97 protein-coding genes, 6 tRNA genes, 1 other RNA gene and 5 pseudogenes (2 of these 109 cut by a window edge) are annotated in these 115343 nt (G+C 40.6%); 52 read left to right on the top strand and 57 right to left on the bottom strand.

Annotated elements, in window-relative coordinates; genetic code table 11:
- Positions 1-239 carry the end of a M28 family peptidase gene (locus tag L6C30_RS03500; RefSeq protein WP_374706583.1) on the top strand. Its footprint begins 727 nt before the window's first position, so the window shows 239 of its 966 coding nt (coding positions 728-966); its start codon lies beyond the left edge, outside the window; the stop codon is at positions 237-239.
- A gap of 358 nt (positions 240-597) precedes the next feature.
- Here L6C30_RS03500 and lon read toward each other — a convergent pair whose 3' ends face one another.
- The gene (lon, locus tag L6C30_RS03495; RefSeq protein WP_236162320.1) at positions 598-3024 is read right to left on the bottom strand and encodes an endopeptidase La; all 2427 of its coding nucleotides are present in this window, start codon (positions 3022-3024) and stop codon (positions 598-600) included.
- Between the two features lie 148 nt (positions 3025-3172).
- Positions 3173-3769 (bottom strand): 5-formyltetrahydrofolate cyclo-ligase, encoded by a 597-nt coding sequence (locus L6C30_RS03490; protein ID WP_236162399.1) that lies wholly within the window; start codon positions 3767-3769, stop codon positions 3173-3175.
- 754 nt (positions 3770-4523) lie between these two features.
- On the opposite strand from L6C30_RS03490, the gene lldP reads away from it, so the two are divergent.
- The 10 genes from lldP to L6C30_RS03445 all read left to right on the top strand — a co-directional run bounded on the left by lldP (position 4524) and on the right by L6C30_RS03445 (position 15983).
- Positions 4524-6194: an L-lactate permease gene (lldP, locus tag L6C30_RS03485; protein ID WP_236162321.1), complete on the top strand. Its 1671-nt coding sequence runs from the start codon at positions 4524-4526 to the stop codon at positions 6192-6194.
- 24 nt (positions 6195-6218) lie between these two features.
- Positions 6219-6968, top strand: coding sequence for a transcriptional regulator LldR (lldR, locus tag L6C30_RS03480; RefSeq protein WP_236162322.1), 750 nt, complete (start codon positions 6219-6221; stop codon positions 6966-6968).
- Positions 6965-8119, top strand: a complete 1155-nt coding sequence (gene lldD / locus L6C30_RS03475; protein WP_236162323.1) for an FMN-dependent L-lactate dehydrogenase LldD — start codon at positions 6965-6967, stop codon at positions 8117-8119. Before lldR ends, lldD begins: the two co-directional genes overlap by 4 nt.
- Before the next feature lie 90 nt (positions 8120-8209).
- Positions 8210-9925, top strand: a complete 1716-nt coding sequence (gene dld, locus L6C30_RS03470; RefSeq protein ID WP_236162324.1) for a D-lactate dehydrogenase — start codon at positions 8210-8212, stop codon at positions 9923-9925.
- Positions 9926-9973: 48 nt separating this feature from the next.
- The gene (locus tag L6C30_RS03465; protein WP_019837852.1) at positions 9974-10873 is read left to right on the top strand and encodes a LysR family transcriptional regulator; all 900 of its coding nucleotides are present in this window, start codon (positions 9974-9976) and stop codon (positions 10871-10873) included.
- A gap of 402 nt (positions 10874-11275) precedes the next feature.
- On the top strand, positions 11276-11398 hold the full coding sequence (locus L6C30_RS14905; RefSeq protein ID WP_268920004.1) for a hypothetical protein: 123 nt from the start codon (positions 11276-11278) through the stop codon (positions 11396-11398).
- 507 nt (positions 11399-11905) lie between these two features.
- Positions 11906-13480 carry a sensor domain-containing diguanylate cyclase gene (locus L6C30_RS03460; RefSeq protein ID WP_236162325.1) on the top strand — a complete coding sequence of 525 codons (1575 nt, stop codon included), beginning with the start codon at positions 11906-11908 and terminating at the stop codon, positions 13478-13480.
- A gap of 42 nt (positions 13481-13522) precedes the next feature.
- The gene (locus L6C30_RS03455; protein ID WP_236162326.1) at positions 13523-14653 is read left to right on the top strand and encodes a TIGR00341 family protein; all 1131 of its coding nucleotides are present in this window, start codon (positions 13523-13525) and stop codon (positions 14651-14653) included.
- 180 nt (positions 14654-14833) lie between these two features.
- Positions 14834-15211, top strand: coding sequence for a diacylglycerol kinase (locus L6C30_RS03450; RefSeq protein ID WP_236162327.1), 378 nt, complete (start codon positions 14834-14836; stop codon positions 15209-15211).
- 58 nt (positions 15212-15269) lie between these two features.
- Positions 15270-15983: a phosphatase PAP2 family protein gene (locus tag L6C30_RS03445; RefSeq protein ID WP_236162328.1), complete on the top strand. Its 714-nt coding sequence runs from the start codon at positions 15270-15272 to the stop codon at positions 15981-15983.
- Here L6C30_RS03445 and L6C30_RS03440 read toward each other — a convergent pair.
- From L6C30_RS03440 to L6C30_RS03410, 7 genes and pseudogenes are all read right to left on the bottom strand, one after another.
- Positions 15964-17277: an ATP-binding protein gene (locus L6C30_RS03440; protein ID WP_236162329.1), complete on the bottom strand. Its 1314-nt coding sequence runs from the start codon at positions 17275-17277 to the stop codon at positions 15964-15966. The genes L6C30_RS03445 and L6C30_RS03440 overlap by 20 nt on opposite strands.
- The gene (locus L6C30_RS03435; RefSeq protein WP_070152486.1) at positions 17277-17954 is read right to left on the bottom strand and encodes a response regulator transcription factor; all 678 of its coding nucleotides are present in this window, start codon (positions 17952-17954) and stop codon (positions 17277-17279) included. Before L6C30_RS03435 ends, L6C30_RS03440 begins: the two co-directional genes overlap by 1 nt.
- On the bottom strand, positions 17947-19668 hold the full coding sequence (locus L6C30_RS03430; RefSeq protein ID WP_070152483.1) for a phosphoethanolamine transferase: 1722 nt from the start codon (positions 19666-19668) through the stop codon (positions 17947-17949). Before L6C30_RS03430 ends, L6C30_RS03435 begins: the two co-directional genes overlap by 8 nt.
- A 241-nt stretch (positions 19669-19909) precedes the next feature.
- Positions 19910-20611 (bottom strand): VIT family protein, encoded by a 702-nt coding sequence (locus L6C30_RS03425; protein WP_236162330.1) that lies wholly within the window; start codon positions 20609-20611, stop codon positions 19910-19912.
- Positions 20612-20715: 104 nt separating this feature from the next.
- Positions 20716-20921 (bottom strand): annotated as a pseudogene (locus L6C30_RS03420) (IS5/IS1182 family transposase); the annotation flags it as partial.
- Positions 20922-21022: 101 nt separating this feature from the next.
- The gene (cueR, locus tag L6C30_RS03415) at positions 21023-21415 is read right to left on the bottom strand and encodes a Cu(I)-responsive transcriptional regulator (RefSeq protein WP_019836378.1); all 393 of its coding nucleotides are present in this window, start codon (positions 21413-21415) and stop codon (positions 21023-21025) included.
- Positions 21416-21473: 58 nt separating this feature from the next.
- A complete protein-coding gene (locus L6C30_RS03410) occupies positions 21474-23945 on the bottom strand; it encodes a heavy metal translocating P-type ATPase (protein ID WP_236162331.1) in 2472 nt (823 codons plus the stop codon).
- A 158-nt stretch (positions 23946-24103) separates the two neighbouring features.
- Between L6C30_RS03410 and L6C30_RS03405 the strand changes: the two genes are divergently transcribed.
- The 6 genes from L6C30_RS03405 (at position 24104) to L6C30_RS03380 (ending at position 28241) form a co-directional block, all read left to right on the top strand.
- Positions 24104-24298, top strand: a complete 195-nt coding sequence (locus tag L6C30_RS03405; RefSeq protein ID WP_019836376.1) for a heavy-metal-associated domain-containing protein — start codon at positions 24104-24106, stop codon at positions 24296-24298.
- 504 nt (positions 24299-24802) lie between these two features.
- Complete coding sequence (locus L6C30_RS03400) at positions 24803-25804, top strand: putative oxygenase MesX (RefSeq protein WP_236162332.1); 1002 nt, start codon at positions 24803-24805, stop codon at positions 25802-25804.
- A 26-nt stretch (positions 25805-25830) separates the two neighbouring features.
- Positions 25831-26859, top strand: coding sequence for a methionine synthase (locus tag L6C30_RS03395; RefSeq protein WP_070152464.1), 1029 nt, complete (start codon positions 25831-25833; stop codon positions 26857-26859).
- 122 nt (positions 26860-26981) lie between these two features.
- Positions 26982-27476, top strand: coding sequence for a flavin reductase (locus L6C30_RS03390; protein WP_236162333.1), 495 nt, complete (start codon positions 26982-26984; stop codon positions 27474-27476).
- Between the two features lie 71 nt (positions 27477-27547).
- Positions 27548-27838 (top strand): type II toxin-antitoxin system HigB family toxin, encoded by a 291-nt coding sequence (locus L6C30_RS03385; RefSeq protein ID WP_019836372.1) that lies wholly within the window; start codon positions 27548-27550, stop codon positions 27836-27838.
- A gap of 1 nt (position 27839) precedes the next feature.
- Positions 27840-28241, top strand: a complete 402-nt coding sequence (locus L6C30_RS03380; RefSeq protein ID WP_004970519.1) for a type II toxin-antitoxin system HigA family antitoxin — start codon at positions 27840-27842, stop codon at positions 28239-28241.
- A gap of 46 nt (positions 28242-28287) precedes the next feature.
- Here L6C30_RS03380 and ssrS read toward each other — a convergent pair.
- The 3 genes from ssrS to L6C30_RS03365 all read right to left on the bottom strand — a co-directional run bounded on the left by ssrS (position 28288) and on the right by L6C30_RS03365 (position 29416).
- Positions 28288-28470, bottom strand: a non-coding RNA gene (ssrS, locus tag L6C30_RS03375) — 6S RNA.
- 108 nt (positions 28471-28578) lie between these two features.
- Positions 28579-28863, bottom strand: coding sequence for a cell division protein ZapA (locus tag L6C30_RS03370; RefSeq protein ID WP_004970518.1), 285 nt, complete (start codon positions 28861-28863; stop codon positions 28579-28581).
- A 1-nt stretch (position 28864) separates the two neighbouring features.
- Complete coding sequence (locus tag L6C30_RS03365; protein ID WP_154320487.1) at positions 28865-29416, bottom strand: hypothetical protein; 552 nt, start codon at positions 29414-29416, stop codon at positions 28865-28867.
- A 64-nt stretch (positions 29417-29480) separates the two neighbouring features.
- Between L6C30_RS03365 and L6C30_RS03360 the strand changes: the two genes are divergently transcribed.
- The gene (locus L6C30_RS03360) at positions 29481-30119 is read left to right on the top strand and encodes a UPF0149 family protein (RefSeq protein ID WP_178319215.1); all 639 of its coding nucleotides are present in this window, start codon (positions 29481-29483) and stop codon (positions 30117-30119) included.
- Between the two features lie 94 nt (positions 30120-30213).
- Positions 30214-31548: a Xaa-Pro aminopeptidase gene (gene pepP / locus L6C30_RS03355; RefSeq protein WP_236162334.1), complete on the top strand. Its 1335-nt coding sequence runs from the start codon at positions 30214-30216 to the stop codon at positions 31546-31548.
- 79 nt (positions 31549-31627) lie between these two features.
- Here pepP and L6C30_RS03350 read toward each other — a convergent pair whose 3' ends face one another.
- Both L6C30_RS03350 and L6C30_RS03345 read right to left on the bottom strand, forming a co-directional pair.
- Positions 31628-31921: a type II toxin-antitoxin system RelE/ParE family toxin gene (locus L6C30_RS03350; RefSeq protein WP_004970510.1), complete on the bottom strand. Its 294-nt coding sequence runs from the start codon at positions 31919-31921 to the stop codon at positions 31628-31630.
- The gene (locus L6C30_RS03345; RefSeq protein WP_004970507.1) at positions 31911-32156 is read right to left on the bottom strand and encodes a type II toxin-antitoxin system RelB/DinJ family antitoxin; all 246 of its coding nucleotides are present in this window, start codon (positions 32154-32156) and stop codon (positions 31911-31913) included. Before L6C30_RS03345 ends, L6C30_RS03350 begins: the two co-directional genes overlap by 11 nt.
- A 372-nt stretch (positions 32157-32528) precedes the next feature.
- Between L6C30_RS03345 and ubiH the strand changes: the two genes are divergently transcribed.
- From ubiH to L6C30_RS03330, 3 genes are all read left to right on the top strand, one after another.
- Entirely contained in the window at positions 32529-33737 is a 1209-nt protein-coding gene (ubiH, locus tag L6C30_RS03340) for a 2-octaprenyl-6-methoxyphenyl hydroxylase (RefSeq protein ID WP_236162335.1), read from the top strand.
- Positions 33734-34984 carry an FAD-dependent monooxygenase gene (locus L6C30_RS03335; protein WP_070152452.1) on the top strand — a complete coding sequence of 417 codons (1251 nt, stop codon included), beginning with the start codon at positions 33734-33736 and terminating at the stop codon, positions 34982-34984. Before ubiH ends, L6C30_RS03335 begins: the two co-directional genes overlap by 4 nt.
- Positions 34985-35159: 175 nt before the next feature.
- The gene (locus tag L6C30_RS03330; RefSeq protein WP_019836366.1) at positions 35160-35408 is read left to right on the top strand and encodes a hypothetical protein; all 249 of its coding nucleotides are present in this window, start codon (positions 35160-35162) and stop codon (positions 35406-35408) included.
- Between the two features lie 190 nt (positions 35409-35598).
- On the opposite strand, the gene rsmI is transcribed toward L6C30_RS03330, so the two are convergent.
- A complete protein-coding gene (gene rsmI / locus L6C30_RS03325) occupies positions 35599-36441 on the bottom strand; it encodes a 16S rRNA (cytidine(1402)-2'-O)-methyltransferase (protein ID WP_236162336.1) in 843 nt (280 codons plus the stop codon).
- A gap of 203 nt (positions 36442-36644) precedes the next feature.
- Here rsmI and L6C30_RS03320 point away from each other — a divergent pair, with 203 nt between their 5' ends.
- The 3 genes from L6C30_RS03320 to L6C30_RS03310 all read left to right on the top strand — a co-directional run bounded on the left by L6C30_RS03320 (position 36645) and on the right by L6C30_RS03310 (position 38738).
- Positions 36645-37073 (top strand): YraN family protein, encoded by a 429-nt coding sequence (locus tag L6C30_RS03320; protein ID WP_236162337.1) that lies wholly within the window; start codon positions 36645-36647, stop codon positions 37071-37073.
- A 110-nt stretch (positions 37074-37183) separates the two neighbouring features.
- On the top strand, positions 37184-37861 hold the full coding sequence (locus L6C30_RS03315) for a BON domain-containing protein (protein WP_019836362.1): 678 nt from the start codon (positions 37184-37186) through the stop codon (positions 37859-37861).
- Positions 37851-38738, top strand: a complete 888-nt coding sequence (locus L6C30_RS03310; protein WP_236162338.1) for an alpha/beta hydrolase — start codon at positions 37851-37853, stop codon at positions 38736-38738. The genes L6C30_RS03315 and L6C30_RS03310 overlap by 11 nt, the downstream gene beginning before the upstream one ends.
- A gap of 94 nt (positions 38739-38832) precedes the next feature.
- Here the strand turns inward: L6C30_RS03310 and nudC are convergent, their stop codons facing one another.
- From nudC to dnaQ, 3 genes are all read right to left on the bottom strand, one after another.
- Positions 38833-39606 (bottom strand): NAD(+) diphosphatase, encoded by a 774-nt coding sequence (gene nudC / locus L6C30_RS03305; RefSeq protein WP_236162339.1) that lies wholly within the window; start codon positions 39604-39606, stop codon positions 38833-38835.
- Complete coding sequence (locus L6C30_RS03300) at positions 39603-41249, bottom strand: chemotaxis protein (RefSeq protein WP_236162340.1); 1647 nt, start codon at positions 41247-41249, stop codon at positions 39603-39605. Before L6C30_RS03300 ends, nudC begins: the two co-directional genes overlap by 4 nt.
- A gap of 128 nt (positions 41250-41377) precedes the next feature.
- A complete protein-coding gene (gene dnaQ / locus L6C30_RS03295) occupies positions 41378-42856 on the bottom strand; it encodes a DNA polymerase III subunit epsilon (protein WP_236162341.1) in 1479 nt (492 codons plus the stop codon).
- Between the two features lie 212 nt (positions 42857-43068).
- On the opposite strand from dnaQ, the gene L6C30_RS03290 reads away from it, so the two are divergent.
- The 6 genes from L6C30_RS03290 (at position 43069) to L6C30_RS03265 (ending at position 53361) form a co-directional block, all read left to right on the top strand.
- The gene (locus L6C30_RS03290) at positions 43069-46338 is read left to right on the top strand and encodes a LysM peptidoglycan-binding domain-containing protein (RefSeq protein WP_236162342.1); all 3270 of its coding nucleotides are present in this window, start codon (positions 43069-43071) and stop codon (positions 46336-46338) included.
- Between the two features lie 65 nt (positions 46339-46403).
- Positions 46404-48251, top strand: coding sequence for an extracellular solute-binding protein (locus L6C30_RS03285; protein WP_236162343.1), 1848 nt, complete (start codon positions 46404-46406; stop codon positions 48249-48251).
- 64 nt (positions 48252-48315) lie between these two features.
- Positions 48316-49386 carry a microcin C ABC transporter permease YejB gene (locus tag L6C30_RS03280; RefSeq protein WP_019836357.1) on the top strand — a complete coding sequence of 357 codons (1071 nt, stop codon included), beginning with the start codon at positions 48316-48318 and terminating at the stop codon, positions 49384-49386.
- Entirely contained in the window at positions 49386-50396 is a 1011-nt protein-coding gene (locus L6C30_RS03275) for an ABC transporter permease (protein WP_019836356.1), read from the top strand. Before L6C30_RS03280 ends, L6C30_RS03275 begins: the two co-directional genes overlap by 1 nt.
- Positions 50374-51975, top strand: a complete 1602-nt coding sequence (locus L6C30_RS03270) for an ABC transporter ATP-binding protein (RefSeq protein ID WP_236162400.1) — start codon at positions 50374-50376, stop codon at positions 51973-51975. Before L6C30_RS03275 ends, L6C30_RS03270 begins: the two co-directional genes overlap by 23 nt.
- A 141-nt stretch (positions 51976-52116) precedes the next feature.
- The gene (locus L6C30_RS03265; protein ID WP_236162344.1) at positions 52117-53361 is read left to right on the top strand and encodes an NADH:flavin oxidoreductase/NADH oxidase family protein; all 1245 of its coding nucleotides are present in this window, start codon (positions 52117-52119) and stop codon (positions 53359-53361) included.
- A gap of 64 nt (positions 53362-53425) precedes the next feature.
- Here the strand turns inward: L6C30_RS03265 and L6C30_RS03260 are convergent, their stop codons facing one another.
- From L6C30_RS03260 to pyrC, 9 genes are all read right to left on the bottom strand, one after another.
- On the bottom strand, positions 53426-54847 hold the full coding sequence (locus tag L6C30_RS03260; RefSeq protein WP_236162345.1) for an iron-containing redox enzyme family protein: 1422 nt from the start codon (positions 54845-54847) through the stop codon (positions 53426-53428).
- 313 nt (positions 54848-55160) lie between these two features.
- Positions 55161-55236: transfer RNA gene (locus tag L6C30_RS03255), tRNA-Glu, on the bottom strand.
- Between the two features lie 45 nt (positions 55237-55281).
- Positions 55282-55357, bottom strand: a tRNA-Glu gene (locus tag L6C30_RS03250).
- A 24-nt stretch (positions 55358-55381) separates the two neighbouring features.
- Positions 55382-55457 (bottom strand) — tRNA-Glu (locus L6C30_RS03245).
- A gap of 291 nt (positions 55458-55748) precedes the next feature.
- Positions 55749-57164: an amino acid permease gene (locus tag L6C30_RS03240; protein ID WP_070152415.1), complete on the bottom strand. Its 1416-nt coding sequence runs from the start codon at positions 57162-57164 to the stop codon at positions 55749-55751.
- 110 nt (positions 57165-57274) lie between these two features.
- Positions 57275-57350 (bottom strand) — tRNA-Glu (locus L6C30_RS03235).
- Positions 57351-57499: 149 nt separating this feature from the next.
- Positions 57500-57658, bottom strand: a complete 159-nt coding sequence (locus L6C30_RS03230) for a hypothetical protein (protein ID WP_019836351.1) — start codon at positions 57656-57658, stop codon at positions 57500-57502.
- A 215-nt stretch (positions 57659-57873) separates the two neighbouring features.
- Positions 57874-58536 carry a ribonuclease T gene (rnt, locus tag L6C30_RS03225; RefSeq protein ID WP_074964433.1) on the bottom strand — a complete coding sequence of 221 codons (663 nt, stop codon included), beginning with the start codon at positions 58534-58536 and terminating at the stop codon, positions 57874-57876.
- Positions 58521-59555 carry a dihydroorotase gene (gene pyrC / locus L6C30_RS03220; RefSeq protein ID WP_236093755.1) on the bottom strand — a complete coding sequence of 345 codons (1035 nt, stop codon included), beginning with the start codon at positions 59553-59555 and terminating at the stop codon, positions 58521-58523. Before pyrC ends, rnt begins: the two co-directional genes overlap by 16 nt.
- Positions 59556-59749: 194 nt before the next feature.
- Here pyrC and L6C30_RS03215 point away from each other — a divergent pair, with 194 nt between their 5' ends.
- The gene (locus L6C30_RS03215; protein ID WP_236162346.1) at positions 59750-61009 is read left to right on the top strand and encodes a GGDEF domain-containing protein; all 1260 of its coding nucleotides are present in this window, start codon (positions 59750-59752) and stop codon (positions 61007-61009) included.
- A 112-nt stretch (positions 61010-61121) separates the two neighbouring features.
- Here L6C30_RS03215 and argG read toward each other — a convergent pair whose 3' ends face one another.
- Complete coding sequence (gene argG, locus L6C30_RS03210; protein WP_236162347.1) at positions 61122-62465, bottom strand: argininosuccinate synthase; 1344 nt, start codon at positions 62463-62465, stop codon at positions 61122-61124.
- A 648-nt stretch (positions 62466-63113) separates the two neighbouring features.
- Here argG and L6C30_RS03205 point away from each other — a divergent pair.
- The 7 genes from L6C30_RS03205 (at position 63114) to purL (ending at position 75409) form a co-directional block, all read left to right on the top strand.
- The gene (locus tag L6C30_RS03205) at positions 63114-65147 is read left to right on the top strand and encodes an NADPH-dependent 2,4-dienoyl-CoA reductase (protein ID WP_236162348.1); all 2034 of its coding nucleotides are present in this window, start codon (positions 63114-63116) and stop codon (positions 65145-65147) included.
- A 129-nt stretch (positions 65148-65276) separates the two neighbouring features.
- Positions 65277-65366, top strand: a tRNA-Ser gene (locus L6C30_RS03200).
- A gap of 774 nt (positions 65367-66140) precedes the next feature.
- Positions 66141-67598 (top strand): TolC family protein, encoded by a 1458-nt coding sequence (locus L6C30_RS03195; protein ID WP_236162349.1) that lies wholly within the window; start codon positions 66141-66143, stop codon positions 67596-67598.
- 55 nt (positions 67599-67653) lie between these two features.
- Complete coding sequence (locus tag L6C30_RS03190) at positions 67654-68808, top strand: HlyD family secretion protein (protein ID WP_236162350.1); 1155 nt, start codon at positions 67654-67656, stop codon at positions 68806-68808.
- Positions 68808-69938 carry an ABC transporter permease gene (locus L6C30_RS03185; protein ID WP_236162351.1) on the top strand — a complete coding sequence of 377 codons (1131 nt, stop codon included), beginning with the start codon at positions 68808-68810 and terminating at the stop codon, positions 69936-69938. Before L6C30_RS03190 ends, L6C30_RS03185 begins: the two co-directional genes overlap by 1 nt.
- Positions 69935-71053 carry an ABC transporter permease gene (locus tag L6C30_RS03180; protein ID WP_236162352.1) on the top strand — a complete coding sequence of 373 codons (1119 nt, stop codon included), beginning with the start codon at positions 69935-69937 and terminating at the stop codon, positions 71051-71053. Before L6C30_RS03185 ends, L6C30_RS03180 begins: the two co-directional genes overlap by 4 nt.
- A 519-nt stretch (positions 71054-71572) precedes the next feature.
- The gene (purL, locus tag L6C30_RS03175; protein ID WP_236162353.1) at positions 71573-75409 is read left to right on the top strand and encodes a phosphoribosylformylglycinamidine synthase; all 3837 of its coding nucleotides are present in this window, start codon (positions 71573-71575) and stop codon (positions 75407-75409) included.
- A 26-nt stretch (positions 75410-75435) separates the two neighbouring features.
- Here purL and L6C30_RS14900 read toward each other — a convergent pair whose 3' ends face one another.
- Positions 75436-75567 carry a hypothetical protein gene (locus tag L6C30_RS14900; protein WP_256732322.1) on the bottom strand — a complete coding sequence of 44 codons (132 nt, stop codon included), beginning with the start codon at positions 75565-75567 and terminating at the stop codon, positions 75436-75438.
- 51 nt (positions 75568-75618) lie between these two features.
- Between L6C30_RS14900 and L6C30_RS03170 the strand changes: the two genes are divergently transcribed.
- Complete coding sequence (locus tag L6C30_RS03170; protein ID WP_236162354.1) at positions 75619-76686, top strand: 4-phosphoerythronate dehydrogenase; 1068 nt, start codon at positions 75619-75621, stop codon at positions 76684-76686.
- Positions 76683-77663, top strand: a complete 981-nt coding sequence (gene epmA / locus L6C30_RS03165) for an EF-P lysine aminoacylase EpmA (protein ID WP_096902381.1) — start codon at positions 76683-76685, stop codon at positions 77661-77663. Before L6C30_RS03170 ends, epmA begins: the two co-directional genes overlap by 4 nt.
- A 170-nt stretch (positions 77664-77833) precedes the next feature.
- Here epmA and L6C30_RS03160 read toward each other — a convergent pair whose 3' ends face one another.
- From L6C30_RS03160 to ahcY, 6 genes are all read right to left on the bottom strand, one after another.
- Complete coding sequence (locus tag L6C30_RS03160) at positions 77834-79069, bottom strand: multifunctional CCA addition/repair protein (protein WP_236162355.1); 1236 nt, start codon at positions 79067-79069, stop codon at positions 77834-77836.
- Between the two features lie 90 nt (positions 79070-79159).
- A complete protein-coding gene (locus L6C30_RS03155; RefSeq protein ID WP_236162356.1) occupies positions 79160-81439 on the bottom strand; it encodes an NADP-dependent malic enzyme in 2280 nt (759 codons plus the stop codon).
- A gap of 144 nt (positions 81440-81583) precedes the next feature.
- Positions 81584-84454 carry an EAL domain-containing protein gene (locus L6C30_RS03150; protein WP_236162357.1) on the bottom strand — a complete coding sequence of 957 codons (2871 nt, stop codon included), beginning with the start codon at positions 84452-84454 and terminating at the stop codon, positions 81584-81586.
- A 185-nt stretch (positions 84455-84639) separates the two neighbouring features.
- Entirely contained in the window at positions 84640-85356 is a 717-nt protein-coding gene (locus tag L6C30_RS03145; protein WP_236162358.1) for a 16S rRNA (uracil(1498)-N(3))-methyltransferase, read from the bottom strand.
- A 42-nt stretch (positions 85357-85398) separates the two neighbouring features.
- Positions 85399-86235 carry a methylenetetrahydrofolate reductase [NAD(P)H] gene (gene metF, locus L6C30_RS03140; protein WP_236162359.1) on the bottom strand — a complete coding sequence of 279 codons (837 nt, stop codon included), beginning with the start codon at positions 86233-86235 and terminating at the stop codon, positions 85399-85401.
- A 215-nt stretch (positions 86236-86450) separates the two neighbouring features.
- Complete coding sequence (gene ahcY, locus L6C30_RS03135) at positions 86451-87833, bottom strand: adenosylhomocysteinase (RefSeq protein ID WP_178319508.1); 1383 nt, start codon at positions 87831-87833, stop codon at positions 86451-86453.
- Between the two features lie 220 nt (positions 87834-88053).
- Between ahcY and L6C30_RS03130 the strand changes: the two genes are divergently transcribed.
- Complete coding sequence (locus tag L6C30_RS03130) at positions 88054-88560, top strand: cysteine peptidase family C39 domain-containing protein (protein ID WP_236162401.1); 507 nt, start codon at positions 88054-88056, stop codon at positions 88558-88560.
- An 88-nt stretch (positions 88561-88648) separates the two neighbouring features.
- Here the strand turns inward: L6C30_RS03130 and L6C30_RS03125 are convergent, their stop codons facing one another.
- Positions 88649-89161, bottom strand: a complete 513-nt coding sequence (locus L6C30_RS03125) for a tetratricopeptide repeat protein (protein WP_236162360.1) — start codon at positions 89159-89161, stop codon at positions 88649-88651.
- A gap of 207 nt (positions 89162-89368) precedes the next feature.
- Between L6C30_RS03125 and L6C30_RS03120 the strand changes: the two genes are divergently transcribed.
- Positions 89369-89629 carry a hypothetical protein gene (locus tag L6C30_RS03120; RefSeq protein WP_236162361.1) on the top strand — a complete coding sequence of 87 codons (261 nt, stop codon included), beginning with the start codon at positions 89369-89371 and terminating at the stop codon, positions 89627-89629.
- Between the two features lie 76 nt (positions 89630-89705).
- Here the strand turns inward: L6C30_RS03120 and L6C30_RS03115 are convergent.
- Positions 89706-89841: pseudogene (locus L6C30_RS03115) on the bottom strand (4-carboxymuconolactone decarboxylase); the annotation flags it as partial.
- Between the two features lie 140 nt (positions 89842-89981).
- Positions 89982-90995: a lipoyl synthase gene (lipA, locus tag L6C30_RS03110; RefSeq protein WP_236162362.1), complete on the bottom strand. Its 1014-nt coding sequence runs from the start codon at positions 90993-90995 to the stop codon at positions 89982-89984.
- A gap of 287 nt (positions 90996-91282) precedes the next feature.
- Between lipA and sthA the strand changes: the two genes are divergently transcribed.
- Entirely contained in the window at positions 91283-92698 is a 1416-nt protein-coding gene (sthA, locus tag L6C30_RS03105) for a Si-specific NAD(P)(+) transhydrogenase (RefSeq protein WP_236162363.1), read from the top strand.
- A gap of 129 nt (positions 92699-92827) precedes the next feature.
- Here the strand turns inward: sthA and L6C30_RS03100 are convergent, their stop codons facing one another.
- From L6C30_RS03100 to map, 5 genes are all read right to left on the bottom strand, one after another.
- Positions 92828-93253, bottom strand: coding sequence for a VOC family protein (locus L6C30_RS03100; RefSeq protein ID WP_019836562.1), 426 nt, complete (start codon positions 93251-93253; stop codon positions 92828-92830).
- A gap of 67 nt (positions 93254-93320) precedes the next feature.
- Positions 93321-93455 carry a hypothetical protein gene (locus tag L6C30_RS14895; protein ID WP_019836563.1) on the bottom strand — a complete coding sequence of 45 codons (135 nt, stop codon included), beginning with the start codon at positions 93453-93455 and terminating at the stop codon, positions 93321-93323.
- Positions 93448-94659 carry an MFS transporter gene (locus L6C30_RS03095; RefSeq protein WP_180062128.1) on the bottom strand — a complete coding sequence of 404 codons (1212 nt, stop codon included), beginning with the start codon at positions 94657-94659 and terminating at the stop codon, positions 93448-93450. The genes L6C30_RS14895 and L6C30_RS03095 overlap by 8 nt, the downstream gene beginning before the upstream one ends.
- Positions 94660-94900: 241 nt before the next feature.
- The gene (locus L6C30_RS03090) at positions 94901-95965 is read right to left on the bottom strand and encodes an OmpW family protein (protein ID WP_236162364.1); all 1065 of its coding nucleotides are present in this window, start codon (positions 95963-95965) and stop codon (positions 94901-94903) included.
- Positions 95966-96293: 328 nt separating this feature from the next.
- The gene (map, locus tag L6C30_RS03085) at positions 96294-97121 is read right to left on the bottom strand and encodes a type I methionyl aminopeptidase (protein WP_236162365.1); all 828 of its coding nucleotides are present in this window, start codon (positions 97119-97121) and stop codon (positions 96294-96296) included.
- A 207-nt stretch (positions 97122-97328) separates the two neighbouring features.
- Here map and rpsB point away from each other — a divergent pair, with 207 nt between their 5' ends.
- The 3 genes from rpsB (at position 97329) to L6C30_RS03070 (ending at position 99808) form a co-directional block, all read left to right on the top strand.
- A complete protein-coding gene (gene rpsB / locus L6C30_RS03080; RefSeq protein WP_019836567.1) occupies positions 97329-98075 on the top strand; it encodes a 30S ribosomal protein S2 in 747 nt (248 codons plus the stop codon).
- Positions 98076-98218: 143 nt separating this feature from the next.
- Entirely contained in the window at positions 98219-99094 is an 876-nt protein-coding gene (gene tsf / locus L6C30_RS03075) for a translation elongation factor Ts (protein ID WP_019836568.1), read from the top strand.
- A 189-nt stretch (positions 99095-99283) separates the two neighbouring features.
- A complete protein-coding gene (locus L6C30_RS03070) occupies positions 99284-99808 on the top strand; it encodes a DUF3465 domain-containing protein (protein ID WP_070152688.1) in 525 nt (174 codons plus the stop codon).
- A gap of 34 nt (positions 99809-99842) precedes the next feature.
- Here the strand turns inward: L6C30_RS03070 and L6C30_RS03065 are convergent, their stop codons facing one another.
- From L6C30_RS03065 to L6C30_RS03035, 7 genes are all read right to left on the bottom strand, one after another.
- The gene (locus L6C30_RS03065; RefSeq protein WP_236162366.1) at positions 99843-100298 is read right to left on the bottom strand and encodes a DUF962 domain-containing protein; all 456 of its coding nucleotides are present in this window, start codon (positions 100296-100298) and stop codon (positions 99843-99845) included.
- A gap of 231 nt (positions 100299-100529) precedes the next feature.
- A complete protein-coding gene (locus L6C30_RS03060) occupies positions 100530-101138 on the bottom strand; it encodes a septal ring lytic transglycosylase RlpA family protein (protein ID WP_019836571.1) in 609 nt (202 codons plus the stop codon).
- A gap of 295 nt (positions 101139-101433) precedes the next feature.
- Positions 101434-102435, bottom strand: coding sequence for a lytic murein transglycosylase B (gene mltB, locus L6C30_RS03055; RefSeq protein ID WP_096902392.1), 1002 nt, complete (start codon positions 102433-102435; stop codon positions 101434-101436).
- Between the two features lie 369 nt (positions 102436-102804).
- Complete coding sequence (locus L6C30_RS03050) at positions 102805-103455, bottom strand: hypothetical protein (protein ID WP_236162367.1); 651 nt, start codon at positions 103453-103455, stop codon at positions 102805-102807.
- A gap of 18 nt (positions 103456-103473) precedes the next feature.
- Entirely contained in the window at positions 103474-104289 is an 816-nt protein-coding gene (gene queF, locus L6C30_RS03045) for an NADPH-dependent 7-cyano-7-deazaguanine reductase QueF (RefSeq protein WP_236162368.1), read from the bottom strand.
- Positions 104289-105062, bottom strand: coding sequence for an ABC transporter permease (locus L6C30_RS03040; protein WP_004972812.1), 774 nt, complete (start codon positions 105060-105062; stop codon positions 104289-104291). Before L6C30_RS03040 ends, queF begins: the two co-directional genes overlap by 1 nt.
- Positions 105059-105994, bottom strand: coding sequence for an ABC transporter ATP-binding protein (locus L6C30_RS03035; RefSeq protein WP_230245139.1), 936 nt, complete (start codon positions 105992-105994; stop codon positions 105059-105061). Before L6C30_RS03035 ends, L6C30_RS03040 begins: the two co-directional genes overlap by 4 nt.
- A gap of 179 nt (positions 105995-106173) precedes the next feature.
- On the opposite strand from L6C30_RS03035, the gene L6C30_RS03030 reads away from it, so the two are divergent.
- A tRNA-Arg gene (locus tag L6C30_RS03030) sits at positions 106174-106249 on the top strand.
- A gap of 214 nt (positions 106250-106463) precedes the next feature.
- Positions 106464-106625, top strand: a complete 162-nt coding sequence (locus tag L6C30_RS03025; RefSeq protein WP_158006182.1) for a hypothetical protein — start codon at positions 106464-106466, stop codon at positions 106623-106625.
- Between the two features lie 356 nt (positions 106626-106981).
- Here L6C30_RS03025 and L6C30_RS03020 read toward each other — a convergent pair whose 3' ends face one another.
- The 4 genes and pseudogenes from L6C30_RS03020 to L6C30_RS03005 all read right to left on the bottom strand — a co-directional run.
- Positions 106982-107335 carry a hypothetical protein gene (locus L6C30_RS03020; protein WP_070152361.1) on the bottom strand — a complete coding sequence of 118 codons (354 nt, stop codon included), beginning with the start codon at positions 107333-107335 and terminating at the stop codon, positions 106982-106984.
- Between the two features lie 208 nt (positions 107336-107543).
- On the bottom strand, positions 107544-107738 hold the full coding sequence (locus tag L6C30_RS03015) for a hypothetical protein (protein ID WP_019836642.1): 195 nt from the start codon (positions 107736-107738) through the stop codon (positions 107544-107546).
- Between the two features lie 42 nt (positions 107739-107780).
- Positions 107781-108881 (bottom strand): annotated as a pseudogene (locus L6C30_RS03010) (IS3 family transposase).
- Between the two features lie 92 nt (positions 108882-108973).
- Positions 108974-109272: pseudogene (locus L6C30_RS03005) on the bottom strand (helix-turn-helix domain-containing protein); the annotation flags it as partial.
- 1066 nt (positions 109273-110338) lie between these two features.
- Between L6C30_RS03005 and L6C30_RS03000 the strand changes: the two are divergent.
- Positions 110339-110557: a hypothetical protein gene (locus tag L6C30_RS03000; RefSeq protein ID WP_004972907.1), complete on the top strand. Its 219-nt coding sequence runs from the start codon at positions 110339-110341 to the stop codon at positions 110555-110557.
- 97 nt (positions 110558-110654) lie between these two features.
- Here the strand turns inward: L6C30_RS03000 and L6C30_RS02995 are convergent.
- From L6C30_RS02995 to L6C30_RS02985, 3 genes and pseudogenes are all read right to left on the bottom strand, one after another.
- Positions 110655-111023, bottom strand: a pseudogene (locus tag L6C30_RS02995) (hypothetical protein).
- 225 nt (positions 111024-111248) lie between these two features.
- Complete coding sequence (locus L6C30_RS02990; protein ID WP_236162369.1) at positions 111249-111938, bottom strand: hypothetical protein; 690 nt, start codon at positions 111936-111938, stop codon at positions 111249-111251.
- A 109-nt stretch (positions 111939-112047) separates the two neighbouring features.
- Positions 112048-112746: an exonuclease domain-containing protein gene (locus tag L6C30_RS02985; RefSeq protein WP_070152358.1), complete on the bottom strand. Its 699-nt coding sequence runs from the start codon at positions 112744-112746 to the stop codon at positions 112048-112050.
- A gap of 252 nt (positions 112747-112998) precedes the next feature.
- Between L6C30_RS02985 and L6C30_RS02980 the strand changes: the two genes are divergently transcribed.
- Complete coding sequence (locus L6C30_RS02980) at positions 112999-114231, top strand: alpha/beta fold hydrolase (protein WP_236162370.1); 1233 nt, start codon at positions 112999-113001, stop codon at positions 114229-114231.
- Positions 114232-114408: 177 nt separating this feature from the next.
- Positions 114409-115343: the 5' portion of a serine hydroxymethyltransferase gene (glyA, locus tag L6C30_RS02975; protein WP_236162371.1), read on the top strand. Its footprint extends 319 nt past the window's final position; the window shows 935 of its 1254 coding nt (coding positions 1-935); its start codon is at positions 114409-114411; its stop codon lies beyond the right edge, outside the window.

Raw genomic sequence — 115343 nt, 5'->3', positions numbered from 1 at the left:
TGCAACGTTTGAACCAGTTGCAATGTGAGCGTGTGGTGGCTCCCAGCTTTGTAAAAGGCATGGATTTTTCAGATCATTTAAATTATTGGAAATATGATGTTCCAGCTATTTTAATTACCGATACGGGTAGTTATCGCAGCACACTTCGCCATACCACAGGCGATACTTTAAAAACGGTAAATTTTGAAAAAATGGCGCACGTTGTGAATGGCTTGGTTGCACAGGTTTTATCACCTTAATGAATGATCGCTGTGCATAAAAAACGCAGCCCTGAATTGAAATAGGACTGCGGTTAAAAGGTCATCCACCTGGAGATATGGATGACCAGAACATGAAGCACACTTCAATCAAAAGCGTCTGATCAATTTATCGGTCTAAATAGACCAAACAAGAAACATACAGCGCGATGTATCTTAAATTTATATATGTGGATGGTTTACCTATTTTTCAAGGAAATTGAATTAAAAATAGGCTATCCAATTGAAAAATGAATTAAAAAATATTCAACTACGTTTCAAAATCTAGAGTCTAAATACAACAAAAGAGCACCGAAGTGCTCTTTTGAGAAGTTCTATGCTTAAAAGCAGAGTAACTGGCTTAGTGACGTGCGGCTTTGCCTGCTGCCACCGGCTTCACAATGGGTGCCTTGGTTAAAGGCTTAGGCATACTGGTCAGTGCCAAAGGCAAGATCTCATCAATGCTTTTTACAGCCTTGATTTCCAAACCTTCTTTGACATTGTCTGGAATTTCAGACAAGTCACGCACATTTTCCTCTGGAATAAATACCAGTTTGATACCACCACGATGTGCCGCAAGAAGTTTCTCTTTCAAGCCACCAATGCGCATTGCACGACCACGTAAACTGGTTTCACCAGTCATGGCAATATCAGGACGAATTGGAATACCTGTAAACGCAGACACCAATGCTGTGGTCAATGCCAAACCTGCAGATGGACCATCTTTAGGTGTTGCACCTTCTGGCAAGTGTACGTGCACATCGGTTTCGGCAAATACACTCGCCTCAATGCCTAAGCTGTCAGCACGGGTACGCACAACGGTCATCGCAGCTTTGATCGACTCTTGCATCACATCCCCCAATGAACCTGTGGTGATGAAATTGCCTTTGCCTTTCATAGTTGCTACTTCAATGGTAAGTAATTCACCACCCACTGAAGTCCAAGCCAAGCCATTTACGCGACCCACTTCGGCTTCTTCTTCTGCCATACCATAGTCAAATTTGTGTGGACCAAGGTAATCTGGCAAGTTTTGTGAAGTCACATCTACCTGTAGGTTTTTGGCTTTTTTGCTGACTGCTTCTTTCACCACTTTACGGGCAATTTTTGACACTTCACGTTCAAGACTACGCACACCTGCTTCACGCGTATAGCGCTGTACAATGTCACGAATCGCTTCCTCATGAACCGTCAATTCTTTAGCACGCAAACCATTATTTTTGATGGCTTTAGGTACAAGATAGCGTTCAGCAATATTCACTTTTTCATCTTCGGTATAACCCAGTAGACGAATCACTTCCATACGATCTAGCAGAGCTTCTGGAATATTCATGCTGTTGGCAGTACAAATGAACATCACTTCAGACAAGTCTAAGTCTAGATCTAAATAGTGATCGTTAAACTTGTTGTTTTGTGATGGATCAAGCACTTCTAACAAAGCAGATGCAGGGTCGCCACGGTAATCCTGCGCCATTTTGTCAATTTCATCGAGCAAGAATAGTGGGTTTTTCACACCAACTTTGGTCAATGATTGCACAATTTTACCTGGCATCGCACCAATATAGGTACGACGGTGACCGCGAATTTCTGCTTCATCACGTACGCCGCCGAGCGCCATACGCACAAACTCACGTCCAGTGGCTTTTGCAACAGACTCACCTAGTGAGGTTTTACCTACACCCGGAGGACCAACCAAGCATAGAATTGGGCCTTTGAGTTTTTTCACGCGCGACTGTACAGCAAGGTATTCCACAATACGGTCTTTAACTTCGTCTAAACCGTAATGGTCGGCATCTAAAATTTCTTGTGCTTTCGCCAAGTTGATGCTGACTTTGCTGGCTTTGTTCCATGGCGTATCTAAAATGACTTCTAGATAGTTGCGTACCACAGCTGCTTCGCTAGATGCAGGTTGCATCGCTTTAAGTTTACGGAACTCAGCTTCTGCTTTTTTACGTACATGCTCAGGCAAGTCTGCTTCGGCCAGACGTTTTTCAATTTCAGCGACATCATCTTCCGCACCGCCGTTCATATCGGACAGCTCGCGTTGAATGACTTTCATCTTCTCATTTAAGAAGTATTCACGCTGATTTTTTTCCATCTGACGTTTAACTGAGTCATGCAAAGTTTGCTCAATCTGCTGTTCTTCAGACTGTTGCAATAAATAAGTCATTAACTCCATTAAGTGAGCTTCAAACTCGTCGTGCTCAAGGAATTTTTGTTTAATATCAATGTTCAACGGCACGCGAGTTGCAACAAAGAACAACAATTGCAATAAATCTTCAATTTTATTGGCAGCAGCAATCAGTTCACGTGCATTGCGTAATTTTGCTTCAGCATATTGCGCAAATAAGGCACGTAATTCTTGCAAGCGTGATGCTTGGGTATTCTCATCCATCGCAACTGTCATTGGGCTTAAGCTGTGCTCTGCAGTTAAATACGCGTCTTCATCAATAATTTTTTCGAGTTTGGCGCGGTATAAGCCTTCAATCAGCACTTTAATACAGTTTTCATCATTTTCGTGATTTACAACTTGCACAATTTTCGCGACAGTACCGTATTGATACAAATTGTCGTGATCAATTTCTTCTGTAAGCGAATCTTTTTGCGCAACTACAAATACTAGATTGTCACTGTTACGAGCCACATCAACTGCATTGATCGATTTTTCACGACCTACAAATAGCGCGATTTGCATGTGCGGATAAACCACCACATCACGTAGCGCTAAAAGCGGTAATACACTTGGAACCTGAGGCTCTAAGGTTTCTTGATTCATAATAATTTCAGACATGGGCACTCCTAATGAGTGACAACGGTGTTGCCATGTTTTTTATAGTGATGGGTATTTTAAAAAATACAAGGGCAGGTCAACATAAATTGTTTAAAAAAGTAGCTAAGTATTTGATTTTAAATTGACCTATCCAGTCAAAATGATCAATTTAGCGTTTCAAGTTGCGTTTAAACTGTAAAAAACACTCTGGTGTCAGTAACGCATCTAGAGGTTGATCCCAGTTTTTACGTGGCAAGTTTGCATGAATCAGCTGAAAATCATGTGCGATACCTAAGCGATAAGGGCGCTGTGGAGCAGATGCCAGCGTGCGGTCATAATAACCACCACCCATTCCAATTCGAGTGCCGTACTTGTCGCAAGCCAGCAAGGGCATGATTAAAAGGTCAAGATGAAAAACATGCTTCCCACGACTTGCCATCGGCTCTTTCATGCCCAGTGGGTGATGAGAAAAACGTTTATTGATGTATTGATGACGTGAGATTTCAACCCAAACCAGTTGCTGATTCATGTTGCAAATCATGGGTAAATACACTTGTTTGCCTTGCACGAAGCAGTATTCAATGATGCGCTGTGTATGAATTTCACCAAATGCATCTAAATACACCCCCACTTTTTTTGCGTACTGAAATTTTGGCAACCGTATTAGGCGCTGCAAAACAGCTTGCTGCGCTTGCTGCTGTTGATTAGGCGTGACTGCTCTGCGCTGTTGTCGAAGCTGTTTACGCAAGGTGTTAAGTCTCAACAACTGCATCTGGGCACATCCTTATATACCTGAGTTTAAATGTCTGAATGGGTATGGAATTACTATCATTGCATCGACAAAAAACAAGCTTTTATCATGCTTGGCATTTTAACAGGATGTAATGTTATATTTCTGATTATCTGAACCTGACCTACTATGGGATAGTTTGGCTTGAATCTAGATGTAAAATTAAAAACACACTGATGCTATAGCGCAATCAATGCCGCACTAAAAATCTTCACGGTCGCTACGAGATAAATTGGGCCGAGTTCAGTTAAAACAACAATTATGTAAAACACGTGCCAAAACAAAAACAATACTTTCATTTTGCAGTTATAAAAACTGAAAAAAATGTTTCCGACCCGCGTTAGATGAATTTGGACCTAAAGACTTATCAAGCGTTCAATTCATCTTGCTAGAAATCACACTGATTCCATTGTATTGGACTAAAGTTGTATAAAGCTGTACGAAATAAATTTGGTTTTTCCTTCCTTTTAAAAACTCGAGAAAAAACAAAGTTTAAATATTTCTTTGGCGTATTTTTTTATGCTGTATATAAAGAAAACCTTTATCGAAATTGGTATGACCATTTAAAATAAACAATCAGGCCAATCTTGACTTTTTTTTGTCTAAAACTATCATTTGTTGCATATGTTGAGGGAATTTTGTTTTTAACCTCAATATTGGTCAGACCAAAATTAGAATTTTACCTCTATGCTTAGACCTATGTTTACGTTTGAGTGAGCATTTCAAGGAGATGACAATGCTTCAACATTGGCAACAGATCTATGATCCAATGGCAAATATTTGGATTTCGAGTCTTATTGCATCAATCCCGATTATTTTTTTCTTTTTAGCACTGGCTGTATTTCGCTTAAAGGGAAGTGTTGCGGGAACAATTACGGTGATTTTGGCATTATTAGTGTCTTTATTTGCCTATGGCATGCCTGCACCAATGGCTTTTGCTTCATTGATCTATGGATTTTTCTACGGTTTGTGGCCAATCGCATGGATTATTATTGGCGCATTATTCTTATATAAAATCTCTGTAAAAACAGGGCAATTTAACATTATTCGCTCATCTATTCTTTCGATTACAGAAGATCAGCGTCTCCAGATGCTATTAGTCGGCTTCGCGTTTGGGACATTTTTAGAAGGTGCAGCGGGCTTTGGGGCGCCAGTGGCAATTACTGCAGCTTTGCTGGTAGGTTTGGGTTTTAAACCTTTATACGCTGCGGGTTTATGTCTGATTGTGAACACCGCACCAGTTGCGTTTGGCGCAATGGGGATTCCAATTATTGTGGCGGGTCAGGTTTCGGGTGTAGAAACCATGGAAATTAGCCAGATGGTGGGGCGTCAGTTGCCATTTATGGTGCCAATTGTGCTGTTCTGGATTATGGCAATTATGGATGGCTGGCGCGGTGTGAAAGAAACTTGGCCTGCAGTGTTGGTGGGTGGTGGTGCTTTTGCGATTGCACAATACTTGACCTCTAACTTTGTTGGACCTGAGTTACCCGACATTACAGCTGCAATTGCATCTTTGGTCAGTTTAACGGTGTTGTTTAAATTCTGGCAGCCAAAACACATTTTCCGTTTTAGTGATGCAGACACAAAAGTAGATGCCAACTTGGTTGCAGAACAACAGCAAAAATACAGCATCGGGCAGATTGTTAAAGCATGGTCACCTTTTGCAGTGTTAACGGTGATGGTCACCATTTGGAGTATTAAACCGTTTAAAGATTTATTTGCCAAAGATGGGGCAATGCATGACTGGGTAATTTCCATCAAAGTGCCATTTTTACATCAATTGGTGCAAAAAATGCCGCCTGTGGTTGCTGACGTTAAAGACTACGATGCAATCTTTAAGTTCGATTGGCTGAGTGCAACAGGGACTGCAATTATGATTGCGGCTGTCATCACCATCATTTACTTGAAAATGAAACCGCGTGAAGCTGTTAAAACTTTTGCAGAAACCATCAACGAGCTTAAAACACCGATTTATTCGATTGGGATGGTGTTGGCTTTTGCTTTTATTGCCAATTATTCAGGCATGTCTGCGACTTTGGCACTGGCTTTGTCACACACAGGCAATGCTTTTACATTCTTCTCGCCATTTTTAGGTTGGATTGGAGTGTTCTTGACAGGTTCAGATACATCAGCCAATGCCTTATTTGCTGCCTTGCAAGCCACAACTGCACAGCAAATTGGTGTACCAGAAGTCTTGTTGGTTGCTGCAAATACCAGTGGTGGAGTAACAGGCAAAATGATTTCACCACAATCGATTGCAATTGCCTGTGCGGCAGTGGGTTTAGTCGGAAAAGAATCGGATTTATTCCGCTTTACCGTAAAACACAGTATCACGTTCACCGTAATGATCGGTATTATTATCACTCTACAAGCTTATGTGTTCCCATGGATGATTCCATAACCACATGCACAAGAGGATAGCCGCATGAAAGTCTCCAACAAAGTTGTGCAAGACCTGCGCACACTGGTTGAAAAAAATCAGATGCAAGTCGGAGACCGATTGCCTGCCGAAAGAAAGTTATGTGAACAACTCGGGGTTTCCCGTTCCTCTTTGCGTGAGGCTATTCAGCAATTGACCAGTCAGGGCATGCTGGTCAGCAAAGTTGGAGCGGGTACTTTTTTGCAACAGCTACCCACCAATTGGTCGCAATATCAAATTGTGCAGCCTTTAAGTAACCTGATTGATGAAGACCCTGCTTATCGTTTTGATGTGCAAGAAGCTCGAATGGTGCTTGAAGGTGGTACGGCATGGTATGCCGCACAGCGGGCAACTGCTGAGGATTTGAAAAACATCCGTGCCTGTTATGAGCAAATCGCCCATTTCCAAATTTTAGGTGATGACGATCAGGCTGCAATTGCCGATGCCAAGTTTCATTTGGCAATTGCCGAAGCATCGCACAATTTGGTGCTCATTCAAATGATGCGTGGCTTATTTGATTTGTTGCAATACAACGTAGTTTTGGGCAGACGCAAAGTCTATACCGAAGCCCACCGTTTCGATCAGTTGCATGATCAACACTTTCAAGTGATGGATGCAATTGAACGCCAGGATCCAGAAGCTGCCCGTTCGGCAGTGTGTGGACATATTGAATTTGTAGTTCAACAAGTACGTATGATAGACGAGGAAGATGCGCGTCGTCAGCGTGCGAGTCGATTAAACAGGATAGCGCCATGATTATTTCTTCTGCGAATGATTACCGCGAAGCAGCTAAACGCCGTTTACCGTCATTTTTATTTCACTATATTGATGGAGGTGCGTACGCGGAACAAACGCTAAAAAGAAATGTGGAAGACCTTTCACAGATCGCCTTGCGCCAACGTGTTTTGAATGACATGTCGGCTTTAAGTTTAGAAACCACTTTATTTAATGAAACCTTGTCAATGCCTGTGGCGTTGGCACCTGTGGGTTTAACGGGCATGTATGCGCGCCGTGGTGAAGTACAGGCTGCAGTTGCAGCTGACAAAAAAGGCATTCCATTTACTTTGTCTACCGTGTCGGTGTGTCCAATTGAAGAAGTGGTGCCTGCCATTTCACGCCCAATGTGGTTTCAATTATATGTATTGCGTGACCGCGGTTTTATGCGCAATGCTTTGGAACGTGCTAAAGCCGCAGGCTGTTCAACCTTGGTCTTTACAGTAGATATGCCTGTGCCTGGTGCACGTTATCGGGATGCACATTCGGGCATGAGTGGTCCAAATGCTGCTATGCGACGCTATATGCAGGCAGTGATGCATCCAAACTGGGCATGGGATGTGGGTTTACTGGGTCGTCCGCATGACTTGGGCAATATCTCTAAATACTTAGGCAAACCAACAGGACTTGAAGATTATATTGGCTGGTTAGGCAATAACTTTGACCCATCTATTTCATGGAAAGACTTGGAGTGGATTCGTGAATTCTGGGATGGCCCAATGGTCATTAAAGGCATTTTAGACCCAGAAGATGCTAAGGATGCTGTTCGTTTTGGGGCTGATGGAATTGTGGTGTCTAATCACGGAGGTCGTCAGTTAGATGGTGTGCTCTCGACTGCACGTGCTTTACCGCCAATTGCTGATGCGGTGAAAGGAGATCTTAAAATTCTAGTGGATTCAGGTATTCGTAATGGCCTAGATGTGGTGCGCATGTTGGCGATGGGTGCGGATACTTGTATGCTCGGACGTGCCTTTATTTATGCACTAGGTGCAGCAGGCGGGGCGGGTGTGAGTAATTTACTCGAATTGATTGATAAGGAAATGCGCGTCGCAATGACTTTAACGGGTGCTAAAAACATTCAAGCGATTAACTCAGATTGCTTGGTACAACTTGAGCGTGAACTGAAAGGCTAAATTGCCAACAGGAGCGATCAATCCATCAACCGATGCATTTGGCTGAATCGCTTAATTGTATTTTTCACCTTGTTTCAGGACTTGTACACTATGCCACAGACAATTTCTTCTGCAACACAATTTGATGCTGCAGCAACCCTCAAAAACTTGGTCGATATTGTGGGAAAAGCGCATGTATTGACCCATGAATCAGATACTCGTTTATATCGTCAAGGGCGACGTTTTGGCGAGGGACACGTTTTTGCGGTGGTCACGCCAGGTTCTTTATTGCAGCAGTGGCAAGTGTTACAAGTGGCTGTGGCAGCAGATTGCATTATTATTATGCAAGCCGCCAATACTGGACTCACGGGTGGTTCTACCCCTTTTGGTGATGACTATGATCGTCCTGTAATTTTGATCAACACCCAACGTTTAAAAGGTATTCAGCTCATCAACGATGCCAAGCAAGTGATTTGCTTGCCTGGTGCAACGCTAGATGCTTTGGAACAACAATTGGCGCCACATCAGCGTGAGCCACACTCAGTCATTGGTTCATCTTGTATTGGAGCTTCGGTGTTGGGCGGGGTATGTAATAATTCAGGTGGGGCATTGGTCAGACGTGGTCCTGCCTATACTGAGTTGGCCTTATATGCACAAGTCGATGCACTGGGCGAGTTGCAACTCATCAATCATTTGGGGGTGAATTTAGGGAACTCGCCAGAAGAAATTTTAACCAAACTTGAGCAACAACAATATCGCCCTGAAGATATTGAATATTCGGATCATTGCTGTGCTTCAGATCAGCGTTACGTGCATGATGTTGCCCAAGTCGATGCCGATACGCCTGCACGGTTTAATGCCGACCCGAGCCGTTTGTTTGAAGCTTCGGGTTCGGCAGGTAAAGTCTGTGTGTTTGCAGTGCGTTTGGATACGTTTGAGAAAATTCCGAGTCAGGTGTTTTATATCGGCAGCAATCAGCAGGATGATTTAACCGCGATTCGCCGTTTTTTATTACGTGATTTGCCGCGTGTACCGATTGCAGGCGAGTATATTCATCGAGATGCCTATGACATTGGTGCAGAATATGGCAAAGACAGCTTCTTGTTTATCGAGAAGTTTGGCACCAGTAAAGTACCTGCAGCTTTTGCCATGAAAGACAAAGTTGATGGTTTTCTAACCCGTTGGGGCATGCGTGGATTGTCGGATAATGTTTTGCAAATGTTCACGAAACTACTGCCAAATCATTTACCAGAACGCATGAACCAATTTCGTGATTTGTATGAACATCATTTAATTTTGCGCATTGAACAGCAAGATGTTGCGGCAGTTCAGCATTTTTTACTGGATTATTTTATCACGCGCAATTCCGGCAGTTTTTTTCTATGTAATGAAGATGAAGGCAGAAAGGCTTTTCTGCATCGCTTTGCAGTAGCAGGTGCTGCAATCCGTTATCGTGATACACACCGAAATGAAGTGGAAGACATTGTTGCTTTAGATATTGCGTTAAGACGTAATGATCAGCAATGGGTTGAAACCTTGCCCGAAGAGTTGGAGCAGGCGATTATTCATAAGTTGTATTATGGTCATTTTTTATGTCATGTCTTTCATCAGGACTATATTATTAAAAAAGGTCTAGACCCATTGGCAATGGAACATCAAATGTGGTCATTGCTAGATGCACGTGGGGCAGAGTATCCTGCAGAACATAATGTTGGGCATTTATATGTGGCGAAGCCTGCCCTCAAGCAACATTATCAAAAATTGGACCCGACCAATTGTTTTAATGTGGGCATTGGACATAGCTCAAAATTAAAAGCTTGGCGTTAAATAGGGATGAAAACTGAGCAGTGAAACTGATTCTAAGGATAGATGGATATGTTTAAGTTAGATAGCAGACTGCTACAGATTTTTTATTATGTGTACAAATTAAAAAATGTGTCTGCTGCCGCAGATGCGTTGGGCATGAGTCAGCCTGCGGTTAGTAACTGTTTAAATAAGATTCGTCAGCATTTTAATGACCCATTATTTTTAAGGGTGGGCAATGAAATGTTGCCAACAGAGTTGGCGAAACAGATTTTTTCACCGATTAGTGAAATTCTTAATAAAATTGAAACGGTTAATAACTTTAAAGTCGATTTTGATCCGACCCATTCCGATCAATTATTTACCTTGGCAATGACCGATGTTTCGCATTTGGTTCTATTGCCAAAACTGACAAAGTTTTTAAAAAAACATGCGCCTTCGGTACGGATTAAAATTCGTCCTATTACCCGTGAAACCAGTTATCAAATGGCAAATGGTGAAATTGATTTTGCGATTGGATTTTTACCTGAATTAGAACAGGGTTTTTATCAGCAGCAATTATTTTTACAATATTATGTGGTGATTAGTCGTAAAGATCATCCACGTATTTGTGAAAAAAGTTTAGATGTTGAAGCTTATATTCGTGAATCGCATGTCGATGTGGATACCAGTATAGGTCACTACCATATTGAAAATGAATTAAGCAATCGCGGTTTAAGACGTAATATTTTAATGAGTATTCCAAGTTATTTGGGCGTTGGGTTAATTGTGCAAGAAACCGATATGATTGCGACAGTACCTTATTATTTAAGTGAGGTATTGTTGGCACGTGGGAATTTACAAGTAGTAAGTGCGCCGTTGAATTTTCCAACTTATCCTGTACGACAGTATTGGCATACGTCTTGTCATCACCAAACCTGTCATCAGTGGTTAAGAAAAGTAATTTTTGATTTGTTTAGCCAGCATCCTTAATTAATGGTGTTTAAATTTTTTTAAATTGTTTTTAAATCATCATTCGCTAATTCCCTCATCTTTAAATAAAAGACTAAGTTAATCGGTTGAGTGATTTTTATTTGTAATGCAATAAAATTGAATTTCTGACCAAGATTTAGATTACAGCTATACATTTTATTTTCCATATAAATGTCTAAACATTCGCTTGTATCAGCACTACGAATACACTGACCATCGAGATACCATTTTGGTTACTTTGTCCATTAAAGTTATAAGCAATAACTTCAGCATCACCATGTTTCTGTTTTCATGCCATATTTAGGCATTTGCCTTGCACGCTAATGTTTTGATCAGGATGGAAAATAAAATGTGGATGAGTAGCATCATGACATTGCGAATTCTGAAAGCTAAGTTGATTTTATGACTAAAATCGACGCAGCGACCATTTTAGGTTTTAATATTGAAATTTTTGTTACTATGCTTGTGCAGGATAAGACCAAGGTATTGGCACATAAAGGGTTTGTTGAGCAGCGCATTCTATAGGTGTACTGAGTAGAGTTTGAGGTTGAGTTATGATCATGGGAATTTGCCCTGATGCTAATGCGTCCACAACAAAGACTGTTAAAAATGAGCAACCGCTTAAATTAAAATATTGCTTAAATATAAGAAAAAACCTATTTATTAAGTGGTTATGTAAATTTAAAGCAAAAAAAGATAATAGTTTTTTGTAATTTTATGAGTCATTGACCCAAAAAATTTATCGAATAGACAAGGTTTTCAGCAAAAAATAAGAACGAAAAATTCAAGTTGTCATTATTTGTTATTAGTCGGTGCATTCTTAGGAAGTGTGTGGTAGAAATTGTATTTAGAGGATATATTTCTGATTTAGTTGGTGGTCAGCAACAAACGAACTATCTAATTTGTGCAATTGAACATCAAAAATTCACAACTAAAATTCAACTGTATTGCTTTCAAATATGTGATTGAGTTGTAAAATTATGTGTTAAAATAGATACTTGTCACAGTTTTTGAATTTTGGGGTAGGAACTGTTGAAACATTTTTTACTACGACTCGGATTGGATCTGCGTAAACTTATTTTAATTTCCACAATTTTAAGTGTATCAGGCTTATTTGTCGTAAGTATTTTTATTTTAAATTATGTAATTAAACAACAATTAATTCAAAATTCACTTTCGATCAATGAAAAATATGCAGAAAAAATTGCCACCAGTGCCAATCAACATTTTTCAGATATGATTCAAGAGTTGGATTATAGTGCACGCTTATTAGAAAAAAATTTTTATAATACACAAGTTAGAAAAGAAGAAGTACAACGCTTAAAAAATCAATCCAATAATTTTAATAGTGTTTTATTGCTAAGGCAGAATAAACATATTTTAGCTTATGCACCTAACACATTAAAACTTAATTTTAATCATGCTTATAGTTCTGTTGGTATTAGTGAATCTATTGAGAAAAAGAAAACTTATATTTCATCTCCCTATTGGTCAGTAACTAATAATTTAGTTGTCATGATGTCACAACCTATTCATGATGCAAAACATCAATATTTAGGCATGATCAGTGGTACGATTTATTTACAGAAGAAGAACTTGATCAATACCATGCTCAATACACAGTATGATTATAAAAAAAGTTATATGTATGTGATTGATCAAAATAATCGTATTATTTTTCATCCAGATAAAAAGCGGATTGGTGAAAAAATTATCAACAATACGGGTTTAGACTATATTAATCAGCATAAAAATGGCTCAATCCGTTTAAAAAATAGTTTAGGTATAGATAATTTAGCAGGTTTTGCACATATTCCAAGTGTAAATTGGATTGTAGTTTCTCAGCAGCCCACAGAGGATTTACTTGCACAAGCGTATACGCTGATTTCAAAAGTATCGATTGGAATCTTCATTTTCAACTTTTTTATTTTTTTATTGATTTGGTATATCTCAAGCTTTATTTCTTCTCCTTTGAACCGCCTGGCACGTATGGCAAGTATGCTTAATCATGCGGACATTGAAAATAAAATTAAAGAAATTGATCCATGGTATTTCGAGGTTTTAAAGTTTAGAACCTCATTATTAATGAGTTCGGAAACCTTTAGTCATCGGATTGCGGAGTTAAAGCATCACGTCAATACTGATCCATTGACAGGTTTATATAACCGTCGTGGGATGCAATTATTTTTAAATGAGTTGGTCAAAACCCGAACTGAGTTTGCAGCATTGTCTATTGATATTGATTTCTTTAAGAAAGTTAATGATCACTATGGGCATGATCAAGGTGATATGGTACTGCAAACGCTCGCCCAAATAATGCAAACTAATTTTAGGGATCATGATATTTGTTGCCGTTCTGGGGGCGAAGAGTTTTTAGTGCTGATGACGACTGCCGACCCAAGTGTGGCATATAAAGCTGCGGAGCGTTTAAGAACGACCATGCAACAAACCAATATTAATGGTATGGGTGAAATTACCATCTCAATTGGTATCGCATTTTGGTTTAAAGATGCAGAGGATATTTCTGAAGTGCTTAAACTTGCAGATAATAAATTGTATGAAGCCAAACATGCTGGGCGGAATTGCACAAAGTCTACGGCTACATGAGAATTTGGATAGATTCCTATTCAGCTAACACAGAGGCATGCGATGGAAAAAGATCAAGATCCAACGATTGTGGTTGAAGACAGTCCTGAACAAGAAAAATATGAACTTCTGAAAGAAAAGCTGAAATACAAACAAGCGGAGCGCGAAAACTCTAAAAAGATTGATCATAAACAAGTACGGCTGAATATTCAGGCCGATGCCTTGCCAAGCAAAACCTTTTTTATAATGAATGCTTTGGCAGCTATTATTGCAGGCTATGGTTTATTGTCTAATTCAGCTGCAGTGGTGATTGGTGCAATGCTGGTTGCGATGATGCTTGGTCCTATTTCAGGTATGGCTTTAGCATTTATTGATAATCGATGGTTGTTTTTTAAAACAGCATTTAAAACCTTAGTTTTAGGTGTGTCGATGATTGTCAGTATTGGCATCATTTTAGGTCTTATCAATATTAACTTACCTATCACCCATGAAATTCTGTCTAGAACTCAGCCTACCATTATGGATTTAATGATTGCACTTGCGGGTGGTGCAGCAGGGGCATTTGCAGCCGTTTCACCACGTCTGTCTGTGGCTGTTGTTGGCGTTGCAGTTGCGACTGCTTTGGTACCGCCGCTGGTTGCAAGTGGCATATTAATTACGCATCTGGAATGGAAACATGCAGCAAATGCTCTGCTGTTGGCACTGACCAATATTGTTGCTATTCAAATTAGTTCTTCACTGGTGTTATGGGCAGCTGGTTTTAGACGCGGTTCAGATGAAGAAGTAAATAGCACAGTAATTGAATTTATTAAAAGAAATATCGTGAGTCTTTTAGTACTTTTTGCGCTGGGTATCTATTTAAGCTTTAACTTTATGATGATGTTAAATAAACAGATGTATGAACATCAGGTAGAAAGCTTGATTGAAAGTCAATTTAATCAACATAATAATTTGATTGATACGGTGCAGTTTGATCGGCGTAAAGAGATGACTTTAATTCGCGTAGTCTTGCGTGGAGATATAGCGCCAAAACCTCAACAGATTTCTGCATTGAATCAAAAATTAGCACAAGACCCACGTGGAAAACCAAGTGTGGTTCAAGTGCGCTTTATTCCTGTGCAAATTATTCAAGCCAAAGAAAGTCCTGATTTTGATATTAAGCAAGTTGAAGCCGAGCAATTGATACAACCTTAGATTCAACAATAAGAAATTGATGGTATTTACAGCTTACTTTAGATGGAGTCTTATTATTCAATAGGGCACTCATAATGTTACATATTACACCGATTTAATTTAATAGTCTCAAAAGGTTATAGTTAAGCCAATTTTAAGCTAAACCACTTAACATCCGATTTATTTCAAATCAGATTCACTATGCTTCCACGCTCTCCTTACAAAGGCACTTCTGGTTTACAACGGATTTTGAATGCCACAGGCTATTCTTTGGCAGGCTTTAAAGCCGCCTTTCAAAATGAAGCGGCATTTCGGCAAATCATTCTGATTAATTTACTGCTGATCCCGCTCAGTTTTTTCATGCCTGTCAGTCGTGTTGAACAAGTGCTCATGATTGTGGTGTGTTTACTTGCCATCATTGTCGAACTGATTAACTCTGCTATTGAAGCCGTGGTCGATCGTGTTTCAATGGAGCAACATCCCTTGTCTAAAAATGCAAAAGATATGGGGAGTGCAGCGCAATTTGTTGCTTTGGCAATTATCGCATTGACCTGGGGCGCATGCCTGATTCCTGCTTAATCCCTTAAAAACAAGCATAAAACAGACTTTAAAATAGATAGTGAGTTGAGTATTCCTCATGCGGCATCAGCATTCAAAATTTTTACTTCTTCAAGCAATTTTACTCCTTCTGAGTTTGCTGATATTGCTTAATTTATTTAGCGTTGCAGGCAGGCTAGATTTACACCTCATTCAACCCTTCGTGGATGCTCATGCAGAATTTCCACTTCGACAAGACTGGGCATTGGCTGAATTAAATCATCGGTATGTCAAATATATCCTGATTGCGGTATATCTGAGTTATTTACTGACTTGGTTGCTGTCTTTCAGATTTCAAAAATTACGTGCTTGTCGTTGGGAGTTTGGCTATTTCTTTTGGATGGTGGTGATTTCGACCAGTGTGATTGCAATACTTAAATCACAGTCGGCACATGCTTGCCCGTGGGATATGAGTATGGCTAGAGCGGACGGCGTTTGGTGGGATTTAAGTGCAACGGCAGGGCATTGTTTTCCTGGTGGGCATGCCTCAAGTGGTTTTGCTTTATTGGTAGGATATTTTGTTTATCGAGTTGCTCAACCTAAACGTGCTTATTTTTTCTTGATTGCGGCTTGCATTTTAGGCATGGGGATGGGCTGGGCGCAAATGATGCGCGGGGCACATTTTTTCAGTCATAATCTTTGGACAGGCTGGATTACTTGGTGTTTGAATGTAGTCGCTTATGCGTTCTTGGCGCATAAATTGCCACAATCAAAATCTAACTTAAAACCCGATCTTAACGCATCGGAAATTTAACCTGCACACATAAACCACCTAAACTGGCACTTTTAGAAAACTCTAAACTTGCACCTAAGCGTTGGGTGGCTTTATCTACAATAGATAAACCTAAACCGCTGCCAATTTCTGCATGGTTGTGAATACGGTAAAAACGCTGTCGAATTTGATTGAACAGTGCCGGGTCAATGCCTGCACCACTGTCTTCAATTTGCAAAATTGCATGTTGTTCTTGCTGAAAAATAGTCACATTAATCACGCCTTGTTTGGGCGTATATTTAATCGCATTATCAATTAAATTATAAATAATGGAATGCAAAGCAGAACTTTGCCCATGAATATTCAACTCTTGGCGTTGTTCGACACCTAAATCAATATCTTTTTGCAATGCCAATTGAATGAGCTGTTCCACACAGACAATGGTCATTTGATTTAAAGAGAGGGTTTGATCGCTTTCAATGAGACTATCTAAGGCATCTTGCTTGGCTAAGCTTAATAACTGATTGACCAAATGCTGTAAACGCAAAACCCCTTGGCTTAAATTATTGAGGGCATCACTATGTGGAAATTGCTGCAATAGAATTTGTACTTGTAAATTGAGTGCAGTGAGCGGGGTACGTAATTCATGTGCAGCATCGGCAACGAACTGGCGCTGTTCCTGCTGTGCGACAGAAATTCGCGTAAATAATTGATTCATTTCTTGAATAGTGGGTGTAAGCTCAACTGGATAATCCAGCATTCTAATTGGATTGAGATCCTGCGCTTTACGACGTGCCAATTCACTTTTAAAGTCATTTAGAGGTCGAAAATTATGGCGAATTAGCCAACTTAAAGCCAATAATGCAAAGGGTAAAAATAGTGCATAGGGAATAAACATATTTGCTGCTAACTCTAAAGCTAAATATTGGCGCACAGAGTTTTGCTGGCTAATTTGAATTTGCAGATTTTCCTGCGGCAAAATATAAGTACGCCACAATTCAGATTGAGTTTGATGACTATAAAAACCCGGTTTTTCTACAGGCTGTAGTAGTAATACATCTTGAGGGTGTAATTGTGGTGTTGCATCAGCATATGCCCAAATATCGACAAATAAGTCTTCTTCACTATATTTTTGATCTAAATTGATTTGGCTTCGCGTAGGTTCTGGGTGATTCGCTGCAATGCGTTCTGCCAAACTTTGCATTTGAGCATCTAAAATTTCATTGATCTCTTCTAGGGCAATTCGATAGGCTGCAAATACCAAAACGCAGCCCAACATGACACTTAAGATAGAAACATAAACAATCAGACGTTTTTGCAAAGAATAGGATTGCATTAAATTTGCCCTAAACGGTAACCTAAACCACGAATGGTACGAATAAAGTCCTTACCGAGTTTGGCGCGTAAATGGTGAATATAGACTTCAATAGTGTTGCTACTGACTTCACTGTCAAAATCATATAATTTATCTTCTAAATTATTTTTAGAGAAAATTTTATTTGGGTGGCTGAGCAAAGCCATTAAAATTGCCCATTCACGATTCGACAGTTCAATATATTCACCTTTGAATTTTGCCAAATGTTGTTCGGTATCTAAGACTAAATCGCCATAACTTAAAATATGCGCAGTATTATTCACTGGATTTTGTGTACCGCTGCGTCTGAGTAGGGCATAAATTCGCGCCAGTAATTCATCAAACTCATAGGGCTTAATTAGATAATCATCTGCGCCCTGATTCAAACCATCAACCCGTTGTTGCAATTGATCACGCGCTGAAATAATCAGCACGGGCAATTGTGGATGTAACTGGCGAATATTTTTTAATACCTGCATGCCGTCCATCATGGGTAAGCCTAAGTCCAGCAACACCAGCTGGATATCATGTTGCTGTAATTGCTTTAAGCCATCCATCCCGTTATTCACCCAAGTAACATCAAATTGTTGTAGCTTGAGCAAGGTCTGGGTCGATTCGGCAATCATAAAATCATCTTCGATGATTAAAATTTTAGGCATGTGATGACTCGTGCTGCGGTTGGGCGATATATGGAGTATGACATTGATTCAGCATATCATTTTTCGGGTCAATTACTTTGCTGTTTACATCCAGCAAGCCCAATAAACTTGGGAAAAGATTATCCTGACTCAATGTTGCTTGACGTTGTGCTTTTAAGCAATTCACTTGCGCAGAATTTTGTTGTTGCCAGGTTTCTGAAAACCACATCAGCATAGGTACATGGGTCTGTTGAGTAGGCGCCATAGAATATGGCGCACCGTGCAAATATAAACCATGTTCACCTGTCGATTCACCATGGTCAGACAAATACCAAAATCCGGTTTGATAGTGCTTTTGTTGCGCTAAAGTTTGAATCAACTGACTTAAAACATGGTCGGTATAGACAATCGAATTGTCATAGCTATTGCGTAAGGCATCGGCAGTGCAACCCTGAATCGCATTGCTGTTACACGTGGGTTGGAAAGGTTGATAAGCTGCGGTTGAGCGTTTGAAATAAGCAGGTCCATGACTGCCCATTTGGTGCAATACAATTAAATGTGAGCGCGTGTCTTTAGGGTCAAGTTGAGCAAGATAAGCCTGTAAACTATCCACTAAAATTTCATCTAAACATTCACCGCTGGCATCACACCATTTTTGTTTTAGCGCTGCAGGAATTTGATATTGCTGCACCCGATCACAAGCACCTTTACAGCCTGAATTGTTATCAATCCAAGTGACTTGATAACCTGCACGCTGGGCAATATCCAGTAAACCTTCACGGTGACTTGCAAGTTGTTCATCATAATTTTGGCGTGGCATCCCCGAGAACATGCACGGCACAGAAACAGCCGTGGCAGTACCACAAGAGTTGACTTGAGTGAAATTAATCACAGGCAGTTTAGACAGTTCTGGATTGGTATTTTTTGCGTAGCCATTCAGCGAGAAGCTTTCAGCACGTGCAGTTTCACCGACCACCAACAGCATAATTTTGGGTGCTGTGCCTGTTTGCGCACGTTGAATTAAATGCGCATCTTCACCATAGCGCAGCAGCGGCAAATTCTGTTTAGGAGCTTTCTTTTTATAATAGGACAGACCAGATGCAATCGCATTTTGTGGCGAAAGCATGCCTTTTAAATCACGATGTTCACGGAAGATTGCAGCATAATCGACATAAAAACAGAACAATAAACCCGAAATCAGCACAATAGAAACTACACTACCCAAGGTCTTTTGCAGTAATTGTCGAGCAAAATGAGTCGGCTGAATTTTAACAGACCACACTAAAACCAATGGCAGTAGCACAAACAGCACACTCCAAACCACCAAACGTACAGACCAGAGATCACGTACTTCACGCACATCGGTTTGCAGCATATTCTGAATTTGGTCTGCGGTAATCACTACACCTAAACTATTGACAAAATAAGCGCTGAATCCACCAACTACAATCAAAATGCTTGCTAATATTTTGGCATTCCAACGCCAGTTCAGCCATTGCAGCAACAGATGATATGCTGACACAATCACGATCACAGTTGCGATCACTAGGTTAGTGGCTTTAATTCCTTGATAAGGTGTGAATTGTTTAATTTTCTCATAAAATCCATAGTTCAATACCAAGCCTAACCATAGGGCAAGCATTAGATTGAAATAGAATAAAGAAATCGGTTTTTGCCAAACGCGCAGTCGGGCCAAGAAAGACGGAGCAAGTGGTGATTGGGTCTGCTTAGACATCGTCAATGATTCAAAAGACTTTAAGATGCTTTAGCCTAAAATTTGAAACTTAAAACTGACTTAAAATTGCGGGCTGAATCTGTCGTAGTTTTATTTGAATAACTTTGAAGATAGAAATTTTAGAGAAGTGAACTTTGCATAAGTAACCTGTTTATTCACTTTATTTCTGAAGTTTCCCCCTATCTCTGAATATATTTTTATTCAAAGACAGGGCAGAGATTTATACTGAATTTCCTAGGTTTTAAGCCACTGCAACATGGAACATTGAACCAATCCACGCACTAAATACCATGGCGACAATACCCCAAATCATGACTCTCAATGCGCCTTTCCACATACTTGCACCACCGACATAGCTGGCAAGCGCCCCCATAATACCTAGGCTGATTACACCGACCAACATCACACCTTTATCTAACAGATGCTCAGGTAAGAGTAAAATAGACACCAATGGGAATAATGAACCTATGGTAAATGCCAATGCCGAAGAAAATGCTGCGGTAAAGGGTCGCGCTGCGGTGTGTTCTAAAATACCAATTTCATCACGGGCATGGGCATCTAAAGCATTGTGAGCAGTCAATTGTATGGCCACTTGTTCTGCCAATTTGGCATCTAAACCGCGAATCATATAAATATTGGTGAGCTCTTTTAGCTCATGCTCTGGGTTGAGTTTTAATTCACGTGCTTCCATCGCAAGGTCATTTTTTTCAATGTCTTGTTGAGATTTCACCGAAATATATTCGCCCGCTGCCATAGAAGCAGCGCCCGAAATTAAACCCGCAATACAGGTAATCAACAATGTTTGAGAAGATGCACCACTAGCTGCCATCCCAACGACCAAACTCGTCACAGAAATGATTCCATCGTTCGCCCCTAAAACTGCAGCACGTAACCATCCAGATCGTGAAATATAATGTTTTTCGAGGTGGTAAGAATGAGGCATAGATCAAATTCTCTTGTTATTCAATTTTCATTGATTGATGTGTGATATAGCATAAATCATTCTAAAAAAATTATCGGCTAAATAGGTGCTTTATTTCAGAAAAAGATGTTTTGTACAAAGCCAATGACCATAGGTAAAGAAAGACGGAATAATGATTTCATCATTAAGCAGCTTTGGAGTAGGTTTGGTTTATCCCTTGTTTCCCTTTTGATGGAGCATAGCATTACGCAGCAGGCTCAAACCAAATGGCAATATTTTCGCAATGAATGAGTGCTCGGTAATAGGAAGACCAATGGGTTGTCGGATAAATTTAAGGTTTAGGCTTATTCGTTTGGAAATTATATTGTGGAATAAGCCTTAGAGATAGTTTGTGCACCAAAGCCATTTAAAATTAAATGTTGGGTTGAATTCTCACTTGCCCAATTCAATATTCTTCAAAATCACACAATCTGCCTGTTCATCGCCAGAGCAATGGTCTGCAGAACTTTGTAGCCAATTCGCCATTTCCTGTAATTGCGCAATCTTCTGTTTTAAGGTTTCAATATGTTTAAGCGTGAGCTGCTTCACCTCTGCACTTTGTCGGTCAGCATTTTTCCATAAACCTAGCAATTCTTTCATTTGCTCAGAAGAAAAACCCAAATCCCGCGCATGTTTAATAAAAGACAAAGTTTTTAAATCTTGCTCAGAATAAATCCGATAACCCGAAGCAGAGCGTTTGGCGCTATCCAACAAACCAATTTGCTCATAATAACGAATCATTTTGCTGGAAATACCCGATAGCTTAGAGGCTTGACCAATATTCATGTGACTTCTTCTCATAAAAGGGCATAGAACAATCTTCTAAACCCTTTGTAGGTTGCATTTAAACCTGTGTTGCTTGGAAATATTTTAAGCGGAGCGCATTCCCCAATACAAATACTGAAGATAATGCCATCGCACCCGCAGCAAAAATAGGCGAGAGCAAAATACCTGCAAAGGGATACAGTACGCCTGCAGCAATTGGAATCAAGGCAATATTATAAATAAATGCCCAAAATAGATTTTGACGAATATTGCGGATGGTGGCTTTACTCAATGCAATTGCATTGGGTACACCTTGTAAATTGCCCGACATCAACACCACTTCGGCCGCTTCAATCGCAACATCTGTGCCTGTACCAATCGCAATCCCAACATCGGCTTGTGCCAAAGCAGGGGCATCATTAATACCATCGCCCACAAAAGTCACACGTCCAAATTGCTGTTGTAATTCACGTACAACATCAACCTTGCCTTCGGGTAAAACCTCAGCCACCACATGATCAATCTGTAAACGTTCAGCAATCGCCTGAGCCGTATGTCGGTTATCACCCGTAATCATCGCCACTTTTAAACCCAGTTGATGCAAGGCTGCGATTGCAGCAAAAGTCGTATCTTTAATCGGGTCTGCAACGGCTACAATGGCTGCCAGTTGTTGATCAATCGCCATATAAATTGGCGTTTTACCTTCTTGTCCTAAACGCGCAGCTTCTGCATCAAAAGCGCTAACATCTAGCCCAATTTGCTGCATATAACGATCTGCACCAATCTGAATATGCTGACCAGCTACTTGTGCTTCAATGCCTGAACCTGTGATGCTGTCAAACTCGGTCACAGGCAGTAAACTAAATTGCTTTTCTGTTGCAGCTTGCACAATCGCCAATGCAATAGGATGCTCAGACTTTGCTTCTACTGATGCTAAAAGTGCAAAGACTTGATCTGCATCAAAACCCGATTGCACATGAAAATCGGTTAATGTTGGTTTGCCTTCGGTGAGTGTTCCTGTTTTATCCACCGCGACCACTTTGACGTCTTGCAAAAGCTGCAAAGCCTCGCCTTTACGAAATAGCACCCCCATTTCTGCGCCACGACCTGTTCCCACCATAATCGAAGTGGGTGTGGCTAAACCCATTGCACATGGGCAGGCAATAATCAGCACAGCGACTGCATTGACCAAACCAAAGGTTAGGGCAGGTTCTGGGCCAAAAATAAACCAGACCATAAAAGTCAGGGCAGCCAATAACATCACGGCAGGTACAAACCACATGGTTACTTGATCCACCAAGGCTTGGATGGGCAATTTAGAACCTTGCGCCTGCTCGACCATGCGAATAATTTGCGCCAACACCGAGGCTTCACCAATGGCAGTAGCGCGAATATTCAGTGTGCCATTTTGGTTGATGGTGCCGCCCACAACTTGATTGCCGACCTGTTTGGCTACAGGAGCAGGTTCACCCGTAATCATCGACTCATCTATATAACTATGACCTTCGACCACTTCACCATCTACAGGAATGCGCTCACCCGGGCGGATTTCAACAATGGTATTGGAGCTCACTTCTGCCACAGGTACTTCCATAATTTGACCATCCCGATGAATCCGGGCAGTTTTGGCTTGCATGCCAATTAAATGCTGAATGGCCTGAGAGGTGCGCCCTTTAGCTTTGGCTTCAAAATAACGACCCAGCAAAATCAAACTGACAATCACTGCTGCAGCTTCATAATAAACATGAACTGTGCCTTCGGGTAAAAGCTGTGGCATAAATGTTGCCACCAATGAAAAACTGTATGCAGCCAAAGTTCCCACAGCCACCAAAGAGTTCATATCAGGCGCAAAACGTAACAGCGCAGGAATCCCTTTTTGATAAAAACGACGTCCAGGTAAAAGCAGTACCAATGTTGTTAAAGCAAATTGAATCCACCAGCTTTGTTGTTGTCCAATATTGTGCATTACCCACATGTGAAAGGCGGGAATCATGTGTGATCCCATTTCTAGAATAAATACAGGCAAGGCTAAAATGAGTGAAATCACTAAATCACGTTTCAGTTGTTGCTGTTCTAGATTCTTTTTATCGTTTTGTTCATTAGCGTCGTGTTGCAGCAGTTTGGCGTCGTAACCTGCTTTTTTAATCGCTTGAATTAGGTCTTGGCTAGAAACAGCGGCATTCGGCTGAATCCATGCGCGTTCAGTCGCCAAATTGACATTGGCTTGTTCTACACCAGGCACTTTCTTTAAGGCTTTTTCGACACGCGCCACACACGAAGCACAGGTCATGCCATCAATAGACAGTTCTATTGGTTGAATGGCTGGCACATCAAAACCTGCACGTTGCACCGCCTTAATGAGCAGCGCACGGTCTAAAGGTTGCGATGCGTGAATCAGTGCTTTTTCAGTTGCAAGATTCACTTCAGCTTTTTCTACACCATCAATTTTTTTTAAGGCTTTTTCGACCCGCCCGACACATGAGGCACAGGTCATACCTTCTATAGACAAGGTTTCCTGATAGAGAGAGGCATTTTGGTGTTTTGCGTCCATGGTCATCTCAATCATCTCGATCATTTTGGGGATGTGCTTAGCATATAGATTGACATGATGGTAAGGTCAAGTAAATTCTTGCTCAGAATAAGCTTGACCTTGCTAGCATGGTAAGCTTTAAACTACAGTTCAACAAATGCAGAAGTGTGGAGTTCGCAATGAAACTATTGATTGAAAATATGACTTGTGGCGGTTGTGCACGTGGCGTCACTGCAACGGTTCAAGATGTTGATCCTGCTGCAAAAGTTGAAGTCGATTTAGCAACTAAAATTGTGACTGTAGAAAGCACTGCAACCGTAGATCAAATTACGGCTGCATTGGCTGAAGATGGTTTTCCTGCACAAGTTCAATAAAAATTGCACCATCTATGATGCCCTAAGGTGTGCGCTTATAGTTAAGGTCAATTGGTCAACTGACGAATTGACCTATTTTTTTGCCTGCTAATTTTTGCTTGTTGTTTTTTAATATGATCCAATGCATACATTTTGATCACGAAGATGCTCAACCATACCAATCAAAAGCTGAGATTTTTTAACTTCAAGCTGAGTTTCATTCATTCAGGGCTGAAACTTGCTGAATGGGAGATATACTGTCATCTAAAATCTATTATTCAATTCTTATCATTATAAAAATATTTTTTGGCTTTAACTTATTGTTATTAATGTATTTGTCTTATTTTTTAAATTTTATTTATAGTAAAAAATCATTATTTTTAGATGTTTTGCAGCATGATCTAAACTAAGGTGAATAAAATTCACTTTGGACTGAGGTTAAATCATTTTTATTCACTTTGTCATTGCAGTATAAATACCCTCATTCAGAAATTTTAAATTTTTAAATTTGGGTAGTAGATCATCATGACAAAGCCATTCACCTGTTCAATTAAACGCATTCGTTTTGACGAAAACTATGAACCTGCTAACAGCACGCGTTTAACCACTAACTTTGCAAATTTAGCGCGTGGTGAAAGCCGTCAGGAAAATTTACGCAGAACCTTAGCGATGATCAATAATCGTTTTAACTCGCTCGCATCTTGCGATAACCCGAAAGGTGATCGTTATTCGCTTGAAATTGACATCATTTCTGCAGAAATTGATATTGAAGGAAACGGCAAAACTTTCCCATTCATTGAAATGCTAAAAAGTACGATCACAGATCATCAAACAAATGAACGCATTGAAGGCATGATTGGTAACAGTTTTTCTTCTTATGTCCGCGATTATGACTTTAGTGTGGTATTGCCTGCATTCGGCTGCAAAGTGAATGAAAAGCCTGAAAGTTTTGGCGATTTGCACGGTAAGCTTTATCAGCATTTGGTCAGTTCAGCAGTGTTTCAAGCCGAATTTCAAAAACAACCAGTGATTTGCCTGAGCGTATCCACCACGAAAACCTATTACCGCACAACCAATGTACATCCTGTTTTAGGTACAGAATATAAAAATGATGAATATTCACGTACCGATGACTATTTTGAAAAAATGGGTTTAACCGTGCGTTACTTCAAACCTGAAAATAGCAATGCACCGCTTGCGTTCTATTTCTCTGGTGATTTACTGCGCGATTACACAGATTTTGAGCTGATCAGTGCCATCAGCACCATGGAAAGCTTCCAGAAAATTTACCGTCCTGAAATTTATAACACCAACTCACCTGCAGGCGAGGTCTATCAGCCAAGTTTGAATTATCAGGATTATTCATTGACCCAAGTTGTGTATGACCGAGTTGAGCGTGCTCAGTTGGCAGTGAAGCAGGGTAAATGGACTGAAGAAAACTTTATCAAGCCTTATCAAGACATTCTTGAACAATGGGCTGCTAATTTCGTACCGCCGCATGCTGCTAATCAAGAACGTGTTGCTTAACTTAAAATACAGATAGAAGATTCAAAATGACTATTTTATTACCGACATCAACGGCTGGCAGTTTACCTAAACCTTCGTGGCTGGCAGAACCTGAAAAGCTTTGGTCGGCTTGGAAATTAACAGGGCAAGAATTACTGGACGCAAAACAAGATGCGCTACGTCTATCACTGCATGAACAACAGCAAGCAGGGATTGATATTGTGAGTGATGGGGAACAAACCCGCCAGCATTTTGTTACCACTTTTATTGAACACCTTGAAGGTGTCGATTTTGAGAAACGTGAAACAGTCAAAATTCGTGATCGTTATGATGCCAGTGTCCCTTCTGTGGTGGGTGCAGTTTCTCGGCAAAAACCAGTATTTGTCGAAGATGCCAAATTCTTGCGTTCACTGACAGATCAACCTATTAAATGGGCGCTGCCTGGCCCTATGACCATGATTGATACTTTATACGATGCACACTACAAGAGCCGTGAAAAGTTGGCATGGGAATTTGCCAAAATCCTGAATCAGGAAGCACGTGAACTTGAAGCTGCAGGAGTAGATATCATTCAGTTTGATGAACCTGCGTTTAACGTGTTTTTTGATGAAGTGAATGACTGGGGCGTGGCAACATTAGAGCGTGCTTTAGAAGGTTTGAAATGTGAAACGGCCGTGCATATTTGCTATGGTTATGGCATTAAAGCCAATACTGATTGGAAAAAAACACTCGGCTCAGAATGGCGTCAATACGAAGCAGTTTTCCCAAAATTACAGCAATCAAATTTGGATATTATCTCACTCGAATGTCACAACTCACGTGTTCCGATGGATTTGCTTGAACTTATCCGTGGTAAAAAGGTGATGGTGGGTGCGATTGATGTCGCAACGAATACGATTGAAACAGCCGATGAAGTTGCAGATACATTGCGCAAAGCATTGCAATTTGTCGATGCTGACAAGTTGTACCCATCGACTAACTGTGGAATGGCACCATTGAGTCGTCAGGTTGCACGAGGCAAGTTACAGGCTTTGGCTGCTGGTACGAAGATTATTCGCCAAGAATTATCTAGTTAAGCGTTCGATCAGGCGAAGTGAATTCAAGCCAAGTGAATTTAAGTTAAGTGAATCAGGGATGCTTTTTCAGGCAAAAAGCATCCTTTGAACTTTCTAAAAAAGTTGAGTGTTGGAATACGGTGATGGTTAAAGCAACAGACTTCAAAAATGCAATGTCTTTCTTATCAAGTGCAGTCAATGTAGTGACGACAATGGGAGATGCAGGACGTCATGGTTTTACTGCATCTGCGGTATGTAGCGTGACAGATACACCGCCAACATTATTGGTGTGTATGAATAAATCATCGCGTTCACATCTCAGTTTTTTAGAGAATAAAGTGCTGTGTGTGAATGTGCTGAATGCAGAACAAGAACACCTTGCCAATTCGTTTGCCTCATCAAAATTAAGCTCAGATGAGCGTTTTAAGCTGGCGGAATGGGGTGCTTTAGAAACGGGTGCTCCTATATTAAAAAATGCATTAGTGAGCTTTGATTGTGAAATTTCGCAAATTCAAGAAGTCGGAACGCATACTATTTTTATTTGCCCAATTGTTGCCATTCAAAAAAATCAACAAGATCAGGCGTTGGTTTATTTTAATCGTCACTATCATCAAGTTGGTGAAACTGTGTTTGTTTAATTCGCTATAAAATATTGCAATATGCGATAATCAGTTTATACTTGATTTATAGCAAAATGCGATAAAATATTATGCATGTGATCACCCACGCTAGAATTATAGAGGCAATGCACAAGTGGCCACAGGCTGAAACAGCACTCGATGGTTGGTATCGAATTATTAAGGCAAATGATCCGAAAGACTTTGCCGAAATGAAGCAGTTATTTCCAGCAGTTGATAAAGTTGGAAAGTTTCATGTATTCGATATTGGTGGGAATAAGATTCGACTTATTGCTGTTGTGATGTATCAGGCAAAGCGTGTGTATATTCGTCATGTGTTATCCCATAAAGAATATGACAAAGGTCATTGGAAGGAGGATTAGTATGAACGCAATGATTAAACAGGCTGTAGATCACTGGCACTACGTTGCTCCTTTGCTGAGTAAACCAGAAAATGAAAAAGATTTTCATGCACTTGTCGAGGCTTTAGATGAGCTTTTAGATATTGTTGGTGATGATGAAACGCATCCTTTAATGGGGCTGATTCATCAACTCGGTGACTTGGTTTCTGTTTATGAAAATGAACACCTGCCTATTCCTCATGGAGATGGTCGTGCTGCTTTAGCTTTTTTGATGGCGCAACATGGATTAGGTCAATCTGACTTGGCAGAGGTTGCAACTCAATCTGTGATTTCGGAGATTTTAAGCGGCAAACGCCAGTTGAATATTCGTCATATTAAAGCGCTGTCTGAGCGGTTTAAGGTTTCTGCTGATACATTTTTCTAAACGTTTTATATTTTTTAGACATTTTATTTTTAGATATTTAAAAATAAATAGCTCCGAAGATGCCGCTGCATGTCGTTACCCTGAACCCGAAAAAGTTCAAGGCGGACGCGACGCATACTTGCTGGGTTTCCCATACGAGATGGGCATACGCTCTAAATATGCAGAACACAATCCTAAGATTTAAGTATCGGCAGGGATATAGACTCGCTGGCGAACACCTCAGAGTTAGAATTAGTATAACCCATCACAGTGGCTTGGCAACTCATGTTCACGAATTAACTGTAAAGATAGAGCTTGTTTGCATAGTCTTTATGCAAACTTAAGTTAAAAAAACCACTTAAGTAAGGGCTTCAACTTCTTGCAAAATAGTGCTGAGTAAACGCTCACAATGCTCATAATGCTGCAAAGATTTATTCATAGAAAGAACCTCTTGCATCAACTCTAAAGCCACCACGATGATCAGTTTGCTCGGTTCCATATTGGGCGCTTTACGACGAAACTCATCATAGCGCTCATTCAATAGTTGTGCCGCACGCTCTAAATCTTCTCTTTTTTCTTCAGTTGTGGCTAAACGGAAACTATGCCCTAAAACACGTAAATCAATTGGAATTTGAACTGACATATTAACCTTCCTCGCTCACTTCAGCAGGGTGGGCAAGTTGTTGAATTTCTTGCGCATGATGATCTTGAGCTGTACCTAAAATTGCAAGACGCTGAATAATGGCTTCCACTTTGGCTTTTGCATGCTCATTTTTTTGTAACAATCTTTCACGTTCTTGTTTGAGTGTCTGAATTTCGTGCTGATTTAAACGCTGATCATTCAGCATTTTTTCTTTTAAAATGCGTAATTCATTGCGTTCAGCTAAAATTTCCTGAAAGCGGTTTTTCAAATCGGTACAGCTTTTTTCCAAACGACTGTAACGATCTGCCAATGCTGTCGCATCTTGGTTTAACTGCTGTAGTTGCGCTTGCGTGCTGCTTAATTGCTCAGTCAGATTCTCAATTTCATCTTGCTTGGCAGTAATAATGCCGTTTCTTTGCACAATTTGAGCATGATGCTGTTCCTCAGCGGTTTGCTTGGCTGTGCTGAGGGCGGCATTTTCACTTTCATAATGATTAATTCGTGTTTTTAAAACACCAATATAAGCTTGTAGACGCTGTAATTCTTCTAACATATCGTGGTCGCACAGTATTGCAAACAAAGGTAATATATACGAAGTATAGAGATTGGATAAACGAATGCAAGACGATATTTCAGGTTGGTCGGAATGGTTCCGTAATTTTTCTAACATTGAAGAAATTTCAAGCCCAAGTGAGTTACATGGCTTGCTGACAGGTATAGTTTGTGTGACAAATGCACCAACCGAAACCGAATGGCAGCAGATTTTAGAAACTTTAAATGTGCCAGAATTAGAGCCAGCCGCACTCTCACTTTTAACCGATGAATCAGAAGATGTCGCACATGCCTTGTCTGAAGATGAGTTGGATTATTTGCCGTTGTTGCCAGATGATGAACATCTTTTACAAGAACGTGTGCAAGCTTTGGCGGATTGGTGTGCAGGCGTCGTGCTTGGGTTTGGTTTAGCTTCTGGGCATATTCGTTCAGATGAAATCGAACTGATTGAGCATTTACAAGATGTCGCTGCGGTTGAATTTGAAGATTCAGACAATGACGAAGAAGGCGAAGAAAGCTATCAGGAATTGTATGAATTTGTACGTTTGATTCCTGTGAGTTTATCTGTAGGACGTAAAAAAGTGCCTGTAGAAGAAAGCTCTTTATTGCAAAACTTACATGCTAAGTCGCGTCAACAAACCGTACAAACAACACAAAACGCAAGTACTGTTGTTGAAATGTTTACGCCACACCGTCCGAGTTAATCGGGCGTTGTGTGCCTAAGTTAAGTCGGTGTAAGGTGCTTTAAGTCATTACAACAATCATATTTTCATCATTTTATATGTGTAGACCGTATTTATGAAAAAACTGACTCAAGTCGAATTTAAAGAACGTCGTGATCAACTTGCAGAACTGATGGGACCCAATAGTGTCGCAATTATTGCAACCAGTCCTGTGGCAATGCGGAATCGTGATGCAGATTATAAATATCGTGCCGACAGCAGTTTTTTCTATTTAACAGGTTTTGCCGAACCTGAAGCAGTTGCGGTGATTGAAACCTATGAATCAATTGATGAAGGTTATACCTACACGTTGTTCTGCCGTGAACGTAACCGTGAAATGGAAATCTGGAATGGTTATCGCGCAGGGCTAGAAGGCGCAATTGAGCTATTTGAGGCAGATGAGGCTTTTGCAATTGCGCAATTAGATGCAAAAATCATTGCCAAAATTGTCAATAAAGACACGTTGTATTATCGCTTGGGACATCAGACTGAATTTGATCTACGTGTTGCAGCATGGAACCAACAAGCCGATGAACAACATCGTCAAGGCAATACTGCACCTGCCAAAATTGTTCAGTTAGATCGTTTGTTAGATGAAATGCGTTTGCATAAAACTGAGTCTGAATTAGAGTTGATGCAAATTGCTTCAAATATCAGTGCTGAAGCGCATACTCGTGCCATGCAAACAGTAAAAGCAGGCATGATGGAATATGAGCTAGAAGCTGAACTGAATTACATTTTTGGTAAAAATGGCTGCGTACCTGCCTATAACAGTATTGTCGGTGGTGGTGAAAATGCCTGCATTTTGCATTATGTCGAAAATGACAAAGTGCTTAAAGATGGCGATTTAGTCCTGATAGATGCTGCCTGTGAATATCAGTGCTATGCCTCTGATATTACCCGTACTTTTCCCGTGAATGGTCAATTCAGCCCAGAACAAAAAGCACTGTATAACATTGTATTGGATGCGCAAATTGCAGCAATTGAAGCCGTGCAAATTGGTAACTCCTACAAAGAGCCGCATCATGTTGCGGTGCGTATTTTGGTGCAAGGTTTGCTTGATCTAGGCATTATGCAGGGCGATTTAGAAGAAATTATTGCTTCGGAAAGTTATCGCCAGTTTTATATGCACGGTACAGGGCATTGGTTGGGCATGGATGTGCATGATGTCGGCAGCTATAAACACGGTGAAGACTGGCGTGTTTATGAAGAAGGTATGGTGGTGACCGTTGAACCGGGTCTATACATTGCACCCGATGATGAAACGGTAGATGCTAAATGGCGTGGTATAGGTATCCGTATTGAAGATGATATTGTTGCGACTGCGAACGGGCCATTGAATCTGACTTCAAAAGTGGTGAAAACCGTAGAAGAGATTGAAGCATTGATGGCAAAAGCTAAATCTGCTTAATTGGGTCTAATCAAAGCTGGTCAAGTGATCAGCTTTTTTATTAGAAAGCGCGTGTAAATTTTGAGTATGTAAATAATTTTTAGTCTTTGATCCGCTTTTTTGCTTCATCATAAACAATGTTATCAGCACGCTTTCCAACGGTAATGAGCAAAATAACGACCTGATCATCTTTGACCTGATAAATAAGTCGGACACCCGCTTTTAATAATTTGATTTTATAGCAGCCAGCAAGATCACCTTTAAGCATGTTCTTTGGAATATGTGGCTGCTCAATGACTTTGGCTAATTTTTTCTTGAATTGGTCGCGGATAGCACTCGGAAGCTTTTCCCATTCTGCAGTGAAGTCCTTGTGACGTAAAAGATTATAAGTCATCTAATGTGACTTCCTCGAACATCTCTTTAGGATCATTCATGCGTTTACGGACAAGTGCCAATAGTTCAGCATCTTCTTCTGAAAGCAAAGCTTTCTGTACTGGAAGCTTTCCAGTCGTTGCCACATATTCAAGAATATTGGTAAAGAAATCGGTAGGTGAGATACCTTGTTCTTTAAGGATTGAATAAGATTTTTCTTTAAGGGCTTCATCGACCCTGAAATTAACAGTAGCCATCACTTCTCTCAGTTATTGAATGTATGGAAATATTGTAATGCAATATGCATTACAAAGATAGTTTGTATAATAACCATTATGTGAGATCATTTTTATCGTTGAGCTTATTCTAAAATCAATCATCAGCCATCAATAATACTAAGTATTGAATTTATCTTCTCTTGTGTCATACATGGCTCGGAGCAAGAAGATGAGGGACTAATAATTATAGTTTGAATTGGACATTTGCAAGAAGTCTAATCATCTTCCATAGCTTCAACACTAATTCATTATAAAAATAAATGACTTTGCGGTAAGATAAAATCCATTACAGATTATACGTATTTCGATTGAATCTTTTGAAGTCGAATACCTCATAAAAAGGATCAAGGCATGCAACAAGAAGTGATCATTGTAGGCGGTGGTATGGTCGGGCTAAGCTTAGCCTTGATGTTGGCTAAGTCAAACATTGCAGTGAAGTTGCTAGAAGCGATTCAATACCCCAATTATGATGATGCCAACCTTGCGCCGTATCACTCCAGTTTTGATGCACGTAACAGTGCCTTGTCGCGTCGCAGCGTACAAATTTACCAAGAGCTAGGTTTATGGGATGCCTTGCAAGAACATGCTACGCCTATTTTAGAAGTTCAAATTACCGAACAAGGTAGTTTTGGCAAGGCACGTTTATTGGCCGAACAAGAAAAAGTCGAAAGCTTTGGTCAGGTGATTGAAAATGCATGGTTAGGTCGGGTGTTACTGACCGAAGTGCGTAAACAACCTTTGATTGAATTGATTGATGGTGTACAGGTCACCAGTCTTAAACAAGATACAGATTTTGCCTATATTGAAGCCGTTCGTGGTCAGGAACAATTACAGCTTGCTGCCAAACTACTGATTGCTGCCGATGGTCGTGATTCTTTCTGCCGTAAAGCCTTGGGCATCGGTGCATCGGAACATGATTATGACCAAGTGGCGATAGTGACGACAGTACAAACCTCCAAACCGCATGCACATGTCGGCTTTGAGCGTTTTAGCCATTTAGGGCCTTTGGCATTGTTACCACTACCAGGTGAATATCGCCGTTCTGTGGTGTGGCCTGTACCAAAAGGTACAGAACATGAATGGATGGGCGATGAAAATGATCAACACTTTTTAAATGCCTTGCAACAAGCCTATGGTGATCGTGCAGGGAAATTTGAAAAAACAGGACGTCGTTTTAGTTTTCCATTATCACAAGTTCTGGCGGAAAAACAGGCGGTTGGTCGCGTTGTACTGATGGGCAATGCAGCCCATACCATTCACCCAGTCGCAGGGCAAGGGTTTAACCTGTGTATGCGAGATGCATATGTCTTATTGCGTTATCTCACCGAACAGGCGGCACAGTCAGGAGATTTAGGTGATGCTACAATGCTGCGTGACTATGAACAATCGCGTTTGAAAGATCAGCAGCGAGTCATCAAATTCTGTGACAGTGTCGTACGAGGATTTAGCAATCAAAACCCAATCCTGAAATTTATGCGCAATACAGGCTTAGTCGCGTTTGATACTATTCCAGGCATTAAACCTTTGGTCGCCAACTATGCCATGGGGTTAAAAGCATGAGCACAGCAAATCAACAAACTCAAGTTTTAGATGTCGTCATTATTGGTGGGGGCTTGGTGGGGGGCTTAACTGCACTCTTGTTGGCACAAGGCGGTGTGCAGGCGACGGTTTTAGATGCGGCACCTATTTTAGATGCAGAGAAAACTCTTGCAGTTGCCAATCCGCGTGTATTGGCTTTAAGTCAAGCAACCATCCACTTGTTAAAAACAGTTGATGTCTGGTCTAAACTGGCGCGACACATGCCGTATAGCGGCATGCAAGTGTGGAATAAAAATGGCTATGGCGAAATTAATTTTGGGGTAAGTGCCGCACGTACACCCGCCATTGAGCATGCTCTGGGGTCAATGGTTGAGCCAAGTATATTAAATCTAGCGATTCAGCAACAAATGTTACAACAAGTGCATGATTATCGCACTCAAGTCAAAGTGACGCGTTTAGAACGCGGTGTTGATGTTTGGCATATTCATTTAGCCGATGGTACGCAATTACAGACCAAATTGGTGATTGGGGCAGATGGTGCCAACTCCTTTGTGCGCGAACAAGCCTATATTGATTTTGATGTGCTGGATTATCGTCAGGCAGGTTTAACCTGTGCAATTCGTACTGCACAGCCGCATCAGCATGTTGCACGTCAAATTTTCTTAGAAACAGGTCCTTTGGCCTATTTACCGATGGCGAGTTTACAAGCAGAACAGGAAGGGCATTGGCAGTCGATTGTTTGGACTTTACCTGATGATTATGCCGAAGAATATGCCAAGCTCAATGATGCCGACTTTAGCCAGCTTTTGACTCGTGAAAGTCATCATATGCTTGGAGAAGTCTTAGAGGCAACCCCGCGTGCTATTTTTCCACTGAAAGCACGTGCAGCGCAGCGCTATGTGCAAGATGGTCTGGCACTTATTGGTGATGCCGCGCATGTGATTCATCCACTTGCAGGGCAAGGGGTGAATATTGGTTGTCTGGATGCGGCTGTACTGTGTGATGTATTGTTACACGATTTCAAACGTGGCGTTTGGGCGCATGAGCAGACCTTAAAGCGTTATGAGCATCGCCGTAAAGGACAAAATGATGCCATGATGCATAGCATGTCTGCGATTGGCTGGATGGAAACCACCACTTTATTCCCGGTGGTGTGGGCACGTAACTTTGGTTTGAAACAGGTAGAACAGCAGCCTGCGTTAAAAGATGCCTTCATGGCACAAGCCAATGGATTAAGTCTACTTAAAGACACACGCTACGCCGTTTAAGCAAAACAGTCGTTTTTTGTACGGTCATACATACGTTATTACCAATTTGATTAAAAAAGATACGTTTTTTTTAATCTAGACTCTATGCGAAAGGTCAAGAGATTGCTAAATTTCATCGTAATTCATAACCAGTTTTCACTTGGACTAAATTGAAGTCATTTGTGGGGAGATTAAGATGACGGACATGAACGATTACGATGATGTAGAAGATTCAACTGTTGACGAAGATGAAGCGAAAGCTGCCGAAAAAGGCGCTGCAGATTCAGAAGAAAGCGCTGCAGATGGAGATTTAGCAGAAGCAGAAACACTCACCGTAACTGCCAAACTGAAACAGCGTCAGGCATTGGAAGATGAAGTGGCTGCATTCTTGGCACGTGGTGGAAAAATTACCGAAGTACCACCAGATGAGTCTGCACGCGACTAATCTGTTGAACGTATTTGCTAAATGCGTTGATTGAATTTATTTGTTGAACTGTTGAGTGGGTCGGGCGGAGTGCTGATTATGCAGGCTGCTCTAATGCTTATTACTTCAACATAAAAAAAGCATCACCTTGCATAAAGTGTGATGTTTTTTTATGCGTGATAATTGTCATTATCTTTATTGATCAACAGGCTTATTCAGCTGCTTGGCTTAACTCCAATGCACGTTGATAGGCAATTTTCTTTTTAATCCCTGTTAAGTCAGCAGCCAATTGTGATGCTGCTTTTACCGATAAATCTTGCAATAAACGCTGCAATAGCTGATCTAATTTTTCTTGTTCAAGGTCTTTTTCTTCACTCGCTCCACCCACCACCAATACAATTTCACCTTTTTGTTGATGATGATCTGCTGCGATAAATTCAAGCAATTCGCCCAAAGTCATCTTTTTAATGGTTTCAAAGGTTTTGGTAATTTCACGGGCAAAGCCAACAGGACGGTCTGCACCAAACACGGCAGCCATATCTTTGACCGAATCTAAAATTCGATGCGGTGCTTCATAAAAAATCAGGGTTTGGGTTTCATCTTTTAGCTTTTCAAGTTGTTGTAATCGCTGTGACTGTTTGGATGCGAGAAATCCCTGAAAACTAAAGCGATCACTGGGTAAACCAACAGCACTTAGCGCTGCAATGGCTGCACATGCACCGGGTACTGGAATTACACGGATACCATTTGCTTGTGCTGCACGAACCAGTTTAAAACCTGGGTCGCTAATCAGTGGCGTACCTGCATCGCTAATGAGCGCCATGTCTTCGCCATTGAGTAATTTTTGGACTAAAATATCAATCTTGTTGCTTTCGTTGTGTTCATGGCAGGCTGTAAGCGGAGTTGAAATATTAAAATGTTTCATTAATTGTGCAGAGGTGCGGGTATCTTCAGCAGCAATTAGGCTGACTGATTTGAGCACATCAATTGCACGGTAGCTCATATCATCTAAGTGACCAATTGGGGTAGCAACAACAAATAACTGGGCACTCATTGAGTTTTCTCCGTGGGAAATTACAAACTAAAATAAAAAAAGATCAAAGACGAAACAACAGCAGTATTGGCTTGCGTCTGATGCAAGTTACAGACCAAGCGTTTATTCTACCTGAATTGCAGTCTGACGTGTGAAACTCACGTCTTCTCACTTCAGTCAATACTATGCCTGAGTACCATAATAAAATAAAAATTGGATATAGCATGAATCAAAAAACATTACAGCAAAGCATCGGCATATGGGCAGAGCAGACGGCTTGGCAATATTTACAACAACATGGCTGGCGTATGCTAGAACAGAATTATCACAGTGTTTTTGGTGAAATAGACGGTATTTTTATTCAAGCAGAACAACTGATTTTTGTAGAAGTTAAAGCGCGTTCACAAACTGGGTATGGGAAAGCCCACGAAGTGGTGTCTGCATCTAAGCAGCGTAAAATTATGAAAACCGCCCTGCAGTTTTTAACAGAATATCCACACTATTCAGAATATTATTGTCGTTTTGATGTGATTTGCTTTGATTTTTCTCAGCAATTTGCAAAAACAGTACAGCAAGACTTTTCCAAATTCCCGTATGATTTGCAATGGATTGAAAATGCTTTTACTTTTGATGCAGACTTGATTAATCTTTGAGTGAAATTTAAAGCAAAAGCATCAGTCGGTGTATTGTTGATCGTGCAAATCTAAGGATGAAATGCACAGCACAAGCCAGAATTGAAAGAAAATAATAGGAGTCTTGCTGAGTGTTCAATCGTATTGCAGTGACCTTGCTGTGTGTAGCAAGTTTATCGGGTTGTGCAAGTTTTATTTCAAGTGGTACAGGCACTGCGCCAGTGGGTACAGAAAGTGGTGCACGCTCACTTGGGCAAGTGTTTATAGATAATTCTATTGAACGTACTGCAAAAATTAATTTATATAAATTGGATTCACGTTTTAAACAATCGCGTGTCAATATAGAAAGTTTTCATGGCAATGTGTTGTTGACAGGGCAAGTGCCTGACGCGCATTTAAAACAGTTGGCAGAAGACAATGTGCGTGCCATGAGTGATGTAAAAACCATCCATAACTATATTACAGTGGGCAATCAAATCAGTTATAGCACTATAATGCAGGACACTACGGTCACTGCAAATACACGCGGCTTGATTATGAAAGCGCCTGTAGTGTCAGACAGCAAAGTGCGTATTCATACCGAAGATGGCGTGTTGTATGTGATGGGACGTTTAAACAATGCGGAATCGCAGGATTTAAACCAAGTGCTACAGCAAGTAGGTAATGTCACTAAAATTATTACCTTAATTGATAATATTGAGCTACAACCAAGCAATAACGCTAACTTTGTAAGTCCAATGGTTGCTCCAGAAACACAAACTCCTGTCGCGATTGACCCAGATCAGGTTGAACCGACGCATGTTCAATAATGTGGAACACTGGTTTAAACAACTAAATAAAACTTTAGAACAGGCGAAACGTATTTATGAAGAATTTCGCCTGTATGATTTGGGCAGCTATGCGCTGAACTGTTTAACGCCACGTCAGGGTTATACCGTTCAAAGCAATATTGCTTATGGTTTACGCGCACGGCATCGTTTGGATTTGTACCGCACCATAACACCACGCCCACAACGTCCACTCATGGTGTTTGTGCATGGTGGGTCATGGTCACATGGCGATAAGCAAGATTATCGTTTTGTGGGCGAAGCTTTTGCAAAAGAAGGCTTTGATGTCGCGGTGATGAACTATCAGCTCGCGCCACAACATATTTTTCCCACTTACATTGATGATTTAACCCTTGCGTTGAATTACTTGACTCAGCAGCAACATAAACTGGGTATTTCCACTGCACAGGTGGTGTTGATGGGACATTCTGCTGGGGCGTTTAATGTGATGTCTTTGTTATACCATCCACAGTCGTATGCTTTAAGTTGTAAAGATCACATCCGGGCCATTATCGGATTAGCTGGGCCTTATCATTTTGATTATAAGGATGATCCACTATGTGCCGATGCCTTTGATCAAGATGTGCCATATCAGGATGTGATGCCGTATTATTTTGTGGAGCCGAATTCAGTCAAACACTATTTATTGGTGGCAGAAAAAGATCAAATTGTGGGTGCAAATAATGCCACAGATTTCGATCACGTGCTAAAGAAATATGGCAATCACAGCGAAATTATGGTCATTCCAAAAACAGGGCATGTCAGTGTCATGGCATCGGTGTCGAGTCTGTTTAGCCGTTTCTTTGCGACCAAACGTCAAATATTGCGTGCTTTAGATCAGGCGCTTAAAGATGCGTGATGTTGATTGATCTTCTGTGGAAAATGGTAATTAAAAAAACCGTTGCAGCTTATGGGGTGCAACGGTTTTTTGAATGCAAGATTGCGAATTAGACTTATAGCCAAGCTTTGGTGTCATCTGCCACAGGCGTGCCTTGGGTCACATGCATAATCATGGCATGGGCGATACTGCCTTTAAATGGAATATCAGGCAGTTGATCAAACTTAAAGAACTGTGCATCACGAATTTCTTCTTCCTGTAACTGAATTTCACCGCCTGCATATTCAGCTTTAAAGGCGATCATTAAGTTACTTGGAAAAGGCCACGGCTGGCTGGCAAGATACTGAATATTTTTAAGCTGCAAACCCACTTCTTCAAAAGTCTCACGACGCACGGCTTCTTCAAGTGTTTCACCCACTTCCACAAAGCCTGCGATTAAACCGTAAACTGGTAATTTATTGCTTGCATGACGTGCCAATAAAACTTCATCTTTACCACGGGTAATCACGGTAATGACACAGGGATTTACGCGCGGATATTGGTGATAGCCACAAGCAGGGCAGACCATAGCGTATTGTGTCGCATGGACTTCGGTTTTATGACCGCAATGGCTGCAGAATTTATGATTGCGCCGCCATTCGAGTAACTGAATAGCACGGCTGGCTTGTTCAAACTGCTGCGTGTTCCAGACTTGTAAAAGTTGCCGGATTGGAACCAGTTGAAATCCTTCAGGTATAGATTCATCGTCAAGCAGATCTCGGGCAATTACTTGATCACCCGAGCTAAAACTTAAATCACTTGCCAACTTTTCTACACGTGGTAATTGGAAGTTTTCATCGACTAAAAGCTGTTGTCGCTGAAATATATATGCAAGTGAGAGTTCAGTCATTGGGCTACAGTTTTCAATTTTTCACTACTGTCCAATGCTACCTTAAACATGCTGTGTAGAACAGGCTGTTTGTTCTTTAAATTGTCAATCAGCATGTCTGCGCTCGCAAGTGAATCCAAGATGTGATTGACTTGCTCTAGCGTTAAGTTCTGACCTGCTTCAACTTGTGCATGCACAAAATCTGCAGATACTTTCAGTGCTTTTTGACCATTTTCAGCATTTAAGAACTGCATAGCCCCTGCAACTTCACGAATTTGTGCAGAAGTATGCTCTAAATCTGCAACGCTTTGATTTTCTAGGTGTAGTGTGAGTGTTTGCGTGATGAGGTCAATCAGTAACTTGGTTTCATTCAGTAAGGCTTCATGTGCTTCATCTAAACGATCTAGCGAAATGTTCATGTTATTCACGCGTAATTGTAAACGGCTAGAAGTGTGATGACGCTCCAACACACCAATAGAGTTCATCGCCGATAAAATCACGTTCATTAATTGCTGAGCAAAGTTTTCATCTTTAAGCAATTCAGGTCGACTTAAAGATTCTGCCTGACGTTGCAGATCAATTTGCGCTTCATTTAAGTTCAGCACTTTAAATAAATTGGCTAACTCGTTTAATTTGCTTTGCAATTCCTGTGTTTTTTCAGGACTCATGTTTTGATAGTTGTATTCGATGTCATTGCGAATTTGTGTCATTTCAGTGGTCACTAAATTGCTAATGGTATGCATGGTGTCAAAGTCTGGACCATACAAATGACGGCTGAATACTTGTAACTGTGTATCGGTGAGTAGGTCTTCGCCCAAATTGATTTGGCTGCGAATATGTTGAGAAACTTCATCTTCCTGACTAATGCACAAGCTTAAAACATTGGCAAGGTCAGTGAGGTTTGCTTTAAAGCTTTCTGGTGCAGCAAAGTATTGGCGCATATTGTGCTCAATACCAATAAAAGTACGCAAACGTGGCTCATTCAACAACAAGTTATCAATATGGTTAAAGGCAACGTGTACTAAGCCCCAATATTGCTGACTTGGATGGTTTTCTGCCAAGCCTGCTAAATACGTTCCTACTAATTTGATTGCTTGAAGATCCATTACAGATTCTTCTTGCTTGAGCAGTTTATGTAATGACAGCTTATATAAGCGATGCACATAAGCCGATTTTTCTAAAGAAGGCGCTTGCGGCAATTGGAAACTTGGAGTGATGCAGTCCAGCAATGTTTCGATATGCTGACCTTCTTGAGTCAACGGTTTCCCCAATGCCAATTCTAAACGGTTTAAAGTGTCGAGTAGGAATTGTGGAATTTTAACTTCACGTAGGCAAATGAACTCAATATAACGCTTGAGCATGGTGGTGCCTTCGCTAAGTGCAATCACTTCCTGCGTGTTGATATTGCTTGGGTTCCCCATAATTTTACGCATGAGCTCTGCTGAGTATTGCGCAATTTTTGCCAAGCTTTCCATATCAATTAAGGCTAAAACCTGAGCACACTGTTCAAATTGATCAAGTGCATCATCAATCCCAAAAGGCAAAGTTTGATCTTCAGCTAAGGTACTTACTGCGGATTCAACCAATTTGATAGAATTATCAACCTCATTTTTTATTATCAGCAAGGCAGTTGGATCAAAATGTATAGAGGTTTGGTAAGACATGGATCTGCACCTTTCCTAGAGTTTTATCTGTTTGTTGGTTCTTTGCAAAATACACAAAGTCCTATTTGCTTTAACTATAACTGAACTGGCAAATCTTTAAATACATAAAATTACAAAACTTGTCGATTTTATTTGGCAAATAAACAAGGTTTACCGTGTTTTTCTTCGAATTGTTTGATCCAGTTCTCATGTGCAGCCAATTCTTCTTCAGACGGTAGAATGACAGCAAGATCAATATCAATACTTAAACGATCGCTTTGACGTTGCTGTTCTTCACTTGCAGACAGGGTATCCATATCAAAGGCGACTTGTCCCCCCGTCATTGCTAAGTAAACGTCGGCTAGAATTTCAGCATCCAGTAATGCGCCGTGGAAGGTACGGTCACGTGCAGGTATTTCATAGCGTCTAACTAAAGCATCCAAGGAGTTTTTTTGCCCAGGGTGTTTGCTTTTTGCCATCAGCAATGAGTCCGTTACGGTACACACGTCTGATAAATTGCCCAAATCTGCACGACTGAACTCCATATCCAAGAAGTTCATATCGAAGGTAGCGTTGTGCGCGATAATTTCTGCACCTTTAAGATATTGATACAGCACATCAGCAATTTCGGCAAATTTGGGTTTGTCTTTTAAGAACTCATCTGAAATGCCGTGAATGTTTTCTGATTCACCGACCAATTTCTCAGGCTGAATATAAATGTGGATAGAGCTGCCGGTGAGTTTACGGTTAATCATTTCTAGTGCACCGACTTCAATAATTCGGTCACCATCTTGATAGTAAAAACCTGTGGTTTCGGTATCAAGAATCAGTTGGCGTGGGCCGTGTAGCTGCATTGTGGCAGGGGTGACCACAATATGCGGATGCGATTGAGTTGTGTTCACTGCGTCAACGCGAGCTGATGGATTGGTTTTTTCTACTTCAGCTTCGTCTGTGATTGTTGATTCAGTTGCAGGCACGTTCTCTGCTGTTTCAAGTTCCGTGTCAGTTGTCTGATGAGTTTCCTGAAGCGTATTTTGCATATCTTCTGTTTCAGCCTCGGCATCAGCGCCCATTAAATCAAAACCAAAGGGGTCATCTAACAACCAGTCAGATTCGGCTTTTTTTTTATCATGTTCTGTGGTGTCTGCTGCGGATGTGAATAATGTTGCGCTGAGGGTTGGGTTTGAGTCTCCAGCTTTTAACATTTTGCTGACTTGATCTGCACCCACATTGGCGAGTTGATCTGCCATTTCATTGCCCGCATGTCCTGCATGACCTTTAATCCAGTTCCATTCAATTTCACGACCTTGACAGACCGCATCTAGTTTTTGCCAAAGATCAGGATTTTTGACATCTTTCCAGTTTTTCTTTTTCCAGCCGTGAATCCACTCAGTAATGCCTTGTTTGACGTAATTGGAGTCAGTCCAAATAATCAGCTTGGCATCCATTGGGCAAAATAAAATGCCTTCAATCGCTGCAGTCAATTCCATACGGTTATTGGTGGTTTGAGCTTCGCCACCATATAATTTATGTTCTGCTTGTTCAGTAACAATATACGCACCCCAGCCACCCAAGCCAGGATTACCACGACAAGCACCATCAACATATAATGTGATTGTTTGAGACATAAATCAGATCCGCAGGTTGTGCAAAATAAATCGAAATAAAAAGCTATTGTATATCGCAAATTCAGTTTAGACGTGTAAATCCTGTCTATTTTTTAATTTCTTGTAACATTTATAGACGAAACGCGCTAAATTAATGCCTTGTGTCGTTGTCTAGCTCTACTACAATGGCAAGTCTAAAAAATAATTTATATACGAGTTGTTTGGATTTTTTTATGTATAAACCAACCACGCGCATGTGGCAGCCGACTTTACCTTCATTTTTTAAAATTACAGTTTTAGGTTCAGCATTAGCTGCCCTTGGCTTGATGACGGGTTGTAGCTCGACGCAAGGTGCGAGCAAGCCACTCACTTCAAGTCAGGTTGGGTCGGGTTATTTAGATGCCAGTACTTTAGATGGTCTGGAAGATCTACTCTCTGCAACCGATATGCGCGCGGTAGAAGGTGACCGTTTATTAATTTTAAAACACGGTGATGTCTGGAAGCGTATGACCGTTGGTTTCAAAATGGATTTAAACCATTGGAATCCACGTATTGAAGCGCAGCGAGGCTGGTTTATTTCACGTCAGCCGTATTTGGATCGTTTAAGTGCACGTGCGTCACGTTATTTGTATCACACGGTTAAAGAAGCTGAACGTCGTGGCATGCCAACTGAATTGGCGTTGTTACCTGTCATCGAAAGTTCTTATGACCCTGCCGCGACCAGTAGTGCAGCTGCAGCAGGTTTATGGCAGTTCATTCCAAGTACGGGGCGTATTTACGGTTTAAAACAAACTTCAATGTACGATGGTCGCCGTGATGTCGTGGAATCGACTCGTGCCGCCTATGAGTTTTTGGGCAGTTTATATAATCAGTTTGGTTCTTGGGAATTGGCATTGGCGGCTTATAACGCAGGCCCAGGTCGTATTCAACAAGCCATTAACCGCAATAAAGCTGCAGGTTTACCAACCGATTATTGGTCTTTAAAGCTGCCGCAAGAAACCATGAACTATGTGCCGCGTTTCTTGGCGGTGGCACAAATTATTAAAAGTCCGCATGCTTATGGTGTGTCTTTACCGCCAATTGCCAACCGTCCACACTTCCGTGAAATTAATGTAGGTGCGGTAAATTTAAATGATGTGGCCAATATTACAGGGCTAAGTCGTGCCGAATTGTATTCGCTTAACCCAGGACATCGTGGGGATCGGATTGACAGCCAAAGTCCAATGCGTATTTTGATTCCTGCAGATTTAAGCCCGACAGTCGATGCACGATTGAAAAAACTCCAAGGTGGTAGCGGTTTATTGGCAAGTAATAACAGCAATACCCCATCGTTTTCATCTTCTGGTGTGACCATTACACCGTCTAAATCTGAACCACCTGCGTTAACGACCAGTACCACAACCAAAACGACTACAAGCAAACCTGCAGCATCTGTGGCAGTCACGACTAGCACTAAGCCAAGCACAGTATCGACCACAGCCAGTGTTTCAAAACCAGCAACGACTACGCCTGCACGTTTGTCACGTACCCCACAAGGTTCGGACGCTTTAGCAGCCTTTGCTGCAGGTAGCGATATTCCAAGTGCACCGCGTATTCCTGTTGCTGTTACACCTGCTGCCAATATTCAGCCTGTGCGGATTGAACCACCAATTTCCAATACTGAGCGCGAGCAAATTCTTGCAGCAGTACAGGCTGAAGGTAGCAATAAAACTGTAGAAGAAGTATTGCAACCTGTGGCTTCTAAGGCAGAACAAGAACAACTTGTGGCAGAGTTGAAACAAATTGCGCCTCAAGGCACTGAAATTGTCGATCCATACGATGGCAAAATTAAGCTGACCGCTATTCAGACCAGTCTGTCTGTTGCAGAGCAGCAAGGTAAAGAATTAACCAAAGGTTTTGCTTACCCGAAAAGTGTGGCAGAAAATACGCGCCTAGATTCAGAAGAAGCAAAGCGTAACCAAGGTAAGAATTATGTGCGTACGGAGTCTGAAGTGGTGGTCGTACCACCAAAAGGCAAACGTACCACGTACACCGTGTTAGCGGGGGACACCTTGGCCAGTATTGCCATGAAAAATGGCTTGAACTGGCGTGATATTGCCAAGTGGAACCAAATTGCTCCGGATGCAACTTTGTATGTGGGCACCAGTATTTATTTATACGATGCCAAGCCACAAGTACAGGCAGAGCCTGCTAAGCCAAAAACCAAGCCAGAGCAGTACGTGGTGCAAGCCAATGACACCTTAACAGGTGTTGCCAGTCAGTTTGGTTTAACAGTAAAACAATTGGCAGACTTGAATAATTTAAGCACCACAAGTGGTTTATTTGTAGGCCAGCGCCTAAGTTTAAAAGAAACGGCAGCATCTAAAGCCAAAGCAGAAGCCGACAAAAAAGCTGCAGAACAGGCTGCAAAAATAGCAACCAAAACTTACGTGGTGAAGCGCGGCGAATATTTAAAACTGATTGCAGACCGTTATGCCTTGTCTAATCAGGAATTGGCCGATTTAACCCCAGGATTAAACGCGAACAGTAGCTTATTGGTTGGGCAGCGTATTAATGTGCCTGTGAATGAAGTGACCGCACAAAAAACGGAAGCGAGCAAAGCTGACGCCAGTAAGTCAGAAACAAAAGCAGCAGAGCCAAACTATCCGACTGAAAACTACCAAGTACAGCGTGGCGATACTTTATCGAGCATTGCCAACCAAGCCAAAATTTCTTTGGCTGAATTGGCCAATTTAAACAATTTGACCACTCAAAGTGGGGTACGCATTGGTCAAACCCTTAAAGTACCAGCAGGTGTTAATGTACCTGAGCGTTATACGGTACAACGTGGCGATACCTTATCGGCGATTTCGACAAAATATAATCTCAGCCAAGACTATATTGCAGACTTAAACAATCTAAGCCGTAACAGCGGTTTAAGAGCAGGTCAAAGTTTGAAACTGATGGGTGATGCTGCTGAGAAAAAAGTCCAAGTTGAAGCGGTGGCTGAAACGACCAATGACATTCACGTGGTAAAAGCAGGTGAAACTTTAAGCAGTATCGCCCGCCAATATAAATTGCAATTGAATTATTTGGCAGAGTTGAATGACCTTTCACGTACTGCCAATGTACGCATCGGGCAACGCTTAAAAGTCGATGCCAGTGCTGCAAAGAATGAAGTAAAAACTGAGGTCGTAAGTGCTGCGAAAAGCAGCAGTAGCAAAGCCACCGAAGCCTATACCGTTAAAAGTGGTGAGTCTTTAAATTCGATTGCCAACCGTGTGGGTGTGTCGGTTACAGAATTGGCAAGTTTAAATAAATTAACACCACGTTCTGGTTTACGCATTGGACAAAGCATTCAAGTTCCAAAAACCGTGACTGAATATAAAGTGAAACGTGGGGATACGCTGATTGGTTTAGCCAGTCGTTATGGCATCGACACTAAAGCATTGGCAGATTTAAATGACATGCAGCCAAACACCCAATTGCGTATTGGCGATATGATTAAAGTCCCGAATCTGTAAAGTTTAATCCTGAGGATACGGTGTTTGACGGCATCCTCGGGAATACTGCACAAGGAGCTGTGTGCATGTCATTTGCCATAAAAAAGACACATCAATATCTTGGCTACATTTTAGGCTGTGTGGTCTTGCCACAGTGTGGATGGGCTGCGTTACAAACCACGCCCTATATTGCTGTACATAGCCAGCCTCAGTATGTGGGGCGCTCGGCTATGCCTTATGCCAACCCGCAAGCACCTAAAGGTGGCAATTTAATTCGTGCCAGTAATGGCACTTTTGATAATTTAAATGGTATGAATGGCAAGGGCAGCTCCACCGATGGAGTGGATTTATTATTTGATTCACTCATGAGCAGTTCTTTAGATGAGCCCGGGGTGATGTATCCCTTATTGGCAGAAAAAGTCAGCTATGATCCGAAGCAAACTGCATTCGTCATTTTTCATTTAAATCCTAAAGCCAAATTTAGTGATGGCAGCCCGCTCACAGCAGATGATGTCAAATTCAGTTTTGATGCTTTTCAGACCAAGTCCAATCCGGGTTTACAAATGTATTTATCCGATTTAGATAAAACCACGGTCTTGTCTAAGCATCAGGTCAAAGTGAGTTTTAAATCCAATAACAATGCCGAAATGCCACTGATTTTGTCGCAAATGCCAATCTATTCTAAGAAAGACTGGCAAAAGCGTGATTTTACCCGCATTACCCTAGAACCGATTTTAGGTTCAGGGCCGTATCTTATTGAGCGGATTGATGCAGGCCGCAGCATTACTTATAAGCGTAATCCAAATTATTGGGGCAAAGATTTACCTGTAAATAAGGGGCGCTATAATTTTGATCGCCTGAAGTATGTTTATTATCGTAATCTAGATATTGCCTTCGAAGGGTTTAAGTCGGGGCAATACACGCTGCATGAAGAATATACGGCACGAAAATGGGTTACGGAATATCGTTTTCCTGCTGTGAATGCGGGTATGGTGGTCAAGCATAAATTTCAGCACCAAAATCCCATTCCGACCCAAAGTTTTGTTTTTAATACCCGCAGACATGCGTTTCAGGATATTCGCTTTAGGCAGGCTATAACCTACGCTTATGATTTTGAATGGCAAAACAAAGCCTTGTTTTATGGGCAATATCGCCGTTTGCAAAGTTATTTTTCTAATAGCGAGTTAGAAGCAAAAAGCACTCCTTCAGCCGCTGAATTGGCTGTTTTAAAACCCTTTTTGGCCAAGCTGCATCCTATTCAACGTCAAGGCGTATTGCAAAATTGGCAGTATCCTGTGACCGATGCTAGTGGCTTTAACCGAAGTGGTTTGCTGAAAGCCCGTGAACTGCTTTTGAAAGCGGGTTATCGTTTTCAGCAAGGTAAATTGATAGATACCAAAGGCAAAGCCATTCAAATTGAATTTTTAATCCATCAGGATGGTTTGCAACGCACACTCATGCCTTTTGTGCGCAATATGAAACGTCTGGGCATTACGGTAAATATTCGGCATGTCGATGTACCGCAATATATTGAACGCATGCGTCGTGCCGATTTTGATATGACCACCAGTGTCATGCCGCAATCTTTAAGTCCGGGCAATGAACAGGCACAGCTTTGGAGTAGTGCTGCCGCAGATCAACCAGGAAACTACAATTATGCAGGCATTAAAAACCCAGTGATTGATGAAGTGGTACAACAGTTGATTCGTGCACCTAATCGTGAACAATTGATTGTGCGTACCAAAGTTTTGGATCGTTTATTGCGCGCAGGGTATTATCAAATTCCAACCTATGGCAAAGGTGAAAACTGGTATGCCTATTGGAATATGTATCGTCAGCCCGCTACCAAACCTAAATTATCGGCAGGAATTGATTATTGGTGGAGCGATGCCGCACAAGCCAAGAAAGTTGCGCATTATTTACGTCAAAAATAACGATTTTAAAACTCAAGCATGACAGTGTTTGCGATAAACCAGAACATTGCCAAAAGGTAAGCACATGGGCACATACATACTCAAAAGATTGCTCCTGATTATTCCAACCTTGTTTTTCATTTTATTGATTAACTTTGTGGTGATTCAAATTGCACCAGGCGGACCAGTCGAACAAGCAATTCAGCAAGCCGAAGCTTTTCAGGGCATGGGGACGACAGGCGGTGAAACTGCTGCAACATCCAATAGCAGCAATTATCAAGGTGCTAAAGGTTTAAGTGATGAAATGGTCGCAAAAATTGAAGCACAATATGGATTCGATAAACCCGCACATGAACGTTTTTGGAAAATGCTCACCAGCTATGTGCAGCTTGATTTTGGCACCAGTTTTTTTAAAGACAAACCTGTGACCCAATTGTTATGGGAAAAGTTGCCCGTATCGCTATCTTTAGGTCTATGGAGTACCTTGCTGATTTATTTAATTTCTATACCTTTAGGCATTAAAAAAGCCCGTCAGCATGGTTTGTTGTTCGATAAAGCCACTTCTATTTTGTTGGCGATTGGTTATGCCATTCCTGCGTTTGCCTTTGCTATTTTGCTGATTGTATTTTTTGCAGGCGGTTCATATTTTCAGTGGTTTCCCTTACAGGGTTTGGTGTCTGAAAACTTTGCGCAATTGAGTCTGTGGGGCAAAATCACCGACTATTTTTGGCACATGACTTTGCCTTTATTGGCGATGGTGATTGGTGGTTTTGCAGGGCTGACTTATCTCACTAAATATTCATTTATGGAAGAATTAAACAAACAATATGTGTTGGCGGCACGTTCTAAAGGTCTTACTGAATCGCGTGTGTTATATGGGCATGTGTTTCGTAATGCCATGCTAATTGTGATTGCAGGTTTGCCCGAAGCGTTGGTGGGTATTTTCTTTGTCGGGAACTTGTTCATCGAAATTATTTTTAATTTAGATGGATTAGGCCTGCTTGGTTTTGAAGCGATTGTGCAGCGTGATTATCCTGTAATTTTTGGTACTTTGTTTATTTTTACCTTATTGGGCTTAATTCTGCGCTTAATCAGTGATGTGTTATATCAGGTGATTGACCCACGTATTAGTTTTGAGTCGCGAGGGGCCAAATGATGACACCGATCATGCAGGCGCGCGTGCAGCGTTTTAAACAGAACAAATTGAGTTTTGGTTGTTTGATTGTCTTTATCATTATTTTTGTATTGTCTTTAGCGGCAGAATTGATTGCCAATGACAAACCGTTATTAGTCAAATATGAGCAATCTTTATATCTGCCAGTGTTCAAGGCTTATCCTGAAACGACCTTTGGCGGTGTATTTGAAACTGAAGCCGATTATAAAGACCCGGTGGTGCAACAACTGATTGCAGACCGAGGATGGGCAGTTTGGCCGCTCATTGAGTTTTCTTACCAGACTCCGAATTTAGATTTGACCGTGCCTGTACCTTCAGCACCAACTGCACAAAACTGGCTAGGTACAGATGACCAAGGACGTGATGTGTTGGCGCGAATTTTATATGGCTTGCGTGTATCTCTGTTATTTGGTTTTGCACTGACTTTCGCATCGGCAGCTCTAGGTATTTTGGTCGGGGCAATACAGGGCTACTACGGTGGTTGGGTTGATTTAATTGGTCAGCGTGTTTTAGAAGTGTGGGGTGGTTTACCGATGCTGTTCATGGTGATGATTTTGGTCAGCATGTTTACCCCAAGTGTGTATTGGCTATTTGTAATTATGCTGCTATTTGGCTGGACGACACTAGTCGGCTTAGTTCGGGCAGAGTTTTTACGCGCCCGAAATTTTGATTATGTCCGTGCAGCGCGAAGTTTAGGCGTAACCGATCGTACCATTATGTTTCGGCATATTTTACCCAATGCCATGAGTTCGAGTTTGTCGCAGTTGCCTTTTATGCTGACCGCCAATATTACAGCTTTAACTGCACTGGATTTTTTGGGTTATGGCTTACCGCCCGATGCAGCATCTTTAGGGGAATTGCTGTTACAAGGCAAAAATAATTTAAATGCACCGTGGTTAGCGTTGTCAGGCTTTTTTACCTTAGCGATTGTGCTGTCCTTGTTGATTTATATTGGAGAAGCGACCCGTGATGCATTCGATCCAAGACGTTAATCCTTCAACTGCGTCACAGCCTGCAGTATTGCTAAGAGTCAGTCATCTGCATATTCGGCAGCAGGAACAGGTTTTGCTGCACGATTTAAACTTTGAGCTGCATGCAGGCGAAACTATTGGGTTAGTCGGTGAAAGTGGTTCTGGAAAATCTATTAGCAGTTTGGCGTTGCTAGGTTTATTGCCCGAACATTTACAGGTACAAGGTCAGGCAATCTTTGCAGAACAGGATTTACTTCGCCTTAAACCGCAACAATTGCGGCAAGTTCGTGGTCAAAAAATTGCGATGATTTTTCAGGAACCGATGACGGCTTTAAATCCGTTGCATCGCGTGGAAAAAATTATTGGTGAAAGTTTGTTGCTCCAAGGTTGGAGCAAGGAAAAAACGCGTGCCCGTGTGTTGCAATTACTTGAAGATGTTGGCATTCCTCAGCCTGAAGAAAAACTAAAGCGTTACCCACATGAATTATCTGGGGGGCAACGTCAGCGAGTGATGATCGCAATGGCATTGGCACTTGATCCCGATATTTTAATTGCCGATGAACCAACCACTGCTTTAGATGTCACTTTGCAGGCGCAGATTTTGGATTTATTAAAAAGCCTGCAAGTGCGTCATAATATGGCCATGGTTTTGATCAGCCACGATTTGAACTTGGTCAAACACTATGCAGATCAGGTCATTGTCATGAATCAGGGACGGGTCGAAGAACAGGGCAGTGTGGCAGATATTTTTAATAGACCGCAGCAAGCCTATACTCAAAATTTGTTAAACCATGATTTTGGCGAAGCTTTGCAAATTGATGAGTTGCCGACTATTTTGGCGTTAGAACAGGTGGCTGTGAAATTCCCGATTAAACAAGGTTTACTGAATCGGGTTAAAGATTATGTGGTTGCGGTTGAACCGTTAAGCTTGGAACTTCCGCATGGTCAATCGATTGGTATTGTTGGTGAAAGCGGTTCGGGTAAAAGTTCATTGGCACTTGCTATTGCAAGACTAATTGAAAGTGAGGGAAAAATTGAACTACATGGGCGAGACCTGAATCAACTGAATGAACGTCAATTGCGTCCCTTACGACAGCAGTTTCAAATTGTATTTCAAGATCCCTTTAGCAGCTTAAATCCACGTTTAAATGTGGAACAAACCATTGGTGAAGGTTTGACATTGCAACATTTATCCAAACCTGAAATCATTCAGCGCATAGATGAAGCTTTAAGCAAAGTAGAATTGCCTGTGAGTTTTAAACAGCGCTATCCGCATGAATTGTCGGGTGGGCAACGTCAACGGATTGCATTAGCACGTGCGTTGGTATTACGCCCTAAACTGTTAATTATGGATGAGCCGACCTCTGCCTTAGATCGTAGCACCCAACGCGCTGTAGTGCAGTTGTTGCGCCGCTTACAGCGGCAAGAACAGATGAGTTATTTGTTTATTAGCCACGATTTGCAAGTGGTGAAAGCGCTTTGTCAAAAAGTGTTGGTGCTACATCAAGCTAAAGTTATGGAATTTCAGGAGACTGCACAGCTATTTAGAGATCCTCAAACGGAATACACCCGTCAACTGATAGCAGCTAGTGAATATTAACTCTTCAATATTTAGAACAACTATTGGGGCTTATAGGTATGGGTTACCATTATTGACAATAAGATTTGTCAAAATGGCATTGACCTGTTCTGAAAAATCTTTAGAGTAAAAAGATCAATAAAATACAATACGGAACAGTGTATGAGCCATCTTGCCAAAACAATTCAGATTCGTAATAGCATGTTTAAAAATCGCATTATTAAAGGTGCCATGAGTGAGGCGTTGGCGAATGATGCAGGCCAACCTAATCAAGCCCATTTAAAGTTGTATGAGGCTTGGGCCAAAGGCGGTTTAGGCTGTGCGATAACGGGTAATGTTATGGTGGACTTTCGTGCCAAGAATGAACCCGGTGTAGTTGTGGTAGAAACTGAACGTGATTTGGAAAAGTTAAAGGCGTGGGCGAATGTCGGAAAACGTCATGGCATGATACAACTGGTACAGTTATCTCATCCGGGGCGTCAGTGCCCTAAAGGCTTGAATAAAGAAACAGTAGCACCTTCAGCTGTACCTTTTAGTCCAGCATTGGCGATGAGTTTCGGTACGCCACGTGAACTGCGTGAAGATGAAATTTTAGATATTATCCAGCGCTTTGCGACTTCAGCTGCCATTTGTGAAAAGGCGGGATTTGAAGGCGTACAGCTACATGGTGCACATGGCTATCTGATTAGCCAGTTTTTATCTCCACTGACCAATAAACGTCAAGACCAGTGGGGTGGCAATATTGAAAACCGTATGCGTTTTTTGATGCAAACTTATCAAGCGGTACGTGCAGCCACCTCAGATAATTTTATTGTATCGGTCAAACTAAATTCGGCAGATTTTCAACGTGGCGGCATTACTGAAGAAGAAGTGATTACCGTGTTTAAAGCCATGGATGAAGTGGGTATTGATATGATTGAAATTTCAGGTGGAACCTATGAAGCACCCGCAATGGCTGGGGTAAAAGCAGAGAAACGTAAAGCATCAACAGTTGCCCGCGAAGCCTATTTCCTCGATTTTGCTGAAAAGATCCGTCAGGAAGTTAATTGTCATTTAATGGTGACGGGGGGCTTTCGTACCGCAGCAGGTATGAATGCAGCCCTAGATAGCGGCGCATGTGATTTTGTCGGTATTGCACGCCCATTTGCAGTCGAGCCTGATCTGGGTAACCGTCTGGTGGCTGGGCAGGATGTACGTTATGCAGTTGAGAAAATTAAAACTGGTATTCCAATGATCGATAAAATGGCGATTATGGAAATCATCTGGTATGCCGCGCAATTTAAAGAAATTGCTAAAGGTAATCGACCAAATCCAAAACTGTCACCTTTAAAGGTATTTTTAAATTATGTAAAAGGCAATGTGAAAGCTGTAATTAAAGGTCAGATCAATTCCCGTAAATCGGCTTAATATCTATAATACATTGAACAAAAACAGGGCATATTAAATGCCCTGTTTTTTATGAATGATCTTTTTAAGAATAAGTCATGGCTTGAATCTGAAAAGGGAAGAGTAACTCAGAAAGCTGACGTGTTGCCCACAAGCCTACTTCCTGATGATGCATATGCGGTGCTACATAAGGAATCAATAAATCAATCTTTTGTTCGGCAGCGGCACAGCGATTCAGACGGTTTTTCAGCTGATGGATCTGTTGCTGGTCAATACGGTTCAATACCGGTTCCATCTGGTTATGTACTTGAGATCTGCTACGTGATGAAAGACGAGCAGCAAAAGTCTCACCTTGAATCCAGTCTTTAATAATTTGTTTTTCAGTCGCATTAAATACACCAAACATTTTGCCATCTGGATCATCAATCATTTTCCAGAAACGGCTTTGTTCAATAGGTGCATCTCTTACAATCCAGCCTTTTTCAATCATGACTTTCAGGAAGTCCGCAATCTGTGCCGGATCGGATAACCATTCATTAATGGTCTTGCCATTAAACTGGCATTTCTGGTTATGGATATATTGTCCAATCAGCGCTTTGTTCTGGAACACTTTCAAAGCCAGTTTTTCAGTATCCAGCTGCTTGATGATCTGGGTAGAACTTTTACCAATGTCATTCAGCACATAACCTTTTTTAATCAGGTCTAGATACTGGGCAGGATCTTCAGCGAGTGCATAATGATCAAAATATGCTTGCAGCGATTTTTGTGCATGACCGTTGTGAGCATTATCAATGGTAATGTGCACATTGAAATAATGTGGATCAATACCGAGTTCAGATAACTCATAATTGGTAATTAACAGATGTAAGGGCAGCTGTTCATAACCCAGATTAAAACCAATGACTAACGGCAAATATTCAGGTGGTGCATAGGCCAATGCCAGTTGAACGGCTGCTTGTTCATAATAACTGGCATCCAGCTGCTCGGCATAGCTATTCAGCTCATAATGATTCAGCAAGTCCCGATACATGGTGACATGATTGGCACGAGTATGACCCATGCCCAGTTCTTCCAGATAGATATAAATCAGATCTTTGGTTTCCGGCCGATTCCAGTTTTGCACAGTTGAATAAAGCCATGAGCCGTCTACCAGTTTTACAGGTGAAACTTTGGCAATAAACTCAAATGCATGTGACACAGTCGGGAAATACTCACGTCCTTGCTGCTTTTTACGCCGCTCTACATAAGACTGGAAAATTGCGCAGGTTTGGTGGTGCTGTTCCAGAAAATGTTGCTCTACATGTCTGGGTTGATCCAGCCATTCCAACCCAGCCACATCAACCTGCTGGATTAAATCTCTTAAATAGTTCTCAGCCTGTTCGGTCTTTACTGCCGTCGAAATCTGTTGATCTTGAAAGAAGTTGATCCAATCTTTAAAGTTATTAAATTGATGATTATGGTTTTTAATAGATGATTCAGGCGAACTTAACTTTGTAATGACGAACATAATCTGATCCCTGCAGATATATTATGCATTCTACCTTAACGGCATGCTCATACCACGGGTGTTGATTTTTTGTTCGGATTTATAGTGCGATTGCTGTAAATGAATATGAATGGATAACGAGTTGAAGAGAAATGTTAAAGAGTAAGATATTTGAATGAACCATTTATAAACAAATAAAATTGCAATCAACGAAATTTGATCAAACGTTAAAAACAGGAATGAGGGAACAAGCAACAAAACAAGCAATAAAAAAGCCCAAGTCATCATGCTTGGGCTTTTTCATGAGAAGTTTATTAATTAACTATCTCGAATATGGCGTCCCTACGGGGATTCGAACCCCGGTTACCGCCGTGAAAGGGCGATGTCCTAGGCCTCTAGACGATAGGGACAATGTAGAAGTGATATTTTAAACCAGAACTTTTGATCTAAAGTAATGGCGTCCCTACGGGGATTCGAACCCCGGTTACCGCCGTGAAAGGGCGATGTCCTAGGCCTCTAGACGATAGGGACTTAATAAAATATTACTTCTGAAATTGGCGTCCCTACGGGGATTCGAACCCCGGTTACCGCCGTGAAAGGGCGATGTCCTAGGCCTCTAGACGATAGGGACGTTTCAGAGGTGGGCGTATAATAGGGCGTATAAAGGGGGGTGTCAAACGCTTTTCGGCAATAATTCTGAAAAAAATGATCAACTGAATAAAATTAAAACTATTCTGCTGTCGTAATATGTTTGAAGTGCTAAAAATGATGTTTTTAAGCTATAGTTTAAATAGATGCCTATATTGGAGCAGGGTGATTCTCTTTGTATTTCGCTATTTGTTGTTACTTAACAAAACTCAGAAAAAAGGGCAATCCTAAGATTGCCCGCTATTGTTTTTACATTCTCGCTAAAAAAGCATTATCATTTTTTGTGATAAATCATGTAATAACTGGCATAGCACAATACAATAAAAATCATACAGCCGATAAAACCTGCCAGCATTTCAGGGTCAAATAACATACTCAGGCAAGTTATAAAACAGAATACAAAACCTAAAATAGGCACTATTGGAAATAGCGGTGCAGCAAAACCTAAATCCTGTACGGTTTTGCCTTGTTTATACCATTGGCGACGGAAGTTAAACTGGCTTAAACAAATACTCATCCAGACCACAACCATTGTAAATGCAGCCACACCTAAGAGGTTTTTAAAGATGGTTTCTGGCGCAAATTGCTCAGACAATAACCCTGGCATTGCTCCGAGCATGGTGACTATGACTGCTATATAAGGAATACCACGCGCATTCACCTTAGAAAAAATCTGTGGCAATTGCTTTTGGTGTGAGAGCGACCACATCATTCGTGAAGCTGCAAATAAGCCTGAGTTCGCTGCAGAGAGCAAGGCTGTGATAATCACAAAACGGATAATATCTTCAGCATAAGGAATGCCAATCTGATTAAATACCGTCACAAAAGGGCTACTGCTTACCCCTTCTGCAGCCAAACCTGCAGCCTGATGTGGTAATAAGGCACTAATTACCACAATAGTACCTACAAAGAAAATCAACAGGCGGAAAATTGCAGTATTGATTGCTTTAGGCACGTTTTTGGCAGGGTTTTTGGTTTCACCTGCAGCAACACCAATTAACTCCGTACCCGAAAAAGCGAAATTAACAATCAACATGGTGGCAAAAATAGGGAATAGCCCTTCAGGAAACCAGCCTTGTGCAGTTAAATTGCTAAATAAAGGTGCCGAGCTATAACCTTGATAGGATACAACCCCAAAAATTGCCATTAAACCCAAAACAATAAAGGCAATAACAGTCACGACCTTGACCAAAGACAGCCAAAACTCAGATTCTGCAAACAGCCGTGTGGAAATCATATTTAAACTAAATACGACACCACCAAAAATCAGTGTCCAAATCCACATGGAAATATGCGGGAACCATTCCTGCATTAACAACGCGGCGGCGGTAAACTCTGTGCCTAAAGTAACCGACCACGTGAGCCAATACAACCAAGTGATGGTATAGCCCGTGCCAGGCCCAATATATTGTTTAGCGTATGCGCCAAACGAACCTGAAACAGGCATGTGTACGGCAAGCTCACCCAAACACAGCATCACCATATAGGCAATTAAACCACCAAAAATATAAGCGATGATGGCGCCAACGGGGCCTGTTTGTGCAATGACTTCACCTGAGCCTAAAAATAGACCTGTGCCAATGGCACCGCCTAGTGAAATCATGACCAAATGTCGAGTGCTCATGGCACGTTTTAAAGGCTCAGTATTACCTTGATGCACAGCACCATTTTGATGATTCGATGACGGCATAAGTGTTAGGAGAAAATATGGAATGAAGCGGAGTATTGTAGAGAAAAACTACAAATCTGCAATCTTGAAATAATAAATTTGGATTAGAAATGATCGTATAGCAAGATATATGGCGTCCCTACGGGGATTCGAACCCCGGTTACCGCCGTGAAAGGGCGATGTCCTAGGCCTCTAGACGATAGGGACGATACGAGGTGAGGCGTATATTATGAATTTTTTGCGACAGTGTCAAACCTGAATCCTAAAAAATACCGCGCTTTATGATATTTGTTTAAAAAAATGTATCTTTAAAAATAATAAATTACCAAACACAAATTTGAACGCTGTGCAGCATTTTAATGATCAGGGGTTTGATATTGTTTTTCAGTGGTTGTTGTTTGTGTTGCTGCGGGTTGAGGGTTTGGTTCAGGTTGGGCAGGCTCACGATTCACAATATAAAGATACAACGCAGAAGGCGCGAGAATGACCAAGACCAATACAATTTTTTTCAACATAGCAGAATAAGTTACACAAATTGGAATATTGCCATTATAACCAAAGTCAGCTTAAAAGACTGTATGCATAAAAGCTGATTCAAAGTAAAAATCATTTCGATACTCAACCTTGAGGCTGAGAAACATGAATTAAGACCACAACATTAAAAAGAAAACAGGATGACAAACGCAGTTTTTCATCCTGTAAACCTCTCAATGTTTGAGTACCAAGCGTATTATTGATCTGGGTTGAGTAAGTTCTCTACCATGTGCGGTGCAAGTTTATTCAGAATAAAACAAAATAGCTCTGCAGTTTTTTGCGTATCGTATAAAGCTGAATGTGCTTCTTTGCCATCAAACTCAATACCTGCCTGAATACATGATTTTGCCAACACTGTTTGACCAAACATCACCGCACTTAAAGTCACTGTATCAAACACTGAAAAACTGTGGAATGGGTTTTGGTTCTTCGTACCTGTGCGGGCAATGGCTGCTTGCACAAAGCCTAAATCGAAATGCGCATTGTGACCAACCAAAATGGCATGGGTGCAATTTTGTTGGCGACGCACTTCATTGACCGATTTGAAAATCCGTTTTAATGCAGTTTTTTCATCTTCAGCCATGGCCATACGCATAGGATTGAAAGGATCAATCCCAATAAAGTCCAAAGAGCGGCGGTCTAAATTTGCCCCTTCAAACGGGTTGATATGCGCATGATACGCTTCGCCTGGTACAAATTTGCCTTCCGCATCATAAACAATTGGAATAGCTGCAATTTCTAACAAGGCATCAGTTTGGGCATTAAAGCCTGCGGTTTCCACATCGACCACCACAGGCAAAAAACCACGAAAACGTTGCCCCATCACGGGCAAAGTTGTATCTGTCACACTTTTCTCCATTGAATGGTTTTACCCGCATATAACGGAATAATTTGTTCACCATCCAAGTAGTCTAAACTGGTTGGAATGATTTGCTCTTCTTTTACCAAGGTAATGGTGTTGGTATTACGCGGCAAACCATAGAAATCTGCACCAAACAAGCTTGCAAAGCCTTCTAAGCGCTCAATACGTCCAGCTTGATCAAAAGCTTGTGCATACAGCTCAATTGCCGTAGGTGCACTATAGCAGCCTGCACAACCACATGCATTTTCTTTGGCATTTTTTGAGTGTGGTGCGCTATCTGTCCCTAAGAAAAACTTAGGATTTCCGCTAGTCGCGACTTCCAATAAGGTTTGCTGATGGGTTTGACGTTTTAAAATAGGCAAACAATAGAAATGTGGTTTCACACCACCCACCAACATATCATTACGGTTAAATAATAAATGTTGTGGGGTAATGGTTGCAGCGACATTCCGGCCTTGTTCTAAAACAAATTGTGCTGCTTCAGAGGTGGTTATGTGCTCAAGCACCAATTTCAAATTTGGAAATTGTTGTAATAATGGTGAAAGCACTTCATCTAAGAAGCGTTTTTCACGGTCAAAAATATCGACATGATTATGCGTGACTTCACCATGCAATAATAATGGCACTTGTTGTTCTTCAAGTTGCTCTATCACCGCATAAACTTTACGAATATCGCTTACCCCATTGTCTGAATTGGTGGTGGCACCAGCAGGGTAAAGTTTAATAGCATTTACATGCGCCGAGGCTTTAATTTTCTTGACTTCTTCAGGAGAGGTTTGATCGGTAAAATACAACACCATACGCGGATCAAAATTTACACCTTTAGGAACATGTGCCATGATGCGTTCACGATACGCTTCTGCTTCTCCTACCGTTTTTACTGGCGGAACAAGGTTAGGCATACAAATTGCGCGTGAAAATTGCTTGGCAAGATCAGGAACAGTACGTTGTAGTGCTAAACCATCACGTAAATGAGCATGCCAGTCATCTGGCTGGATAAGAGTAATTGTATTCAAGGCGCTGCCAGTTTGAAAAATAAAACAGATGATAATCTATAAATGTTAAAATGATAACGCCGAAAGCCATAAAAAATAGAAATGCCTGAATGAATAGTTTAGACATTGTGTTATTTTAGAAACATTAAAATTATATTCAGGCTGTTACAGGTTTGCTGTGCAACAATCGTGATTAAATGGAATTTAAAGCATCCATGGAATACAAATATAAGTTAGCCAAGCTACAGTACGACAAAGAAAAAAATGAAGAGTTGATTAAACATCAACGTAAACGTGCGGGTCAGGTTTTTCCGAAACAACTCGAAGTGGAGTTTTGGAAACAGCATCTTGAACAAGCACGGCATAACATTAACCAATATTTTTGGTCGGGCGTACTCATCTACTTTATTATCACTGTGATGATTATTACTGGGGATTACTGGATTATTGATCGAAATTTTTTTAAGCACGACTTTATCCATTCCTTACTAGGCCTAGTCAATGGTGCATTTTGCTTACTGAGCCTGTTCTTTTTTGCCCATTATAAAATTTTACGCGCATATTATCCTTATGCGGCCATGGCGTTGACTTTTTGGGCCATTGTGTCGATGACTTGGTTGACCATGACAGTGATTACCGAAGTGTTTAGATATCAAGCCATGATGATCATTAGTATGATTTATATTATGGGCTTTGTACTGACAGGGGTGAAGCCGTTTCACATGCTGCTGACAGGGTTAATGGCTGCTGTGGTTGCCATGATTATGTTATTAAGCTTGCATATTCCAATTGATGTGATGGTGATGGGGCGGGTGTTGGTTGGCAGTACCGTGATGGGTTTTTTAATCAGCAAAATGCTGTGTACCCGAGAGCGGATGATTTTTTTGGTGATGCACCAAGCTCGACTTAGTGAAAAAATTAACCGTATTCATGCCGAAGAGTTGTTGCATTTAAGTCAGCATGATGCGCTGACCAAAGTGTCCAACCGACGTACCTTTGATGAAATGCTGGACAGCTATTTTGAACAGGCGCGGCATGATGAAGTGCCATTATCCTTACTCTTTATAGATGTCGATTTTTTTAAAAAATATAACGATCATTATGGGCATCAAAAGGGAGATGAAGTCATTTCAGCGATTGCTAAATCGATTAAAGACTCGATTCGTCACATGGATTTTGTCGCCCGTTATGGTGGGGAAGAATTTGTGGTGCTATTGCCAGAAACAGATGCACATGGTGCGTATGCTGTAGCTTCCAATATTTTTAAAGCGGTTGAGCGTTTGGCGATTCCCCATAGCCAATCTTTAGTTTCCAGTAATGTCACAATCAGTTTAGGTTTTACTGTTTATAAAGGTGAGGCGGAAATTTTTAAAAGCGATTTCTTGCAACGTGCAGACCAAGCCTTGTACCGTGCAAAACAGTTGGGACGTAATCAAATTTATTACCACACTTTGCAGGTGGAAGAGGTGCTGTAAGTTTTTCTATCGCAGCTTTTAGTATGAATTTTTCAATCTTCATGTTTAAACGTATATAAAAAAGCCGCTCAATTTGAGCGGCTTTCGATTTAACAAAATGATCAGCAAGTGATTATTTATTTTTGTCTTTCAATTGTGGCACTGCAGAACCAGAACCAATCGATAATAAGCCAGAATTGGTATAAATACCTAATTTAGCGCGAGTATCGGTAATGTCTAGGTTACGCATCGTTAACTGACCAATACGATCCATTGGCGTAAACATTGAATCACCTTTCTCCATGGTTAAACGCTCAGCTTCATAAGTGAGGTTCGGAGATTCAGTGTTCATAATGGTATAGTCATTACCACGACGTAACTCTAAAGTCACAGTACCCGTAATCGCTTTCGCCACCCAACGCTGTGCAGTTTCACGAAGCATTAATGCTTGAGAATCGAACCAACGACCTTGGTAAAGCAAACGACCTAAGCGTAAACCGTTAATGCGGTATTGTTCAATCGTATCTTCGTTGTGAATACCTGTAACTAAACGCTCATAAGCAATGTGTAATAATGCCATGCCCGGTGCTTCGTAAATACCGCGAGATTTTGCTTCAATAATACGGTTTTCGATTTGGTCAGACATCCCCAAACCATGACGACCACCAATACGGTTCGCTTCAAGAATCAACTCAACAGGGTTTTCAATACGCTGACCGTTCAGTGCAACAGGCATACCTTCTTCAAAGGTTACTGACACTTCTTCGGCTTTCACTTCAACGTCATCTTTCCAGAATGCTACGCCCATGATTGGGTCAACAATTTTGATGCCAGCATTTAGGTACTCAAGATCTTTCGCTTCGTGTGTTGCACCGAGCATGTTTGAGTCAGTTGAATACGCTTTTTCTTTTGACATTTTATAGTCAAAACCATTGTCGATGAGGAATTGTGACATTTCCGCACGACCGCCCAACTCATCAATAAAGGTTTGGTCTAACCATGGCTTATAAATTTTAAGCGCAGGATTGGTCAATAAACCATAACGATAGAAACGCTCAATATCATTACCCTTATAAGTTGAACCATCACCCCAGATGTTGACGTCATCTTCTTTCATGGCAGTCACGAGCATCGTACCTGTTACTGCACGACCAAGCGGGGTGGTGTTAAAGTAAGGCATACCGCCTGTGCTGATATGGAATGCACCACATTGAATGGCAGCAATACCTTCCAAAGCCAACTGTAAACGGCAGTCAACCAAGCGTGCTTTTACCGCACCATATTCTTCTGCTTTCTTTGGAATGGCATCATAGTCATCTTCATCTGGCTGCCCCAAGTTTGCGGTATACGCATACGGTTCAGCGCCTTTTTGCTTCATCCACAATAAAGCAGCTGAAGTATCTAGACCACCAGAAAAGGCGATACCGACTTTTTTGCCTACTGGTACATTCTGCAAGATAGTTGCATTATCAGTCATTGCTAGTCCTAAGTTTTTAAAATATGCACCACATTTTGGTGGCCAAGGAGAATTCTAAACTGCAAATTATAGCACTCTTTAAAATGCTTGTTTTCGTTAAAAAAGCACATTTGATAAAAAAATCAGGTTCAGGCTTAAAATTTCATTTAGAAATGGCAAACTTGGTGTAGAAATTGAAAAACAAAAACCGCAATTTGGATGGTACAGAATAAAATCACTTTTATTTTTTGGGCGTTTTTGTATCAAATTTAGATCAAGAATAGTTAGGGTCTGTTGACACTTCTTCTATGTTTGCGACGACGCATATTTTTTAGCTGATATAAGGCATGAGGTAGGAAATTTAGTAACTCTAAATGACTGACTCATTATGCAATAGCAGCAAAAAATATGCTTGTTCTGAAAGGCTGTGGCTAAAATTTTCTCAGATTGCGTTATGAAACTTGGCAATAGTCTCACTATTCCCTGCGTTTCATGCCTGATCTGCTCAGTTTTACCCTACAGCGCAAACCATTTATGAAATATCAACAGACCCTATAAATTGACGTTTGCGCCACGCAGTCGAACTTTAGAGTCATAAACAGTTTATAAAAATCGGTTAAAGTATTATTCATGCAACAAGTTGCAAAGCTCATTATATAAGGATTCATCATGACAACTCGCTATGCAAATATTCTAAAACCATTACATTTAGGGTTTACCACCATTAAAAACCGTGTCGTGATGGGTTCAATGCACACGGGATTGGAAGATCGTTTTTATAATTATCCAAAACTGGCTGCTTATTTTGGCGAACGTGCTAAAGGTGGCGTTGGTTTGATTATTACGGGCGGTATTTCACCTAACCGTCAAGGCTGGTTATTGCCTGCGGGCGGTACTATGAATACATTGGGCGATGTTGCACCGCATCGACTGGTGACACATGCAGTCCATAAGCATGGCGCGAAAATTTTAATGCAAATTCTGCATTCAGGACGCTACGGTTATCAGCCATTTGTGGTGTCTGCAAGCCCGATTAAATCTCCAATTTCACCATTTAAACCTCGTAAAATGAGTGAAAGACAAATTTTAAATACCATTGAAGATTATGCGAAAACAGCCAGTCTAGCCAAAATGGCAGGCTACGATGGTGTCGAAATTATGGGTTCGGAAGGCTATTTGTTGAACCAGTTTTTAAGTCGTCATGTGAATCAGCGTGAAGACCAATGGGGCGGTGCAATTGAAAATCGTATGCGTTTTGCTTTGGAGGTGGTGAAAGCTATTCGTGCTGAAGTAGGAGAAAAATTTATTATTTGCTTCCGTTTGTCGATGTTGGATTTAGTCCACGATGGCAACACCATGCAGGAAGTGATTACCGTTGCAAAAGCCTTAGAGCAAGCGGGTGTGAACTTACTCAATACTGGAATTGGCTGGCATGAAGCTCGTATTCCGACCATTGTGACTTCTGTGCCACGTGCAGCTTTTGCTGATTATACCGCGGAAGTAAAGAAACACGTTGAAATTCCTGTAATTGCATCCAATCGTATTAATATGCCAGATACTGCAGAAGAAATTTTGGCAGCGGGTAAAGCCGATATGATTCAAATGGCACGCCCATTATTGGCAGATGCATTCTGGGTCAATAAAACTGCAACCAATCGTGTCAATGAAATCAACACGTGTATTGCCTGTAACCAAGCATGTTTAGATCATACCTTTAAAAATCAGCGTGCGACTTGTTTAGTCAATCCTCGTGCAGCGTATGAAACTGAATTGGTCTATGAGAAAACCAAGAAACCTAAGCGTATTGCCGTTGTGGGCGGTGGTGTTGCGGGAATGTCTGCAGCCACAGTTGCTGTGAGTCGTGGGCATCAGGTGACTTTATTTGAAGCCAGCAATGAAGTGGGTGGACAATTCAATTTGGCTAAAGTGGTGCCGGGCAAAGAAGAATTTCATGAAACCATCCGCTACTTTAAAGTGCAAATTGAAAAAACTGGGGTCGATTTACGTTTAAATACCAAAGTCAACCGCGAGCAACTCGAACGTGAAGGTTTTGATGAAGTGGTGATTGCAACAGGTGTTGTACCACGTGCTTTAAAAATTGAAGGTAGCGATGCACCGCAAGTATTGTCTTATGCAGAAGTATTACGTGGCGCACCTGTTGGGGAAAAAGTTGCTGTGATTGGTGCAGGCGGAATCGGTTTCGATGTGTCGGAGTTTTTACTGAAACCTGAACATCAGCCACAACCTCAACCTTTGGCTGAATGGCAGCGTGAATGGGGAGTTGATCCAAATCCTAATTATGTGACTGAAGGCGGCATGTGTGCTCCAGAAGTAGATCCACCAATACGTGAAATCTATTTATTGCAACGTAAAACGACGGCTTTAGGTGCTGGTTTGGGTAAAACTTCAGGGTGGGTACACCGCGCACAGTTAAAAAAACATGACGTGCGTATGCTACGTGGTGTGCAATATAAAGCAATTACCAATGAAGGCTTATGGATTGAAATGGCAGGTCAAGACCAGTTATTACGTGTAGATAGCATTGTAGTCTGTGCTGGGCAAGAATCAGTTAAAGATTTAATGCCTGCGGCAGATGAAAATACTATGGCTAATTATCATATTATTGGTGGGGCAAAGCTTGCTGCAGAGTTAGATGCAAAACGTGCGATTCGTGAAGGAGCAGAGTTAGCCGCTAAACTTTAAAAATTCAGGTAGCTATGCTGTTGTTTTGATGAGCTTTAGTATTGATTTGGTGAAACAATATTCACTTGAGTGGTAACGAAGAATTTTTTACTTGTCATCAAATCAAAAGCTTCGTATCATGGCCCACATGGAAGCGTGGCAGAGCGGTTTAATGCACCGGTCTTGAAAACCGACGAGGGTGTGAGTCCTCCGTGAGTTCGAATCTCACCGCTTCCGCCAAATTTTAAGATAAGCCCTTGTATTTGCAAGGGCTTATTTTTTTGTCTGTAGTTTTACCCCCCCCCTCAAATTACCCCTCATTAAATTTTGGATTGGATTGATTTCTTTTGGTGGTATTTGGAAGATTAAGGAAAATAGTTTAATAAGCTGAAACTTGGTCCCAGAAATTGACGATGAAGACAATCGCGGCAGTCGCTCTTCACAAGATGATCGACGAAATAATGGCCATCGAAAACGTGATGAATATGGATGATTTACAAGTTAATGTGTGAAATAAATTATATTAACCGATTGTCTTCTATATTCAAGACAATTGGTTTTATTAAGTTTTATAAGAATAAATAGTAGTACATTACGTAAAAATGAATACTAATAGTTTTCCTATCTGATTTATTTTTTCTTTCAGTATAGATTGCCAAATAAATGAGGGCCTTGATTTTTAAAACATCCCTAAAGAGAATACATCTATACCTCATTCACTAAATAGTGACGTGATTAATACTTTTCCTAATTTACAAGAAAAAATAAAGCAGATTATAATAGATCATCTCTATTTAGCGATGAGAAGCTGAATTGATCCCTAAAATAATAGATTATTTTTTTAATTTTAAATTAATAGGGCTTTGTTGCATAAATATGTAAGCATCTGATTTAAATAAATTTAATTTTGGATCAAAAATAATCAAAACTTTTAAAATCATATAGTTAGTTATGAAATCTTTGTGCAAAAAAGTCAGCAAGATACAACAATCAATGGAGCCAGTCAGAGTGGGTATGAAACATTTTAAACAGCAATCCAAATTTATATTACTGGCTATTACCATTTTATATAATGCTGCTACTTGTGCCCAAACTTTGAGCTACATACAAGCAGAGCAATATATTCTTCATAATTCATATAGTACTCAAGCCAGTCAGGCGTTACAACAGGCTTCACAATTAGAAGCCACTGCGTTAAAGGGTTTGGGGTTGCCTCGTGTGGACTTAAATGTAAGAGCTTATACTTACCATCAAGAATTGGAAGTACCACTCGGCGGAATAAAAAATAATTTAGAACAGACATTAAGCAATAACGTGAATCAAAAAGTTGATCAATGGCTAGGAGGAAGTTCGAATACCGCTGTCATAAAAGATGGAATCGGTCAAAGTATACAAGACGGTGTCGGCTTAATTCCGAATGCATATCAGCTCAACTTAGATAATCAAGTTGTTCAACCCACTATTTCGATGATGATCCCGCTTTATACAGGCGGTTTCATCAGTTCAACTAAAGAAGTGGCGCAAATTAATGCGGACCGCCAACAATTAAATGATCAGCAACAGCAAGATTTACAGCGTTTTGAGTTAATACAGGTCTATTTCAATAGCCAATTACAGCAACAGCTTTTAGCAGCCAGTCAGTATAATTTAAAAGCTATACAGGGACATTACCAAAATGCGTTAAAACTAGAACAACAGGGTTTTATTAGCAAAGGTCAACGCATGCAGTTTGAAGTAGCAAAGAACAATGCTGAGCGTGGTTTGCAAAACAGCGAGGCAAATTATCGTTCAAGTCTATTCCAATTGAATAATCTACTTCAAAGTAGTCAAATTAAGGACTTAAGCACGCCTTTATTTGTGAATAAGACTCCATCAACATCATTAAATGCATTATTAAAAAGCTACCCTGAGCAATCAGTATTGATTCGTAAAATGCAAAAGGACATTCAACTGGCGAATGCTCAAGTCAAAATTAAAAGTGCTGCGACCAAACCTAATGTTTTTGCTTTTGGAGAATATGGACTAGAAGATAACCCTCACTGGATTGTGGGGGTTGCTGCGCGCTACAATTTATTTTCAGGTGTAGATCATAAAAAAAGTATCCAAGCTGCAGAATTACAGCGTTATGCGACTGAATTGATGACTGCGCGAAGCAAGCAAGAGATTGAAACTCTGATATATAAATCTTATAGTGAAATGCTTACCGCTCAACAAAGCGATATTTTGCTCCAGCAAAATTTAAAAGCTGCAGTTGAAAACTTAAGAATTCAAGAACTATCATTTAAAGAAGATATGGCCACAGCTAATCAAGTCATTGATGCTCAAAATATGTTAAGTGGTTTAAAAGCAGAAATGGCATTAAATGCATACAAATATGTAATGTCACTGGCTACTTTATTACACAGCCATGGTTCGATTAATCAATTCTCAGAGTATCTGACCCAACCTAACACACATTATATTAATTCATGATGATGAGATAATTCCAGTGAATCAAGATCAGAATAATTCGAATCAGGAAGACAGAATGTCTGAGAATCAATCTTTAACAGCAAATTCAGCATCAGAGCAGCGGACTCCTATCCACCAACAAATGGATAATGAGATTGAAAATAATGATAAGTTGTTAGAGAGTGAATCAGTTGACACTTCACAAACTGCTCAAGATCAGACGCAAGCCCTAAAGCCTGATTCGACAAAATCTAGAAATTTAAAAATATTTGCGACATTATTGCTGATTTTAATACTCAGTTTAATTGGTTTTGGGCTTTGGAAAAGTTATCAGCCTCAACAAATTGAACTTCAAGGGCGTGTGGAAGCTGAAACGATATATGTGAGCACCAAAGTTCCGAGTCGTATAGAAGAGCTTTATGTACAAGAAGGGCAGGTGGTTAAACAAAATCAGCCATTAGTTCGGCTTTGGAGCCCTGAAGTTTCAGCCAAAAAACAACAGGCTTTGGCAAGTCTACAATCAGCACTGGCTTTTCAATCTACTGCAACACGCGGTTCTCAGCAAGAAAACATTGACAGCTTGTATGCGAACTGGCAAGCCTTGAAAGCACAGGAAGCATTAGCCAATACGACCTTACAACGGAGTATAAATTTATTTCGGGAAGGGGTGATTTCTAGACAACGCCGTGATGAAATTCAAGCAGCTGCTACTTCAGCATCTCAGATGACTGAAGCAGCTTACCAACAGTATGCACGTGCTAAACGCGGTAGTACCCCCGAACAAAAATCCACAGCAGATGCACAGGTAGAAATTGCAAAAGCGGCAGTGGCAGAAGCAAATGCATTAGAAGCAGAAACACAATTGAATGCACCCGTAGATGGGGTTGTTTCTAAAACCTATGGCAAAGTTTCTGAACTAATCGCCATGGGAGTACCTGTGGTGAGTATTATTCAAAATGATATTTGGGTGAGTTTGACTGTTCGTGAAGATCAATATGCATCTATTTATAAGCTTAAACAATTACAAGGCTATATCCCTGCACTTAATCAGTATATGCTGTTTAATATCAAAAATATTGATGCGGAAGGTGAATTTGCTACCATAAAAACGACTCGTCAAACGGGCGGTTATGATATTCGAAGTTTTAAAGTGCATTTGGTGCCTGCCACGCCGAATCCTAATTTGAAAGTAGGTATGAGTGTGCTCTTTAAATTAAATAAGGCACGCTAATGTTTGCGGGTTTTTTTCGAGAGTTAGAATATTTAATTAATCACAAATGGGATTTGAGTTTAGTCACCCTTGCGCCGTTGGTAATTATACTATTATTCAGTAGCATGTTTTACCAGGGTAAACCTGAACATTTGCCAATTGCGGTTGTCGATCAAGATCGGAGCGAACTCAGTCGTCAAATTAAAAAATATCTTACCCATCAATCTACGTTGCATATTGAGCTTGTTACTCAAAATCTAAGTGATGCAGAACGAAAGTTAAACCAGAATAAAATATGGGGCTATGTAGTTATCCCTGCTGGTGCAGAGCAACGTTTGGTTCACGCTGAAGATGCGCAAATTGGTATTTTTTTTAATCAAAGCTATTTTAGTGTTGGTAATAGTATCTCTTCAGCTATGTTTGTGAGTAGTCTTGAGGGAATTCAAGACTATATGAGACACCACTACTTAGTTCGCCATTTACCTGAGCTGGAATTACCGACAGCTACCGTAAAAATTTCACCTTTATATAATCCAGACTTGAATTATGAGCTCTATTTAGAGCCTTATATGATCCCAGCAATTTTGCATTTATTACTTTGCTGTTGTGTTGCATTTTCTGTTGGACAAGAGCTTAAATTTAAAACCACAGCTACCTGGGTAATGGGAGGGTCTGCATGGCGTGCTTTAATAACAAAAAATTTAACTTATGTCTTTATTTTTAGTTTCTGGACTTGGGTATGGATGTTCTGGCTGATTGAAGTACGAGGGTGGTTTGTTGTAGGGCAGTTGTGGGTGATTATTTTTGCACAATTTTTATTGTATTGTGCCTATGCATTTATAAGCAGTGCAATGGTTTTAGCCACTCAAAACTTAAGTAAAACTTTTGGTCTGATTGCTGTTTATGGTGGGTCATCCCTAAGTTTTGCAGGTGTGACTTTACCTTTAAATAATGCGCCATTATTTACAAAAATTTGGGCCAATATTATTCCGTATACACCTTATGCAAAATTGCAAACACAGCAGTGGGTTGTGGGTAGTCCACTTTCGACTTCTCTTCTGCCATTTTTTATTTTAATCCTATATGTGGTTTTGTATTTTATTTTGGCGCTGTTTCTGCTTAAACATCGGCTTAAGGTGGAGCAAAAATGAAACTATTTTTCAAATATTATACCAAAACTTTTAAAGATATTTTTGCAAATTCAGCGATTTTCACAACACTGATTTTATCTGTATTTTTATATAGTTTCTTTTATCCTACCGCATATAAAGCACAACATGCTGAATTTTTACCTATTGTAATTGTAGATGAAGAACGTAGTCCTCTCACTCAGCAAATTATAAGCGAAGTTGGTAAAAGTCCGAATGTTAGAATTAAAAACATCACAGGAAACTTTGCCGAAGCCGAAAGCTTGATTAAACAACAACAGGTAGATGGTATTTTATTATTGCCAAATAACTTATCACACAGTATTCGGCGCGGTGATGTTGGTGGAGTTGGTTTATATTTAAGTACTGCTAACTTTCTTAAAACCAAGCAAATAGGTTTTGGTTTGGCACAGTCAATTGAAAGTGTGCTAATTACCCAAACTGAAAGGTTTAGAGAAATTTCAGATTTTTCTCCTGTTCTATCTGTCCATCAAATTCCATTATTTAACACAACTTCAGGCTATGGTAGTTATATTTTTCCTGCGATTGCTCCTCTCATCATTCATCAAACCATTCTTTTGGGTTTAAGTATGCTTATAGCAACTTATAAGGAGCGAGGTTGGCAACCGAGTAATACTGAAGTATTTGGAATATTTACTGCTATTTTAACTATAGGGTGTTTAGGGTGCTTTTACTTATTCGGTTTTACTTTCTGGCTCTATGATTATCCTCGTGGAGGTAATTTTGAGGGAATGTTATTAGCTGTTCCTATTTATATTGGTAGTGTAATTGGCTTGAGCTTTTTAATTGCCAGTTATTTTGATATGCCTGAACGCGCTGGACAAGTTTTAGTTTTTACTTCTATTCCATTGTTTATGCTATCAGGAGCAGCATGGCCACACGCAGCTATGCCGCTTTGGGTACAATACCTGGCCAATATATTTCCTTCAACTCAAGCTATTCAACTGTTTATACAGCTAAATCAAATGGGCGTTAAAACTTCAGTTGTATTGCCTAAATTAATTTATTTATTAGCATCTGGTAGTATTTTCTTGTTTTTAGGGGTTTGGCGAATACGTAAGTCTAGGAATGAGTTGAGTTCCGCAAAGAAAATATAATCATTTTTTTGTAAGAAAATCATCTGATGCACTTTGTTGTACACACATTTCAACTGACTAATTTTAAAAGTTTTGTATATATTTTAATCTATAGATAAATATAATAAAATCAAGTGGTTAATTCTTTGTGCACAAAGCTGTTAGAAAGTGTGAGAGAACATAATTGAATGGCATCCTGTGCATAACACAGTTAAAAATCTAAGTGTACCCAAGTGGTGATTGTATTACTTTGCACAATTCGATATTTGTTCCTTTATTCCATTTAGGAGTACTAAAGGCTTTTTTAGTAGATTGAATCAATTATTTGAGTCAAGTTTCATATAGGGCGACAAATCTATGATTTAGGTAGTCGGCTTAAATTTTGTGATAAAAATAATATTCGGAAGTTTTACTGCCGAAACGCGCCAAGAAAACCATTTTCCATCTAGCTGATTATGGCATTTCACAGTAGAATATGCGCTCTCTTCAAGTCACATTGTGGCATGGTCCAAAAGATCAGCCCGTGGAGCCAAAATCAGCATGTTTATCGTTGCCGGTGCACCTGCACATTCATCTTTTAAGAAAACTCAACTCTTAAACCGTTTAGCGTCAATGAGTTCTGTTCAATCTTTCGATAGCCAATGGGTTTATTTATTTGACCAAGCGCTCGACGAGCAACAACAGCAATCTGCTTTACAGCTTTTAAACGATGGTGCATCTTTTGAATTACGCCAAGCTGCAAGTGATGAAGTTCAAATTTTAGTGACACCACGTGTGGGCACAATTTCTCCTTGGTCATCAAAAGCAACCGATATTTTTGCCAACTGTAATACGCCTGTACACCGCCTAGAACGCGGTGTTTTGTTTACCTTAAAAGGTATTACAGACGTTTCAAACGAAGTAAAACAAGTATTGCATGACCGCATGACCGAAAGTGTGTTTAACCACATTAACGATGCTGCAGCGTTATTTGTTGAAACTGAACCAAAACCTTTAAATAGCATTGATATTTTGGGTGAAGGCAAAGCGGCATTGGTAAAAGCCAACAGTGAGTTTGGTTTTGCCTTGTCTGATGAAGAAATTGATTATTTAACCGAAGCATTTATCAAGTTAGGCCGTAATCCGCATGACATTGAATTGATGATGTTTGCACAAGCCAACTCTGAGCACTGCCGTCACAAAATCTTTGGTTCGGAATGGACAATTGATGGCGAAGTACAGCCATTGTCATTGTTCCAAATGATCAAAAATACTTATAAAGAATCACCAACAGACGTATTGTCGGCTTACAAAGACAACGCTTCGGTGATTGTTGGTTTTGATACGCAGCGTTTCTATCCGAAAAAAGATGCTGCAACAGGTCACTACGTTTATAAATATAAGAGCCAAGCTGCCCACATTCTTATGAAAGTGGAAACACACAACCACCCAACTGCAATTGCACCATTTGCAGGTGCTGCGACAGGTTCGGGTGGTGAAATCCGTGATGAAGGCGCGACAGGTCGTGGTGGTAAACCAAAAGCAGGTTTAACAGGCTTTACAGTATCGAATTTAAATATTCCTGGTTTTAAACAGCCTTGGGAAGAAAACTATGGCAAGCCTTCACGTATGGCATCGCCATTACAAATTATGATTGAAGGCCCATTGGGCGGTGCAGCGTTTAACAACGAATTTGGTCGTCCTGCGTTAAATGGTTACTTCCGTACTTTCGAGCAAAACGTGAATGGTGAAGTAAAAGGCTTCCATAAACCAATCATGATTGCAGGTGGTTACGGCAACATTCGTCCAGACCATGTCGAAAAAGACCCAATTCAGCCAGGCGATTTATTAATCGTTTTAGGCGGCCCTGCGATGTTGATCGGTTTAGGCGGTGGCGCTGCATCTTCTGTAGATAGCGGAACCATGGGTGAAAATCTTGACTTCGCTTCAGTACAACGTGAAAACCCAGAAATGGAACGCCGTTGCCAAGAAGTGATTGATACATGCTGGCGTTTGGAAGATGCTAACCCAATCGTATCAGTGCATGACGTGGGTGCAGGTGGTATTTCGAACGCAATGCCTGAGTTGGTGAATGATCACGAACTAGGTGCTGTACTTGATTTGCGTAAGATTCCATCTTTAGAACCAGGCATGTCACCAATGGAAATTTGGTCAAACGAAGCGCAAGAGCGTTATGTATTGGCTATTCGTCCAAGTTCTTTAGAGTTATTTGAATCGATTTGTGCGCGTGAGCGTTGCCCGTTTGCGGTATTGGGTGAAGCGACTGAAGCACGTCATTTAACGGTTGAAGATCCACTGTTCAATAATAACGCTGTAGATATACCAATGCAGGTTATCTTAGGTGGTACGCCACGCATGAGCCGTTCTTATGAAAGCATTGAGCGTCAAGGCGATGATTTTGATGCCGCTCAAGTTACTGATCTGAAAGATGCGATTTACCGTGTTATCAAGAATCCAACCGTTGCTTCTAAATCATTCCTAATCACCATTGGTGACCGTTCAATTACAGGTATGGTTGCACGTGATCAATTGGTTGGCCCATGGCAAGTGCCTGTTGCAGATGCGGCAGTAACCACTACCAGCTTGCAAGGCTTTACAGGCGAAGCAATGGCGATGGGTGAACGTCCACCTGTAGCTTTATTAAACCCTGCAGCATCTGCGCGTTTGGCAGTGGCAGAATCTATTTCCAATATCATGTCAGCCAAAATTGACCAGATCAGCGACATTAAATTATCTGCAAACTGGATGGCAGCAGCAGGTCAAAAAGGCGAAGACCAAGCTTTGTTTGAAGGTGTAAAAGCCATTGGTATGGAAATGTGTCCTGCGCTAGGAATTGCAATTCCAGTAGGTAAAGACTCATTGTCTATGCGTACCACTTGGAATGACGAAGGTGTTGATAAATCTGTAACTTCACCAATGTCAGGTGTAATTACTGCATTTGCACCAGTGACCGATGTACGTAAAACACTAACCCCTGAATTGAAAAATACCGATTCAGTATTGGTACGTATTGACTTGTCTAAAGGTCAGTTCCGTTTAGGCGGTTCAATTTTAGCGCAAGTGTATAAAGCTATTGGTTCAGTAACACCAGATGTCGATAACTTTGACGAATTCAAAGCATTCTTTGCTTTGGTACAAGACTGGAATAACCGTGGCTTGATTCAAGCTTATCACGACATTGGTGATGGTGGTTTATTGGCAACTGTAACAGAAATGATGTTCGCTTCACGTTTAGGTGTGGCGTTAGAAGATCAATCGGTTGCGGCATTGTTTGCGGAAGAAATTGGTGCAGTACTACAAATTTCTAAAGCAGATTGGGCTGACTTAGCTACTGAAGTTGCTGCATCTACTCTGAAAGATGCAATTTCGGTAGTCGGTACAGTCAATAACACAGATCAACTTGCTGTAAATGGCTTGGTGCTTGAACGTGCTGACTTGCAAACGGCTTGGAGTGAAGTATCTCACCAAATCCAGCGTTTACGTGACAACTCAGAAACTGCTGATCAAGAATTTGCCTTGATTACAGATAAGAACCACAAAGGCTTAATTGCTCAACCGACATTTGACTTAAATGAGCCAGTTGAAGCACCGTACATCAATACACGTCGTCCTAATATGGTGATTTTACGTGAACAGGGTGTAAACGGTCATGTAGAAATGGCGGCAGCATTTGACAAAGTCGGCTTTAACACCGTTGACGTACACATGAGCGACTTGCTTGCAGGACGTGTCGATTTAGACGACTTTGAAGGCTTGGTTGCGTGTGGTGGTTTCTCTTACGGTGACGTCTTAGGTGCGGGCGGTGGCTGGGCAAAGTCAGTCTTGTTTAACCCGAAATTACGTGACCAGTTTGAGAAATTCTTTAACCGTCAAGAAACATTCTCACTGGGTATCTGTAACGGTTGTCAAATGTTGTCACAATTAGCACCACTCATTCCAGGTGCAGAAGCGTGGCCACGTTTCCATCGTAATACCTCAGAAGTGTTTGAAGCGCGTAGCGTTAATGTACGCGTGGAAAAATCGAATTCTGTATTATTGCAAGATATGGAAGGCTCGATTTTACCAATCGCGGTGGCGCATGGCGAAGGTCGTGTCGTTGCACCTGAAGCTAATTTGGCAGCCTTAAATGCAGGTAACCAAGTGATTTTACGTTATGTCGATAGCCACGGAAATGCGACTCAACATTATCCAATGAACCCGAATGGTTCGCCAGAAGGTATTTCAGGCGTAACTTCAAAAGATGGTCGTGCAACAATTATGATGCCGCACCCTGAACGTAATTTCCGTGCGCTTCAACATTCTTGGAAACCTGAAGAATGGACTGAAGATGGTGCATGGTTACGTATGTTCCGCAATGCGCGTAAATTTATTGGTTAAGATTTAACTCGCTTAATCTATAGCAGTCAGCCACCTTCGGGTGGCTGATTTTTTTGCTGTGAATATGCAACTTTTATATAGACGTGCATGTTTCCACCTAAATGAATCGTCGGCTTGCTGTTCAACAATTCTGCATTAATCTCAACAATCATAGTCATCCTAGACAACTCAAGCTATCATAAACAAGCAAACACACATGGGATGGCGTTATGAAAATCATTGCAGATGAAAATCTGGCATATACCGATTATTTCTTTGCAGATTTGGCAGAAATAGAGCACAAGGCTGGACGCCGTCTAACGCATCAAGATGTGCAAGATGCTGATGCGCTGCTAGTTCGTTCCGTCACCCAAGTGAATGCAGCATTGATTCAACAGACCGCGCTTCAATTTATTGGCAGCGCGACCATTGGCACAGACCACCTTGATATCCCAGCCATCGAGCAGCAGGGCATTGCATGGTCAAATGCGGCAGGTTGTAATGCGCAGGCGGTGAGTGAGTATGTGATTACCGCATTGCTTCATCTCGAGCCTGAATTACTACATGCCAATCAAAACTTTAAACTTGGCATTATTGGACTGGGCAATGTCGGCTCGCGCTTGGTCAAAATGGCACAATTATTAGGTTGGGATGTCATCGCATACGATCCATTTGTGCAGTTGCCCAATGTGCAGCAATGTGACTTAGATGCACTATTACAACAGGCAGATGCAATTTCCATTCATGTGCCATTAACAGAAACTGGTGAACGTCCTACTCATCATTTAATTAATGCAGCGCGTTTGGCATGTATGAAGCCTCAAGCCATTCTGATTAATTCAGCGCGTGGGCTAGTGGTAGAAGAAGCGGCTTTAATGCAGGATATTCAACATACTCAGCGTTTAGTGGTATTAGATGTTTTTGAATATGAACCTGAAATCTCTGCAGAATTATTAGATTTGCTTGCTTTGGCAACCCCGCATATTGCAGGGTATAGCCTAGAAGGCAAGGCACGCGGCACACAAATGATTTATCAGGCTTTTTGTGAAAATTTTGGTTTAGATGCCACAAAACAATTTGAAACTCAATTGCCAAGCTGCGCGCAATATTTCAAAACCCAAGATTTGAAAAATAGTCTGCATGCACATTTAAGTCAAATTTATGATATTGCACAGGATGATGCCAATTTACGTGCCTGTGTCAAAGCGGGCAAAGTTGAGCAGCAGGCTTTTGATCATTTAAGAAAAACCTATCCTCTGCGTCGTGAATGGGCAGCACACGGAGGCCCGCAAGCATGAGTTCAAATCTCCAATATCAACCAACTTGCGACTTAAACAGCATGCGCGCACGTGCACAATTGTATGCACAAATACGCCAGTTTTTTGCGGAACGTGAAGTACTTGAAGTTGAAACGCCAATTTTGTCACAGGCAGGAGTGACAGATGTGCATTTGGCTTCAGTGCAAGCACAGCGCCATGTGCAGGGCAAATTGCATACGCACTATTTACAGACCTCACCTGAATTTGCCATGAAGCGTTTATTGGCCAGTGGTAGTGGTGCTATTTATCAAATTTGCAAAGTCTTTCGTGATGATGAGCATGGACGTAAACACAACAGCGAATTTACCATGTTGGAATGGTATCGTCCCGAATTTAGCCTGAAAGAGCTTATGTTTGAGGTGACAGATTTACTTAATCTGACGTTAAAACAACGCTTTGGCGAAGTACGTCCAACAGTGTTGAGTTATAAACACGCATTTATGGATCGTTTGGATTTAAATCCTTTACAGGCAAGTCTGCAACAATTGAAAGACTGCTGTCATCGTGTGGGTTTGCATCTGGATTTGGGTGATGACCGTCTAGGCTACATCGACCTATTGTTTTCACATTTTGTAGAACCAAGTTTGGGCTTTGATGCTCCTGTATTTTTAACCGATTTTCCACCTGAATTAGCATCTTTGGCTAAAACCAGAACAGATGATGATGGGGAATTGGTCGCAGCCCGTTTTGAGCTATATATCGAAGGTTTAGAGCTTGCCAATGCCTATGATGAATTGATTGATGCTACTGTGCTGCGTTCTCGTTTTGAAGCCGATAATGCAGAACGCGCACAACTTGGTTTACATGTGATGCCAATTGATGAATATTTATTGGCTGCGTTGCCGAACATGCCTGAATGTTCAGGTATCGCCTTGGGCATAGATCGCTTATTGATGATTGCAACTGAGCAGATGCGTTTAGAGCAAGTGATTAGCTTTCCTGCGCAGCTTGCCTAAAAGCAAAAGACAGTTTCTTATTTCAAGAAGGATTTATTTGAGCTAAAAAGCCGTAGCTTCTATATTTTAGAAGATTACGGCTTTTCGATCAGAAATTTAGGCTGACTTAAATAGGTTAAGAATGATAGATCAAAGAACGCATGTAATGACGTTCTATAGACTTAAATAGCCTAAGCAGTAGCAGCCAAGTGACGTGTCTTTAATTGCTCAATCGCTTTAATGCGTCGTTCAATCAGCATTTCACCAATATCGGGGCCTTGGACATCGGCAGGTAAGTCTTGCGCCTTAATGCTGCGTACCACTTGAATCGCTTCCAAAATATAGCTCGCTTGCGGATAGTCACGATCTTCCAAACCTAAACGCCCACGAGAGTCACATTCACAGGCTTGTACAAAGGCTTCTACACGCTCAGGACGACGCAAGACATCCAAACGCTGTAATAAGCGCCATAACGTGCCAGGCTTTAAGCTCAATGCTTGGTGGCATTTTAAATGCTCTTTACATACAGCAAGTGCAAGTTGTTTGGTATTGGTCGGTACGCGCAGGCGTTCACACACTTCCGTTACAGGTCGAATCCCACGTTCTTCATGCATAATGTGCCGTGGTAATTCATCGGCAGGGGTCAAGGCCTTGCCTAAATCATGCAATAACACTGCAAAGCGTACATCGAGTGAGTAATTGGCACGACAGGCTTGTTGTAGTGACATCATGGTGTGCACACCACTGTCAATTTCAGGGTGATATTCAGGACGCTGTGGAATACCGAATAAAGCATCTAATTCAGGAAATAAAACTTTTAAAGCACCACAGGCACGCAATGTTTCAAAATAAACATCGGCACGTGTTTCCATTAAGGCACGTGAAGTTTCTTTCCATACGCGTTCAGGTGTCAGCGCATGTAACTCACCAGATTCTGCCAACTCTTGCATTAATAACAAGGTTTCAGGTGCAACCACAAAGCCTAAAGCATGATAACGTGCGGCAAAACGAGCAATACGCAGCACCCGTAACGGGTCTTCTACAAAAGCATTGGAAACATGGCGCAGCACTTTATTGCACAGATCTTGCTGTCCACCGTAAGGGTCGTAGACATTGCCATCACTATCCATTGCCATGGCGTTAATGGTTAAATCACGACGGATTAAATCTTCTTCTAAGGTCACGCTTGGGCCGGTATGAAATTCAAAACCGTGATAACCGTGTCCAGATTTGCGCTCAGTGCGAGCAAGTGCATATTCATCTTTGGTTTCAGGATGAAGAAAAACAGGGAAGTCTTTGCCCACAGGTTGAAAGCCTTGAGCCAAAAGTTGTTCGGGCGTTGCGCCAACGACAACATAATCTTTTTCGTGATAGGGATGCCCGAGTAAGTGATCTCGAACTGCACCGCCTACTAAATAAACTTGCATGAAAAAACCTCTATTCTTCAAGCAATCATGCTACAGAATAGAGGTTTTCTCAAGTCTATAATTCTGAGTCAGTCACTCAGAAATATAGGTTTATGCTTTAACTTGTGCTGTTTGTTGAATTTCAGCAACAGTGAGTGCAGTCATATTCACAACACGACGTGTCGTTGCAGTCGGAGTCAAAATATGTACAGGTTTTGCTGCACCTAACAAGATAGGGCCAATCGTAACATTGTTACCTGAAGTCGATTTCAACAAGTTAAATGAAATATTGGCAGCATCTAAGTTCGGCATAATCAACAAGTTTGCAGAACCTTTGAAGCGTGAGTTCGGGAAAGCAAATTGACGAATATTTTCGTCTAATGCTGCATCACCGTGCATTTCACCTTCAACTTCAAGCTCAGGTGCAATCTCACTCAAGATTTCAAAGACTTTACGCATTTTTTGTGCGCTAGAGTCTTGTTGGTCAGAACCAAAACTTGAGTGAGAAAGTAGAGCAACGCGTGGTGTCATACCAAAACGGCGTACTTCTTCAGCCGCTAAAAGTGTCATTTCAGCCAACTGTTCAGCAGTTGGGTTTGTGTTGACATAAGTGTCGGCAATGAACAAGTTGCGATCTTCAAGCATCAATGCGTTAAGGGTAAAGAAGTTAGTACGACCTTCTTTTAGACCAATCACATTTTTTACGAAATCAAGGTGAATATCGTAGCTTGAATAAGTACCACATAACATACCATCGGCTAAACCATGCTTCACTAGCATTGCTGCAATGAGGGTAGAACGACGACGTGCTTCACGCTGCGCGTATTCAGGTGTCACACCTTTACGCTGCATGATAGTGTAGTAATCATCTGCAAATTTTTCGTAGTTTGGGTTGTTTTCCTGATCTACAATTTCTATATTCACGCCATGTTCAAGACGTAAACCTAGCTTTTTAATGTTTGCTTCAATCACAGCAGTACGGCCGATAAGGATTGGTTTTGCCAAGCCTTCATCTACTGCAATTTGTACTGCGCGAAGTACGCGTAGGTCTTCGCCTTCTGCATAAGCAATACGCTTAGGATCAGTTTTTGCTTGAGCAAAAATAGGCTTCATCATCAATGCCGAGTTATATACAAACTCAGACAAACGTTGACGATATGCAGAGAAGTCTTGAATTGGACGACTTGCAACACCTGAATCCATAGCGGCTTGAGCAACTGCAGGTGCAATTTCAAGAATTAATCGCTGATCAAGAGGTCGTGGAATTAAATAATCACGGCCGAAAGATGCAGATTTTTCACCATAAGTTGAGGCATCTGCTTCAATGTGTGCCATACGTGCAATTGCGTGTACGCAAGCAATTTTCATTTCTTCGTTGATGGTTGTTGCGCCAACGTCTAATGCACCACGGAAAATATATGGGAAGCAAAGTGCGTTGTTGACTTGGTTCGGGTAGTCTGAACGACCTGTCGCCATAATCACGTCTGGACGTACTTCGTGCGCATGTTCAGGTAAGATTTCTGGGTCGGGGTTAGCTAAAGCAAAGATAATTGGATTTTCAGCCATTTCTTTAACCATAGCTTTAGTCAAGATACCCGCTGCAGAAAGACCAAGGAACATATCCGCACCGCTAATTACATCGGCAAGTTGCGTTCCTTCAATGTCTTGCATATAGCGTTTTTTCGAGTCATCCAAACCTTCACGTTTGGTTGTGATTAGACCGCGCGAATCTGCAACAATGATATTTTCTTTTTTTGCGCCCAACGCACATAATAGGTCTAAACAAGATAGTGCGGCGGCACCTGCACCTGAAGCTACAATTTTGATTTCTTCAATTTTCTTGCCATTGAGCAACAAAGCATTGAGTAGGGCTGAACCGACAATGATTGAGGTACCGTGTTGGTCATCGTGGAACACTGGAATGTTCATACGTTCACGAAGTTTTTGCTCAATGTAGAAACATTCTGGTGCCTTGATGTCTTCAAGGTTAATACCACCAAAAGTTGGTTCTAATGCTGCCACAATATCAACAATTTTATCTGGATCATTTTCAGCAATTTCGATATCAAAAACATCGACACCAGCAAACTTTTTAAAGAGTACGCCTTTACCTTCCATCACAGGTTTAGACGCCAAAGGACCGATATTACCTAAACCCAATACTGCTGTACCGTTACTCACGACAGCAACCAAGTTACCGCGAGCGGTATAAAGTGCAGCTTTTGAAGGGTCACGTTCAATCTCTAAACATGGTGCTGCGACACCTGGTGAGTAAGCAAGCGCTAAGTCACGTTGATTGACCAGCTGCTTACTTGGAGTAACGCTGATTTTTCCTGGTGTTGGAAATTCGTGATAGTAAAGTGCCTGCTGTTTTAATGATTGATCGTCCATCTGAATCTCTTATGTGACAAGTTGGCCAGCGATGCTGGTGAATTTTTATGAATCTTATGGAAATATACCATTACTTGCCCTCTTAGCACAGTCGTCACTGTTTATTTTTAGAACAAACTTGGAGCTTTTAGGTCTAGTTTCAGATTAAGGAGCGATAAGCGCGGATACTAAATTTGCTTTTAGAAATTGAGTCGCTTCACTTTCAGGCAAAGGCCTAGAGAATAAATAACCCTGTGCAATATCACACTTTAAATTCTGCAAATATTGGAGTTGTTGTTCAGTTTCAATTCCTTCAGCCACTACAGTCATGCCCATGGCTTTGCCCATAGCAATCATGGCACTAACAATGGCTTCTTGTTTGGTATTTCCAATTTTAGAAATAAAACTACGGTCAATTTTTAAAATGTCTATTGGGAAGTCAGTTAAGTAAGAAAGTGAAGAATAGCCTGTACCAAAATCATCTACGGCAATATGAATATCACGTTGTTTAATTTCATCTAATAAGGACTTCACGGTTGTGGAATTTTCCACCAAAAAGGATTCTGTAATTTCTAATACTAAGCTTGCACCTGAAATTTGATAGGTGTTAATCGCATCATCTAAATCTTGAAGTAATTGACCACGTTGCAGTTGTTGTGCAACCACATTGACTGATACTCGAATATGATCAAAACCTAACAGGTTCCATTCACGAATTTGTTTGGCTGTTTGTTGAATCACAACTCGACCAATATCGGAAATTAAACTGGTTTGTTCTGCAATAGGAATAAATAGGTTGGGTGGAATAATGCCTTTGCTTGGATGCTGCCAACGTACCAATGCCTCAAACCCAACCACTTGATAGTTATGGAAATCAATTTTAGGTTGATAATATACAATTAATTCATCATTTTTAATGGCTTGGCGTAAGTCACGCTCTAAATGCACATCTTGCTCTAGCAGTTTGGTGTTGTCTAAAGTGTAATATTTAATGGTATTGCCACCTAAACGCTTAGCCTCAGACAAGGCTTGTTCAGCACAATTATTTAGATAATCCAACTGGCGTCCATGTTCAGGATAGAGGGAAACCCCCATCGACAGAGTAATAATATGTTCTTGTCCCTGTACATTAAACGGCAAATTAAAGGCTTTGGTGATACGTTCACAGTGCTCTTCGATTGAAGGGCGAATGTGAGAAATTTCATAAACAATTGCAAAATCATCGCCATTTAAGTGTGCAACAAACAGCGCTTCGGCATTGGTGGTACGTAAACGCTGCGCCACTTGGCGGAGCAATTCATCGCCACCATTATTGCTTAAATATTCATTTAAAGGTCTGAAACGGTCAATATTGAGTCGAATGACCGCCAATTGCTGCAATGAATCTTGCTGTGAAATAAGATATTGATGTAGTTGATAATTATAATAAAAACGATTGGGGAGATCGGTCAGCGCATCATAATTTTCTAAATAGGATAAACGCTGTTCTTTTAGTTTATGTTCGGTTAAATCAGACACAATTCCAATATAATTAATAATACGGTTTTGCTCATCTTTGACTGCATTGATATGCAAACGAACTTCTAATTCTTTTCCTGAGCGGAATTTTATACTCTTTTCAGTATGATATTCACCCTTGCTGAGTAATTGTTGAACAATTTCCTCTTGTGTCATGCGTGGATTTGCTTTGTTGGATTTGACTAGATCAAACAGATATTTACCTATAATATGGTCACGTTGAAATCCACTCATTTGTGCATAAAATGGATTGCTTTCAATATAGCGCAGGTTTTCATCTAAAATAAAAATACCTTCAGCCGCTTGTTCAAGTACGCTAGCAGTGAGTTTTAAGCGTTCTTGTGCAATTCGTTCTTGGTGAATGTCACGGCGAACCCCGACCATGCGTAAAGGTTTATTGGTGACAGGATCACGCTCAATTACCCGCCCAATATCTTGCACCCAATACCATTGACCTGAATTATGTTGAATGCGATAAGTGGCTTGATAGCGTTCTGTCTGACCACGTAAATGCTCTTTCATGGTTTGATGAAGGTGTGCAATATCATCACGGTGAATTAATTGCTGTAATTTATTCCGATGCTTTTTGGAATTTTTTAAACGAGTTTGTTGTGCGCCAGTCCCAAAGACAATGCTTCTTTCTCGGATATTCCAGTCCCACGCTTTAATACCTGCGGCTTCATGTGCCAAAATTAAACTATGTTGTTGATTGATTAAGTCTAGATGGGTTTGTTCTAAGTCAAAGGTACGTTCTCTAATTTTTTGTTCCAGCATTTGATTGTTAAATTGCAGTTGTAATTCAATATCTTTAGATTTGTTCATTTCCACTTGCAATTGTTGGCGGAGTTGATCTGTCCAGTCAACTTGTTGCTCTGCGGCTTTTTTTAATTGGTCGTTTTTAAAATTGACGCTCGATAACCGACGATGCATATGCATTGAAGTATTGGCACAAATGAGTAAGGTAATTAATGCAAAATTTGTTGCCAGAAAAAAGAAAGCTGAAGTTTCAGAGCGAATTAAAAACTGCGCGGCAATATTGGGCGTAATGACTGGAATGAATACCCAGCAAAAATAACTCAAGCGCTGCGTTAAAAAGGTGAGGGCAAAGGTTTGACTCACAATAATTAATAAGGTCGCTAAAATAATCGCTTCATAGTTGCTCAGTTCAGGGTTTTGCTGAGGTAAAAAGTAATACAGTAAACTTACCCCAACCGCGATTGCTGTTCCGATCAAGAAACACACCAATTTTAACCAGCGATCTGCATGTTGGAGTTGATATTGTCCCGCTTTAAAGTGAACTGCTGTGAGCAGTAAACACGAACCAATGGTCAGTTCAGTGAGAATAAACCAGATATTGAGGTAGGGTGATGAATGTGAGAAAGAAATTTGATAAATAAAAAACACATACAGACAAACAATCAGGACGCTGACCAAAAAGAATCGAATAAGCCGAATGGTATTGGTGATTTGCGCAGCATCTAAGTATTGCTGCAACAATTCATCTTGAGCGTCTGACATACTTCCCCAAAATATAGTTAAATGATTCCATCATTTATATTTTAAATAACATTACGTTGATGCATAAACTATTGCGGTTTTGTGTTTAAATTCTATGCAAAATCTTTAAGATCTTCTTCGAGAGTAATCCTGTGCTTTATAAATTGCAATGTTATTGGCTATCGATTTCTTCAAAAGTGGATAAATTACTCAGCTAAGCGATAATTTAAGATTGCTAAAGCAACCACGGGTGCGGTTTCAGTGCGTAATACCCGAGAACCAATACACCAGTTTTGAAAGCCAACAGCATTTGCAGCGCTAATTTCAGCCTCGCTTAAACCACCTTCAGGCCCAATTAATAAAGCCAAATCTTTGCTGGCGTTGTTTAACACATCGACTTGATCTTTATTTGGTGCTAACACTAATTTGGTAGCAGGAAGGTCGATATTGAGCCAGTCCTCTAACCGTAGTGGGGCTAAAATTTTCGGGACGATATTCATGCCACACTGTTCGCAGGCTGCAATTGTAATGCCTTGCCAATGATCTATTTTCTTTTGATCACGGTCATACTTCAAGCGCATTTCACAGCGTTCCGAGGTGAGCAATTGAATGTTAGTCACGCCAAGCTCAACCGCTTTTTGAATCGCATAATCCATCCGATCACCTTTGCTCATTACTTGTCCTAATAAGGCGCTAAAGTTTGGGGTACGATTATCTGGATTAAAACTTTTAATCTGCACTTGCGCTGTTTTTTTGGTAATTTCAATCAGTTCCGCTTCGTATTCACCACCTTGTCCATTGAACAAGGTGGCAGTTTCACCGACTTGCGCGCGTAGTACTTTCACCCAGTGATGAAATACTGTTTCAGTCAGTTTAACTTGCGTATCAACTGCTAATTCAGCCTCAATATAAAAACGGGGCATAGGGATTACTCGTTCAAGTCAATAAAATATGAAAAATAAAGCTTAAGCCAAACCAAGATCTGTGACTAACTGACGAGTCGGTTCGGTGTTGTTCATGGTGTAAAAATGCAAACTTGGCGCACCACCTGCAATCAGGCGTTCGCACAGTTTAATAATTACCTCATGACCAAAAGCTTTGATTGAAGCTGTGTCATCACCATAAGTTGCCAATTGTTTGCGAATCCAACGGGGAATTTCCGCACCTGTGCCATCTGCAAAGCGAATTAAATTGCTGGCATTCGTAATTGGCATAATACCGGGTGCAACAGGGATATTCACACCTTGTTTTTGAATACGTTCTACAAAATAGAAGTACGCATCTGGATTGAAAAAGAACTGGGTGATGGCAGCATTAGCACCTGCATTTACTTTGGTGGCAAAGTTTTTAATGTCTTGATCAAAATGATCGGCTTGTGGATGCATTTCAGGATAAGCCGCAACTTCAATGTGATAATGATCACCTGAATGTTCACGAATAAAACGTACCAAGTCAGAGGCATACGGCAACTCACCCAAACCTACTTGACCTGAAGGTAAATCACCACGCAAAGCCACAATGCGATCAATGCCTTGTGCTTTATAAATATCAAGTAGTTCAGCAATACGCGCTTTGTCATCACCAATACATGATAGGTGCGGCGCTACAGGTGTGCCTTTGCCATTGAAGTCACTAATGGTAGATAAAGTACGTTCACGTGTAGACCCACCTGCACCATAAGTAATAGAAAAAAACTCTGGATTTAAAAGTTGTAATTCTTGATGCACAACTTTGAGTTTTTCTGCACCAACATCGGTTTTAGATGGGAAAAACTCAAATGAAATTGGAACTTGTTTGGTCATGATTCAATCCTTGTTATAAATACTTATTTATATTTTTACCTCTGCTCAATCCTCTCGTGTGCTGGGTTTAAAAGCAATGTTTTAAACTTGCTCACGAGAGTAATTACCCTCGAACTCATTCATTAGACAATGAGTAATTCCCCCTCAGTTGCGCTGAACTTCAAAGCAGTGCTAGAAGTACGCTTAGGAGAGGGTTATGCAGAGGGATTAAATACTTAGTATTTATAAGCATCCGATTTAAACGGACCATCAACAGCTACACCTAAGTAGTCCGCTTGTACTTGAGTCAACTGTGTTAACACACCCCCAAAACCAGCAACCATTGCAGCAGCAACTTCTTCGTCTAGTTTTTTCGGTAAGATTTCAACACGAATTGCCGCTTGTTTTTGATCGGCAGGAAGATCGGCAAATTTTTCTGCAAATAAGTGCATTTGTGCCAATACTTGGTTGGCAAAAGAACCGTCCATAATACGTGATGGGTGACCTGTTGCGTTACCCAAGTTCACTAAACGACCTTCAGAAAGCAAGATTAAATAATCATTTTCGTTTTCTGAACGATACACTTGGTGTACTTGTGGCTTCACTTCAACCCACTTATAACCACGTAAGTAATTGGTGTCGATTTCTGTATCGAAGTGACCAATGTTACATACGACAGCGCCTGCTTTAAGTGTATCTAGCATTGCCGCATCACACACGTGATAGTTACCTGTTGTAGTCACAATCAAGTCAGTATTTTCTAACAGCTCTAGGTTAACGTCCGCTTTATTACCTGTTTGTACGCCATTTTTGTATGGAGATACAACTTCGTAACCATCCATACATGCTTGCATTGCACAAATTGGGTCAATTTCAGAAACACGAACAATCATGCCTTCTTGTCGTAAAGATTGTGCAGAACCTTTACCCACATCACCGTAACCAATCACCAATGCACGACGGCCAGACAATAGCATGTCTGTACCACGTTTAATTGCATCGTTGAGTGAGTGACGGCAACCGTATTTATTGTCGTTTTTAGATTTAGTCACAGAGTCGTTGACATTAATTGCAGGCACTTTTAAAGAACCATCTTTCCACATTTCAATTAGACGTTGTACGCCCGTAGTGGTTTCTTCTGTAATGCCGTGAATGCGCTCTAATAATGCAGGATATTTCTCGTGAACGAGTGCAGTTAAGTCACCGCCATCGTCCAAAATCATGTTGGCATCCCATGGTGTGCCATTAACATTAATTTGTTGTTCAAGACACCATATATATTCTTCTTCTGTTTCGCCTTTCCAAGCAAAAACAGGTACACCTGAAGCAGCAATTGCAGCAGCGGCGTGATCTTGAGTAGAGAAGATGTTACATGAAGTCCAACGAACTTCTGCGCCCAATTCAACTAGCGTTTCAATTAAAACAGCAGTTTGAATCGTCATGTGGATACAGCCGAGAATTTTCGCGCCTGCAAGAGGTTTTGCAGCTGAGTAGCGCTTACGCAAACCCATAAGGGCTGGCATTTCTGCTTCTGCAAGTTTGATTTCTTTACGGCCAAAATCAGCTAGTGTGATATCGGCAACTTTATAATCTGTAAATGAAGCATTAACCGCGTTCATCACGATCTCCTTATAAAAAACAATTGATCATTCAGTTCGCGGATGCCGTTTCTTGCATAGCAAAAGCATTGCTATGCTGGTCGAGCCTGGCGATTTTACATTTTGTGCCTGTAAAACGTCGCAGCATCCCTCGACTAGCGCGATATTGTACTTGTAAATTGATTTAGTTCCAATCATGTTTTGTTTATTATCAGCACAAACATATTTTTGAGATTGAATGATGGCTTTAGAGCTTCCTCAAGAGTTGGCAAATTTAGAAGCTAACGGCGGGATTTATGCAGTTTGGATGTTGCTACGACACTTAGGCATTGATGCCGATATTCAACAATTAATTGAAGTGTGTGGTTATACGCCAGAGCACGGCACAACTACAATTGGCTTGGCAGTTGGACTGAAAAAGTTTGGTTTTAAGGTGCAGTTTTATACCGATCCCGACCCTGATTTACAAGATGCAGAAAAGTTAAGTTATGACGAAGCTGAACAGCTTAAATTGCCTGTATTGGCTGCAATCGACTATCAGCAAATTCAGCAAGTATTTGATGAAAATAAATTTGTGATCGTGTATTACGACACTTTAGAAGGAGTGGGTAATCACTCATTGCTATATTCTATTAATGACGCTGAAAGTTGTTTCTTTGACAGTTTTGAGCCGATGCCTGCGGCTGTGTTTGAACAACAGCGTCAGCAAGAGGGTATTTGCAGACAAGTAATAGTGGTCGAAGTTTAAGCATTATTCAAAGTCTAAGCTTGATTCAATGACGGTTCGAGTTATGCAAAATTATCTAGCCCATCAATTGATCGGCTTGAAAAATCAATTACTCCGCTGCATCGGCTTTTTGTGTCCAATATTCAGCTTTGTTTTCGTCAGCATCTACACCCAAAGCATTTGCATAAATAAAAGCGAGGTCACGCATGGCTTGTACTTCGCCTAGTTCAGCAGCTTGCTGAACCAATGCCACAGAGCGAGCGACATCTTGTTCAACAACATCACCACGACGATAATAGCCTGCCAACTCTAAAATAGCTGCAGGGTGTTGTGCATCACTGGCTTTTTTGAGCCAGACAAAAGCATCTTCAAAATGTTGTTTGGCATCTTCAGGGTCATCTTGCTGAATGTCTTTGGCATATACGGTATAGCCTTCACCAAGCCAATACATGGCTTCGATATGTCCATTTGCGGCTGCTTTGAGTGCCCATTGTTCAGCAAGTTCAATATCCTCATTAAAATCACTTTGCATATACAGCACCGCGACTTCAAATTGGGCATCGGCTTGTCCTGCAATAGCGCGGTTCATTAGCGCAGGAGAGATAGAAACAGATTCTGACATAATGCTATCCAGCAAAATTACAACATAAGAATGTGCGATAGCCTAAAAGGTCTGCTGGGAAAAAGCCATCTTCGGTGTGATTTTATTTTCTAAAACTAGGGTCTGTTGATTATTCAATTATGCAGACAATAACAAAAAATCACTTGAGCGATATTATCAACTTTCAATATGCTGAATCTTAGATAACTACATGATGAGAACAATAAAATGGCAAATTTTTTAACCGCTGAACAAGCAAAAGTTTATTCAGATTATGCCAAGTTAGATATTGAATTGTACAAGCAGCGTTTGGCGTCTTTAATTGAAGAGAATGCTAAGCAGGGCAATACTGCAGTTTTTACCGTGCTGCCAAAACATTTACCTTTAGAAGATATTCGGAATTTATCGGCACAGTTGACTGATTTAGGTTATCAGGTGCGTTTTGAGTTAAATGAGTTCTTTTATAGCTTTAATGTCTATTGGATTTAAATTCAATCGCATCGACATTTCAGGGAATAGTTTCAGTGAAATGTCGAGGGTTTATATGTTTTGGTTTAGGATGCGTTTAAGTATTTGCAGTGTGTTCTGCCAAAACCTCCAACGCTGCGCGAAAGCTTCCTGTGTTGCAGGTGCGCAACAATAAGGCAAGCTGTGTAATAAACTTCCTGAATTTCTTCGGCACTTGCCTCGTTATTTAGCGCAACAAGATGCGCACTTGGTCGAAAATAATCAAAAATGTCCGTATTGACCTGCCAAAGTGAATCCATAAGGCATAAAAAAAGCCCCAAACATAAAGTCGGGGCTGTTTAAGCATTATCACAAATTTTGAAATAAGCGAGTGTTAAGCTTCAATGGTTTGTACGCTAATTTTTTTAGCAGGGTCTGCTTTACGACGTACTGTTGGTACGGGTTCGCCATAATATTGGCGGTCTGCAAAATAACTTGAACGTACCATTGGCGCAGCCCAAATGTTTTTAAAACCTAACTTTTGACCATGCGCTGTATAACGTTCAAATTCTTCAGGTGTTACAAAACGGTCTATTGGCGCATGCTCTTTAGATGGCTGTAAATATTGACCAATGGTCACATAATCTACATCGTGTGCTTTAAGATCATCTAACAGTGCAATGACTTCTTCTTCAGTTTCGCCAATACCCACCATCAAACCGCATTTGGTTGGAATATCTGGGCAATATTCTTTAAACATTTTCAGCAAGTTTAAAGAGTGCTGATAGTCTGAACCCGGACGCATCGCTTTATATAATCGCGGCACAGTTTCAATGTTGTGGTTAAAAACATCTGGCGGGCATTCGGTCATAACGCGTAGTGCAATATCCATACGACCACGGAAGTCTGGCACCAAAATTTCCAACAACGTATTTGGGCTTAAAGAACGGGTTTCTTTAATACAATCGACAAAATGCTGTGCGCCACCATCTAACAAGTCATCACGGTCTACAGAGGTGATCACGGCATATTTTAAGCCTAAGTTGGCAATGGTTTCTGCCATGTGGCGTGGTTCTTCAGGATCTAATGCATTTGGACGACCATGCGCAACATCACAGAACGGGCAGCGACGCGTACAAATATCACCCATGATCATAAAGGTTGCTGTACCGCCGCCAAAACATTCTGGCAGGTTAGGACAAGCAGCTTCTTCACAAACGGTGTGCAATTTTTGCTGACGCAAAGTGGTTTTAATGCGTTGAACTTCTTCTGGGGCCGTCATTTTGACTCGAATCCAGTCAGGCTTACGAGGCGTTTCAACCGTAGGTATAACTTTTACAGGAATACGTGCGACTTTTTCAGCACCACGAAGTTTGACACCCTGTTCTGGTTTACGGTTTGCAGACATATTCAACTTTTCCACTGTTTTTGAAAGGGGAGAGATTTAGTGTAGGGTAGATTTTACGTGAAATAGAATCTGATTAAACCGAATCTAAGTGCTAAAGTAAAATGTCACCTTAACTTCATCATAAGATGATTATTATAACGAAAATGTGCTTAAATTGGGTAAAAACGATATTCATATAAAAAATGTGGTTATCACGTAATATATGCACAGTAAATACAGAAAATTCAAAAGATTTACGTCATAATATAGCCCATTGAAAAGACAGATTTAAAGAAAAGGAGCGTTGAATGCCACGTAAAAAAGAGGTCGTTAGTGGAACTTTCGTGAAGTACGATGCGGTTGTTCTCGGTTCAGGCCCAGCGGGTGAAGGCGCGGCAATGAAACTTGCCAAATCAGGTAAGCGGGTTGCGATTGTAGATGTTCGTGAGCAGCTTGGCGGTAACTGTACTCATCTGGGCACCATTCCAAGTAAAGCATTGCGTCAGACAGTGTCGAATATTATCCGTTATCGTCGTGACCCGATGTTTAAAAAAATGGGTGATTGGCGTCAGTTCACCATGAAACAAGTGTTGCAAAGTGCACATAAAGTTATTCAGCAGCAAGTTGAAACGCATTCTCGCTTTTATGACCGTAACGAAATTGCGATTTATCATGGTCGTGCTTATATCCAAGATAAAAATACGGTCTTGGTATTTGGTGCCGATGGCATTAAAGAAACCATGAGGTGTCAGCAAATTGTGATTGCGACAGGTAGCCGTCCATATCGTCCAGAAATGTTAGATTTCAACCATCCGCGTGTATTTGATTCAGACAAAATTTTGGATTTAGATTTCTCAATTCAAAAAATCATTATTTATGGCGCGGGTGTGATTGGTTGCGAATATGCATCCATCTTCATTGGTTTAGATCATAAAGTTGATTTGATTAATACTCAGCATAAATTGCTCAGTTATTTGGATGATGAAATTTCAGATGCCTTGTCATATCACTTGCGTGCGCAAGGGGTGCTAATTCGTCACAACGAGCAAATTGATCATTTAGAAACTTTTGATGATCACGTGGTTTTACATTTGCAAAGTGGTAAGAAAATCAAAGCCGATGCGATTTTGTGGTGTAACGGACGTTCAGGGAATACCGATGGTTTAGGTTTAGAAAATGTAGAACTGAAACCAAACAGCCGTGGTCAATTAACAGTGAATGATCAATATCAAACCGAAGTAGAGAATATTTATGCTGCGGGTGATGTGATTGGCTGGCCTTCGTTGGCATCTGCTGCCTATGACCAAGGTCGTTGTGCGGGTGCAAATATGAGTGGCGAAGAAAATGTTGCACCTGTGACCGATATTCCAACAGGTATTTATACCATTCCTGAAATTTCTTCGATTGGTAAAACTGAGCAGGAATTGACGGAAGAAAAAATTCCTTATGAAGTTGGTCAGGCATCTTTCCGTCATTTGGCACGTGCGCAAATTACGGGTGATACTGTGGGCGAATTGAAGATTTTATTCCACCGTGACACTTTAGAAGTCTTGGGCGTGCATTGCTTTGGTAATAATGCGGCAGAGATTATCCACATTGGTCAGGCGGTGATGAACAGCCCGAACAATACCATTAAGTATTTTGTGGAAACTACATTCAACTATCCAACCATGGCGGAAGCGTATCGTGTCGCGACCTTAAATGGGATGAATCGTTTGTTTTAAGTGATTCTGCTAGAGCGCAAAAAAAAATTTAAAACACCCTATAAGATCATTCTTGTGGGGTGTTTTTTATTGATTTGCTGTAAGGAAATTTATGCACAGGAGAGGCGTTAATCTATGGAACAGAGAGCGTTAAATATCAATTATGACTGATGCTGCGCTGCGTTGTGCTTCGCCATGAAAGACAGCTTCAATATTGTTGCCATCAGGATCAAGCACATAAGCTGAATAATAATCAGGATGATAAGCACGTTCATCAGGTTTGCCATTGCATCTACCACCATGCGCCAATGCTGCAAGATAGAAAGCATTGACCATTTGACGATTTTTAGCTTGAAAGGCGAGATGATGACGCCCAGTGAGTGTACCTTGTGCGGCAGGGCTTTCTACTGACGAGATAAAGAGTTCATCTGCCCAAAAGTGATCATTGGTAGTTCCCATAACTGGAATATCTAGCACCGCTAATATGGCAGTATAAAATGCCCGACTTGCCTCAAGGTCATTCACCACAAGATGAATATGGTCAATCAATCTTCCACGATGCAATTGAATCTGCATAAGACGCTCCATGTCTAAAGCGGAGTTTTGAGTAGCAAAATCGACTTAATATTTAAGAAATCGCGTTTTAATGCGCACAAAACGCCTGATTAAAATATTCAAACAGTTGTGGCGTTTGCATCCATAAAAAAATCGACAAGCCAAAAAGGGCAGTGATTGCGAGTGTGAGCAATACTTTAAAATTCAATAAAGAATTAATCATGAATGACGTGCTCCTCATCTACCCAAAAATGTACCAAGACCGCAAACGCACTTAAAGCAATAGAAACAATCCAGATAACATTATAGTTACCTGTCAGGTCGTGATTTAAACCGCCAAGCCATCCACCAAAAAATGAGCCGACTTGGTGTGTAAAAAACACAATGCCACTGAGCATGGTCAGGTATTTAATCCCAAACATATTTGCCACAATACCATTGGTTAAAGGCACTGTAGATAACCACAACAAACCCATAATGATCCCGAATGCATAAATTGTCCAGATGCTTAAAGGCAGGATTAAAAAGGCGATAATGGCAATACCGCGTAGTCCGTAAAGCCACATCAGCAAGTGTGGTTTGGAATAGCGACCACCTAACCAACCCGCCGTATAAGTGCCTACAATATTAAATAAACCCACGAGTGCTAGAAAAACTGTGCCTGTGGTTGCATTAAAGCCATGATCGATTAAGTAGCTAGGTAAGTGAATCCCGATAAACACCACTTGAAAACCACAGACAAAAAAGCCCAAAGCTAAAAACCAAAAGGGTTTATGGTTTTTGGCAATCACCAAAACTTGTTTAAAGCCTAAAGCGGGTTGGCTGACTGAACTTGCATTAGGGTTTTGATACATGGGTGCTTTGAGCATCCATGCCAAAGGAACAATCAAGACAATTAAAATCGCACTGACAATTAATGCGCCCGACCAACCTACACTTTGTAATAACAATAAGGTCGATGGCAACATGATAAATTGCCCAAACGAGCCTGCAGCACTGGCAATACCCATTGCAAGGCTACGCTTTTCTGGTGGAGCTGCACGACCCACTGCAGAAAGTAATACTGGGAATGATGTCGCAGAAAGAGCCAATCCTAAAATTAAACCCACACTTAAATTTAGCAATAACCCAGTCGAGCTGACGGCCATGAGCAATAAGCCGAGTGCATACAGTGCACCACCAACTGCAACTACAATTTTACTGCCGTATTTGTCTGCAAAAGCACCTGTGATGGGTTGGACTGCACCCCAAATCAGGTTTTGCATGGCAATGGCTAAACTAAAGACATTATGTCCCCAGCCAAATTCATGGCTCATCGGTACCAAATACAAACCAAATGCATGCCGAACCCCAAGCGATAATGCCAAAATAATGGCACTTCCAATTAACATATAAATTAGAGGTTTGGAAAATTGAGCATTCGACATAAGGCATCCACGTATGGCTAACAGCTTGTTATGGTAGTCGATTCAGCCGCAGATCGCGATAAAATAAAATTCATCAAATGATAAAATTTGGTTATAGATATTAGTTTGAATATTCTAAGCAAAAAATGATCATGAGCTACAAGCCAAATGGATATTGAAAAATCCTTCTCCCTGTGGGAGAAGGATTAAGTGAAGGGGATTATCGTCTTAAATAGGACTGATCAAAGACTGCTATTAATGTTTAAAAACGCATCCCAAAGCCAGCGTATGCAATGATCGGATTCACTTCAATATCGGCCTTAGAACGAATAAGTTCGCCATGTGTGGCATCGGTCACTGTAATGGTAGTGTCATTTTGCAGATGTGCATAGGACAGCGAACCAACCGCAAACCATTTTTCATTAAAGTCATAGGTAAAACCTACGGTGGCTACTGGTGCGAACGCATCCGAGGCTTCAAGTTCAACTTTCGGATTGGCATTACTTGTTTTGCCTTCCAGTGATGCACCGGCTTGCCCCTGTTTGATATTGGCAATCATATGACCGGCGGCAATCAGATCCTGTTCGGTACGCGGGTTAATTTCCAGTTCGTTAAAGTAGGCATACATTAAACCTAGGCCGACATAAGGGCGGAATTTATTCACACCGGTTTTGCCAAAGTGATACTGAAACTCAAATGCTGGTGTCCAGGCTCGGGCAGAAGCAGCAGGGCCATGTGCTGCTAAATCGGTAATGAAAATATCGTTTTGTAATTCTAGCTCACCCAACGCACCGCCTAATGGACGTGCAATTGCGGAGAAAGGTGCATAAATTTTCCCTTTGCCTTGCAAATCAACTTTAGGTGGAATGCCGCCTTTGACTTCAAAGGAAATATTATCAGTAAAGAAATAGTTACTGATGATACCCAGTGTAGTGACATCATCTGCTTCTAAACCTGTACCGGGATTATCCCATTGTTCCAAACCTGAAATTGTGGCTTGTCCACTCATGTTGGCAGGCACGGTAGGCAGCAAATTTAATGCTCCGCTTAATAATATGGGTGGCTCAAAACCGTCACGTAAATTATCTTTTACAGTTTGCGATTGAACCTCACCGACATCCGCTGTGTAGCCATTGTGGATGGCTGTATTGACCCGAAAAGGTTGTGCTTTACCTTGTGGCATAACGTGCAGCGCACCTACCGAAACAGAAAAGCGTTTAAAACCATCACCATCTTTTAAACTAAAATAAGGTGAGTTGGCATAACTGATGACTGGCAAACTACTCAGTGCCAAACAGCATAGTGTTTTTTCATTGTGGAACTCCATGTCCAATTTTGCTTGTTGTTATTTACGGCATTGTTATGCAAGGCATTATGAAATGGACTGGAAAAATAAAACTGTTGTTTTTAAAAGATATTTTTTTAAACTTTTGTGAATAACTGGAAAAGTGTGCAGGTGTTTTGTTAAATCCAAAACTGTTGAATACGTGAAAATGCTTGTTTTATTGGATGGCTTTAAAGTTCTAATGGTTTGAAATAAATGGATTTTATAAAAATTGTATGCGTTGAAATTAATAAAAAAGACCAGTCGGAACTGATCTTTTTGACATACGGGTTAAATTTTTAGCCAATGACAGATTTTGGCTGCAAACACGTTATGCAGTAAAGCGTGATAAATCTTCATCAGGGCGGGCAGTCAGCACTTCCAAGCCATCTTTGGTGACCAAAATGGTGTGTTCAAACTGTGCCGATAATTTGTGGTCTTTGGTCACCACTGTCCATTTATCGCCAAGTAATTTGGTTTGCCATACGCCTGCATTGACCATTGGTTCAATGGTAAAAGTCATACCTTCTTCTAAAATCATGCCTGTGTTGGCTTGACCATAGTGCAATACTTGTGGCTCATCGTGGAAGGTCGTCCCAATACCATGACCGCAATATTCACGCACGACACTAAAGCGTTCAGATTCAACATATTTTTGAATCGCATGACCAATATCACCAATGGTCGCGCCCGGTTTTACAACTTGCATACCGCGGTACATGGCTTCCTGTGCTACTTTGCATAGACGGTTGGCAAGAATAGAAGTTTCACCGCCCACCACGTACATCATGTTGGTATCGCCGTGGTAGCCATCTTTAATGACCGTGACATCAATATTCAGGATATCACCTTTTTTCAATATCTTGTTTTCAGATGGAATACCGTGACAGACCACGTGGTTTACCGAAGTACAGATAGTATGCTGGAAGGCTGGACGACCCGGGGCAGCACCATAGCCTAGGCAGGCTGGAATGGCATGTTGTACATTGACAATATAATCGTGACAAATCGTATCAAGCTCAAGTGTAGTTACACCTGGTTTGATATGTGGCTTGATCATATCCAAAACTTCCGCTGCCAGTCGTCCCGCTACCCGCATTTTCTCAATTTCATCTTCGGTTTTAATTAATCGACGAGGCGCTTGATAAGTACTGTTCATGATCTCTAAAAACTTTTGGAAATTTATATGTGACTATGGTATAAATAGCCGCCCATTTTATCAAATGCTTTTTATGAATATGTTTCATGCGGCGTGGTAAAAGGGAAATTAAAAATCCGCACATATATCGTCACATTACTCTGGGTGCCCTTTGGGGTGGAGAATGCGGATATATGGAGGCCTAACCCAAACTTTAAGGTAAAGAAAATGGCAGATTACAACGTAAGCATGCGCGACCTTCTTCAAGCTGGCGCACACTTTGGTCACCAAACACGTTTCTGGAACCCAAAGATGCGTCAATACATCTTTGGTGCGCGTAACAAAATTCACATCATCAACCTTGAGCACACTGTTCCTGCGTTAAATGATGCTTTGAACTTTGCAAACCAATTGGCTAGCAAAAAGAACAAAGTTTTGTTCGTTGGTACAAAACGTGCTGCTTCTGCAATCATCCGTGAACAAGCTCAACGTGCTGGTCAACCGTATGTAGATCACCGTTGGTTAGGTGGTATGTTGACGAACTGGAAAACACTTCGCCAATCTATCAGCCGTTTAAAAGATCTTCAAGTTCAGTCTACTGACGGTACTTTTGCTAAGCTTACTAAACGTGAAGCTTTAGAGCGTACCCGTGAGATGGAAAAACTTGAGCGCGCTTTAGGCGGTGTGAAAAACATGGGTGGTTTACCTGACGCATTATTCGTAATTGACGTTGATCACGAAGCGATTGCAATTAAAGAAGCTAAAAACTTAGGTATTCCTGTAATTGGTATCGTTGATACAAACTCTAACCCAGACAACGTAGACTACGTTATTCCGGGTAACGACGATGCGATCCGTGCAGTAACACTTTACGCTTCTTCAATGGCTGATGCGATCATTGCTGGTAAAGAATACGCTCAAACTCAAGCCAATGCTCAAGCAAAAGGCGAAGAAGCTCCTGCTTCTGAGGCTTAATGCGTTTTGACGTAAGCTTGTCATTTTTGCGACATGTGATGGTGGCAAAGTAAGCGTCATGTATGCAGACGGCCCAAGAGACACCCTCTGGGCCGTTTCTGTTAAAAAAAGAATTCATTTTCTACCGATTTTAGGAGATAAACATGACTGCAGTTACAGCAAGCATGGTTAAAGAATTGCGTGATCGTACTGGTCTAGCAATGATGGAATGTAAAAAAGCATTAACAGAAGCGGGCGGTGACATCGAATTAGCGATTGACAACCTTCGTAAATCTGGTCAAGCAAAAGCTGCTAAAAAAGCAGGTAACATTGCTGCTGATGGTGCAATCACAATCGTTCAAGAAGGCAACAAAGCGATTCTTTTAGAAGTAAACTGTCAAACTGACTTCGTTGCAAAAGACGAAAACTTTGCTGGTTTCTCTGCGAAAGTTGCTGCTGCTGCACTTGCTGCAAACGAAACTGATGCTGCTAAAATTGCTGAGCTTAAACTTGAAGATGGCGCAACTGTTGAAGAAACGCGTATTGCACTTGTTCAAAAAATTGGTGAAAACATTCAAGTTCGTCGTGCACAAATCGTTGAAGGCGAAAACCTTGCTGTGTACAAGCACGGTTTAAAAATCGGTGTTGTTGTTTCTTACACAGGTGATGATGCAACTGGTAAAGGTATTGCAATGCACGTTGCTGCATTTAACCCAGTTGCTGTTACTGCTGAACAAGTTCCTGCTGATCTTATCGCTAAAGAGAAAGAAATTGCAGAAGCGAAAGCAGTTGAATCTGGTAAGCCTGCAAACATCGTAGAGAAGATGGTCACTGGTTCAGTTGAAAAATACTTGAACGAAGTTGCGCTTGATCGTCAAATGTACGTAATTGACAACGAGAAGAAAGTTGCTGAAGTATTAAAAGCGACTGGTACTACTGTTGCTCAATTCGTTCGTTTCGAAGTGGGTGAAGGTATTGAGAAAAAAGCAGAAATGAGCTTTGCTGAAGAAGTTGCTGCTGCTCAAGCTGCTGCAAAATAATTTTTACTGAACGTAAAACATTTTGTAAGAAAAGCCCCAATTTATTTTGGGGCTTTTTTGTGAATATAGCTTTTTCGATCTGCAATTGAGGCATAAATATTGATATAAAACTATAAATATTATTTTAAATCAGTATTTTATAACTAACTAACTTCATCTTATAGTTTGGAATCAGAACAAGAAGGTTATATGGCAAATAAAAAGAATTTAGGCATAGGCGCAATTATTGTAGTGTTAATTGCTGCATTTTTTTGCATAGATTTACAACAGTTTCAGTCTGAAACATCAAATGCGCCAACTACAAGTACTACGCGCACATCGCAAACTGAAAAAGAACAGTCGAACCTACAGCGAGATAAGCTGCAAGGACAAGATGCTCAGGGTGTTCAGCTGATTGAACGTGCATTTGAGCGTAGCCAGAGTAATCTACAAGTTCATGCGAGTGGGCAGGTCATTGCAGTGTTGGCAGATGACAACGAAGGCTCACGGCATCAAAAATTTATTTTAAAACTGAATAATGGGCAAACTGTGTTGGTTGCACATAATATTGATCTTGCACCACGAATTACTAGCCTTGCCAAAGGCGATATCGTTGAGTTTTTTGGTGAATATGAATACTCAGATAAGGGTGGGGTGATTCACTGGACACATCATGATCCAGCAAATAGACACGTGGGTGGATGGTTAAAACATCAAGGAAGAACCTATCAATAACGGTTCTTCCGATAATGAAAATAGGATATAGCGTTTAAACGCTCATAATGCTGTTTTTACGACGTGTTTTCCAAGAGGGTAGGATTTTACCTAAATAGGCATCCATGCACCAAATTGGGCCAATGAGAAGGAATTGGACATCTTTGAAGAATGAAGGCTTTTTCCCTTCAATTCTGTGACCATAAAACTGTCCAATCCACGCCAAAACAAAAATTGAGATATAAAAACCCATTCCCACTGGTAAAACATAGATCAGCCATGCCATTACCAGCATTAACGTTGCCATTGCAACTGCAAGAATCAAATCTAAACGTGCATAAAAAATAAAACTGAGCACCAGAAGTAAAGTCGTCAGTAAAGCACTGAAATGCGCCAAAATGCCGACAATCGAAAAAAAGATCGTAGGTACGCAAACCCAGTGAATTAATTTATTGGTTTTATTTTGATGGCTGTCGCTGTATTCATCGAGCCATTCACTTATTGTCTTCATGTGCTACTCCTGTAGACCGATCATCCGTTGTTATTGTTTGACTGTCTAAAATATAACTGAGAACAAAGAGGTGGTCAAAACAGTAATTATATTTTCATTATGAAGTAGCCACAAAATTGGTGTAAATCATCTGAGTGCATAGATGCATAGGGTGGTTATAAATTCTACAGACATTAAAAAAGCCACATTGCTGTGGCTTTTAAGTCAAATGCGAAATCGTGTAAGTGAATATTAAGAGTTTGGACCGTCAATACGCTCAATGCTTACTTTGGCAGTACCTGCATTGGTGATGCCCAATTGTTTTGCAGCGCCATAAGAAAGATCAAGTACACGGTTGCCATGGAATGGACCACGGTCATTTACTTTAACTACAACGCTTTTACCATTGTTTTTATTGGTTACGCGAATATAGCAGTTTAGCGGCAAGCTACGGTGTGCAGCAGTCATTGCATTCATGTCGAATGTTTCACCGCTTGCAGTTTTACGGCCGTGGAATTGGCGACCATACCAAGATGCCATGCCTGTTTGGCTAAATTTACGTACAGTGTTCGATGCCACTGCGTTTAACTTTTCAATCACTGAAGGCTCTTCAGCAGGAATTTCAATTTTCGCTGCAATCGTTTGACGACGGATTTGGTCACCTGAGCGTTCGGTGATTGAAAGGCTATTTAAATTTGAGAAATGTGAATTAAAACTTTGTGTTTCTTTGTTGAGTACACGAGCAGCTAGGCTAGATGACTCATTATCATTGTTGAATGATGATTGCACCATTTCAGCTTGCGACTGACTTAGGGCAACAGCTGCAGAAAGTGCAAGTAAGTATTTAAGTGGACTGGGCATGGTTTGAACTCCTGAAGACAGAATTATTAACTTAATTTCGCTCTTAACTGATTGAAATAGTGGTAATCCTGTCTGAAATTTCACTTTTTCGACTAGATTTGACGAAATGGATAATATTCATCCCTTACTAAAGGTGTCTAGTCTTTATACGAAAATAATGACAAAAAGTACCAAAAACCAACTCTAATTGATTAAAAAATAATCAATATTGTAACATAGTGTGTAAAAAGTTGGTTTTGTGATCAAATTGTTAGAAATATTTCTTGACTTTCGTGTTCTTCACTTAATTTTTTGCTTAGCGACTCGCAATTTCAGTGCCCAATAACCACAGTGCAGTCGCATACATACGGCTACGGTTATAAGTCGTAATCACCTGAAAATTTGGGTAGGTTATATAGTAGATATGACCATAATTTTCTTGTAATTGAATGACATTGACCAAGTCGAGGTCATCTATTTGCACAATTGGATTCATTGGCATCACGCCTTGCGATTTTAAAACCCCATAAGGTGTTGGCAGGGTCAAATCTTTGGCAATGACACTGTCAGGATTGTTGCCTGTATATCGTGCAGCAAATGCAATGGGTTGATTGCGCTGCCAGCCATGTTGTGCCAAGTAGTTTGCAATGGAGCCAATGGCATCGACTGCCGAGTTGCGTAGATCAATATGTCCGTTGCCGTCATAATCGACCCCAAATTTTGGAATATTGCTAGGCATAAACTGCGGATAACCAACAGCACCTGCATAAGAACCAACAATTGAAGAAGTTGGCACACCATCTTTATATGACCATGCGATCAGTGCTGCGAGTTCATCTTTAAAGTATTCCGCGCGACGTTCATAACCAAAGCCTAAGGTGGCAAGGGCATCACGGGTTACAAAAGAGCCCTTATTGCTTCCAAAACCTGTTTCTACACCCAGAATCCCTAAAATAATGGATTGCGGTACACCAAATTGCTGTTCAGCACGATTGAGCGTGTCTGCATATTGTTGTTTAAAGCGCACACCGCGCTGAATAGTGCTTTCTGCAAGGAAATTGGTTTTATAGTCGTACCAAGGCTTACTTTCGCCTGGGCGGTTCATGATGTTGATGATATTGGGTAAGTTTTTAGAGCCTTCCATCGCCCAATCGACTTGTGCTGCACTCAAGCCATAGGTCTGCATGGTTTTTTGTTTAAAACTGGCATAAGACGGATGATTTTGGAAATCATTGGCCTGACAAAAACTGGTGATAGAAAATGCACCAATGAGTAAAGAAAGACGTTTTAGTTTGTTATAAAAATCAAGTTTGAACATATTGAGGAAAATTCCAAATTGATGATTTACACAACTTATTTATATGCAGTAAATAAGTTGCTACTTATATATGAAGAATAAGCCGCTATTGGGGCCAAACTGCGAAAGCGAAGTAAGCGGCTAAGATAGCATTCATGCGTGACTGGTTTGCAAAAACTTATACAAAAATAGACAAAGAATGTGTAAAAAGCGCGCAGGATTTGTAACAAAATTCAATCTAGGTGCAAAAAGTTATTCTTGATTGTGCAAAAGTTGCAGACATATCCTGATATTGCATTGCATATAAAAATGCCTGATCAAAATCAGGCATTTTGCACTTAACATGCAACAAAAGGGCTTAAAACGCATTATGAGTTAAACCCACTGATATTAATGATGGAATAAGGTGTCGTGATATTCCGCTAAAACCAAGAGTTCCTCTTTGGTTAAATTTGGGATGATTTTAACCACCGCAATATGGACAGCTTTAATTACCGCTGCTGCGCCAATATCTGCTGCTTTACGCTTAATCATGCCCAAATCGAGGGTTTTGTTAAAGTCGCTCATAAAGTGGCGTACCGTCGCTTCTGCAAACTGTGTATATAGTTCGGTTAAAGCAGCTTTGTTCACTTCATTGCCTGCTTGAATTTCGGCATAGTTGTGTTTCAGGTTGGTCACTAAACTTGCATCGAGCGTTTCACCTACACGTGCATTGCCTGCTGCATCTTTAAAGCTACTGCGCTCAGAAAATTCAATCGATTGTTTCACGACATCATTTGGCGCTTTGCTTAATAATTGTTTTAGGAGTACTGCAACGGTAGATTTGACATAGCCCGCAAGTTTTTCGGCAGTGTCGCGTTTATCGCTGGCAGGAAAACGACGTACCAACTCGGTTAAAATGGCATCAATGATTTCTTCATTAATCATTAATGCGGTTTTGTCGCGCAGTGGGTACAGCGGCTCACTTGAATTTTTTTTCTGTTGTGCAGTTTCAATCGTATTTAATAATTCTGCAGATGGAATGAATCCAAAAAATGGCATTGTTCAACCTCAATGTTGTTATTGTCGCGCTAAACGAATAGGGCGAGGCATCCATGTTAAGTCCGATACACGGCAAGGGTTAATGTCTAAACCACCACGACGTGTATAGGTTGCATACACCATCAGTTTTTCTGGTGCGAATTTTTGCCAGATGTCTGCAAACATCTGTTCCACACATTGTTCATGGAAACCATTATGCTGACGATAAGAAATAATATAAGCCAAAATACTGCGATAACAAGGTTTTTTGCCTTGATAACGGATAAAAACCGTGCCCCAGTCAGGTTGTCCTGTGACAGGACAATTGCTGCGTAATAAATGTGAGAAAAGTTGTACCTCTATATCTTCCGCTTGTTCTAAATCGAATTGCAATAAACTTGGGTCAGGATGCTGCTCTAAACGCTCAGGCGTGAGCTGATCAATACAAATACCTTCAGGTTGGCTAATTGCCAAATCATCAACCTTAAATAAAGTTAGCGTAACAGGTGCTTGTGCTGCAGCCGTTAAATCATGCTCAACAGTTTCAATGAAATTGGCTTCAGACTGAAAGCGAGTAAAGTTCATACTATTAAAGTAGAGCTTTAATGATTTTGATTCGATCAGGTTAGGTGATGAAGCAGGTAGCGTAATCCGACCAATCGCAACCTGTGGAACACCTGCGGCATTCAACCACGAAATTTCAAAAACGTGCCACCAGTCTTGCCCGAGTTGGATTCCCTCAACATCTGCATATTTTTCACGTGCAGCAGCACGTGAAATAGGGAATAAAATATCGGGTTGATATTGTGTAGGATAATTGGTGTCTTTACCAAGGAGAGATTGTTCAACACTCATTATTCACGCATTCCTGAACCACGAGAAAGTAAATGATAGGCAATACCATAAAGCACTGCGCAGCATAGTGTAATCACAGATAATGAAATCGTCACGTTGACATCACTATGTCCTAAAATGCCGTAACGGAAAGCATTAACCATATACACCACAGGGTTAATTAAAGAGAGATTTTGCCAAAAAGGGCTTAAGGCACTAATGGCATAGAATACACCACCTAAATAAGTCAGTGGAGTCAGTACAAAAGTTGGAATAATAGAAATATCATCAAATGATTTGGCATAAACAGCATTAATAAAACCGCCTAATGAAAATAAAAAGGACGTAATTAATACGGTATAAATGGTAACAAACCAATTGGTAATATAAAGGTCGGTAAAGAATAGACTCATGGTGGTGACAATAATACCGACCAATACGCCACGACTAACACCACCCAAAACATAGCCCCATAAAATGGCATGCAAAGGTACAGGGCTCATGATTAGTTCTTCAATGCTTTTCTGGAATTTTGCACTAAAAAAACTTGAAGATACGTTGGCATAGCTGTTGGTAATGACTGCCATCATAATTAAGCCGGGCACAATAAATTGCATATAGCTAAAGCCGCCCATTTCACCAATACGCGAACCGACCAAATTACCAAAAATCACGAAGTACAAACTCATGGTGATAGCAGGTGGTAACAAGGTTTGTGGCCAAATGCGCATAAAACGACGAATTTCTTTATGCACTAAGGTATAGAGTGCAATCCGCAGTTGGGTAAAATTCATTGCGCAGCTCCATCTAAATTCTTTTCGACCATTTTGACAAATAACTCTTCTAGACGGTTGGACTTATTGCGCATACTGCGCACGCGAATGCCTTGCGCTTCTAAAAGTTGGAATAAATCATTTAAGGTATGAGCTTTATCCATGGTGACTTCTAGGGTCACTGCATCAATTAGGTTGAAACGTACACCAATAATATCTAAATGAATGGGTTGAATCGGTTCAGCTAAATCGAAAATAAAAGATTCTTCACTTAACTGGTTTAAGAAGTTTTTCATGGAAGTGTCTTCTTTAATCACTCCACGATCAATAATCGCGATACGACGACACAACATTTCGGCTTCTTCTAAATAGTGGGTAGTGAGAATGATTGAGGTGCCTTTATCATTCATCTCTGTTAAAAAATCCCACATTGAACGACGCAGCTCAATATCTACACCTGCAGTGGGTTCATCCAAAATAAGCAGTTTCGGCTCGTGCATCATGGCACGTGCAATCATTAAACGACGTTTCATACCGCCAGACAGCATTCGCGCTTGAGTGGCACGTTTATCCCATAAACCCAGTTTTTCTAAATATTCTTCGGCACGTTGTTCGGCAACTTTTTTTGAAATACCGTAATATCCTGCTTGTGTGACCAAAATATCAAAGGTCTTTTCAAACTGACCAAAGTTAAATTCTTGCGGTACTACTCCTAAGCATTGCTTGGCTTGGGATGGTTGGGTATCTAGATTATGCCCAAAAATTTCGACAGTACCTGCCGTTTTTTTGGTGAGAGAACTGATGATGCTAATGGTTGTAGATTTACCTGCACCATTAGGTCCAAGTAGGGCATAAAACTCACCTTCAGGAACGGTTAAATTAATTCCTTTCAGTGCTTGGAAACCATTTCGATAGGTCTTTGACACGTCCCTTAACGTCAATGCATCAGTCATGAAATTCTCACTTGAGGAATAGAGCGACTATTGTGAGCGATCCGCGTCAATAAACCAAGTAAGTTACATGGAATTCTTTGTTCCAAGTTTGGAACATTGTTTAAAGCATAAGCATAAAAATACGTAACATACATATAGTTGCTTTACCTTCAGCAATTTTTTGTTATGATGTGCAGCGCGCGCTCATAGCTCAACTGGATAGAGTACAGGTCTCCGAAGCCTGTGGCGTGGGTTCGAGTCCCGCTGAGCGCACCATATTAATATGTTAAATATCTGATTTTAAAGAACAATATAAGTAAAAATTATGTCTTGTGTACTCATTTGTGTACTCATAATTAATTTCACCACTTTGTAAGCTAATATTTCAAGATTCCCGAAATTTTTTTCTATTATGTTGATATTTCTACAATTGCACTGATTTTATATAAAAATTGGTTTAAGTCTTCTATTAATAAGAATTGAAATAAGGATGATGCAAAGATTATGTACAGCTACTCCAACAAATAAAGAATTTGATAAAGCTCAAGAACTGTTTTTTAAGATGGGTTATGAGTGGAATGGCTTTGAAATGGAAATTGAAGGCAGCCAGGAATTAATAGAACATAGTGGTGCTACATTGCCCATATTTTGATTAATTTTTTAGAAAGACAGGAACATATTCTTTTGCGTATTCAGGGTAGTCTTTGCAGATAATTTTCTTACTGATTTCTATTGATCTGTTCGGACTATCTAATTGATCTAGAAAATTACTCATCTTTTCATCAGCAGCCTTAAATTATTCAATCATTTTTGAATCATGATGCGCCGTAGATGATGCCTCTAATATTCAGGTTCCTTTTGGAACCGTTAAGAGTGATAGTGAAAAGTAAGCTGGTCAGGAGGATTTTTTGTATGGTCAAAGTTTTATTGTTATTAGATTTTAAACTATAAGCGGTAATAGGCAAAAGAAAACCCACCGCTGGGGTGGGTTGATTTTCACTAGATACTTTATTTTTTTACTTCAGTAATACTGATCGGCTTGTCTTTTTCAAACTCGACAATACCTTCACCGCCTTTGAAGTGAATAGAAACACCATCATCATTCGCTAAGCGAACTCCACTACCAGAAACAGCGCGTTTAAGATGATAAACTTCACCCGATCCATCAATCATTTGTGCAGTTTCAAATAGGTCAGATGATTTTAGGTAAAGTTTTAAATCATTAGGGCCTACAAAACTGATAACTTGTGTGTTTTCAGGGGCATTGCGTATCACGTTTTCGCGCGTTACTTCTTTATTTGGAGTCGAAGTACAGCCAGTGATCGCTAGAGCTATAAGAGTTGCACCTAACACGTATTTCATTTTATTTTCCTTTTTGTCTTCTAAACATTAGAGTAAATATAATAAATGGTATAAAACACGTTTAAATCCACTGTTACAGAGTTATTACACAAAAAGAACCCATCGATAGGCATTGATGAGTTTGTTTTGCGCTACTTCGTTATAACAGGTGAGGATTGCGATTGACCTTAATTAGACAGTAGTAACTAGATATGGCACGAGCTTTACTTTACTGATTGCAGTCAATCACATACTTTTCTTTGTAGTAGTCCACGGCTCTATCGAGTGCCTGACTTAATTCTTCATCGGTATATTCTGGTGAAAGTTGCTTTAAAGCAGGGACGTACTGCTTGTAATAGATATCAGGCCAGTCTTTGCAAAGGAACTGTTTGCGTACTTTTTGTGAAGTATCTGGATTTTCCAATAAATCGAAATAGCCGTTAATTTTTTCATCCGATTCTTGATCCTAGACAGTATCGTGGACAACAAATCCCTCTAAATTCTTAAAATATTTCTGTTCAAAGGCTTCTGGGCTTAACCAGCCGTTTGCGGAATGCCTTCTGACCCGATTGTAATAAATCTCAATATAGTCAAACAAGACAGTATTCGCTTCTTTTCGAGTGGCAAACACACTGCCATGGACCACATGACCTTTCAATGTATGAAAGAAGCTTTCGGTCACTGCATTATCCCAACATGAGCAGTATACTGCGCAAGACTGTGTGACATACTTTGAACGCAGTTATTCGTCAATAATAGCGTCCTAAAATCACGACTACAGTACTGTGAGCCTTGGTCCGAATGCACCATGACACCCATTGGATACCCCTGACGAGCCATTGCATAATGAAACGCATCACACACAAATACAGCCAACCTTGCTTAGTACGGATATAGGTAATATCCGTTGTCCAGATCTTATTGGGTTCATTGACCGTAAATTGACGATCCAACAAGTTGGGTGCTGTAGGCAAACGATGGTTTGAATCAGTCGTATGCTTGTATTTACGTGCAATCCTGCTACGTAAACCAAGCTTTTTTAGCATCCTTCCAATAGTACGTTCGCTCATGTTGTAATCTAATTCATGCATGTCATGTACTAATGAAGGTGCCCCCAATCGTGCATGATGCTGCCAATATACGGCTTTTAAGTCATTATATTTCTGTGCTGGATTGGCTTGACGTTTTTGCCAGGCATAATAGCCTGAAGTGCTGACACCTAGGTATTTACAGGCAGAAGATACGGTGACTTCATTCATATCTAGATCTTGAATTACCGTGTACTTTTCTTGGCATGATCTGTTAGAAAGTACACATGCGCTTTTTTTAAGATGTCATTGGCTTCCTTGAGCTGTTTGACTTCTTTCTCTAATTCCAAGATCCGCTGTTGTTCTGGTGAAAGTTGACGTTTGCTTGAACCCACTGGATTGGCTTCACGAATCCATTTGTCTAAGGTTGAATAACCCACACCTAATTTCTGGGCGATTGCAGCTATAGCTTCGTGGGAGTTTGAAAGTGCATAATCAATCGCTTGCTGTTTAAATTCGGGACTAAAACGTTTAGCCATTTCTTGAATCTCCAAAGATTAAAGTTACGTTATCTTTAGAGGGACGTGCTGTCCATTATTTTGGCTAGGATCACTAGATGGATAGTCGCTTAGGACAACGAGATTCTGTGCAGCCTCATCAATTCTGTTTGCAAACCTAGAGCACCAAGATTTCTAGCCGAGCGCATTTCTAATATTAAAGCTTCTTGCTCAGCATCGATTTTAATATTTGGCGATTTAAAGGACGTTTACTCTGACTACTTAATCCATCAATACCTTGTTAAGAATATCTTTTCCACCACTTGCGCAACGTTGGTCTAGAAATGCCACATCTCCGACAAACTAGGCCAGCATCATTGGTCTCTTCAAATAATTTAACCCATACGAATCTTAGTTGAACTTCTCTATTCATAAACACCCATTATATTGAAAATGATGTCTCTGAATCACACACTTTTAGGTGCTGCAAAGCGCAAGCTTATACATCTGAGTTATGGCATTTTAAAACATCAGACTGCCTTTTAAATACATTATTTATTAATCGAATAATCTCTAAACCTGATTAGCTGCCAAGACGGTATCTCAGGTATGACGCTATGGAAAATAGGTCAGGCTATCATCTGCACAGTTCGGTTGAAACTATGGTACATGTCATCCGATGCTTAGGAGAGAACCTTAGTGCAAGGCGCTTTGTATTTCAAATCATAGTGCAACAAAGTCATATAATACTCACCTATTTTAAAACTGAAAATCTGAGAGCAACTTCCTGGGCTATATCATTCAACTTTTTCCACATCAGAAATTGGCACCACGGAATTTCGTTGTAAAGCCGTGGCAGAAGGGGAGCAGGTTTGTTTTATGATTTTGCTGAAGCTACAGCAATGGTAAAGCTATACAATAAAGATATGCTGCAAGATGTTAATTATGAAATTGAATTAATTGAGTAATCAGCTGCGTATTGTTTTTTTAATTTATTTTTGATTCGCACAGAAGCTAATCGTAAAGCTGGAGCTTTTAGCCGCATAAAATTATGCCGCAACTGAAAATTAAATCAATTGAAATTTTGCTGTGTGAATGTGTTGAAATGTAGTGGGCTATTGCAGTAAAAAATAAGTTTCACTATATTGAAATTACAGTAGGTCATTCAATGTAATTGACGCTACGATGCAGTTGGACGGATCAATGACAGCTCGTTGAGTTTGCAACTTTTGTTCAAACAATAAAATCAGCACTAGCCTTCCATCATAAAAAAACTCGCAGCAATGCGAGTTTTTTCTGTGCTAGAATAAAAAACAAGCAACTTTACTGTGATTTTGTAAGTTGTAAATAAAATTTTAAAAAATATGTGGTTGAATTTATTAAATAATTAAAATTTAGTTTAAAAAATACTACATTGTCAAACAATCTAACAACTCACTTTTTTAAAAAATTTATAAGCTATGGTATAAAAAACTTCCGTCAAGAAAAAGGGAACAACAATGACGCAAATCATCGATATTAAAGTTAAAGACCAGTTTAGCCATATTTACGAAGCAAAAGCATTGCTACGTAATATCCCAGAAACTTCATTGGCAGCGGGTTTGGCACTATTTCACAAAATTGAACACATTATTGTGGAAGGTGAAGTAATTTTACCAAGCATCGAACTTTTGTTTGAAAGCCGAGAGTCTGATAGTATTTTCCGTGTGTTGGAGTAATTATTTGTGAGACCACTTGATTTTTAGAAAAGCTCATTTCGATGAGCTTTTTTGTGCACAAATTTTTAAGTAGATGCAAGTAAAGTGCTCATCAAGCTCAGAACATGTCACATTTAACCGCCTGATCTTTTACATGTAGGATATTTACATCGTATTTATCAAATTCTTGGATAGTTTTGAATGACGGCGTGCCCAATTTATTATCAGGCTCAAAACTCAACTCTTGTTTGGTTTGACTATCAAAACATTCAATCTGCAAGATTTACCAGAGCAGGACATCTGTACTTTGTTGAATTACCAAGCATCGCGGTTGTAAATGTGCCGAAATTTGACGTAGTAATAGATTGGTAATCGCCAGCTGTATTTGGCTTTACTGATCTTTTGGGCTTAAAAAGGTAATCACCCAATTGCCAACTTTACCGAGTTGCATTGGATTGTCATAAGCATCAAACGCTAAAAAATGCATGACTCATCATAACCTTGTGCCTCAACAATTCTAGAAAATACTATATCGTTGATTTTTATGAGTCGGGGCTATGCCGCTAAAGTCTTAGTTTTTATAGGGATAATGAATCTAAGATTTACATGTGTTCTTAAGATATTGAAAAATAATAAAAATAAATTAATGCATATCCCTAAGCATAGTTTTAATTGTTAAAAAGACTTAAAACTAAGTACAAAAATCTAAGCTTTAAGTCGGATTAAGCTTTTGCAGAGAGTGGTTGATTTGCTGCAAAATCTGATTGAGTGCTTTCGGTGGCAAACGTGTTTCTTGCAAAGAGGTAATCCATTGCATTTGGCAGAGTTTTAAGCTGCGAATATCCTGCGCTTGTACAATTCGCTGAATCAGTTGTTTTGCCATTAATCCACAATGACGTTGTAAAGTATCCATCATGAGAAATTTTACATCTTCAAAACTCAAAGCTGTAATTTCTGGCTGTATTTCTGCTTGTGGTTCAAGTTGTTCAGCGGCCTGTTCTGTAGTATTGATAGCAGCTGCAACACGTGCTTCTAAATATGCAGGAACTGAATTTACTTTAAGATGTTGAGTGCGGATTGGTTCTGCCAAACTTTCTGTATGTGCTTGAGGGGTGTTGCTTGCAAGTTGGCTATGAATTTCTGTGTGCAAAGGGTTCGGTGTTGGTGCTTTCACTTGTTGTTGCAATGTGTCTTGCTCAAGCACAGCAGGGGCTATCAATTGCATATCTAATAGCTGTTCAATCAATTCAGGTGGTGCAAGACGTTGCTTGAATTGATTTCCGAGAAAATCAAAATCTTCAGTACCAATCAATAGTAATAAACGACGTTGACGTGCATTTAAATCACGTGTGCGTTGTTGTAATGCATCTAGACCGAGTTGAGTTTTTTGATAATTAAACATGAGCCTTAATTTATTTCCCCAATAAATTAAGGCAAAGCATAGACTTTGAAAATTACATTAAGATGAATAAATTATGACAAGTAAAAAGTGGATGATTCACTTGAAATATTTATAAAGTCAAAATACTGGTATTTTCGAGCGCCTTGCGTAAGTAAGGATCTAAATCTTCTTGTCTTAATAACCATTGCACATAATCGGTAGGAAGGTTAGCAATTGCAGTACCACGATGTTTGCCAAAATTGATAATGTGTGGAATACGTGCTTCCTCTGAGGCGATATAGAGTTCTTCAATACTTTGAATTTGTAGTTGATGAACTTCGTGCATCAAAATATTGGCCGTTAAAATAATATCCATATCGGCACGATGCGCTTTTTTAATCATGTCACGCGCTTTTTCGCTGCCTTTGGTAATCATATAAATTAAAGCTGAAATATTGTGTGCTTCTGCATTCGGCCATACGCGACGGGCAAGTGCCAAAGTACAAATGGCTTTAATTTTAGAGGTATCTACACCACATTTATCTAGAGCGCGAATATCGTAATCAATATTATGCCCAATGATATAGGTGGTTTGGGCAGGTAATTCAAAACTACTGTAATGTGGTTGATCAATTAAGTCAGACTCTAAAATATGATGTACCGCCATTGCTGCGAATGAAATAGGCTCATCGACCTGATATAACTGATCGAAAATTTGACTTTTATCCAGACTAATTTTGCCATCTTGAATTTGTATGGGGGCGTAAGCAATCTCAATAGGTTGTCCATTTAAAGTATGGGTTTCAGTGTCGAGAATAATAGCCTGCATGTCCTAATTCGCTTGCGTCATTCAATACAAATGCAATCTAACATTAGCGGTTGCGTATGACAAATTGAATCGAAATTTTATAAACTACTCTATATGTGATCGATTGACCGGTTTTTTAATGTAAGTGTTTAATTTTAAATAAAATACACTTGCATAATAATAATCCAAATCTTGCCTTATACTATAAAAAAGCGTACAACTAAAGATTGCGAAGGATGCAATCAATAAGAATATGAAGACAAGGGTAAGTATATGAAAAAAATATGGTTAAGTGTGGCTTTGGTCAGTAGCAGTTTGTTGTTAACGGCATGTAATGATGATCATGACGATACTAGCGTTGTAGTAATTGATGATGGTATTCCGAAATATAATATTAGTCAGCCATTAGTCGTGACGCCTGAAAACTATGGATTGTCCAATATGACAACTGTGGCGGGGCAAAGTGTCAAAATGACCTATAGGATGTTAGGCGTAAATGGAAGTGAAGTACAAGCGACTTCTTTGTTATTTACACCTAAAACAACGCCACCAATCACAGGTTGGCCTATTGTGGTTTGGGCGCATGGTACAACAGGTGTAGCAGATAAGTGTGCTCCAAGTAAAACAGCATTAAATCTACATGTTGAAGACATGATTAAAAAGCTGTTAGCTGCAGGTTATGTGGTAGTCGCACCAGATTATGAGGGTTTAGGTGAGCCAAGTTCAAATGAAGCTCATCCTTTCTTAAACTTGCAGAGCGCTGCATTTTCAATTACAGATGCAGTGGTTGCAGCGCGTAATTATTTGGGTAATCAAGCCGCTAAACAATGGGTAACTGTGGGTCATTCACAAGGTGGACATGCTGCATTAGGGGCTGCGCAGTATGCATCACGTGCTCAGTTGGATTATAAAGGTACGATTGCGATCGCTCCTGCTTCTAATTTAGCTGCAATTTTGACTGTGGGAGAACAGAGAGCTGCTCAATTAACAAATGTAGAAGATAAAATTAATACCTTAGCTATGTTGGATACTTATACCGCATTGATTACGGCGGGGCTAAGAAATAAAAATCCTAGTCTAAGTTATCAGCAAGTATTTAAATCTCCAACTGATGGGATTGCAGCACTTGCAGACACGGAATGTTCAGATGTTTTAGGTGCAACACTAGGGGCAGCAATGGGGCAATATGCTGCAGGAAATGAGTGGAGTATCGATGGATATCCGCGGACGCAACCAAATTTCTTAAGCTTGCCAGATGTAAGTCAATTTTTATCGAAAGATTCGCAACCATTACAAGTCAAAGTTAATCAGCCAGTTATTATTTACCAAGGTGGGGCTGATGCGGTAGTACCTAAAGATGCCACAGATTTATTGTTGAGTAGTCCAGCAGCTAAGCAATCGAATATTCAATACCATGTAGATCTGACTTGGAACCATAGTACTGTGTATGTTAATAATATGGATGAGATTGTTAAAGATGTGCAATCATTAATGCCTATTCAATAAGTCATTGAATTAAGATAAAGATTGATTTGACCTGAAATAGCTCGTGTTTTATCTGAAGCATGAGCTATTTTTATGTAAAACTGAGAAAAGTTCATTCTCTCAGTTAACAAACTTTATGCTACAATACGCGCCAATCTTAGCACGGCTTAAAAGCCCTAAATTAATAGGACCTCGCTAATGTTTGCCAATATTTCTATTGCCGAATTTGATCCAGAATTAGCTCAAGCGATCACCAATGAAGATGCGCGCCAAGAAGCTCATATTGAGTTAATTGCTTCTGAAAACTACTGTTCACCTGCAGTAATGGAAGCTCAAGGTTCAAAACTTACCAATAAATATGCAGAAGGCTACCCAGGCAAACGCTACTACGGCGGTTGCGAATACGTAGATATTATTGAACAACTGGCGATTGACCGTGCTAAAGAACTCTTTGGTGCAGATTATGCTAACGTTCAACCACACGCTGGTTCGCAAGCAAACTCTGCAGTTTACTTAGCTTTACTTAACCCAGGCGATACTGTGTTAGGTATGAGCTTGGCACATGGCGGTCACTTGACTCACGGTGCAAAAGTAAGTTTCTCTGGTAAAACATATAATGCTATTCAATATGGTTTAAACCCAGAAACTGGCGAAATTGATTACGAAGAAGTTGAACGTTTAGCGCTTGAACACAAACCACGCATGATCGTTGCGGGTTTCTCTGCGTATAGCCAAATTGTAGATTGGCAGCGTTTCCGTGACATCGCAGACAAAGTAGGTGCTTATTTATTTGTAGATATGGCACACGTAGCTGGTCTAGTGGCTGCAGGTGTTTATCCAAACCCTGTGCAAATTGCTGACGTAACGACTACTACAACACACAAAACATTGCGTGGTCCACGTTCTGGTCTAATTCTTGCGAAAGCAAACGAAGAGATTGAGAAAAAATTACAATCTGCTGTGTTCCCTGGTAACCAAGGTGGTCCATTGGTGCACGCAATTGCAGCAAAAGCGATTTGCTTTAAAGAAGCAATGGCGCCTGAATACAAAGCGTATCAACAACAAGTTGTGAAAAATGCGCAAGCGATGGCTGAAGTTCTTATTGAACGTGGTTATGATGTTGTATCTGGTGG

The sequence above is a fragment of the Acinetobacter sp. KAM396 genome, from assembly GCF_021602765.1.
In the GTDB taxonomy this organism is placed as follows: domain Bacteria; phylum Pseudomonadota; class Gammaproteobacteria; order Pseudomonadales; family Moraxellaceae; genus Acinetobacter; species Acinetobacter towneri_A.
The sequence above is the reverse complement of the archived record's forward strand: the minus strand, read 5'-3'. Positions and strand labels throughout refer to the sequence as shown.

Coding starts and splice junctions, on each gene's coding strand:
- L6C30_RS03380 (WP_004970519.1), top strand. CDS start 27,840: ATGAACGCAATGATTAAACAGGCTGTAGATCACTGGCACTACGTTGCT.
- queF (WP_236162368.1), bottom strand. CDS start 104,289: ATGAGTGTTGAACAATCTCTCCTTGGTAAAGACACCAATTATCCTACA.
- rsmI (WP_236162336.1), bottom strand. CDS start 36,441: ATGAGTGCCCAGTTATTTGTTGTTGCTACCCCAATTGGTCACTTAGAT.
- L6C30_RS03120 (WP_236162361.1), top strand. CDS start 89,369: ATGGCAAATTTTTTAACCGCTGAACAAGCAAAAGTTTATTCAGATTAT.
- L6C30_RS03275 (WP_019836356.1), top strand. CDS start 49,386: ATGACACCGATCATGCAGGCGCGCGTGCAGCGTTTTAAACAGAACAAA.
- L6C30_RS03050 (WP_236162367.1), bottom strand. CDS start 103,455: ATGCCATTTTTTGGATTCATTCCATCTGCAGAATTATTAAATACGATT.
- argG (WP_236162347.1), bottom strand. CDS start 62,465: ATGACTGATAATGCAACTATCTTGCAGAATGTACCAGTAGGCAAAAAA.
- mltB (WP_096902392.1), bottom strand. CDS start 102,435: ATGTTCAAACTTGATTTTTATAACAAACTAAAACGTCTTTCTTTACTC.
- sthA (WP_236162363.1), top strand. CDS start 91,283: ATGCCACGTAAAAAAGAGGTCGTTAGTGGAACTTTCGTGAAGTACGAT.
- L6C30_RS03035 (WP_230245139.1), bottom strand. CDS start 105,994: ATGACTGATGCATTGACGTTAAGGGACGTGTCAAAGACCTATCGAAAT.
- lldR (WP_236162322.1), top strand. CDS start 6,219: ATGAAAGTCTCCAACAAAGTTGTGCAAGACCTGCGCACACTGGTTGAA.
- L6C30_RS03335 (WP_070152452.1), top strand. CDS start 33,734: ATGAGCACAGCAAATCAACAAACTCAAGTTTTAGATGTCGTCATTATT.
- L6C30_RS03185 (WP_236162351.1), top strand. CDS start 68,808: ATGTTTGCGGGTTTTTTTCGAGAGTTAGAATATTTAATTAATCACAAA.
- L6C30_RS03280 (WP_019836357.1), top strand. CDS start 48,316: ATGGGCACATACATACTCAAAAGATTGCTCCTGATTATTCCAACCTTG.
- tsf (WP_019836568.1), top strand. CDS start 98,219: ATGACTGCAGTTACAGCAAGCATGGTTAAAGAATTGCGTGATCGTACT.
- lipA (WP_236162362.1), bottom strand. CDS start 90,995: ATGTCTGCAAACCGTAAACCAGAACAGGGTGTCAAACTTCGTGGTGCT.
- L6C30_RS03440 (WP_236162329.1), bottom strand. CDS start 17,277: ATGCAATCCTATTCTTTGCAAAAACGTCTGATTGTTTATGTTTCTATC.
- L6C30_RS03025 (WP_158006182.1), top strand. CDS start 106,464: ATGATGCAAAGATTATGTACAGCTACTCCAACAAATAAAGAATTTGAT.
- dld (WP_236162324.1), top strand. CDS start 8,210: ATGCCACAGACAATTTCTTCTGCAACACAATTTGATGCTGCAGCAACC.
- L6C30_RS03160 (WP_236162355.1), bottom strand. CDS start 79,069: ATGCAAGTTTATTTAGTAGGCGGTGCAGTTCGAGATCACTTACTCGGG.
- L6C30_RS14895 (WP_019836563.1), bottom strand. CDS start 93,455: ATGATTAATTCTTTATTGAATTTTAAAGTATTGCTCACACTCGCAATC.
- L6C30_RS03285 (WP_236162343.1), top strand. CDS start 46,404: ATGTCATTTGCCATAAAAAAGACACATCAATATCTTGGCTACATTTTA.
- L6C30_RS03190 (WP_236162350.1), top strand. CDS start 67,654: ATGTCTGAGAATCAATCTTTAACAGCAAATTCAGCATCAGAGCAGCGG.
- ubiH (WP_236162335.1), top strand. CDS start 32,529: ATGCAACAAGAAGTGATCATTGTAGGCGGTGGTATGGTCGGGCTAAGC.
- L6C30_RS03450 (WP_236162327.1), top strand. CDS start 14,834: ATGCTTCCACGCTCTCCTTACAAAGGCACTTCTGGTTTACAACGGATT.
- L6C30_RS14905 (WP_268920004.1), top strand. CDS start 11,276: ATGACTAAAATCGACGCAGCGACCATTTTAGGTTTTAATATTGAAATT.
- L6C30_RS03155 (WP_236162356.1), bottom strand. CDS start 81,439: ATGGACGATCAATCATTAAAACAGCAGGCACTTTACTATCACGAATTT.
- L6C30_RS03445 (WP_236162328.1), top strand. CDS start 15,270: ATGCGGCATCAGCATTCAAAATTTTTACTTCTTCAAGCAATTTTACTC.
- L6C30_RS03000 (WP_004972907.1), top strand. CDS start 110,339: ATGACGCAAATCATCGATATTAAAGTTAAAGACCAGTTTAGCCATATT.
- L6C30_RS03360 (WP_178319215.1), top strand. CDS start 29,481: ATGCAAGACGATATTTCAGGTTGGTCGGAATGGTTCCGTAATTTTTCT.
- L6C30_RS03395 (WP_070152464.1), top strand. CDS start 25,831: ATGACTATTTTATTACCGACATCAACGGCTGGCAGTTTACCTAAACCT.
- lldP (WP_236162321.1), top strand. CDS start 4,524: ATGACAATGCTTCAACATTGGCAACAGATCTATGATCCAATGGCAAAT.
- L6C30_RS03125 (WP_236162360.1), bottom strand. CDS start 89,161: ATGTCAGAATCTGTTTCTATCTCTCCTGCGCTAATGAACCGCGCTATT.
- pepP (WP_236162334.1), top strand. CDS start 30,214: ATGAAAAAACTGACTCAAGTCGAATTTAAAGAACGTCGTGATCAACTT.
- ahcY (WP_178319508.1), bottom strand. CDS start 87,833: ATGAACGCGGTTAATGCTTCATTTACAGATTATAAAGTTGCCGATATC.
- L6C30_RS03350 (WP_004970510.1), bottom strand. CDS start 31,921: ATGACTTATAATCTTTTACGTCACAAGGACTTCACTGCAGAATGGGAA.
- L6C30_RS02990 (WP_236162369.1), bottom strand. CDS start 111,938: ATGTTTAATTATCAAAAAACTCAACTCGGTCTAGATGCATTACAACAA.
- L6C30_RS03400 (WP_236162332.1), top strand. CDS start 24,803: ATGACAAAGCCATTCACCTGTTCAATTAAACGCATTCGTTTTGACGAA.
- L6C30_RS03090 (WP_236162364.1), bottom strand. CDS start 95,965: ATGGAGTTCCACAATGAAAAAACACTATGCTGTTTGGCACTGAGTAGT.
- L6C30_RS03065 (WP_236162366.1), bottom strand. CDS start 100,298: ATGAAGACAATAAGTGAATGGCTCGATGAATACAGCGACAGCCATCAA.
- L6C30_RS03040 (WP_004972812.1), bottom strand. CDS start 105,062: ATGAATTTTACCCAACTGCGGATTGCACTCTATACCTTAGTGCATAAA.
- L6C30_RS02980 (WP_236162370.1), top strand. CDS start 112,999: ATGAAAAAAATATGGTTAAGTGTGGCTTTGGTCAGTAGCAGTTTGTTG.
- L6C30_RS03100 (WP_019836562.1), bottom strand. CDS start 93,253: ATGCAGATTCAATTGCATCGTGGAAGATTGATTGACCATATTCATCTT.
- L6C30_RS03435 (WP_070152486.1), bottom strand. CDS start 17,954: ATGCCTAAAATTTTAATCATCGAAGATGATTTTATGATTGCCGAATCG.
- L6C30_RS03150 (WP_236162357.1), bottom strand. CDS start 84,454: ATGTCAGACGCTCAAGATGAATTGTTGCAGCAATACTTAGATGCTGCG.
- L6C30_RS03205 (WP_236162348.1), top strand. CDS start 63,114: ATGACAACTCGCTATGCAAATATTCTAAAACCATTACATTTAGGGTTT.
- L6C30_RS03145 (WP_236162358.1), bottom strand. CDS start 85,356: ATGCCCCGTTTTTATATTGAGGCTGAATTAGCAGTTGATACGCAAGTT.
- L6C30_RS03410 (WP_236162331.1), bottom strand. CDS start 23,945: ATGGACGCAAAACACCAAAATGCCTCTCTCTATCAGGAAACCTTGTCT.
- L6C30_RS03070 (WP_070152688.1), top strand. CDS start 99,284: ATGGCAAATAAAAAGAATTTAGGCATAGGCGCAATTATTGTAGTGTTA.
- nudC (WP_236162339.1), bottom strand. CDS start 39,606: ATGACTGAACTCTCACTTGCATATATATTTCAGCGACAACAGCTTTTA.
- metF (WP_236162359.1), bottom strand. CDS start 86,235: ATGACCAAACAAGTTCCAATTTCATTTGAGTTTTTCCCATCTAAAACC.
- L6C30_RS03270 (WP_236162400.1), top strand. CDS start 50,374: ATGCATTCGATCCAAGACGTTAATCCTTCAACTGCGTCACAGCCTGCA.
- rnt (WP_074964433.1), bottom strand. CDS start 58,536: ATGGAGAAAAGTGTGACAGATACAACTTTGCCCGTGATGGGGCAACGT.
- L6C30_RS03385 (WP_019836372.1), top strand. CDS start 27,548: ATGCATGTGATCACCCACGCTAGAATTATAGAGGCAATGCACAAGTGG.
- L6C30_RS03180 (WP_236162352.1), top strand. CDS start 69,935: ATGAAACTATTTTTCAAATATTATACCAAAACTTTTAAAGATATTTTT.
- L6C30_RS03310 (WP_236162338.1), top strand. CDS start 37,851: ATGTTCAATAATGTGGAACACTGGTTTAAACAACTAAATAAAACTTTA.
- rpsB (WP_019836567.1), top strand. CDS start 97,329: ATGGCAGATTACAACGTAAGCATGCGCGACCTTCTTCAAGCTGGCGCA.
- L6C30_RS03370 (WP_004970518.1), bottom strand. CDS start 28,863: ATGTCAGTTCAAATTCCAATTGATTTACGTGTTTTAGGGCATAGTTTC.
- L6C30_RS03195 (WP_236162349.1), top strand. CDS start 66,141: ATGAAACATTTTAAACAGCAATCCAAATTTATATTACTGGCTATTACC.
- L6C30_RS03230 (WP_019836351.1), bottom strand. CDS start 57,658: ATGTTGAAAAAAATTGTATTGGTCTTGGTCATTCTCGCGCCTTCTGCG.
- L6C30_RS03345 (WP_004970507.1), bottom strand. CDS start 32,156: ATGGCTACTGTTAATTTCAGGGTCGATGAAGCCCTTAAAGAAAAATCT.
- L6C30_RS03300 (WP_236162340.1), bottom strand. CDS start 41,249: ATGTCTTACCAAACCTCTATACATTTTGATCCAACTGCCTTGCTGATA.
- L6C30_RS03320 (WP_236162337.1), top strand. CDS start 36,645: ATGAATCAAAAAACATTACAGCAAAGCATCGGCATATGGGCAGAGCAG.
- dnaQ (WP_236162341.1), bottom strand. CDS start 42,856: ATGTCTCAAACAATCACATTATATGTTGATGGTGCTTGTCGTGGTAAT.
- map (WP_236162365.1), bottom strand. CDS start 97,121: ATGAACAGTACTTATCAAGCGCCTCGTCGATTAATTAAAACCGAAGAT.
- purL (WP_236162353.1), top strand. CDS start 71,573: ATGTTTATCGTTGCCGGTGCACCTGCACATTCATCTTTTAAGAAAACT.
- L6C30_RS03060 (WP_019836571.1), bottom strand. CDS start 101,138: ATGCCCAGTCCACTTAAATACTTACTTGCACTTTCTGCAGCTGTTGCC.
- L6C30_RS03215 (WP_236162346.1), top strand. CDS start 59,750: ATGGAATACAAATATAAGTTAGCCAAGCTACAGTACGACAAAGAAAAA.
- L6C30_RS14900 (WP_256732322.1), bottom strand. CDS start 75,567: ATGACTATGATTGTTGAGATTAATGCAGAATTGTTGAACAGCAAGCCG.
- cueR (WP_019836378.1), bottom strand. CDS start 21,415: ATGAATATTGGTCAAGCCTCTAAGCTATCGGGTATTTCCAGCAAAATG.
- L6C30_RS03330 (WP_019836366.1), top strand. CDS start 35,160: ATGACGGACATGAACGATTACGATGATGTAGAAGATTCAACTGTTGAC.
- L6C30_RS03260 (WP_236162345.1), bottom strand. CDS start 54,847: ATGTTCGTCATTACAAAGTTAAGTTCGCCTGAATCATCTATTAAAAAC.
- epmA (WP_096902381.1), top strand. CDS start 76,683: ATGAGTTCAAATCTCCAATATCAACCAACTTGCGACTTAAACAGCATG.
- L6C30_RS03430 (WP_070152483.1), bottom strand. CDS start 19,668: ATGTCTAAGCAGACCCAATCACCACTTGCTCCGTCTTTCTTGGCCCGA.
- L6C30_RS03390 (WP_236162333.1), top strand. CDS start 26,982: ATGGTTAAAGCAACAGACTTCAAAAATGCAATGTCTTTCTTATCAAGT.
- lldD (WP_236162323.1), top strand. CDS start 6,965: ATGATTATTTCTTCTGCGAATGATTACCGCGAAGCAGCTAAACGCCGT.
- L6C30_RS03020 (WP_070152361.1), bottom strand. CDS start 107,335: ATGAAATACGTGTTAGGTGCAACTCTTATAGCTCTAGCGATCACTGGC.
- L6C30_RS03265 (WP_236162344.1), top strand. CDS start 52,117: ATGAGCCATCTTGCCAAAACAATTCAGATTCGTAATAGCATGTTTAAA.
- L6C30_RS03095 (WP_180062128.1), bottom strand. CDS start 94,659: ATGTCGAATGCTCAATTTTCCAAACCTCTAATTTATATGTTAATTGGA.
- L6C30_RS03465 (WP_019837852.1), top strand. CDS start 9,974: ATGTTTAAGTTAGATAGCAGACTGCTACAGATTTTTTATTATGTGTAC.
- L6C30_RS03240 (WP_070152415.1), bottom strand. CDS start 57,164: ATGCCGTCATCGAATCATCAAAATGGTGCTGTGCATCAAGGTAATACT.
- lon (WP_236162320.1), bottom strand. CDS start 3,024: ATGTCTGAAATTATTATGAATCAAGAAACCTTAGAGCCTCAGGTTCCA.
- L6C30_RS03170 (WP_236162354.1), top strand. CDS start 75,619: ATGAAAATCATTGCAGATGAAAATCTGGCATATACCGATTATTTCTTT.
- L6C30_RS03425 (WP_236162330.1), bottom strand. CDS start 20,611: ATGCCTCATTCTTACCACCTCGAAAAACATTATATTTCACGATCTGGA.
- L6C30_RS03130 (WP_236162401.1), top strand. CDS start 88,054: ATGGCTTTAGAGCTTCCTCAAGAGTTGGCAAATTTAGAAGCTAACGGC.
- L6C30_RS03365 (WP_154320487.1), bottom strand. CDS start 29,416: ATGTTAGAAGAATTACAGCGTCTACAAGCTTATATTGGTGTTTTAAAA.
- L6C30_RS03455 (WP_236162326.1), top strand. CDS start 13,523: ATGGAAAAAGATCAAGATCCAACGATTGTGGTTGAAGACAGTCCTGAA.
- L6C30_RS03290 (WP_236162342.1), top strand. CDS start 43,069: ATGTATAAACCAACCACGCGCATGTGGCAGCCGACTTTACCTTCATTT.
- L6C30_RS02985 (WP_070152358.1), bottom strand. CDS start 112,746: ATGCAGGCTATTATTCTCGACACTGAAACCCATACTTTAAATGGACAA.
- L6C30_RS03405 (WP_019836376.1), top strand. CDS start 24,104: ATGAAACTATTGATTGAAAATATGACTTGTGGCGGTTGTGCACGTGGC.